We start from the raw sequence: 110,381 nt of genomic DNA on the forward strand, positions 1-110,381 counted from the left end.
CGCCGGCGTGCTCGCGACCCTCGCCCTGGTCGTGGCCAGCGGTTCGCTGGTCGCCCAGGGCAGCGACGACGACGCCGCCCTGGCCGAGCAGGGCTTCAGCCGCCGGCCGATGAAGGTCGACACGGTGCCCGAGGTGCCGACCCTGTCGGAGGAGTCGCTGCTCGCCGCCAGCCAGCTGCGGCGCGTCGACCGGGGCCTGACCTGGACGGTCGGCGAGACCCACGACAACACCACCGGCGACGGCCTCGTGCTGCCCTGCCAGAGCGCCAGCTTCGCCGACCCCGACGGACTCGGTGCCTACGTGCGTACGTTCTCCGGCGCCCCGCGCAAGAAGCGAGACGCGGGCGCTGCCGCGGTCCAGATGGTCGAGCTCTCACGTACGCCCGAGGACGCCGAGGAGACCTACCGCACGGCGCTCGGCTGGTTCACCGCCTGCTCGGCCCCCTCCACCCAGCTGGTCGGCGTGCACTCGTTGCCCGACGTCGGCGACGAGGCCAGCGTGGTGACCCTGCGCCAGTGGCGCGGCCCCGACCGCACCGTGCAGGTGGCGGTGGCGCGGACCGGCCAGATCGTCTCCACCACCATGACCCAGGTCAAGGGCGGGTCGACCGCTCCGGAGCGCGTCGCCTCCGTGCTCGGCGCCTCGGTCAACGCCCTGTGCGGGCAGTCCGGCGCCGGCGCCTGCTCGGCCCCGCCGAAGCCGCGACGCACCGACGTCCCCCGCGCCGGCGAGGTGCCGGGGATGCTCAGCGAGTGGGACATGCCGCCCATCTCCGGGACCAGGGAGTCGTGGGTGGGCACGACCGCCAAGGAGCTCACCAAGAACGAGGCGTCGACCCGCTGCGACACCACCGCCTTCACCGGCAAGAGCATCCGGATCCACCTGTCGCGGACCTTCCTCTTCCCGAAGGCCGCGCAGAAGAACCCGACCTTCGGCCTCACCCAGACCGCCGGCCTGACCCGCAACGCCGCCCAGACGCGCAAGTTCGTGGAGGGCGTGCGCGCCAAGATGGCGCGCTGCTCCGACGAGGAGCTCAGCACCGAGGTCACCAGGATCGTCGACCAGCGCGGCGGCAAGAGCGAGCTCACCGCCTGGCACGTCGAGTCGGAGCTGCCCGGCGACCGCTCGCTCGAGGTCTTCATGGCGATCATCCGCCACGGCAACACCGTCTCCCAGGTCGGCTTCGTGCCGGCGGGCAAGCTGGAGATCTCGCGCGCCGACTTCGCCGACCTCTCGAAGCGGGCGCTGGAGCGCCTGCCGCGCCTGCGCCTCGAGCAGGACTGAGCCACCTCCGCCCACTCCCGCCCGGCCGCGCCGCGCGCCTCTGGGCGCGGACCGGCCCCGAGGGCGGCAGCCGCGAAGGGTCGGGAAATGCCGAACGCCCCGGCCGGTGGCCGGGGCGTCCGTCTCTGACGTGTGTCAGATGTTCTGCATGATCTCGCGCATCAGGGCGGTCTCGGACGGCGTCTTGCCGACCTTCACGCCGGCGGCCTCGAGGGCCTCCTTCTTCGCCTGCGCGGTGCCCGAGGAGCCCGAGACGATGGCGCCGGCGTGGCCCATGGTCTTGCCCTCCGGGGCGGTGAAGCCCGCGACGTAGCCGACGACCGGCTTGGTCACGTGCTCCTTGATGTACGCGGCGGCGCGCTCCTCGGCGTCGCCACCGATCTCGCCGATCATCACGATCGCCTTGGTCTCCGGGTCGTTCTCGAAGGCCTCGAGGGCGTCGATGTGCGTGGTGCCGATGATCGGGTCTCCACCGATGCCGATGGCGGTGGTGAAGCCGTAGTCACGCAGCTCGTACATCATCTGGTAGGTCAGGGTGCCCGACTTGGACACGAGACCGATGGGGCCCTTGCCCGCGATGGTGTGCGGGGTGATGCCGGCCAGCGACTCTCCGGGCGAGATGATGCCCGGGCAGTTGGGGCCGATCATGCGGGTCTTCTTGCCGTTCAGGTAGGCGAACACCTCGGCGGTGTCCTGGACCGGCACACCCTCGGTGATCACGACGAGCAGCGGGATCTCGGCGTCGATGGCCTCGATGCAGGCGGCCTTGGTGAAGGCCGGCGGCACGAAGGCGACGGACACGTTGGCGCCGGTCTCCTTCATGGCCTCCTCGACGGTGCCGTAGACCGGGAGGGTCTCACCGTTGAGCTCGACCGTGGTGCCGGCCTTGCGGGCGTTGACACCACCGACGATGTTGGCGCCCGACTGGAGCATCAGGTCGGTGTGCTTGGAGCCCATGCCACCGGTGATGCCCTGGACGATGATCTTGGAGTCCTTGTTCAGGTAGATCGTCATTTCAAGTTCTCCTTGTCTCAGGCGTTCGCCAGCTCGGCGGCCTTGTCGGCCGCACCGTCCATCGTGTCGACCAGCGTCACCAGCGGGTGGTTCGCCTCGTTGAGGATGCGACGACCCTCCTCGACGTTGTTGCCGTCGAGACGCACGACCAGCGGCTTGGTGGCCTCGTCGCCGAGGATGCCGAGCGCGCCGACGATGCCGTTGGCGACCTCGTCGCAGGCGGTGATGCCACCGAAGACGTTGACGAAGACGCTCTTGACCTGGGGGTCGTGGAGGATCACGTCGAGGCCGTCGGCCATGACCTGCGCGTTGGCGCCGCCACCGATGTCGAGGAAGTTGGCGGGCTTGACGCCGCCGTGGGCCTCACCGGCGTAGGCGACGACGTCGAGGGTCGACATGACCAGGCCCGCGCCGTTGCCGATGATGCCGACCTGGCCGTCGAGCTTGACGTAGTTGAGGCCCTTGTCCTTGGCCTTCGCCTCGAGCGGGTCGGCCTCCTCGCGGATCTCGAAGTCCGCGTGGTGGGGGTGACGGAACTCGGAGGCGTTCTCGTCGAGCGACACCTTGCCGTCGAGGGCCTCCAGCTTGTCGCCCTCGAGGCGGGCAAGCGGGTTGACCTCGACGAGGGTGGCGTCCTCCTCGACGTAGACCTTCCAGAGCTTCTGGACCATCTCGATGGCCTGGTCACGCAGCTCGGCCGGGAACTTGGCCTCGTCGACGATCGCAGCAGCCTTCTCGGGGGTCACACCCTCGAGCGCGTCGATGCGGATCTGGCGCACGGCCTCGGGGTTGGTCTTGGCGACCTCCTCGATCTCCACACCACCCTCGACGGACGCGATGCACAGGTGGCCGCGGTTGGCGCGGTCGAGCAGGAAGGAGAAGTAGTACTCCTCCACCGGGGGCGTGGCCGGCGTGACGAGCACGCGGTTGACCGTGAGGCCCTTGATCTCCATGCCGAGGATGGCCTTGGCGTACTCGTACGCGTCGTCCGCGGTCTTGGCGATCTTGACGCCACCAGCCTTGCCACGGCCACCGGCCTTGACCTGAGCCTTGATCACGGTGACACCACCGATCTCCTCGGCGGCGGCCTTGGCGTCCTCGGCGGTCTCAACGACCTTGCCGAGAGTGGTTGCCACTCCATGCTTGGCGAAGAGTTCCTTCGCGCTGGTACTCCATCAGGTCCACGATCCACTCAATCCTTTAAGTTCGCGTGCGCGCGGGCCGCCCCGAACGAAGTCCAGGGGAGCGCGTTCCAACCTAGGCACACTAAACCGCCCCCACCCCCGGACGCGATTTTGAGACAACGCACGGGGCCCCGTGTGACCGGGCTCACCCCCGGGCGCCACGGCGGGGCCACTCGACCGCGTACCCAATTCGTGAGATGAACCACCCGTGCCGGGGGCGAGAACGGCCTGCGTTCGGGTGGATTCCGCCGTTCGCCTGCAGTCGCATCAACTCTGTTCCAGAATCGAGGACCTGAGGATTACATCCGAGTAGCCGGTTCCACTACAGTCGCTCGGGTTGCCCCAGCAGGCAACGTCCACCGCCCCCGACCCACAAGGTGCCTAAGACATGGGAAACCATCGAGCTGAACGCGGCCCCCGCCGCACAGCCTCGGCGGATCGTGCCCGCAAGCCCCTCCTGACCCGGAACGCCCCACAGGGCGGCGCCCGCAAGGCGCCCGCCTCGGCGAGCCGGGTCTCTCGCGTTTCCGGGGAGTCCGCGATCGAGGCCGTCGAGCCTCTCGCCTCCTCGCAGACCGCGACGACCGCCAAGTCCCCCGCGACCGGCGCAACCCCCGACGTGGCCGTCCCCGCACGCCTGCCCGCCATCTCCACCGTCGACCTCCCGGCCGCCCCCGTGGCCGGCAAGCGCCGCGCCGCGGCCCACACCGGAAGCCGAGGGCCGCTCTTCAAGGGCCTCCCCTCGCTCCCGGTGCTCGCCGGCGCCGCCGCCCTCGCCATCTCCGTCGGAGGTGCCGTCCTCGGCCCCGGCCTGGACTCCGACCAGGTCTCCGCGGCCGACGTCAGCGCCAGCAACGCCCTGACCAGTGCCGCCTCCGCCGCCCTCGCCGACCGTGGCGGCGTGGTCAGCCGCGACTCCCGTCGCGAGGCGAAGGCCGAGGAGTCCGAGGCCAAGCTCGTCGCCGCCGCCGAGGCCGCCGCCGACGCGCGCAGCAAGACCCTGCAGGGTCTGCACGCGCAGGCCAACAAGCAGGCCGCGATCGTCGAGGCCAACCTGTGGCACATGCCGGTGAGCAACTACCGCCTGACCGCCACGTTCGGCCTCTCCAGCCACCTGTGGTCCACCGTCCACACCGGCCTGGACTTCGCCGGTGCCACCGGTACGCCGCTGATCGCCGTCGCGAACGGCACGATCACCGAGACCGGCTCGGCCGGCTCCTACGGCTACCGCACCATCCTCACCCTCGAGGACGGCACCGAGATCTGGTACTGCCACCAGTCCGCCATCAACGTGAGCGTGGGCGACAAGGTCGCCGGCGGTGACGTGATCGGCGCCCTGGGCAGCACCGGCAACTCCACCGGCCCGCACCTCCACCTGGAGGTCCGTCCCGGTGGCGGCAGCCCGGTCGACCCCTACAGCACGCTGCTGTCGCACGGCCTCCAGCCGTGAGGTGAGGGGCCACGCCCCTCCCCCGCACATGACGAGAGCCCCGGCCGGATCGGCCGGGGCTCTCGTGCGTGCAGGGACAGGTCTTCGTCAGAGCTTCTCGAGCGGGGCGTAGCGCAGCAGCAGCCGCTTGACCCCCGCCGAGCCGAAGTCGACCGAGGCGACCGCCTTCTCGGCCATCCCCTCGAGGGCGACGACCGTGCCCATCCCGAAGGAGTCGTGGACGACGCGGTCTCCCGGGGACAGCGACGGGATCTCGCGCGCCGACTTGGCCTTGGAGACGGCGTCCATGCGGGCTGCGGCCGAGGAGAAGTTGCGGCGCCCGGCGTCGGTGGGCGCCCCGAGCCGCGTACTCGTGTTGGCGTAGGCGTCGGGACGACCCCAACGCGGCGCGGCGTCGGCGGTGCGTTTCCAGTCGACGAGGTCGACGGGGAACTCGTCGATGAACCGGGAGGCCGGGTTGTGCGAGGGGGCGCCCCAGGCCGAGCGGACCACCGCACGGGAGACGTACAGCCGCTCGCGGGCCCGGGTGATGCCGACGTAGGCCAGCCGGCGCTCCTCCTCCAGCTCGCTGGAGTCGCCGAGCGCGCGCTGGTGCGGGAAGACGCCGTCCTCCAGGCCGGTGAGGAAGACGATCGGGAACTCGAGCCCCTTCGCGGTGTGCAGCGTCATCAGGGTGACCACCCCGGCGTCGCCGTCGTCGTCGGGGATCTGGTCGCTGTCGGCGACCAGGGCGACCCGCTCCAGGAAGTCACCGAGCCCCGGGGCGACGGTGCCGGCCTCGACGTCAGCAGGGTCGGCCGACGGGCCGGCCTGCGGGTCCTCGGAGAACTCACGCGCGACCGCGACGAGCTCGGCGAGGTTCTCCACGCGGGTGCCGTCCTGCGGGTCGTCGGAGGCCTCCAGCTCGGCCAGGTAGCCGGAGCGGTCTAGGATCGACTCGAGGATGACGTCGGGCCGCTCGTCGGCCTCCACCATCTGCTGGACCTCGGTCATCACGTCGACGAAGCCCTGGATGTTCTTCAGGGACCGCGTGGCGATGCCCGGAGCGAGGTGCGCCTTGGTCAACGCCTCGAAGAAGGTGACGCGCTCGCGCTCCGCGTACGCAGCGACGCAGGCCTCGGCCCGGTCGCCGATGCCGCGCTTGGGGGTGTTGAGGATGCGGCGCAGCGAGATCTCGTCGGCCGGGTTGACCAGCACGCGCAGGTAGGCGAGCGCGTCGCGGACCTCCTTGCGCTCGTAGAACCGGACGCCGCCCACGACCTTGTAGGGCTGGCCGGTGCGCATGAAGATCTCCTCGAAGACCCGGGACTGCGCGTTGGTGCGGTAGAAGACGGCGACGTCGCCGGGCCGGTGGCCGGCGTCGACCAAGCGGTCGATCTCGTCGGAGACGAAGCGGGCCTCGGCGTGCTCGTCGTCGGCCACCCAGCCGACGATCTTCTCGCCGTCGCCGGAGTCGGTCCACAGCCGCTTGGGCTTGCGCCCCTTGTTGTTGCCGATGACCTGGTTGGCGGTGGCCAGGATCGTCTGCGTCGAGCGGTAGTTCTGCTCCAGCAGGATCGAGGTCGCGTCGGCGAAGTCCTTCTCGAAGTCGAGGATGTTGCGGATGTTGGCGCCGCGGAAGGCGTAGATCGACTGGTCGGCGTCACCCACGACCATCAGCTCGGCCGGGGCGACGCGCTCACCGCCGGAGCCGACCGCGCCGGACTCCTCCGGGTCGTGCGCGCAGAGCTGGTGGATCAGCGCGTACTGCGCGTGGTTGGTGTCCTGGTACTCGTCGACCAGCACGTGCCGGAAGCGACGGCGGTAGGTCTCGCGCACGTCGGGGAACGCCTGGAAGAGGTGCACCGTCGACATGATCAGGTCGTCGAAGTCCATCGCGTTGGCCTCCGCCAGGCGCCGCTGGTAGGAGCGGTAGGCCTGGACGTACGCCTCCTCGAACGCGTTCTTCGCGTCCTTGGCGGCCTGGTCGACGTCGACCAGCTCGTTTTTGCGGTCGGAGATCCAGTTCAGCACCGCGTTGGGCTGGTACTTCTTCGGGTCGAGCTCGAGGTCCTTGAGCACGAGCCCCATCAGGCGCTTGGAGTCGGCGCTGTCGTAGATCGAGAAGCTGGACTTGTAGCCCAGCTTGTCGGCCTCCTTGCGCAGGATCCGCACGCAGGAGGAGTGGAAGGTCGAGACCCACATCAGCCGGGCCCGCTTGCCGACCAGCTCCTCGACGCGCTCCTTCATCTCGGCCGCGGCCTTGTTGGTGAAGGTGATCGCCAGGATCGAGCCGGGGTGCGCACCGCGCTCGGCCACCAGCCAGGCAATGCGGCGGGTGAGCACGCGGGTCTTGCCCGACCCCGCACCGGCCACCACGAGCAGCGGCGACCCCTCGTGGACGACGGCCTCGCGCTGGGGGTCGTTCAGCCCCTCGAGCAGCGCCTCACGCGTCGGCCCACGTCGCGCCGGAGCGGGCGCAGCAGGAGACCCCGAGCTCCGCGGAGCGGCGGGCTCCGACGGGGTCAGGTGTTCGAGGCCGGGGAGGGTGAAGGGGCTTTCCATGGTGCCCCCAACCCTACGGCCCGCCACCGACCTTTCCGGCCCCCGCGGCGGCCCGGGCCCTCACCCCTGTTGCGCGGCCCACTCCTCCACCCGGCGGGCGCTCTCGGCCTCCGACAGGTCCTCCACGCGGGTCATCACCGACCACCGCACGCCGAAGGGGTCACGGAGGCTGGCGAAGCGGTCGCCGGAGACGAAGGTGGTGGGGGCCTCACGGACCTCGGCGCCGGCCTCCTCGGCACGGGCGACGAGCTCGTCGACGTCGGTGCAGTAGAGGCCCAGCGAGTAGCAGTCGCCCTCCCCGGGCGGGGCGACGAGCCCGTACTCCGGGTTCGGCTGCCCGATCTGGAGGCGTCCGTCGTCGAGCTGCAGCTCGGCGTGGGCGACGAGGCCGCCCATCTCGGTCACGCCCAGCACCCGAGCCCCGAAGACGTCGGCGTAGAAGTCGATGGCCTCGCGCGCCCGCTCGACGACCAGGAAGGGCGTGAGCGAGGAGAAGCCGTGCGGACGGCCGTGGGTGGTGTGCTCGCCGTGCGCAGGTGCAGTGGTCTGGTCAGCGGTCTGGTCAGTGGTCTTCTCGTCCATGTCCACGACGCTAGGTGGCTCGATCGGCGTCATGCTTGGAGAAAAGCGACAGCCCCACGACCATCGGAGGAGGGAACGTGGACGTCTCCACCAAGGGGATCCTCTACCCCTCCCGCCTGCCCTCGCTGCACCGGCTGCCTGCGCCGCCGCAGGTCGCGCACCTCGTGCGCTGGTTCTGGATCCCCGAGTGGGACCTCGCTCCCGGACGCACCTCGCGCCAGCACGTCCTGGCCCATCCCGCCACCAACCTCGTCGTCCAGGTCGACGACGTCGAGCTCTCGGGCCCCGCCACCCGACGGACCCACCGCGACCTCTCCGGGCGCGGATGGGCCGTGGGCGCGCTGCTCCGACCGGCGATGATGCCGCACTTCACCGACGACCCGGGATCGCTGCGGGACCGCGAGGTGGTCCTCGAGCTGCCTGCCCTGCACGCGGCTGTGAGCGAGGCGATGCGGGGCACCGACCGTGAGGCTGCCAGGCAGGGCGCGGTGGCGGCGTACGTCGCGTGGCTGGAGGGGCTCGACCTGCACCCCTCCCCCGCCGCGCTGCTGGCCAACGAGGTGGTCGACGCCTGCGAGTCCGCGCCCGCGATCACCCGGCTCGAGGACCTGGCGGCGTACCTGGCGGTCTCGCCGCGCACGGTGCAGCGGCTCACCCGGGCGTACGTCGGCCTCCCGCCGTCGGCGCTGCTGCGGCGCCGACGGCTCCAGGACGCCGCCGAGCGGCTGCGGACGGACCCGGACGTCGACGTCGCCGACGTGGCCGCCGAGTGGGGGTACGCCGACCACGCCCACCTCGCCCACGAGTTCCGGGCCGTGCTGGGGATGACGCCGAGCGAGTACCGGGCCCGCTCCGCCCAGCGAGTCACCGGGGCGTGAGGCCCGAGGGCCGCTAGGGTTCCGAGGGTGACCGCAGAGACCACCGGCCCCGTCGCCGACGCGCCGGTCATCACCACCACCGGCCTGTCGATGGACTTCGGTCGCGTGATGGCGCTGCACGACCTGACCCTGTCGATCGGTCCGGGCGTCACCGGCCTGGTGGGGGCCAACGGCGCCGGCAAGTCGACCCTGATCAAGATCCTCCTCGGTCTGCAGGAGCCGACCGCCGGCACCGCGACCGTGCTCGGCCACGACGTGGCGAGCGAGTCCGACCGGATCCGCGCCGTCGTCGGCTACATGCCCGAGCACGACTGCCTGCCGCCCGACGTGACCGCGAGCGAGTTCGTCGTGCACATGGCACGGATGTCCGGGCTGCCGAAGGCCCCGGCCCGCGAGCGCGCCGCCGACATCCTGCGCATCGTCGGCCTCGACGAGGAGCGCTACCGCCTGCTCGGCGGCTACTCCACGGGCATGAAGCAGCGTGCCAAACTCGCGCAGGCGCTGGTGCACCACCCGCGCCTGGTCTTCCTCGACGAGCCGACCAACGGCCTCGACCCCGCCTCACGCATCGACATGCTCCGCTTGGTCCGCCGGATCAGCACCGACTTCCACATCCCGGTGCTCGTCACCTCCCACCTGCTCGGTGAGCTGGAGCGGGTCAGCGACCACGTCGTCGTGCTCGACGCCGGGGTGCTGCTGCGGGCGTCGGCCACCAGCCAGTTCCTGGAGGGCACCGGCGCGCTGCTCGTCGAGGTGCTCGGCGGCACGGTCGAGCGCGACCGCCTCGGCAACGCGCTCGCGGCAGCGGGCCTGGCCTGCCAGCCACGCGGGTCGATGGTGCGGGTCGACGCGCCACCGCCGGGCCTCGACGTCCACCGGGTCGTGCGCGACACCGTCGTCGACCTGGACCTCGACCTCGTCCGCATCGAGGCCGACCACGGCCACCTCGAGGACGTCTTCACCCAAGGAGCGCACCGTGTCTGAGCCGGTCCGTCCCGCGGCGTCCGCCGGCGGCGTCATCCACGACATCGGCTACCGGCCCTACGACGGACCGCGCGAGTCCAACGCCCGCATCGCCGCCTCGCTCTACCTGACCGCCCTGCGGCACGCGTACGGCCTGGGTCGCTCGGGCCGTTCCAAGGTGCTGCCCGTGCTGCTCGGCGTGATCACCCTGCTGCCTGCGGTGATCATGGTCGGGGTGGTCTCGATCGTCGGCCTGAGCGAGCAGGTGATGAGCTACGCCTCCTACACCTCCGCGCTCCAGGTGCCGATCAGCATCTTCGTCGCTGCCCAGGCCCCCGTGGTCTTCTCCCGCGACCTGCGCTCGCGCTCGATCGTGCTCTACCTGGCACGTCCGCTCAGCGCTGCGGTCTTCACCCTGACCCGCTGGGCGGCGTGGTTCACCGCCGTCCTGCTCTTCGTCCTGGCGCCGCACGTGGTGCTCCTGGTCGGCGGCCTGCTCAACGGGTTGGACGTGGGCGACGAGCTCGAGATGCTCGGCAGGTCACTGCCCCTGACCCTGCTCCTGGCGCTGCTGCTGGCCTCACTGAGCGCCTTGGTCTCCAGCGTGGCGCTGCGCCGGGGCTTCGCGGTGGTCGGCACCGTCCTGGCAGTCCTGGTCAGCAACCTGGTCGTGCAGATCGTCCAGGGCATCGCCTGGTCGAACGACAGGGACCGTGTGGGCGAGGTGGCTGCGCTCTTCTCGCCGTGGTCACTGGTCAACGGTCTGGGTGACGCGATGGACGCCGGCAACTCGGTGCCCACCCCGCCCCAGGGGGCCGGCATGGTGACCCTGATGGTCGTGGTCGCCCTGGCGGTCGTCGCCGTGCTCGTCCAGCTCCTGGTCGTGCGGTTCCGGAAGGCGGGCCGTCGATGACCGAGATCGTCCTCGACCGTGTCTCCCGGTGGTTCGGCAACGTGGTGGCGGTCAACGACGTCAGCATGCGGATCGGCCCCGGCGTGACCGGCCTGCTCGGCCCCAACGGTGCCGGCAAGACCACGCTGATGGCGATGATGACGGGCTTCCTGGCGCCCTCCTCGGGTGAGGTCACCCTCGACGGCCGGCCGTTGTGGCGCAACACCGACGCCTACCGCCTGATCGGCCTGGTGCCGGAGCGCGAGATCAGCTTCGGCTACCTCACCGGGCGGCAGTTCGTCCGGGCCAACGCCGACCTGCACCGGCTCCCCGACGCGGCCGCCGCCACCGAGCGGGCGCTCGAGCGGGTGGCGATGGTCGAGCCGGCCGGACGCAAGATCGACACCTACTCCAAGGGGATGCGCCAGCGGGTCAAGATCGCCGCCGCGCTCGTGCACGAGCCGGCGGTGCTGATGCTGGACGAGCCGTTCAACGGGGTCGACCCCCGCCAGCGCATGGAGCTGATGGAGCTGCTGCGGCAGATGGGCGAGGAGGGGCACACCATCCTCTTCAGCTCCCACATCCTCGAGGAGGTGGAGCGGCTGGCCCGGCACATCGAGGTGGTCGTCTCCGGGCGCCACGCCGCCTCCGGCGACTTCGGCGCGATCCGCCGTCTGATGACCGACCGTCCCGTGCAGTACTTCCTCCGCTCCGACGACGACCGCGCCCTGGCCACGCTGCTGGTGGCGCAGCCGTCGGTGCGGGCGGTGCGCTTCACCGACGCCGGCATCGACGTCGAGGTCTCCGACCTCGGCCAGTTCGCCCACGGACTCCCCCGCTGGGCGCGCGAGCGCGACCTCCTGCTGCGCGAGGTCTCGCCCAGCGACGAGTCCCTCGAGAGCGTCTTCTCCTACCTGGTGGCCCGATGAACCCGACGATCGCACGCCTCGCCCTGGCCGCACTGGCCGGCCGCAAGCGCTTCATCATCCTGCTGCTCTTCCCGCTCCTGCTGACCGGGCTGACCGTCCTGATCCGGGTGCTGACCGGTGAGCCCGAGCTGGCCACGGACGCCATGTTCGGGCTGGGCCTCTCGGTCGTCCTGCCGCTGCTGGCGCTCGTCGGCGCCACCGCCGTGATGGGCCCGGAGGTCGACGACGGCTCGATCGTCTACCTGCTCGCCAAGCCGATCAGCCGCCACTCGGTCGCCGTCAGCAAGTACGTCGTCGCCCTGGGCTCCGTGCTGCTCCTGGGCCCCGTCCTGATGCTGGTCACCGGGGTCGCCGTCAACCCCGGCGACGCCGGGGACGTCGCGGCCCGCAGCCTCGGCGGCGCGCTGAGCGCGGCAGCGTACGCAGCGTTCTTCCTCGCCCTGAGCACCGTGTGGAAGCACGCGGTGGTCGCGGGGCTCCTCTTCGTGCTGCTGTGGGAGGGCACGTTGGCCAACGTCTTCTCGGGGGTGGCCTGGCTGAGCATCTACCAGTGGGGCCACCGGGTGGCGCGCTCGCTGACCGACGGCCTCGCCGGCCCGGACATCGCGCTGTGGTGGGCGGCGTTCGCGTTGGCCGTGGTCACCGTCGGCGGGGTCTGGCTCTCCGGCGACCGGCTCCGCTCGTTCGCGTTGAAGGGCGACGACTGACGCTGGGCCACCGCAGGCCCCGGGGACGACGAACGGCCGCCGCCCGGTGGGCGACGGCCGTGCAGAGGTCAGAGGTCAGTAGCCGTGCTTGGCGTTCCAGAAGATCGCCAGCACGATGTTGAGGACCGTCATGCCGGTCAGGGCCCAGTAGAGGCCGTTGGGGATGCGCGGCTTGCGCAGGTTCATCATCACCAGGACCAGCAGGATGAGCGTGATCACGAACTTCACGCCGATCTTGTCGTGGGCCACCGGGCCGTCGCCCGCCTCGAGGAGGCCGACCAGCACGATGCCGGCGACGAAGGCGGTGCCGACGCCGTCGCGGATCACGCCGGTGATCTTCTTCTCGGGCTCACGCGCCTGGGCCAGGAGGCCGCCGAGGAGGGCGGCGAAGCCGAGGATGTGGATGACGAGGACGATCAGACCCAGGGTGTTCATGGCGGTGAATCTACCCGTTGTCGACAAGGCGTCGGAAAGGGCGACCGCCCCACCTCAGAGCAGGCGTCGGTCCGAGGCCCACTTGGTCAACTCGTGGCGCGAGCTCAGCTGCAGCTTGCGCAGCACCGACGACATGTGGGTCTCGACCGTCTTGGTGGAGATGAAGAGCTCCTTGGCCACCTCCTTGTAGGCGTAGCCGCGGGCGATCAGGCGCATCACCTCCCGCTCGCGCTCGGTGAGCCGGTCGAGGTCCTCGTCGACCGCGGCCACCTGGATGGAGCCGGCGAAGGCGTCGAGCACGAAGCCGGCCAGGCGCGGCGAGAAGACGGCGTCACCCTCGGAGACCCGCTTGATCGCGGCCACCAGCTCGGGGCCGGTGATGGTCTTGGTGACGTAGCCCGGGCACCGCCACGGATCGTGCCGATGACGTCCTCGGCGGCGTCGCTGACGCTGAGCGCCAGGAAGCGAGGAGCCCCACCTGGCATCGCGGCGTGGACGCGGCGCATCACCTCCACGCCTCCCCCGCCGGGCAGGTGCACGTCGAGGAGCACGACGTCGGGACGGGTCTCGGCGATCCGGGCGACCGCCTCGTCGACGTCCGCGGCCTCGGCCACCACGTCGACCGCCACCTCGCCCACCACCGACTGCAGCTCGGCCTTCACGCCGACCCGGAACATCGCGTGGTCGTCGACGACCAGCACCTTCACCGGTTCACCTGTGCTCATGCTGCTGCTCATGCCTCCTCGTGGACCGGCATCGAGAGCCGGACCTCCGTGCCCTCGCCGGGGGCCGAGCGCACCTGCGCCGTGCCGCCGTGCCGGGTCATCCTGTCGATGATGCTGTGCCGTACGCCGTGGCGATCCTCCCCCACCGCCTCGGGGTCGAAGCCGACGCCCCGGTCACGGACGAAGACCTCGACCGCGCGCTCGGCGGTCTCGGCGTAGACGTCGACATGACCGGTCCCGGCGTGCTTGGCGGCGTTGACCATCGCCTCGCGCGCTGCCTGGACCAGTGGCCGCATCGACTCGTCCATCGTCCGGTCGCCGACGGTGACCAGGTCGACGACCACGGCGTGCTCGTCCTCAACCCGGCCGGCGGCCTCGCGCAGCGCGCCCGCGACGGTGGCCGCGTCGGCCTCCTCGCCGGTGTAGAGCCAGGCCCGGAGCTCACGCTCCTGCCCCCTGGCCAGCCGGGCCACCAGGGTCGGGTCGGCGGCGTTGCGCTGGATCAGGGCCAGCGTCTGCAGCACCGAGTCGTGCAGGTGGGCGGCCATGTCGGCGCGCTCCTGGGAACGGATGCGCTCGGCCCGCTCGGCACCGAGGTCGGAGGCCAGCCGCACCACCCAGGGACCGACGACGACGGCCAGGCCGGCAATGCCCAGGAGCGTGGCCAGCCACACGTCGCGCGCCACCTCGAAGCGTCCGCGGGTGACCGCGAAGAGCGCCACCGCGACGACGACCAGGCCCAGGCCGGCGGCGAGCCGGACGTACGAGGCCGTGGTGCCGGCGCCGAAGACCGCACGGAAGGGGTCGACGCGACCAGTGGAGTCGAGCCAGCGCTCGCGCTGCGCCTCGTCGGCCTGGCGCCACAGCAGCGCCACGCCGATGCCGGCGAGCAGCAGCGGGAAGACGACGGCGCCACGACCGAGCACGGCCTCGACGGCGAGGACGAGCCCGACACCCAGGATGCCGAGCGCCAGTGCCTGGCCCATGTCGCCGATCCGGTGGCCCAACCCCGGGCGCTTGCCGGTGCGGGTGGCGCTCTCCAAGCCGGGGGTCGACGCCTCGAAGCGGGCGTCGGTCGGGAGGAAGAGCCACAGGGCCGCGTACAGCACGATGCCCAGTCCGCTCAGCGCGGTGGCGGCGAAGAAGCCGAGCCGCACCCACAGCGTCGGCAGGCCCAGGTGCTCGGCCAGACCGGAGGCGACCCCGCCGACCAAGGGGTCGGTGGAGTTGCGGGTGGCGCGCCGCCAGGGCGTCGCAGCGGTGGTGGGGTCGGGGGCACTCATCGTGGCTCCATCGTGTCAGGCGCACCGGTGCGGGACCATGAGGGCTGACCCCGAGAGGACCCTGAGGTCGCCCCGCCCACCCCGGAGCAGGATCAGGGTCCTTCCCGATGGCGCGGGCGCGGGTCGACGACGAGGCTTGGAGACATGGACGAGACCACCCACCCCACCGCCGGTCAGCCGGAGCAGCCGGAGCGGCCGGAGCAGGCGCAGCAGGCACAGCCCGGGTACGCCGGCGCCACGGGGTCCACCGGGCCCACCGGGCCCGAGGCGCCCCGCCCCGACGCTCCCCACGACGCACCACGCGTCGACTGGGAGCACGTCAAGGAGGTCAACCGCCTGAGCCGCCCGGCGGACCGCATGGTCGCGGGTGTGGCCTCCGGCCTGGCCCGGCACTTCAACGTCGACCCGCTGGTCCTGCGCGTGACCTTCGCCGTGCTCGCCTTCTTCGGCGGCGCCGGCATCCTGCTCTACGGCGCCCTGTGGCTCTTCCTGCCCGAGGACGGGAAGGCCGAGGCGCCGATCCACCTCGACGAGCGCACCCGCGGCTTCGTGCTGGTCGTCGTCGCGGCCCTGGCCGGCCTGGCCCTGCTGGGTGACACGTGGGGGCTCTACTGGTTCCCGTGGCCGCTCGCGGTGATCGCCGTGGTCGCCTGGGTCTTCCTCTCCCGCCGCACCCCGCAGCAGCAGGCAGCCGTCGCACCTCCCGGCACGCTCGCGTACGCCGCGCCCCACCCGCCCGCCGGGTGGCCCGCTGCCCCCCATGGACAGCAGCCCTCCCCGACGCAGCCGGTGCAGCAGTGGCAGCCCGGGCAGCCGGCCGTGCAGCCGGCCGTGCAGCCAGCCGGGGGTGCGCCCACGACCCCGGTCTCGAGCCCGGTCAACGGTCCGTCCGGACCGCCGCCCCCTCCGCAGCAGCCGACAGACCCGTGGGCCTGGGCGCCGACCCCGCCTCCGGTGCCGCCCGTCCGGGCCACCCGCCCGCGCGACCCGCGCCGCCGCGGACCGGTGCTCTTCTGGTTCACCCTGGCCCTGCTCGCGCTCGCGATGGGCGTCCTCGGCACCGTCGACGTGGCCGGCCAGGACGTGCCCGGCAGCGCCTACCCCGCGCTGGCGATGACGATCTGCGCCGCGATGCTGCTGCTGGGTGCCTTCTGGGGCCGCGCCGGCGGCATCATCGCCCTGGGTCTGGTCGCCGCCCTGGTCACGGTCGTGGGCACCGCGTCGGAGCGGTGGGACGACGACCTCGGCCGGGTATCTGTGATCCCCGGGACAGCGGCCCAGGTGCGCGACCTCTACGAGATGCGCCGAGGCGAGCTGGAGGTGGACCTGTCCGAGGTGAGCGACGTCGAGGCCCTGGCCGGACGTGACGTGCGGGTCGAGGGCGGCGCGGGACGGATCGTGCTCCTCCTCCCCGACGAGCTGGGCGTCGACCTGCGCACCGAGGTCGGCGGCCCGGGCAACATCCGGCTCCCCGACGGCAGCCAGAACGGCGGGATCGCGGTCAGCCGCGAGACCTCGCTGGGCCCCGACGTCCCGCGGATGCAGATCACCGTCGAGCTGGGCGTCGGCGAGATCGAGGTGGTGCAGCGATGAGCAGCCACGACCGCCCGGAGGACGCCACCCCCGACGGCCCCGGCACCACCGACGAAATGGACGACACCGCAGTGCGCAACCCGGAGGAGTGGGCGATGGACACGACGACGGACGCAGCAAGGACGGCACCGCAGGCCACGCGAGGCGGGCTCCACCCCGTCAACCTCACCCACCTGATCATGGGCACCGTGCTCGCCGCGTTCGCCGGCATCTGGGTGGCGATCGAGGTGGCCTCGTTGCCCGTCGACGACCTGCGCTGGGTGCTGCCCGTGCCGTGGCTGCTGGCTGGCTCAGCGGGCCTGCTCGCCGCGACGCTCGGCCGCCGCCGGCGCGAACGCGTCACGCGCGACGACGGCGATGTCGGGGTGGTCGGTGATCACCCCGTCGACCCCCGCCGCTAGGAAGGCGCGCACCTCGGCGGCCATGTCCCCGGTCGTCGAGGTGTCGTCGTACGCCCGCAGTGCCGGCGGCAGGAAGCGGTTCTCCGCCCGCAGCGTCCACACGTGCACGGTCAGCCCGAGCCTGTGGGCCTCGGCCACCAACGGCGTCGGCGCTGCGTGCGCGCCGGTCTCGGTGACCGGCAGCACCAGCTCCTTCGTGGCGCCGAGCCCGTCGGCGTACTCGTCGACCCAGGCCAGGCCCTCGGGCGAGGCGAGGTCACCGTAGGTCCGCCGGTCGCCCGCCACCTTGAGGTCCCACGGCCGACGGTGCGCCGCCCCGAGGAGCTGGACGACCGCCACCCGGCTGCGCTGCGCGACACGCCGCAGCACGCCGGTCTCGAAGGCCATCACCGCGACGTCGGAGACTGCGGTGTCGAGGCCGTGACGGCGCAGGGCCGTCAGCAGCGGGTCGACCAGGTCGAGCCCCAGCCCGGCGAAGTGGGTGGGGGTCTTGAGCTCCAGCAGCAGACCGACCGTGCGCCCCCGGCGGGCTCCCTCGGCCGACGCCATCGCCAGCACCTCGTCGAGGGTCGGGACGCCCTCGCGACCGTCGTACAGGGTGTTGGCCGGGCGCAGCCGCGGTTTGCGCTCGCGCGCGGTGAGCCGCTTGACCTCGGCGACGGTGAAGTCCTCTGTGAACCAGCCCCGCTGGGTCTTCCCGTCGACCGACCCGACCCGGCGACGGCGGGCGAAGCGCCTGACGGAGGCGACGTCGGTGGTGCGGGAGAGCTCGTTCTCGTGCCGGGCCAGGAGCACCCGTCGGCCGTCGGGACGAGGTCGACCTCGATCGCGTCGGCGCCCATCCGGATCGCGGTCCGGTAGGCCTCGAGGGTGTGCTCGGGGCGGTGGCCGCTGGCGCCCCGGTGGGCGGCGACGGCAGGACGCAGGACCAGGCTGCGCGGGGCGGCAGCGGGACGGAGCGGGAGCACGGTGGCCATGGCCCGACGCTGTGCCTCGAGCGTGTCGCAGGGCGGTCGCCCAGGCGTACTCGCCACGGCGGAGAGGTGAACGCTCGTCGACGGACTCGGCGTCTTGCAACAAGTTGCACACGTTGCCTCTGAACCCTTGCCATCGTGACAGTGGTTCTGTCAGAGTCCGGGGTGGGCTGCCCCGACCGGCGCCCGCAAGAAGACCGCACAGCCACGAATGAGGTGCCCGTGAAGCTCGCCACCATGCTCATGTACGACGGCAACCCCCGCACCGCGGCGGACACCGTCAGCTCCTACGAGAAGGCCGGGCTCGACACGGTCTGGGTGGCCGAGGCCTACGGCTTCGACTCCCCCACGCTGATGGGCTACCTGGCCGCCAAGACCGAGACGATCGAGATCGGCTCCGCGATCCTCAACATCTACTCACGCACCCCGGGCGCCCTGCTGCAGACCGCGGCCGGGCTCGACAACGTCTCCGGTGGCCGCGCGATCCTCGGCCTCGGCGCCTCCGGCCCGCAGGTGATCGAGGGCTTCCACGGCGTCCCCTACCGCAAGCCGCTGGCTCGCACGGCCGAGATCATCGACCTCGTACGCCGCGGGCTCAAGCGCGAGGCGCTCACCAACGAAGGCGAGTTCCACCTGCCGCTCACCAAGGAGCGCGGCGCGGTCACCGGGCTGGGCAAGCCGCTCAAGCTGCTCACCCACCCCGAGCGCGACACCATCCCGATCTTCATCGCCGCACTGGGCGAGAAGAGCGTCGAGCAGGCCGCGACCATCGCCGACGGCTGGATCCCGCACCTCTTCCACCCCGGCAAGGCCGACCTGGTCTGGGGCGAGTCGCTCGCGCGGGGTGCGGCGAAGCGCCAGGAGGGCCTCGGCCCCCTGGAGATCGTCGCCAACGTGATGGTCGCCATCGGCGAGGGGCCCGAGACCAAGCAGATGCTCGACTTCGCCCGCCCGCTCTTCGCGCTGTACGTCGGCGGCATGGGCGCCAAGGGCAAGAACTTCTACAACGACATCGCCAAGGCCTACGGCTACGAGAAGGAGGCCGAGGAGATCCAGGACCTCTACCTCTCGGGCAAGAAGCGCGAGGCCGAGGCGGCCGTCCCGCTGGAGTGGCTGGAGGCGGCCAACCTGGTCGGCCCGGAGTCCTACGTGAAGGAGCGCATCGCCGCCTTCCGCGAGGCGGGCGTCACCAACCTGTCGATCACTCCGGCCACGGCCGACCCGGTGGCGACGATCCAGCAGGTGAAGGAGCTCGTCTCCTGAGGCGTCTCTCCTGACGCACGGCCCGGACCACCTGGTCCGGGCCGTGCCTGTTTTTCGGCGGCGTCCTCTCGAAATTGTCGGCCAGGTCGGTGAGACTCACCTCACACGCACTGCGACGTATGTCACAGGACGACGAACCACGGAGGGATCACGCAATGACGGACGTACTCACCGAGAGAGCGCGTGTCGAACGAATCCTGGGCGGGCGCACCCTGCTCGACCACCTGGCCTCCACCGCGTCGGAGCTCGCCGACGAGCCGGCCTACTCCGACCGCCACGACGTGGAGGAGGGCTGGCGCACCCTGACATGGGGCCAGACCAGGGAGGCGGCCCTGGACGCCGCCGCCGGACTGGTCGCCCTCGGCGTCGAGCCCGGCCAGCCGGTCGCCATCATGGCGACCAACCGGATCGAGCACGTGCTGGCCGACATGGGCGCCGTGCACGCCGCGGCCATCCCGATGTCGATCTACAACACCCTCTCCCCCGACCAGGTCGCCTACATCGCCGGCCACTCGGGTGCCCGGCACGTGATCGTCGAGGGCGCCGACCACCTCGACCGGTGGGCCAAGGCCCTGGCCGACTCCCCCGAGACCACGGTGGTGGTGATCAACGAGGCGGCCCTGCCCGACGGCGACCAGTTCCTCTCCTGGGCGCAGCTCGTGGCCGCTGGAGCCGCGCTGCGTCGCGACCGCCCCGGCGCCCTCGACGAGCGCGCCGAGCTGGTCACCCCGTCGACGCCGGCCACGATCCTCTACACCTCCGGCACCACCGGCAACCCCAAGGGCGTGGTGCTGACCCACCACAACGTGCTGTGCGAGGCCCAGACCACGATGGAGGCCGCCGGCCTCATCGGAGAGCGTCAGGTGCAGATCAGCTACCTGCCGCTGGCCCACATCGCCGAGCGCGTCCTGGGCGTCTACGGGCCCACCCTGCTGGGCAGCCACTCATACTGCATCGGCGACCCGACCCAGCTGGTCGCGACGCTCGGGGAGGTCCACCCGACGGCCTTCTTCGGGGTGCCGCGGGTCTGGGAGAAGATCCAGACCGGCATCTCGGCCAAGCTCGCCGCCGACCCCAACCCCGACAACGTCAGGCTGGTGCAGGAGTCGATGGCCGCCGGACTGGCCTGGGTGCAGGCGCAGGAGACCGGCCACACGATGACGCCGGAGATCGAGGAGGCCTACCGCAAGGCCGACGAGGCGATCCTCGGCTTCCTCAAGCTGTTGCTCGGCCTCGACCGGGTGCGCTGGTGCGCCTCGGCCTCGGCCCCCATGCCGGTCGAGACGACCAAGTTCATGGCGGGGCTCGGCCTGCGCGTCTACGACGTCTACGGCATGACCGAGACCTGCGGCGCCGTCACCGTCAACGGCCCCGACCACTTCCGTATCGGCAGCGTCGGGGTGGCCACGCCGGGCATGGAGGTGAAGCTGGCCGACGACGGCGAGATCCTCGTCCGCGGCCCGGTCAACACCCCGGGCTACTTCCGGCAGGTCGAGGCCACGCGCCAGCTGATCGACCCGGAGGGCTGGGTGCACACCGGAGACATCGGCACCCAGGACGAGGACGGCTTCTTCTACGTCGTCGACCGCAAGAAGGAGCTCATCATCACCTCGGCGGGCAAGAACATCGCGCCCTCCAACATCGAGAACCATCTCAAGGAGTCGCCGCTGATCGGCCACGCGATGGCGATCGGCGACAACCGCCCGTACGTCGTCGCCGTGCTCACCCTCGACGGGGAGGTCGCGCCGGTGGTGGCGCAGCGGATGGGGCTCGAGTTCACCGACCTGGCCGACCTCTCGACCAAGTCCGAGATCCGGGTCATGGTGCAGGCCGCCGTCGACAAGGCCAACGAACGACTCTCCCGCCCCGAGCAGGTGAAGGCGTTCGCCCTCCTGGCCCACGAGTGGACCGCCGAGTCGGAGGAGCTCACCCCCTCGCTGAAGCTCAAGCGCCGCGTGGTCAACCGCAAGTACGCCGACGTGGTCGACGAGCTCTACGCCAATGCCAAGTAATTCACTGCAATTACTTATATCGGGGTACCTTCCGCCAACAACTGGGACATCTTCGTCGAGCACATCGGCGTGGTGCTGGTCGCCGTCTTCCTCCACGACGCCCTCGCCCTGGCGCTGGGCTGGGCGATCGCCCGTGCCACCCGCCTGCCGGAGGCCAGCACGAAGGCGATGACCTTCAAGGTCGGCATCCGCAACGCGGGCCTGGGCCTGCTGCTGGTCTTCACCTACTTCGACGGCCTGGGCGGCATGGCCCTGGTCGCCGCCTGGTGGGGCATCTGGGACATCATCGCCGGGCTCGCCCTCGCCCAGTGGTGGGGTCTGCGCAGCCGTACGAAGGTCGAGGTCGCCGCGGGAGGCTGACGGGCCCCGGTCAGCGCAGGGCCAGCTGCTCGCAGGTCTCCATGACGTCGTCGGTGCAGATGTCGTCGAGGGAGTAGACACCGTCGCGCACCACGGTCCGGGCGATCGTCTCGCGGGTCACCACCACCGGCTCGACGAGCACGGCGGGCACTCCCTTGTAGTCGGTCGTGTCCTCCGGCACCTCGTCGAGCATCAGGTCGATGGCGAGGTCGGCGGCCCGCTGGGCCATCGTGGTGATCTCCTTGTAGACCGTGAGGCCCTGCTCGCCGGCGACCACGCGGCGTACGGCCGTGAGCTCGGCGTCCTGCCCGGTCACGAAGGGGTAGCTCCGGGCGCCGACCTCGAGCTCCTCGAGCGCCTCGACGACGCCGGAGGCCTGGGTGTCGTTGGCGGCCAGGACGGCGTCGACGCGGCCGATCCGGCCCTTCTGCTCGAGCACGAACTGCTTGGCCGACGCGGCGTCCCAGCTGTCCGGGGAGAGCTCGGCGACGACCTTGACCCGGTGCCGCTTGAAGACACCCATCGCGGCCTCACGGATCTCGGCGGCGTTGTCGTCGCCCGTGGCGCCGTTGACCATCAGCACCTGCGAACGACGACCGACGGCGTCGACGATGCCCTGCGCCATCATCCGACCGATCACGGCGGGGTCGGCGGAGACGAAGTGGTCGGCGCCCTCGACGAAGCGGTCGTAGGCGATCACCGGGACCTCGCCGGCCTCCTCGACCAGCGCGGAGGCCTCCTCGCCGTCGACGGCGTTGAGCACGATGACGTCCGCGCCGTCGTCCAGCGCGTCGCGGAACTGCTCGGCCTGCTTGTCGGCGTCACGTCCGGCGTTGTAGGTGACGTAGTCGCAGCCCTGGCAGGAGTCCTCGAGGTGCTGGGCGAAGACGGGCTGGTCGACCTCGGTCCAGCGGGTCGCCTGCGACGAGGCGAGCAGCAGGGCGACGACGGCCTTGTCCGGCTTGACGCACCCGGCGAGCCCCAGGCTGCTGATCCCGAGGAGCAGCGCGAGGACGAGGCGGGAGAGGCGAGGCGCAGGCATGGTCCGCCATCTTGCCAGAGCGGCGGGGAACGGCCCCCTGGCCATCAGCCGCCGAGCCCCTTGCGCACCACGTGCACCGCGTCGGCCATGATCCGTCGGACCGCCTTGAACTCGGCCGGCGTCCACTGCAGCTTGTAGGCGTCGAGGCCGTAGACGCTCGGGATCGTCGCCTTGGTCAGCTTCTCGTAGCACTCGTCGGCCATCCGCCCCTTGTCGTTGAAGGGGATGTCGAGGGTGTGGGAGACGTCGGTGGCGAAGTTCCACAGGAACATCGCCGACTCGGCCGCCACGGGGGCGCGTTCGCTCTCGAGGCGACGCTGGGCCCCGCTGAAGTCCATCAGCGTCAGCTGGTCGGAGTTGGTGCCGGCGTCCCAGTCGATCTCCCAGCCGGCCGCCTCGGCGTGCGCCACGGCCGCCTCCACCGACTCCCAGGTCATGAGCCTGCCGTCCTGCGCCGCGAGCACCTCGCGGTCGCCCTCCCCCTTGCCCCACCACAGCACGACGTCGCGTCCGTCGAAGCGGATCACGACCGCCTGACCCGGGTCGGGCACGACGGGAGCGGTCATCGTCTTCTGCGCAGCCATGGGTCCATTGTCGCGGGCGGGCGGTCACGCACGACGAAGCGCCCCGTACGCAGCGTGCGTACGGGGCGCTTCGTCACGGGAGTCCGGCCCGCAGCGCTCAGGGGAAGGGCGTCACCCGTCCCCTGCTGCGGTCACTCCCACTCGATGGTGCCCGGCGGCTTCGAGGTGATGTCGATGGTCACGCGGTTGATCTCCGCGACCTCGTTGGTGATGCGGGTGGAGATCTTCTCCATGACCTCGTAGGGCAGGCGGGCCCAGTCGGCGGTCATGGCGTCCTCGGAGGTGACCGGACGCAGCACGACCGGGTGGCCGTAGGTGCGGCCGTCACCCTGGACGCCGACGGAGCGGACGTCGGCCAGCAGCACGACCGGCATCTGCCAGATCTCGCGGTCGAGGCCCGACTTGGTCAGCTCCTCACGGGCGATGGCGTCGGCCTGGCGGAGCATGTCGAGCCGCTCCTTGGTGACCTCGCCGATGATGCGGATGCCCAGGCCGGGGCCGGGGAAGGGCTGGCGCCACACCATGCGCTCGGGCAGGCCGAGCTGCTCGCCGACCGCACGGACCTCGTCCTTGAAGAGCGCCCGCAGCGGCTCGACCAGCTCGAAGTTGAGGTCGTCGGGCAGGCCGCCGACGTTGTGGTGCGACTTGATCGTGGAGGTGCCGGCACCGCCGCCGGACTCGACCACGTCCGGGTAGAGCGTGCCCTGCACCAGGAAGACCGTCTCCCCCTGCTGGGCGTCGCCGAAGACGCGGACCTCGGCGGCCTCGAAGGTCCGGATGAACTCGTGGCCGATGATCTTGCGCTTGGTCTCGGGCTCGGTGACGCCGGCCAGCGCGGTGAGGAACTGCTCCTCCGCGTCGACCACGTCGAGGGAGTCGAAGACCTCCTCGAAGTCGCGGCGGACCTGCTCGGTCTCGCCCAGGCGCATCATGCCGTGGTCGACGTAGACGCAGGTGAGGCGGTCACCGATCGCGCGCTGGACCAGGGCCGCGGCGACTGCGGAGTCGACACCGCCGGAGAGCGCGCAGATGGCCCGGCCCTCACCGACCTGCTCGCGGATCTTCTCGACCTGCTCCTCGACGACGTTGAGCATCGTCCAGGTCTGGCGGCAGCCGGCGATGTCGTGGAGGAAGTGCTCGAGGACGTTCTGCCCGTGCTCGGAGTGGAGCACCTCGGGGTGCCACTGCACACCGGCCATGCGGCGCTCGAGGTCCTCGAAGGCGGCGACCGGGGTGACCTCGGTGGAGGCCAGCACGGAGAAGCCGCTGGGCGCCTGGGTGACGGTGTCGCCGTGGCTCATCCAGACGTTGTGCTGGGCGGGCATCTCGGCGAGCAGGGTGCCCGGCTGGCTGATGGTGACCGGCGTACGACCGTACTCGCGCGTCCCGGTCGAGGCGACCTGGCCGCCGAGGCCCTGGGCCATCAGCTGGAAGCCGTAGCACATGCCGAAGACCGGGACGCCGGAGGTGAAGAGCGCCGGGTCGATGCCGGGGGCACCCTCGGCGTAGACGCTGGAGGGGCCGCCGGAGAGGATGATCGCGGCCGGCTTGCGCTCCAGGATGGCCTCGACGCTGGTGCCGTGCGGCACGATCTCCGAGTAGACGCGAGCCTCGCGGACGCGACGGGCGATCAGCTGGGCGTACTGCGCCCCGAAGTCGACCACCAGGACAAGATCGTGTTCAGGCGCAGTCATGGGCTGATCGTATCGAACCGACCGGCCCGGAGCCCCGCTGAGGTCTGCCCCTGAAATGCACCAGGGCCCGACCGGGAGGGAGGGTGGCCGGGCCCTGACTGCCCACCTGGCAAAGCCTGCTGGGCACGACCCGCGCATCAAAGGGAGGGAGAGATGGGCGGGCCTGCACAACAACTATGACCCACCGGCCCGCGTATTACGCCCCGATTCAGCAAAACCTCAACTTTTTTCTTGACATGTAGGACAGGTCAAGTGACCGAAACCACGGGTAACCGAAGGGCCCCCGGAGCGGCCTGCGGGACGGCCGGACGACGCGGCGCGACGGGGCGCACCTGTCGGTACTCCTCCCCCAGCGCCGGACGCGGGTCGGGCTCGCCCTTGTTGGGCCAGAAGGCCATCGCCCGCTCGGCCTGGGCGGTGATCGTGAGCGAGGGGTTCACACCCAGGTTGGCGGAGATCGTCGACCCGTCGACCACGTGGATGCCGGGGTGGCCGAAGGCCCGCTGGTAGGGGTCCACGACGCCGTTGTCGGGGCTGTCACCGATCGTGCAGCCACCGATGAAGTGGGCGGTGAGCGGACGGTTGAAGGGCTCCCCGATCGACCCGCCCGGCGTCCCGCCGACCAGGTCGGCCATCCGCCGGGTGGCGTCGTAGGCGACCTCGATGTAGGTCGGGTTGGGCTCCCCGTGCCCCTGCACGCTCGACATCCGCCACCCGAAGGGCGTCCGCACCGGCACCGTGGTGATCGAGTTGTCCTTGGTCTGCATGACCAGGGCGATGATCGCGCGCTCCGACCAGTGCCGCAGGTCGTAGAGGTCGAAGACCTCCCGGCGCTTGCGCCACATCTCACGAACCCAGTCGAGGGCACGGTTGCGGCCGGGGACGGCGTCGACCAGCACGGTCTGCAGCAACGACATGGCGTTGCTGCCGTGGCCGTAGCGGACCGGCTCGATGTGGGTCTCCTCGTCGGGGTGGATCGAGGAGGAGATCGCCACGCCGTAGCTGTAGTCGACGCTGCGGTCGGGCGCGATCGCCCCGAGGATCGCCTCGGAGTTGGTGCGGGTCAGCACCCCGAGGCGGTCGGAGATCTCGGGCAGGTCGCCGGTGGACTTGAGCTTGTGCAGCAGCTTCTGGGTGCCCAGGGCGGCCGCCGAGAAGATCACCTGGTCGCAGGTGAAGCGCTTCACGGCCGTACGCCGTGACAGCTTGGCCTTCGTCCAGCGCGCGGTCACCTCGTACCCACCGTCGGCGCGGGGCCGGACCCGCGTGACGGTGGTGAGCGGGTGCACGACGGCGCCCATCTGCTCGGCCAGGTGGAGGTAGTTCTTGACCAGGGTGTTCTTGGCGTTGTGGCGGCACCCCGTCATGCACTCGCCGCAGTTGAGGCAGGCGCGTCGCGCCGGGCCGACCCCGCCGAAGAACGGGTCCTCGACCTCCGCGCCCTCGTCCTGGCCCGGGCCGCCGAAGAAGACCCCGACGGGCGTGGGGTGGAAGGAGTCGGCGACCCCCATGTCCTGGGCGACCTTCTCCATCACGTCGTCCGCGGGCGTACGCACGGGGTTGGTGACCACGCCGAGCATCCGCTTGGCCTGGTCGTAGTAGGGGGCCAGCTCGGCCTTCCAGTCGGTGATGTGCGCCCACGCCGGGTCGCGGTAGAAGGCGTCGAGCGGCTCGTAGAGGGTGTTGGCGTAGACCAGCGAACCTCCACCCACGCCGGCTCCGGCCAGGATCATGCAGTCCCGCACCATGTCGATGCGCTGGATGCCGTAGAGGCCGGCAGCGGGCGCGAAGAGGTAGCGCTTCAGGTCGAAGGAGGTCTTCGGGAAGTCCTCGTCGGCGAAGCGGGCCCCGGCCTCGAGGACCGCCACCGAGTAGCCCTTCTCTCTCAGTCGCAGCGCACTGACCGAGCCGCCGAACCCCGAGCCGATGACGACGACGTCGTAGTGCGGGACGTCCATCAGGCGCGACCGACCTTCTTGAGGACCTTGAGGGCGCCCGTCATGATCGCGGCGTACTTCTCCTCCGAGAGGCCGAAGGGCGGCGTGATGGCGAGGCCGCGCTGCGTGCCGACTGACTGGGTCTCGGTGTAGCGCAGGATGCCCTCTGAGCCCTGCCGACGCCCCAGGCCCGACTCGCGCATGCCGCCCATCGGGGCGGCGAGCGAGCCGAACGCGGCACCGAAGGGCTCGTTGACGTTGACCGTGCCGGCCTTGATGCGATGCGCCATGGCGCGGGCCCGCTTGTGGTCGCTGGAGTAGATCGAGGCGTTGAGGCCGTACGTCCCGTCGTTGGCGCGCTCGACGGCCTCGGACTCGTCGTGGAAGCGGTAGATCGAGACCAGCGGACCGAAGGTCTCCGTGCCGAAGCAGGTCATGTCGGGCGTGACGCCCTCGAGGACGGTGGGCTCGTAGTAGTAGGGACCGAGGTCGGGTCGCGCCTTGCCGCCGGTGAGGACGGTGGCGCCCTTGGCGACGGCGTCGGCCACATGGGCCTCGACGGTGTCGAGCTGGGCCTGGCTGACCAGCGTGCCCATGTCGACCTCCCACGCGGTCGACGCGCCCAGGGTCAGCGCCTGGGTGCGCGCGACGAACCGCTCGACGAAGCGGTCGTAGACCTGGTCGGCGACGAAGATGCGCTCCATCGAGATGCACAGCTGGCCGGAGTTCGAGAAGGAGCCGCGTACGGCGCCCTCCGCGGCCCGCTCGACGGCCGCGTCACGCAGCACCAGCATCGGGTTCTTGCCGCCCAGCTCGAGCGAGCAGCCGATGAGGCGCTCCGCGCACTGGCCGGCGATCAGCTTGCCGGTCTTCGTCGAGCCGGTGAAGCAGATGTAGTCGGCCTCGGCGATCATCGGCGTGCCGACGTCGGCGCCCGCGCCGGAGACGACCTGCCACAGGTCGGCCGGGAAGCCCGCCTGCTCCATCAACTCGGCACCGAGCAGGCCGGTGAGGATCGTCTGCTGGTCGGGCTTGGCGATCACCGCGTTGCCGGCAGCCAGGGCGGGGATGCCGTCGCACAGCGCCAGGGTGAAGGGTAGTTCCACGGCGAGATGATGCCGACGACGCCCTTGGGGATCCGGTTGACCTCGACGTGCGTGAGGCCGGGGAACATGCCCGGCACGCGGGTGGTGGCGAGGTGGGTCGCCGACGTACGCCCGTAGTAGCGCGCCGTCATCGCCAGGTGCGCGACCTCGAGGAACGCGTCCTTGCGGGCCTTGCCCGACTCCAGGCAGATCAGCTCGCAGATCTCCTCGCGGCGCTCCAGCACGACGTCGTGCAGGCGCAGCAGGATCTCCTGACGCTGGGTCACCGGCACCAGCGCCCACGCCCTCTGGGCGGCCCGGGCCCGGGCGAAGGCACGCTCCACGTCGACGACCTCGCTCTGTGGGACCTGCCCCAGCGGCTGGCCACCGATCGGCGAAGTGTGTCGACCGTGCGGCCCGAGGAGCTCGGGATGCGTGCGGTCAGGGCCGTCACGTAGGCCAGGTCGAGGGCGTAGCTCGCGTCGGCGTGCAGCTCGGGGTCACGGGGGCCGTCGGTGAGGGGTCCGCGGGAGGAGGGCGTGGCGCTCATGGTCAGAGACTATGTGACCTGCACCTCACGGGGCTACCCCGGGTAGCAAAGGGTGACGGCTCGCTCCGAGGGCGTTCAGACGATCTCCGGCGCCGCGATCCGCGCCTCGTCGGCCTCGGTGTCGGTGGCCATCCGTTGGCTGTGCCGCTCCGCCTCGACGCGCCGCACCCAGTGGTCGACCTCGCGCCGCACGGTCGCCTTGTCCCAGCCCAGCTCAGCGGCCATCAGCCGAGCCACCTCCGGCGCGGCCTCGACCCCGCGGTCGAAGGTCTCGATCGAGATCCGGGTGCGGCGCGCGAGCACTTCGGAGGTGGCGGGCGCCCTCGTGGGTGACCGCGTAGACCACCTCGACGGCCAGGTACTCGTCGGCGTGCTGCAGCGGCTGCGCCAGCTCAGGGCGCTGCTCCACCAGGGCCAGCACCTCGTCGACCAGGCCGCCGTAGCGGCCGAGCAGGTGGTCGATGCGGCCGACGCCGATCCCGGCGACGCGGGAGAGGGCGACGCGCTGGTTGGTGCGGGCCTCGAAGCCGTACGCCCCGACCAGCGGCACCCGGTCGGTGAGCGAGGGCCGCACGTGGTCGAGGTCGGCGACCGCCAGGTCGACGGCGTCACGGGCCATCACCCGGTAGGTGGTCAGCTTGCCGCCGGCGATCAGCACCAGCCCAGGCACCGGGCTGATCGTGGTGTGCTCGCGCGACAGCTTCGTCGTCTCCGCCTCGACCCCGGCCTTGCGCAACGGCTTGAGCAGCGGCCGGAGACCGGCGTACACGCCCTCGACGTCGTCGTGGTCGAGCGGCACCTTGAGCAGCTTGTTGACCTGCTCGAGGAGGTAGTCGATGTCGGTGCGGCTGGCCGCGGGGTGGGCGAGGTCGAGGTCCCACGGGGTGTCGGTGGTGCCGATGATCCAGTGCCGGCCCCACGGGATCACGAAGAGCACCGAGTGCGGGGTCTTGGTGATGAAGCCGCACTCGGAGCGGATCCGGTCGCGCGGGACGACGAGGTGGATGCCCTTGGAGGCGTCGACGTCGAGCGCGCCCTCGCCACCGACCATCTCCTGGATCTGGTCGGTCCACACGCCGGCGGCGTTGATGACGGTGCGGGCCCGCACGGTGAAGTCGACGCCGTTCTCGAGGTCGCGGGCCTCGACGCCGACGATCCGCTCACCCTCACGCAGGAAGCCGGTGACCTTGGTGCGGGTGGCGACGTGGGCGCCGTTGTTGGCGGCGGTCCGGGCGATCGTCATCACCAGCCGGGCGTCGTCGACCTGCGCGTCGTAGTAGCGGATCGCGCCGTGCAGCTCGTCGGTGCGCACGTCCGGTGCGAGGCGCGCCAGCTCCTTGCGGAAGACGTGCTTGTGGCGCGGCACGCCCGTCTCGTACCTGCCGGCCATCGCCATGGCGTCGTACAGCGCGACGCCGGCGCCGACGTAGGGACGCTCGTACGCGTGCTCCAGCGGGTAGAGGAACGGCACGGGTCGTACGAGGTGCGGCGCGAGGCGGGTGAGCAGCAGCCCCCGCTCCTCCAGCGCCTCCTTGACCAGGCCGAAGTCGCACATCTCCAGGTAGCGCAGACCCCCGTGGACGAGCTTGGAGGAGCGCGAGGAGGTACCGCTGGCCAGGTCGCGCTGCTCGATGAGGCCGACGTTGAGGCCACGGGTCACGGCGTCGAGCGCCGCGCCGACCCCGACCACTCCCCCGCCCACCACCAGGACGTCCAGGTCGCCGGAGGCCATGGCCGCCAGGGCAGCCGCACGGGAGTCAGGGTTCAGGGCGATGGGTCGGCTCACGCCTCCAGTGTCCCAGTCGCTGGTTACCCGGAGGTGAACGCCGTCCGGGCGGGCGTCCGTCAGACGGGGAAGGCGCTCGGCGTGTTGATCATGAAGGACGCAGAAGTCGCGCCGATCGTGACGCCGACGGTGAAGGTGCCGAACTGGTTGTCGGCAGCGGTCCCCGCGAAGACGCCGTCGAGCGTGAGGGACTGACCAGCGCCGAGCTGCGCGACGGAGGTCAGCGTCACCGAGGGCACCTCCTGGTCAGGAGCGCGGTTGGACGTCCACCCGGCGGGGGCCGGGAACGTGTACACGGTCTGGTTCAAGTACTGCGAGCCCGGGCCGGGCTGGAACGTGATGGTCATGACCACCAACGCGGCCGCAGCAAGCGTCGAGGGGGCCGTGATCTGCGCGCCCACGAAGTTCAGGTCCCACACGAGAGGGACGTCAGGCGAAGGCACCACCGGACTGGCGCCCCACGTCAGCTGAGGACTCCCCGCGGAGCCGGCAAAGGCGGGAGCCGAGGCCGCCACGACCACGGCCGGGACGGACCAGAGGGCCGAGCCGACGACGGCACGACGGGAGGGGGACAACGGGGGAATGGGAGGCTCCGGGGAGGATGCGGAAGATGACCCGCTCACGGTAGTTCCGGCACCGCCATGGGCGTGCCGGAATCGTGAACATGGGAGGTTTCCACGGTTCCCGTTCCCGCCGCCTCGAGCGTCGCGTGCGCTCGGCCTCGAGGCTGTCCACGCCGTCCGGGTCGCTCAGGCCTGGCTCACCGGGGTCAGCACCGTCGACTGCACGACGCGGTCCTCGATGATGTCGACCAGCTTGAGGGTGACGGTGAAGGTGCCGGCAGGGGTGTCGGGCAGCGTCGACAGGAGGTCGTCGCCCATGACGATGGTCAGCCCGTCGCTCAGGACGAGCTCGTACTGCAGGGTCACCGGCCCGGTCATCTGGATCTCGTAGCCCTCGGTCTGGTCGAGCCAGACCCAGGCCTCGGGCTGCTCGAGCCGCATCGGCACCGGGCCCTCGAGGCCGGCGTCCGGGGTGAAGGCGATCTCGGCCCGGAACCGGAACTGGTTGGCCCAGTCGACGGTGCCGTCGAGCACGACGGCGGTGCCGTTGCCGGTGAGGTAGGGCGCCTCCGGGTCGAGGACCTCGAGCTTGTTGGTCACCGTGAACGAGGCCGCCTCGGGGAAGGGGACCACGAAGAGGTGCTCGACGGCCTCGAACCCGTCCGCCTCGAAGAGCAGCCGCAGGGGTCGTCCCATGATCGGCTCGTAGGTGCTGGAGACGTAAGCACCGTCGAGGCGGGCCTGGTCCTCCGGGGCGAAGGGCTGCAGGTACTCGTACGTCCCCACGAAGCCCGTCGCGCCCTGCGAGCCGCGCGACCACCCTGCCGGCGCACCCGCCGCGAACGTCATCTCCTGGTCGGCCGGCGAGCCGGGCATCGTGACGGTCATCGTGAGGCCAGCGGGCTCCACCTCGCCCTCCTCCGACGTCACGTAGGCGTTGACGAAGGAGAGCCGGAAGAACGAGCTGGTCGGGGTGGGACGCTCAAAGGTCGTCTGACCGGCCTCGAAGACCAGCTTCGGCGCCGCCACCAGAGGGGGGCTCCCCGCGAAGGCGGGGGCCGCAGAGGCCACGGTGATCGCCGGGACGGACCAGACAGTCGCACCGAGAACTGCACGCCGGGAAGGCACCATCGACAACGCACACTCCACCCAAGGAAGAAATGGCGAGGACCCGGACCTCGAAGACGGCCAGAGGCTAGTCGTCTTCACCTTCCCGTGCGGGCAAAACTGCCACTCCCGTCACCGCTGACGGCATGCGCCCTCAGCGCAGGCGGGGGCCCAGCGTCGTACGCCGCTCGGCGTGCATCGGGTGCGCAGCCCGCGTCGCCGCCATCAGGTCGAGGTCGAGGTCGGCGACTGCCAGCCCCTGCTCGCGCCCCAGCCGCGCCAGCGGACGCCCCTCGGGGTCGTACACCGCGGAGCCCCCGGCGAACCGGGAGCCGTCGTGCGCGCACTCCCCCGTCGCCCCGGCGAAGAGGACGAAGATCCCGTTGTCGAGCGCACGGGACGGGTAGTAGAGGTCGCGGCGGTGCTCGCCACCGACGAAGAAGGCAGCGGAGTTGACGTAGACCTGCGCGCCGTCGTCGGCCGCCGCCCGCGCGTGCTCGGGGAAGGAGCCGTCGTAGCAGACCGAGAGCGCGACCTCCCAGCCGTCGACCTCGATCGAAGCGCCGTGGTCGCCCGGGGTGAAGTGGCGCTGCTCGAGCTCGCCGGAGAGGTGCTGCTTGGCGTAGGGCACCCGCACCGACCCGTCGACGTCGACCACCACGCCGGCGAGCGTGCGGGACGCCCCGTGGTCGAGCGCCGTGCAGAGCACCACCGTCGTCCCTGACTGCGTCGCGGCCCGGGCGAGCGGGGCCAGCAGCTCAGGGAGGTCGTCGGCCGACGGCGGCGCCGCGAACGCCTCGGAGCAGTAGGTCGTCAGGAAGGCCTCAGGCAGGGCGAGCAGGCGTACGCCGCGCTCCCCCGCCTCGTGGACCAGCCGGACCGCGGTGGCGACGTTGGCCGCCACGTCACCGCAGGCCGTCGGCGCCTGGCCGGCAGCCACCCGTAGCGTCGTCATGGGCCCCGTCGTCATGCACCCAGTCTCGCCAGGCGTCAGCCGACGACGACCTCGACGCGCTGGAACTCCTTGAGCTCGGTGTAGCCCGTCGTCGCCATCGAGCGCTTGAGCGCACCGATCAGGTTCATCGTGCCGTCGGCCACCGTGGAGGGACCGAAGAGGATCTCCTCCAGGGTGCCCACCGGCTCGAACTCGACGCGCTGGCCGCGCGGCAGCGCGCCGTGCGTGGCCTCGGAGCCCCAGTGGAAGCCGCGACCGGGCGCGTTGGTGGCACGGGCCAGCGGCGAGCCGACCATGACCGCGTCGGCGCCGCAGGCGATCGCCTTCGGGATGTCGCCGGAGCGACCGATGGAGCCGTCGGCGATGACGTGCACGTAGCGGCCACCCGACTCGTCGAGGTAGTCACGACGGGCCGCGGCCACGTCGGAGACGGCCGAGGCCATCGGGACAGCGATGCCCAGCACCGAGCGGGTGGTGTGCGCCGCGCCGCCGCCGAAGCCGACGAGCACGCCGGCCGCGCCGGTGCGCATCAGGTGCAGCGCCGCCTGGTAGGTCGCGCAGCCACCGACGATGACCGGGACGTCGAGCTCGTAGATGAACTCCTTGAGGTTCAGCGGCTCGGCCTGGCTGGAGACGTGCTCGGCGGAGACGGTGGTGCCGCGGATGACGAACATGTCGACACCGGCGTCGACGACCGACTTCGCGAACTCCTTGGTGTGCTGCGGCGAGAGCGAGCCCGCGACGGTCACACCGGCGTCCCGCATCTGCTTGAGGCGCTCGGTGATCAGCTCGGCCTTGATCGGCTCGGTGTAGATCTCCTGCAGGCGCCGGGTGGCGTCGACCCCGCGGAGCCCCGCGACCTCCTCCAGCAGCGGCGTCGGGTCGGCGTATCGGGTCCACAGCCCCTCGAGGTTGAGCACGCCCAGGCCGCCGAGGCGACCGAGCTCGATCGCCGTCTCGGGCGACATCACCGAGTCCATCGGGGCGGCGAGCACCGGGAGGTCGAAGCGGTAGGCGTCGATCTGCCACGCGACGCTGACCTCCTCGGGGTCACGCGTACGACGCGACGGCACGATGGCCACGTCGTCGAAGGCGTAGGCCCGGCGGGCGCGCTTGTTCTTGCCGATCTCGATCTCGGTCACGTGGTCAGTCTCCCAGAACGTCAGCCCCGGAGCGCTCCCGCTCCAGATGAAGGCAGCCCACTCCGTCGAGTGGGAAGTGCGGATCGGTCAGCCAGGTCACCGTGACCCGGCCGTCCGCCTGCGGTACGAGTCGGGCCGCGGCCGGCCCCACCCTGGTGCTGATGCGGAGCAGCCACGGCGTGCCGGCGGGTACGCCGGCGAGGTAGCCGCTCGCGGAGATCCACGCCCCGACGTGGTCGAGCTCTGCTGCCTGCGGCAGCCTCGCCGCCACGACGTGGGGGGCACGGACCTGGTCGTCCAGACTCGCCGAGTCACGGGTCACCTGGACGACGGTCATGTCAGATCCCCGAGTAGTTCGGGGCCTCGACGGTCATCTGCACGCCGTGTGGGTGGCTCTCCTTCAGCGAGGCGGAGGTGATCCGGACGAACCGGCCCTTCTCCTGCAGCTCGCCGATGGTGCGCGCCCCGACGTAGAACATCGACTGGTTGAGGCCACCGATCAGCTGGTGGGCCACCGCACCGAGCGGGCCACGGTAGGCGACCTGGCCCTCGATGCCCTCGGGCACGATCTGGTCGTCGCTCGTGACCTCGGCCTGGAAGTAGCGGTCCTTGGAGTAGGACTTCTTGCCGCGGCTCGACATCGCGCCGAGCGAGCCCATGCCCCGGTAGGACTTGAACTGCTTGCCGTTGACGAAGACCAGCTCGCCGGGCGACTCCTCGCAACCGGCCAGCAGGGAGCCGAGCATCACCGAGTCGGCGCCGGCGACGAGCGCCTTGGCGATCTCGCCGGAGTGCTTCATGCCGCCGTCGGCGATCACCGGGACGCCGGCGGGCCTGGCGGCCAGGGACGCCTCGTACACCGCGGTGACCTGCGGGACGCCGACACCGGTGACGACGCGGGTGGTGCAGATGGAGCCCGGACCGACGCCGACCTTGATCGCGTCGGCGCCCGCGTCGACGAAGGCCTGCGCGCCGGCCTTGGTCGCGACGTTGCCGCCGATGACCTGGACGTGCTTGGTCGCCGGGTCGGTCTTGAGGCGCTTGACCATGTCGAGCAGCAGGTGCACGTGGCCGTGGGCGGTGTCGGCGACGAGCACGTCGACGCCGGCCTCGATCAGGCGGGTCGCACGCTCCCAGGCGTCACCGAAGTAGCCGATCGCCGCACCGACGAGCAGGCGTCCGTCGGCGTCGTACGAGGCGTTGGGGAACTGCTCGCCCTTGACGAAGTCCTTGACGGTGATGAGGCCGGTGAGGGTGCCGTCGGGGTCGATGAGCGGGAGGCGCTCGCGCTTGTGCGCACGCAGCAGCGCGGTCGCGGCGTCGCGGTCGATGCCGGTCGGGCCGGTGACCAGCGGCATCGGGGTCATCACCTCGTCGACCTTGGTGCTCCCCCACTCCGCGACGGGCGTGAAGCGCAGGTCGCGGTTGGTGATGATGCCGATCAGCTTGTTGGAGCCGTCGACCACCGGGAGGCCGGAGACGCGGTACTCGCCGCAGATGCGGTCGAGGTCCTCGAGCGTCGCGTCGGGGCCGATGGTGACGGGGTTGGAGATGATCCCGGTCTGGGTGCGCTTGACGAGGTCGACCTGGTAGGCCTGGTCGTCGATCGAGAGGTTGCGGTGCAGGACGCCGATGCCGCCCTGGCGCGCCATCGCGATCGCCATCCGGGACTCGGTGACGGTGTCCATCGCCGCGCTGAGCAGCGGCACCTTGATCGAGATCTCGCGGGTCAGGCGCGTCGTGGTGTCGATCTCGTCCGGGGCGAGGTCGGACTCACCGGGGAGGAGCAGGACGTCGTCGTAGGTCAGGCCGAGGGTTGCGAACTTCTCCGGAGTCTCCACCTCGCGAATTCTAGCCCCGACTCGGCGAGGAGTGCGCACGCGGACCAGCCCTGCGCAGGCCTGTGTGACCCGCGCCTCGCTCGCTAGGGTCGAGGCGTGAGCGAGTCACGCCCGCGACTCCCCTCCGCCGTCTGGGCCGCTGCCCTGGCGGCGGTCGTGGGTCGTGCCTGCGGGCTCCTCTGGCCGCTGCGGCCCGACGAGGCGGGCTACCTGCTGGCCGCGCGGGCCTGGGACCCGCGCCCCGACGAGCTCTTCCACCCCTACTTCGTCGACCGCCCGCCGTCGCTGCGGCTGCTCGTACGCCTGACCGACGCCGCCGCCGGCCCCTACGGCCTGCGTGGCCTGGCCGCCCTGGGGGCGGGGGTCGCCGTCCTGCTGGCGGCCGTCTTCGTGCGTGAGCTCGTGCGGTGGGCCGACGGCCCCCTGCACGAGGACGCCCAGCGCCGCGTCCTGACCCAGACGGCCTGGCTGACGGCCGCCTTCCTGGTCACCGCCCAGGTCGACGCCGTGGCGGCCAAGGGCGAACTGCTGGGCGTGCCGCTGGTGCTGGCCAGCGCGGTCCTGGCGCTGCGTGCGTTCCGGGCCCGGTCGACGTGGCGGGCTGCCGGGTGGGCCGCGGCCGCCGGGCTGGTGGCGATGTCGGCGACGGGCCTGAAGCAGAGCCTGCTCGGCGGCCTGGTCTTCGGCGCCGTGCTCCTGGTCGCGGCCGTGGCGACCCGGCGGGTGAGGCTGCGTACGCTCCTGGTGCTGGGCGCGGCGGCTGCGGTCGGGGCCGCCGTGCCGGTGCTGGCGACGGTGGCGGGCACGTGGGCGGTGGGCACCGACCTCGGCTCGTTGGAGAACGCCGTCGTCGACTTCCGTGAGGACGCCTCGAAGGTGATGTTCTCGGGGCTGGGCACGGCTCCCGCGACCCGCGCCCTGCTCCTGCTGCTGGTCTTCACCACCACGGGGATGGCGCTGGTGCTGGCGAGGAGCCTGCTGCGGCTGCCGACCGCGTGGCGCCGCCTCACCGCCCCGGCGCTGGCGGCCACGGGGGCGGTGGCCGTCGACCTTGCGGCGGCCGGCCTGAGCGGCAACTTCTGGACGTCGTACCTCTTCGCGCTCGTGCCGTCACTGGTCATGCTGTGGGCCTGCACCCGGGTCGCGGAGCTGGCGAGCCGCGGCACCGACGGCGCGGCGAAGGACCGCGCGGGGGTCGTGGTGGCGCTCTGCGTGGCGAGCAGCGCACTCTCGCTCGCCGGCTGGATCGGCGTGGTGTGGGGCTGGGGCGACCCGCCGCAGGAGTACGTCCTGGGTCGCGAGATCGCCCGGGTCGCGACGCCCGGCGACACCTTGACGGTCTACGGCGGGCGGGCCGACGTGCAGTGGGCCAGCGGGCTGGACTCCCCCTACGCGCACCTCTGGTCGCTGCCGATGCGCACCGCCGACCGAGACCTGTCCGACCTGCGGGCCCTGCTCGACGGACCCGACGCGCCCACCTGGCTGGTGGAGGCGGTCAGCCCGCACGCGTGGGACGACCTCGGCGCGAGGCACCTGGGCGACGTGGTCGCCCGGCGCTACACCTACGTGGGGACCTTCTGCGACGACATGGTGGTCCGGCGCCACGTGGACGCCCCCGCGGTCGCGCCGCTGCACCCCGACTGCCGTACGCCGTGGGGTCGACGCTGAGGTCGGCCCCACGGCGTACAAGGCTCATTGAGCGCTCAGATGCCTTCCCGCTGCACCATTGAGCGCTCAGATGCCTTCGCGCTCGGCCTCGATCGTCGTCGACGCGCCGTGGCCGGTGCGCACGACCGTGTCGCCCGGCAGGCTCAGGAGCCGCGCCCGGATCGAGTCGCGGATCTGGTCGGCGTCGCTGAACGAGCGCCCCGTCGCCCCGGGCCCGCCCTGGAAGAGCGTGTCGCCGGTGAAGACGACGCCGAGCGCGGGGACGTACAGGCAGACGGCGCCGGGCGCGTGCCCCGGCGTGTGGATCACCTGCACGCTCACGCCGCCGACCTCGATCTCCTGGCCGTCGGCCAGGTCGACGTCCCAGAGGTGGTCGGCGTGGGTGAGCTCCCACAGCGGCCTGTCGGCCGGGTGCAGCAGGATCGGGGCGACCGTGCGCTCGCGCAGCGCCGGCGCGACACGTACGTGGTCGTCGTGGGCGTGGGTGCAGATGATCGCCTTGACCTTCCGGTCGCCCACGACGTCCATGATCGCGTCCACCGAGTGGGGCGCGTCGATGACGACCACCTCGGTGTCGTCACCCAGCACCCAGATGTTGTTGTCGACCTCGAAGGTCTCGCCGTCGAGGGAGAAGGTGCCGGAGACGACCGCGTGGTCGATGCGCGCGCTCATGCCTGCGCTCCGTCCAGGACGACCACCGAGCGCAGGACGCCGCCGTGGTGCATCTTCTCGAAGGCGGCCTCGACGTCGTCGATGCCGATCTCCTCGGTGACGAAGGCGTCGAGGTCGAGCCGACCCTGCAGGTAGAGGTCGGTCAGCATCGGGAAGTCGCGGCTCGGCAGGCAGTCGCCGTACCAGGAGGACTTCAACGCGCCGCCACGACCGAAGACGTCGATGAGCGGGAGGTCGGGGACCAACATGTCGGGCGTCGGGACGCCGACCAGGACGACCGTGCCCGCCAGGTCGCGGGCGTAGAAGGCCTGCTTCCAGGTCTCGGGACGACCGACGGCCTCGATCACCACGTCGGCACCGTCGGCGCCGTTGTCGGAGCAGATCGCCTTGATCCCCTCGACCGCGTCGACCTCGGCGGAGTTGACGGTGTGGGTGGCGCCCATGGTGAGGGCCTGCTCGAGCTTGGCCGCGTCGATGTCGACCGCGACGATCTTCGAGGCGCCGGCCAGGGCGGAGCCGGCGATGGCGGCCATGCCGACGCCGCCGCACCCGATGACGGCCACGGTCTTGCCGCGGGTCACGTTGCCGGTGTTGATGGCGGCGCCCAGGCCGGCCATCACGCCGCAGCCCAGCAGGCCGACGGCGGCCGGACGGGCGGCCGGGTCGACCTTGGTGCACTGCCCGGCGGCGACCAGGGTCTTCTCGGCGAAGGCGCCGATGCCCAGCGCCGGCGAGAGCTCGGTCCCGGCCAGCTCACCCTCGGCCAGGGTCATCTTCTGGGTGGCGTTGTGGGTGGCGAAGCAGTACTGCGGCTCCCCCGGTCGCAGGCCCGGCAGTTGCCGCAGACCGCGCGCCAGTTGAGCACGACGAAGTCGCCGGGCGCGACGGTGGTGACGTCGGGGCCCACGGCCTCGACGATGCCGGCCGCCTCGTGGCCGAGCAGGAAGGGGAACTCGTCGTTGATGCCGCCCTGGCGGTAGTGCAGGTCGGTGTGGCAGACCCCGCAGGCCTGGATCTTCACGACCGCCTCACCCGGACCGGGGTCGGGGACGTTGATGGTGACGACGCTGACCGGCTCGTCCTTGGCGAGTGCGACGACTGCCTTGACCTGCTGCATGGAGACTCCTTGCTCTGGGGGAAGGTCTGACCTTGCCGCGCGGGAGGCGTCGTACGCAAGAGCCCGCCGCCCACCTGCCGGACGCCGAACGGCCCCCCGCCCCGGAGTGCGGGGCGAGGGGCCGTCGAGGCCGTGCGACTGAGTCGTCAGCGCGGAGGGGTCAGTGGCCGTGGCCGTGGCCGTGACCGGCCGCGGCGGGAGCCGCCTCCTCCTCCTCGGGCTTGTCGACGACCAGCGTCTCGGTCGTCAGCAGCATCGCGGCGATGGAGGTCGCGTTGATCAGGGCCGAGCGGGTCACCTTGACCGGGTCGAGGACGCCCTGGGCGACCAGGTCGCCGTACTCGCCGGTGGCGGCGTTGTAGCCGAACTCGGCGCCGTTGGCGGCGCCACCCTCGCGGACCTTGGTGGTCACGACGTAGCCGTTCTCGCCACCGTTCTCGGCGATCCAGCGCAGCGGCTCGTCGGCCGAGCGACGCACGATGCGTACGCCGGCAGCCTCGTCGCCGGTCAGGCCGAGGTCACCCTCGAGCACGGAGACAGCGTGGATCAGCGCGGAGCCACCGCCGGGGACGATGCCCTCGTCGATCGCGGCGCGCGTCGCGGAGACGGCGTCCTCGATGCGGTGCTTCTTCTCCTTGAGCTCCACCTCGGTGGCGGCGCCGACCTTGATCACGCACACGCCGCCGGCCAGCTTCGCGAGGCGCTCGGAGAGCTTCTCGCGGTCCCAGTCGGAGTCGGTGTTCTCGATCTCGGCCTTGATCTGGTTGACGCGGGCCTCGACCTCGGCGTGCTCGCCGGCACCGTCGACGATCGTGGTGTTTGTCCTTCGTCACCACTAACGACGGCGCCTGGCCGAGCACCTCGAGGCCGACCCTGGTCGAGCTTGAGCCCGACCTCGGGGCGATGACCTGACCACCGGTCAGGACGGCGATGTCCTGCATCATCGCCTTGCGGCGGTCGCCGAAGGCCGGCGACTTCACCGCGACGGCGTTGAAGGTGCCGCGGATCTTGTTGACGACCAGGGTCGAGAGCGCCTCGCCGTCGACGTCCTCGGCGAGGATGAAGAGCGGCTTGCCGGTCGCCATGACCTTCTCCAGGACCGGGACCAGCTCGGGGACCGAGGAGACCTTGCCCTGGACGAGCAGCACGTACGGGTCGTCGAGGACGGCCTCCATGCGCTCGGGGTCGGTGACGAAGTAGGCCGAGATGTAGCCCTTGTCGAACTGCATGCCCTCGGTGAACTCGAGCTCGGTGCCCATGGTGTTGGACTCGTCGACGGTGATGACGCCGTCCTTGCCCACCTTGTCGAAGGCCTCGGCCAGGAGCTCACCGATGTGCGAGTCGCGCGAGGAGATGGTCGCGACCGACGACATGTCCTCCTTGGAGTCGACCTCGCGGGCCGCCTCACGCAGGGCGTCGCTGACGGCCTCCGCAGCGGCGTCCATGCCGCGCTTGAGGCTCATCGGGTTGGCGCCGGCGGCCACGGCCTTGAGGCCCTCGTGGACCATCGCCTGGGCCAGCACGGTGGCCGTGGTGGTGCCGTCACCGGCGACGTCGTTGGTCTTGGTGGCAACTTCCTTGGTCAGCTGCGCACCGAGGTTCTCGAAGGGGTCGTCGAGCTCGATCTCACGGGCGACGGAGACACCGTCGTTCGTGATGGTCGGGGCGCCCCACTTCTTGTCGAGGACGACGTAACGGCCCTTGGGGCCGAGGGTCACCTTGACGGTGTTGGCGAGCGCGTCGACGCCGCGCTCGAGGGCCCGACGAGCGTTCTCGTCGAACTCAAGGATCTTGGGCATTGCTGCTCCTACTTCAGGTCGTGGTCCGGTTCCGGACGGGTTCCTGGCGAAATGGCGCCCGCCCGGCAGGGCGGGGGTGTGACGGTGACCTCTGAGCGGAGCGGGTCACCGAGCACCCTCAACGCTGCCGGGCGGGTTCAGTTCGTCAGGAGACGATGGCGAGGACGTCGCGAGCCGAGAGGATCAGGAACTCGCTGCCCGAGTACTTGACCTCGGTGCCGCCGTACTTGGAGTAGATGACCTTGTCGCCCACGGCGACGTCGACCGGACGCGGTCGGTGCCGTTCTCGGCGAAGCGGCCGGGGCCCACGGCCACGACCTCGCCCTCCTGGGGCTTCTCCTTGGCGGTGTCCGGGATGACCAGGCCGGAAGCCGTGGTCTGCTCAGCCTCGAGGGCTTGACGACGATGCGGTCCTCGAGGGGCTTGATGTTGACCGACACGATGTCGACCTCCACTTTCTCCACGTGATGTCTGTGTGTCTGGACGGGGTGCGAGGCGTTCCGGCCTAGCCGGAGACCCGCGGTGCTGCCGCTGCTCGACCACGCCGTCGCGGGGGTCGTGGACGTGCCACGGCTGCTGGCACCCTCGACTCGAGAGTGCCAAGTCAGACGTTAGCACTCCCCCCAATCGAGTGCCAGACAGTGCCGGGCAGTGCCGGACTGAGGGAGGAGCGCGCGCCACCCCGCCCCGTCATGAGGAGGATGCAGGCGTGGACCTCGACACCTTCACCTGGCTGCTCACCCCCGACGGCCAGCGGCTGCTGGAGCGCGCGGCCCACCTGTACGCCGACCACGAGGGCGACCCCCTGGGCTCGGCCGCCGCGGTGCGCAAGGTGGAGCCGGACCCCGAGCGGGCGGCCGCGGCACTCACCCAGGTCCAGCTGCGAGTGAAGGGCGTCGCCAAGTTCGGCGAGGACGCCCTGCAGATGTACTTCACCCCCGACGGCCTCGAGCAGGCGACGCGCAGCCGGGTCGCCGCCCACCGCGCGGCCCGCCTGGCGGCGGCACGGCCGAGCTCGGTGGTCGACCTGGGCTGCGGCATCGGTGGCGACCTCATCGCCTTCGCCCGCGCCGGCCTGACCGCCGCGGGCGTCGACCTCGACCCGGTCCGCGCCCGCGTGGCCCAGGCCAACCTGGACGCCCTCGGCCTGCCGGGGGCCACCATGGTCGCCGACTCGACCGCGCTGGACCTCGACGGCTTCGGCGCCGCCTTCGCCGACCCAGCCCGTCGCGGGGCCCGCGGCCGTGTCTTCGACGAGACCGGCTGGACGCCCCCGTGGTCGTTCGTGCAGGAGCTGTTGCGGCGTACGTCGGTGGTCAAGGTCGCGCCCGGCATCGGCCACGACCTGGTGCCCGAGGGCGTCGAGGCCGAGTGGGTCAGCGACCACGGCGAGGTCAAGGAGGCGGCCCTGTGGTCACCCAGCCTGGCCACGGTGCGACGTCGCGCCACGGTGATCTCCGGCGACGGCCTGGTCAGCATGACCGACGAGGACGACCCCTACCAGGGCGAGGAGCGACCGGTCGTCGAGCTGGCCCAGCACCTCTACGAGCCCGACGGCGCCGTGATCCGTGCCGGCCTGGTGACCGCCGTCGCGGCCGGGGTCGGCGGTGGACTGCTCGACGCCCACATCGCCTACGTCACCAGCGAGAAGTCGTTCCGCTCCCCCTTCATGAAGTCGTACTACGTGATCGAGGAGCTCCCCTACCGGGAGAAGCAACTCAAGGCCGCGCTCGTCGAGCGCAACGTCGGGCCGCTCACCATCAAGAAGCGCGGCGTGGACGTCGTGCCGGAGCAGCTGCGCAAGCGGCTGGCGCTCACCGGTGACGTCGAGGCGACGATCGTGCTGACCCGCATCGGCGGCGTCGGCCGCGTGCTGCACGTACGTCCGTTCTGACGCCACCCCGCACCCGCCTCGGGGACGTCGTGCCGACGCCCCCTCCGGCGACCCCTCGTGATGGCTTCCGCAAGGAATGTCATTGACGATAGTGTGCGACGCACACTACTGTCCCACTCATGAACGACGACGTCCTGGCCGGCCACCTCCAGGAGCTGCGCCGCGGCACCGTGGTGATGGCGGCGCTCGCCACCCTCACCCGGCCCACCTACGGCTACGCCCTGCTGGAGGAGCTCGCGGCGTCCGGCTTCGCCGTCGACGGCAACACCCTCTACCCCCTGCTCCGACGCCTGGAGAAGCAGGGACTGCTCACCAGCGAGTGGAACACCGAGGAGTCCAGGCCCCGCAAGTTCTACCGCTGCACCGCCGAGGGCGAGGCCCTCCTGACGGCCCTGCTCGACGAGTGGCAGAGCCTGCACACCGCCATCGAAGGACTCAGGTGACCACCATGACCGAGCAGACCACCAGCCCGCGGAAACACCGGGCCGCCACCCTCACCGACCGCTACGTGCACGCCGCCACCCGACGCCTCGGCGACGACCAGCGCGACGACGTGGCCCTGGAGCTGCGCGCCGGCATCGCCGACCGCGTCGAGGCCCTGCGCGAGGAGCGCCCCGACCTCGACGCCACCGAGGCCGAGCGCGCGGCCCTGGTCGAGCTGGGCGACCCCGACGCCCTGTCGGCCTCCTACACCGGCGCACTGCAGCACCTCATAGGCCCGGAGCTCTTCCCGGCCTGGTCGCGCGTGCTGCGCGCGGTCCTGGTGACCGTGGTCCCCCTGGTCACGGCCGTCGTGATGGCGATCGACGCGTTCGGCGGCGAGCCCCTGCTGAGCATCGCGGGGCACGGCGCGTGGATGGCCCTCACCCTGGTCGTCCACATCGGCTTCTGGGTCACCCTGAGCTTCGCGATCGTCGAGCGGAGCGCGAGCCCCGAGGTCACCACCGAGGCGATGGGGGTGGCGCCGTGGACCCCCGACTCGTTGCCGCAGCTGCCGCGCGGACCTCGCGGCGCGATCGGCGAGACGATCACCAACGTCGTCTGGCTGGCGATCCTCGCCCTCCTGCTGATCTGGCAGCAGGTCGCCCCGATGGTCCGCATCGACGGCGAGCAGCTGCCGGTGATCGACCCCGACCTGTGGTCCTTCTGGATGCCGCTGGTCCTGCTGACGCTGGTCGCCGAGGCGGCGTTCGAGATCGTGAAGTACCTGGCGGGAGCGACCTGGACCGTCGGCTTCGCCGCCCTCAACACCCTCACGGGCCTGCTCTTCGCAGCACCGGTCGTGTGGCTCGCCAGCGAGGAGCGCCTGCTCAACCCGGCCTTCGTCGAGGCGATGCGCGACCACGTCGGCGGGTTCGACGCCGGCACGGTGCACACGGTGACCCTGGTGGTCGCCCTGGGCATCTGGCTCTGGGACACCGTCGACGGCTGGACCAAGGCGAGCCGCACCCTCCGCGGCTGACCGAACCACCCGAGGCAGCACGAAGCCCCCACGGGTGACCGGGGGCTTCGCTTTCCGGGACCGCCTCAGGCCTCCGCGCGAGCCACCTTGCGCGAGTGGGCGAGACCGAGCAGGCCCAGGACCAGGAAGATGGCCGCCCCGACGAAGGCGCCGATGGCCGCGTAGCCGGCAATGGTGCCCATGGTGGCGAAGGCGTATCCGTAGAGGAGCAGGCCCCGCAGGGTGTTGCCCATGAAGAGCGACTCGCGCTGGCCCATCCAGGCCTCGGCCGCAGCGACCTGCTCGGGGGTCGCCTTGTCGCCAGCCTCGGCGACCTGGGCGCTCAGCGCCCGGCCGTAGCCGCTGGCCTCCTCGTAGGTGACCGGGCCGTCGTGGTCGCGCTCCTGCGGGTAGGCCTTGAGGGTCTCCTCACCCGAGGAGATCATGTGCGCCTTGATGTAGTGGTCGGCGTAGGCCCGCGCCTTGGGGCCGTCGTCGAGCTGCTCGCCCGCGAAGGGCTCGAGAGCCTTGCGGTCGGCGTCGGGGAGCCCTTCGAGGGCCGGCCCCTCGGGCATCACGATGGCCTGGTCGGAGAACTGCTGGTCGACCTGGTCGCCGATGAAGACGGCGCCCCAGGTGAGCAGCCCGCCCGCGACGGCGAGGACCGCCGCCAGGACGAGTCCGGTCCAGGAGATCAGCTTGTCGAGTGTCGAACGCATGACGGGCTCCTTTGCCCTCAAGTGACGGCCGGGCCACTTCCGACCATCTGAACTACTACCGACAGTAGTAGGTGTCTACGACGTTGTGTAGTAGTTGGCGGATGAGATGTAGCGACGTGCGTCACAGTGGCTCGAACGCATGCAAGCACAGGCGAGTCCACGGGTGCGAGCACCGCCGCACCCCTTCCGTCAATCAGGTGCAACCCTGCGGCCCGCGACCGCGTCTCGGCAGTGAAGGGCCTGACCGACAGGCCCGGGAGGAGACACAATGACGACCACGGGGGCGAGCGCGACGGAGGTGACGATGCCCAGCACACGCACGCGCGACGCCGAGTTCGAGGCTTGGCTGCTCGTCCGCCAGCCCGCGCTCCACCGCACCGCCTGGGCCCTGACCGGCAATCCCCACGACGCCGCCGACCTGCTGCAGACGGCCCTGGCCAAGGTCTACCTGGCCTGGGACCGCGTCCGTGAGGCCGACTCGATCGACGCCTACGCCCGTCGCATCCTCGTCAACGAGCACACCTCGTTGTGGCGCCGCGCCTTCAAGAGGCGCGAGCACACGACGTACAAGGTGCCGGAGACGCCGGTCGACGACACCTACGACGACGGCCGCAGCCAGGCGCTGTGGTCCTTCGTCCAGACCCTCTCCCCTAGGCAGCGCGCCGTCGTGGTGCTCCGCTACTACGAGGAGCTCAGCGAGGCCGAGACCGCCGAGGTGCTCGGCGTCTCTGTCGGGACCGTGAAGTCCCAGTGCAGCCGAGCCCTCGCCCACCTGCGCGACCGCGCGCCCCGCTCCCTGTCCCCGAGGAGTACCGATGAACGACCAGCAGACCGGCCAGCGCGTCGGCGACGCCCTGCGCCACCACGTCCCGCAGGCGCCCCAGGCCCCTTCGACCTCGCCGACGTGAAGGTGCGGGCCGGCGCCATCCGCCGCCGTCGTACGACGCTCTCCGTCGCGGTGGCCGCCGCAGCGGCCGCGGTGATCACCCGACCGCCTTCCTGGCGCTGGACGACGGCCCGACCCGCGACCCGGTGGCCCCGACCACCCAGTCCCCCGAGCCCGTCCCCGGTCCGCGCGACGACGTCACGCTCTCGGCCGACGCACCGCAGGGCAAGCCCGCTGCCGGGTGGTTCGGCGACGACTTCCGCCGTGAGTTCCTGCCGCCCGGCACCGAGAGAACGGCCCCAGCGACCAGGTCTCCTCGTTCGGCGACCGCTGGATCATCACCCACGCAGGGGTCTCGAAGCTGCACGTCGTCGACCCCGACGGCCAGGAGCCCCCGCAGGAGCACGACACAGCGCGAGCGCCTTCGCGATCAGCCCGGACCGTGACCTGGCGGCCTACGTGGGCGCCGACGAGACGATCCGGCTGCTCTCCCCCGACGGCCAGGAGCGGATCCTGAGCAAGCTCCCCGGCCCGGACCCCTACGCCGAGGTGGTCAGTGTCGAGGGCGACGCGGCCTGCGCCGCCGCCCCCCAGCCCGGCTGCCGGGTGCTGCTCTCCTTCGACTCGCGCAGCCCGATGTTCGTCGAGGGCGAGGCGGCCGCTTCAGCGAGGTCGCTGAGAAGGCGATGGACGCCACGGCGATGCACGGCTCCGTCGTCGCCCTGAAGGACCCCGCGCAGCCCGGCCAGGAAGCCCCGTGCACTCGGGTCGTCGACCTGGAGGAGGGGCCGGTCTGGAACAGCTGCGACATCGCGGTGCAGTCCTTCTCCCCCGACGGCACCCTGGCCCTGGTCGAGGACGCGTACGGGTCGGGATGGGGGGACCCGAGGTTGGGCATTGCCGACGCCGCGACCGGTGAGGTCCTCTTCTGGATCAACCCCCACGGCGAGCAGGGCGGGTTCCCGACCGGGGTCTGGGAGGACGCCGACCACGTGGTGGTGCCCAGCTTCAACTCCGTGGGGCAGAACTGGCGGCTCTTCCGGGTCTCCACGACCGGCGAGGTCGAGCAGGCCGGACCGTCCGTCGACGGCGACGACATGCTGTTTCCCTACGTGCCCCCCGCCAACCCCTGACGCACCTCGAAGAACCCCGTGCGAAGGGCCCGACCGGTCGGTCGGGCCCTTCGTGGCGTCCGGGTCAGCCCCTAGGCGACGACGGTGGTGATCGGCTGGCTGGAGTCCGCGGGCAGGTCCAGGGCCGAGGGCGTACGTCCGCGGGCGACGAGCTCGGCGCCCAGCGCGGCGACCATCGCGCCGTTGTCGGTGCAGAGGCCGGGGCGGGGCACGCGTACGCGGATCCCCTTGGCCTCGGCCCGCTCGACGGCCATCGCCCGCAGCCGGCTGTTGGCGGCCACGCCGCCCCGATCAGGATGTCGTCGATGCCGTGGGTCACCGCTGCGTCGATCGCCTTGCGGGTGAGCACGTCGCAGACCGCCTCCTGGAAGGAGGCGGCGACGTCGGGCACGTCGATCGTCGCCCCGGCCCGCTGCTGGGCCTCCACCCACCGGGCGACCGCGGTCTTCAGGCCGGAGAAGGAGAAGTCGAAGCGGTGGCGCTCCAGGTCGCGGCGCGAGGTGAGGCCGCGGGGGAAGTCGATGGCGACGCTGTTGCCGCTCGCCGCGCTGCGGTCGATGTGCGGGCCGCCCGGGAAGGGCAGCCCCAGCAGGCGGGCGACCTTGTCGAAGGCCTCCCCGCCGCGTCGTCGATGGTCGCCCCGAGCGGGTCGACGCCGACGGTGACGTCCTCGACCTTGAGCAGGCTGGAGTGGCCACCCGAGACCAGCATCGCCAGGCAGGGCTCGGGCAGCGCGCCGTGCTCCAGCTGGTCGACGGCCACGTGGGCGGCGAGGTGGTTGACGCCGTAGATCGGCTTGCCGAGCCCCCAGGCCAGCGCCTTGGCGGCACCACCCCGACGAGGAGGGCACCCGCCAGCCCGGGACCGCTGGTCACCGCGACGGCGTCGATGTCGGAGAGCTTGACGCCGGCGGTGTCGCAGGCCCGCTCGATGGTCGGGACCATCGCCTCGAGGTGGGCCCGGCTGGCGACCTCGGGCACGACCCCACCGAAGCGGGCGTGCTCGTCGACGCTGCTGGCGACCGCGTCGGCCAGGAGCGTGTGGCCACGCACGATGCCGACGCCGGTCTCGTCGCACGAGGTCTCGATGCCGAGCACCAGGGGTCCGTCCTGGGTGTTCGAGCCGGTCGTGGTCACTGCGTCGTTCACGGGTCCATCCTCTCCGGGGTGGGCAACTCGCGCATCATCACCAGCGCGGTGGAGCCGTCGCGGTAGTAGCCCGCGTGGCGGTCGATCTCGGCGAAGCCGTGGCGCAGGTAGAAGGCGTGCGCGCCGGTGTTGGCCTCACTGACCTCCAGCAGCATCCGGTCGGCACCGTCACCGGCCGCGGCCTGCACCGCGGCGTCGAGCACCCGGGAGGCGACGCCGCCGCGTCGGGCGGTGGGCGTCACGGCGATCCGCAGCAGGTCGACGAAGTCGCCGGCCAGGCCGGTCAGCACGTAGCCCACGACGGCTCCGTCACGCTCCTCGACCACCAGGCGCCGGCCCTCGGTGGCGACCAGCTCCGCGAGCGCGTCGGCGCTCCACGCGTCGTCGGCGAAGGCGTCGCGCTCCAGCGCGACCAGCGCAGGCAGGTCGGAGGCTTCGTACGCCCGCAGGCTCACGAGACCGGCTTGGGTGCGGCGTTGGCGACCGCGTCCGGGCGGCGCAGGTAGAGGGGCTCGGGGTCGAGCAGCTCGGCACGCTCCTCCGACACCACCCGGGCCAACCAGCCGGCCGAGGGACGCGAGGGCCCGACGGCGTACGGGAAGTCGTCGGGGTAGAGCAGCGCGCCCTCCCCGACCACCGGCGCCGAGGTCGCGCCCGCGGCGGGCTTCAGCACCGCAGGCCCGTCCACGCGTACGCCGTCGGTGTAGGACGCGACGTAGACCTCCTTGCGTCGCGCGTCGGTGGCGACCAGGAAGGAGCCGTCGACCGCCCCGGTGTCGAAGGCCTCGACCGCCAGCACGTCGAGCGTGCAGACCGCGTAGACCGGGATCTCCAGCGCCATGCCCAGCGTGCGGGCAGTCACCAGGCCCACGCGCAACCCCGTGAAGGGGCCGGGGCCGGCGCCCACCGCGACGGCGGTGAGGTCCTGGCGGACGATGCCGGCGCCGCGGGTCACCGCGTCGATCAGCGGGGCGAGCGACTCGCCGTGCTTCATCGGCCGCTCGGAGACCTGCTCGGCGACGACGTCGTGGCCGTCGTGCAGGGCGACCGTGACCAGCGGGGTCGCGGTGTCGAAGGCGAGGAGCATTGTTCGAGGTTACTGCTCGCGCACCCAGCGCAGCTCGACCACCCGGGGGTCGTGGTCCTCCAGCGAGAGCTCGGCGTCGTCGCCGCCCAGGGCGCGGGTCACCCGCACCTCGAGCCGGCGACTGGCCAGGCCCTCCGCCACCCCGGCGCCCCACTCCACCACCGTGACGGCCTCGTCGAGCGAGGTGTCGAGGTCGAGGTCGTCGAGCTCGTCGATGCCACCCAGGCGGTAGGCGTCGACGTGGACCAGGTCGGGGCCCCCGACCAGGGAGGGGTGGACGCGGGCGATCACGAAGGTGGGCGAGGTGACCCCGCCACGTACCCCGAGACCCTCGCCGAGGCCTTGGGTGAAGGTGGTCTTGCCGGCGCCCAGCTCGCCGGTGAGGACCAGCAGGTCGCCGGCCTCCAGCAGACGGCCCACGCGCCGGCCGAGCTCCTGCATGGCCTCGCCGTCCGGCACCTCGTGCCGGGCCGGGAGGTCGAGGAAGAGCTGGAGGTAGGGGCCGACGGTGACCTCACGGTCGAAGCCCTTCGAGCGCCAGAAGTCGATGGTGCGTGGCATCTCCGGGCGAGCCAGCACGGTCATCGTCTGCTGGGCGGGGGCGTGCGCGATCGCTGCCTCGAGGAGCGCCGAGGCGACGCCCCGGCCCTGCCCGCGCGGGTGCACGCCGAAGCGGCGGAGGTAGACGGTGTCGTCGTGCGGGTCGAGCAGGACCGCGCCGACGGGCTCACCGTCGAGGCGCGCCAGCAGCCCACGGGCACGGCCCAGGGCCGCGGCGATCGTCTCGGGCGTCTCCGCCAGGGCGTCGGCGGGAGGGTCGAGGGCCGGGCGCGCGCCGAACGCGGCGCGCACCACCTCGTACACCTCCGGGGCTGCTTCGGCGCCGACGCTGGTCACGGTCAGGTCGGGTCGGGGGTTCATCCAGCATTCTCCTCGGCCCGCGCGAGGGCCCGTTCGAAGAGGTGGTCGAGCTCGGCGTTGACCTCGTCGTGCCGCTCCAGCAGCACCATGTGCCCGGCGCCGTTGACCTCGAAGAGCTCCGAGCCCGGGATCCGGGAGTGCAGCTTGCGGCTGTGGCCGATGCCGGTGAGCTTGTCGAGCGTCCCGCCGATCACGGTGCAGGGCGCCTGGCCGAGCGCGCCCAGGTTGTCGTAGTGGTCCAGCGAGGCGAACGACGGGTAGAAGTCGGCCACCACCTCGAACGGGGTCGCGTCGATCATGTCGAAGACGAACTCGGCGTAGTTGCGCGGCACGTCGACGCCGAAGGCGAAGCGGTTGACCACGACCTCCGCCAGCCGGAAGCCCGTGGCCCGGGCCCAGTCGACCGCTGTGTGCCCCCGGTCGAGGACCCGCACCAGCCGGCCGATCGCGCGGCCGCCGAGGGAGCCCAGCGGCAGCATCGGGAAGAGGATGCGGCCCGGGTCGAGGCCACCGGCGGTGGTGCCGATCAGGGCGGTGCCGACGACCTTGTCGCCGAACATCTCGGGGAACTGCGCGGCCATCGAGATCAGGCTCATCCCACCCATGGAGTGCCCGATGATCACGACCGGACCGTGCGCGGTGGTCTCCACGACCCGCTTGAGGTCGCGGCCGAGCTGGTCGATGGTGCAGTTCTCGCCCGTGGAGCGGGCCGAGTCGCCGTGCGAGCGCTGGTCGTAGAAGACCGTCCGCACCAGGCCACGGTAGGCGGCCCGCTGGAAGTGCCAGCAGTGCCGGCTCATGGTGAAGCCGTGCACGAAGACCACGGTCAGGCCGTTGTCGTGGCCCGGGTCCGGCTCGTCGATCTCGACGTGCAGGTCGATCCCGTCGTCGGTCACGACCTTGAGCGACGGTGACGACAGCGACCCGAAGGGCGTGGCGTCACCAGCGCCGGGTCGCGCCTTGATCTGTTGGACCGCGCGGGCGGTGGCGCCGGCCGCTGCCACACCCACCAGCCCTGCCGCCACTCCCCAGGCCTTGCCGGTGCGACTCACGCGCGGTCCTTCCCGACGTACCGGCGTGGCATCCGCCCACCGATCCGGGTCACGATCTCGTAGTTGATGGTCCCGACCGCCTCGGCCCACTCCTGCGCAGTCGGCTCGCCCTCGCGGCCCGGCCCGAAGAGCACGAAGTCGCTGCCGGGGGCAGGGGTGTCGCCGTCGAGGTCGACGACCAGCTGGTCCATGCAGACCTTGCCGCGCACCGGGCGCCGGGCGCCGTCGACCCAGACCTCGGCGCCGGGGCTCGCGGCCCGCGGGATCCCCTCGGCGTAGCCGACCGGGACCAGCCCCAGCGTGGTGGGGGCGGGCGCCACCCAGGCGTGGCCGTAGGAGACACCGGCGCCGGCCGGCACCTCCTTGACCATGGCCAACCGGCCACGGACGGTCATCGCCGGCACCAGGCCGATGTCGGGGGTGACGCCGGGAGCCGGGTCGAGGCCGTAGACCGCGATGCCGCAGCGCACCATGTCGTGGCGCAGGTCAGGGCGCAGCACGGCGGCGGCGGAGTTGGCCAGGTGGCGCGCCTCGAGCTGCAGCCCGGCCTGCTCGGCCACGTCAACGGCCCAGTCGAACACCTTCGACTGGTCGGTGTTGGCCGGGTGGTCGGGCTCGTCGCTGGCGACCAGGTGCGACCAGACGGCAACCGCGCGCACCGAGCCGGCGCGCTCGAGATCACGGGCGTGGGCGCAGAGGTCGGGCCACTGCTCGGGGGTGGCACCGCCGCGGGAGAGACCGGTGTCGATCTTCAGGTGGACGCGCGCGGTGACCCCGGCCCGGGCCGCAGCGGCGGCGATCTCGTTGAGCTGGGAGGGCGTGTACGCCGCGACGTCGACGTCGGCGGCCAGCACAGCGTCGTACGGGTCACCGGGGGCGGCGAGCCAGCAGAGCAGTCGGCCCTCGTCACCGCTGGCGCGGAGCGCGACCGCTTCCTCGGGGGTGGCCACGCCCAGCCAGTCGGCTCCGTTGGCCCGGGCCACCCGGGCCACCTCGACCATCCCGTGGCCGTAGCCGTCGGCCTTCACCACGGCCATCAGCGCCGCGGGAGCGACGACCTCACGCAGGGTCGCGACGTTGTGGGCGACGGCGTCGAGGTCGACGACGATCTCGGCCCGAGCCGGGTGCGCCCCATCAGTCATGGGGTCAATTGTCACATCCGGTGGGTGACTTCGCCGATGATCCCCGTCAGGTGGCGCGCGATCGTGGTGGCGACCACAGGACCGGACTCGGCTGCCCGGGAGCCCGCCTCGCCGTGCAGCCAGGCGCCGACCGAGGCCGCGTCGAAGGGGTCCAGCCCACTCGCCAGCAGCGACCCGACCAGTCCGGTGAGCACGTCGCCCGAGCCGGCGGTGGCCAGCCACGGCGTCCCGGTGGTGTTGACCCGGGCCCGCCCGTCGGGATGCACGACCAGCGTGCGCGCCCCCTTGAGCAGCACGACCGCCTGCCAGTGGCCGGCGATCCGGCGGGCATGGCGCAGCGGCGCGGCCTCGACCTCCTCGCGGGACTCCCCCACCAGCGCCGCGAGCTCGCCGGCGTGCGGGGTGAGGACCATCCGGTGGCGCGGCGTGGAGCCGCTGTGGTGCAGGTGGGCCAGGGCGTCGGCGTCGACCACGACCGGCACGTCGTCGGCGAGCGCGTCGCGCAGCATCGCCTCCGCGTCGGCGTCGCCGCCCGAGCCCACCGCCCACGCCTGCACCCGCCCGGGGCCCACGACCTCGGGGAAGTGGCCGCGCACCCGGTCGGCCACCGCGTCGGGGCCGACGAAACGGACCATCCCGGCCATGCCCGAGCTGGCCCCGGCGACGCAGAGCAGCGCGGCCCCCGGATAGGTCGACGACCCGGCTCGGACGCCGACGACGCCGCGGGTGTACTTGTGCGCCGTCGCCCCCGGCACCGGGAGCAGCCGGGCCACGTCGTACGCCTCCAGGGCCTCGAGGGCGGGCGCGGGCAGCTCGAGGCCGATGTCGACGAGCTCGACACGGCCGCAGGCGCGAGCGGCGGGGTCGACCAGGGTGGCCACCTTGTGCGTGCCGAAGGTGACCGTGAGCGCCGCCTCGACGTGGGGCAGCGGGGTCTCGCCGGTGTCGACGTCGACGCCCGAGGGCAGGTCGACGGCGACGACGGGGACACCGCTCAGGGCCTCGAGTGCTGCCGCCGCGTCCGGGCGCAGCCCCGGCGAGCCACCGATCCCCACGATGCCGTCGAGCACCAGGTCGGCGTGGAACCGCAAGGCCTCGGCGAGCGCGACGACTCGACCACCGGCCCCGGTGAAGGCCGCCAGTCCCTCGGGGTGCAGCGCCGGTCCGAGCGCCACCGCGCGCACCGCGACGCCGCGTCGCGCCAGCCAGGCGCCGGCGTGCAGCGCGTCCCCGCCGTTGTTGCCGGGCCCCACCAGCAGCAGCACCCGGGCGCCGTACGTCGCGCCCCGACGCCGGTGCAGCTCGGCGGTCACCGCCACGGCCAGCCCGGTCGCGGCTCGCGCCATCAGGGCGCCGTGCGGCTGGGTCTCGAGCAGCGGCTGCTCGGCGGCTCGGACCTGCTCGACGGTGTGGGCACGGCGCATGGGCCCAGCGTAGCCATCGGCGGTCACCCGCTACGGTCGACAGATGGACCCCCATCTCGACGTTCCCTCGGCCTACCGCCAGTTCGCGGAGGAGGCCAGCGACTCGCCCACGTTCTCCTCGTGGGCCCGGGCCGCCGCCGAGGACCCCGAGCTGGTGGCCTGGCTGGAGACGCTGCCGGGGATCAAGCAGCAGCCCAACCTGGTCTTCGCCGCCGCGCGCTGGCACGGCGTCCCTGCCCCCGGCCCGTACGCCGCCCTGCGCGAGGCGCTGCTGCTCGACGACGGCAGCATCCGCGCCACCGTCATGGCCCGGGCCACCCAGACCAACGAGGTCGGTCGACTGGCCACGCTGCTCCCCGCCTTCGCCGGCTTCGAGGGCCCGTTGGCGCTGCTCGAGGTGGGGGCCGCTGCCGGGCTCAACCTCTTCCCCGACCGCTGGGGGTACGCCTGGGAGACGGCTGAGGGCACCGTCGAGCTGGGTGACGAGCCGCGGCTGCCGTGCCGGGTGGACGGTGCCGCACCGCTGCCCGACTCGCTGCCGGAGGTGGCGTGGCGCGGAGGCGTCGACCTCAACCCGCTCGACGTCACCGACCCCGGCGCGATGGCCTGGTTGGCCCAGCTGGTGTGGCCCGAGCAGGACGAGCGGTTGCGCCGCCTCGCCCAGGCGATCCGGGTGGCGCAGGACGACCCGCCACAGCTGGTGCAGGGCAACCTGCTCGACGAGCTGCCCGACCTGGTGGCCCGGGCCGGCGCCCACGGCACCGTCGTGGTCTTCCACACCGCGGTGATCGCCTACCTCGAGCCCGCCGACCGGGAGCGCTTCGACACGATGATGCGCGACCTGGTGGCCTCTGGGGCCTGCCACTGGGTGAGCAACGAGTCCGGGAGCGTGCTGCCGTCGGTCACCCGGACCGGCCCGGAGCCCGACCTGCACTTCGTGCTCGGGGTCGACGGACGAGCCGTCGCGCACACCCACGGCCACGGCCGTGAGCTGCACTGGTTCGGCTGACTCCCGGCAGCGGGCTCAGCCCTCCAGGACCACCATCGCCGAGGCGATCCCGGCGTCGTGCGAGAGCGAGACGTGGACCCGGTCGACCCCCAGCTCGGCTGCCCGCTGGGCCACGGTGCCGCGGATCTCGAAGCGCGGGCGGCCGGTCTCCTCCGAGATGATCTCGGCGTCGTGCCACGCCATCCCGACCGGGGCGCCCAACGCCTTGGCGAGCGCCTCCTTGGCCGCGAAGCGTGCGGCCAGCGAGGCCAGCGGCCGCCCCGCCTCGCTCGGCGTGAAGAGCCGGGCCCGCAGTCCGGGCGTACGCTCCAGCGACTCACCGAACCGGGCGACGTCGGCGACGTCGATCCCCACCCCGATCACGGCCATGGCTGCCTCCCGGGCCTGCGCTCAGACCTGCGTCACTCGACCGTGACGGACTTGGCCAGGTTGCGCGGCTGGTCGACGTCGTTGCCCATGGCGGTGGCCAGCTCGCAGGCGAAGAGCTGCAGCGGGATGACCGCCACCAGCGGCTGGAGCAGCACCGGCACCTTCGGCAGCCGGATCAGGGTGTCGGCGTAGGGCTCGATGGTGTCGTCGTCGACCTCGGCCAGGCAGATGGTGCGCGCCCCGCGGGCCCGCACCTCCTGGATGCCCGACAGCATCTTGTCGTGCAGCTGGTCGCGGCCGCGCGGCGGCACGATGCAGAAGACGGGCAGGCCCTCGTCGATCAGCGCGATCGGGCCGTGCTTGAGCTCACCGGCGGCGAAGCCCTCGGCGTGGATGTAGGCCAGCTCCTTGAGCTTGAGCGCACCCTCGAGCGCCACCGGGTAGCCGGCGTGACGCCCGAGGAAGAGCACCGAGGTGGTGTCGACGTGGGCACGCGCGAAGTCGTAGACGTTCTCGGCCTGCGAGAGCACGGTCTCGAGGTGGCCGGGCATGTCGTCGAGCTGGTCCATGACGTTGTTGATCTCGTCGCCGAAGAGCGTGCCCTTCACCTGCGCCAGGTAGAGCGCCAGCAGGTAGCAGGCCACCAGCTGGGTGACGTAGCCCTTGGTGGAGGCGACGCCGATCTCGGGCCCGGCGTGCGTGTAGATGACGCCGTCGGACTCGCGCGGGATCGTCGAGCCGTTGGTGTTGCAGATGGCCAGCACCTTCGAACGCTGCATGCGGGCGTGGCGGATCGCCTGCAGGGTGTCGGCGGTCTCGCCGGACTGGCTGATCGCGACGACGAGCGTCGAGTGGGTCAGGATCGGGTCGCGGTAGCGGAACTCGCTGGCGAGCTCGACCTCGACGCTGATCCGGGTCCAGTGCTCGATGGCGTACTTGGCGACCATGCCGGCGTAGTACGACGTGCCGGCGGCGATGATGATGATCTTGTCGATGTCGCGCAGCTCAGCGTCGTCGAGGCGCATCTCGTCGAGCTGGAGGCGACCGTCGGCGGCCCGGCGGCCCAGGAGCGAGTCGGCGACCGCGCGCGGCTGCTCGAAGATCTCCTTGCGCATGAACCAGTCGTGGCCGTCCTTCTCGGCGGCGCTCAGGTCCCAGTCGACGTGGTACTGCTTGCCCTCGGCGGGGCTGCCGTCGAAGCCGGTCACCTCGACGCTCTCGCGGGTGATGGTGACGACCTGGTCCTGGCCCAGCTCGAGCGCCTCGCGGGTGTGCTCGATGAAGGCGGCGACGTCGGAGCCGAGGAAGTTCTCGCCCTCACCCAGGCCCACCACGAGCGGGGAGTTGCGGCGCGCGGCGACCACGCGCGACGGGTCGGCACCGTCCAGGGCGACCAGCGTGAAGGCGCCCTCCAGGCGGCGGCAGACGTTCTGCATGGCAGTGGTCAGGTCGGCGCCGGCGGCGACCTCGTTCTCGAGCAGGTGCGCGGAGATCTCGGTGTCGGTCTCGGAGACCATCTCGTGGCCGGCGGCCTCCAGCTCGGCACGGAGCTGGGCGAAGTTCTCGATGATGCCGTTGTGGACGACGGCCAGGCGGCCCTTCTTCCCCAGGTGCGGGTGGGCGTTGGCGTAGTTCGGCGCGCCGTGGGTGGCCCAGCGGGTGTGGCCGATGCCGGTGGTGGAGGCGGGCAGCGGCGTGGAGGCGATGGCCTCCTCGAGGTTGGCGAGCTTGCCGGGCCGCTTGTCCCAGACCACGGAGCCCTCGTGGGCCAGGGCGATGCCGGCGGAGTCGTATCCCCGGTACTCGAGCCGGCGCAGGCCCTCGATCACGACGTCCTGCGCCTGCTTGGCCCCCACGTACCCCACAATTCCGCACATGGGGGTGAGTCTATCCCCCGGCGGAGGCTGTAAGAATGCAGCGTGCCCGCACCGGAAGAGTCATCCCCGTACGTCGAGCTCGACCGCGCGGCCTGGGCCTCGTTGGCCGGACAGACCGGTTCTCCGCTCAGCGCGGAGGAGATCCACCGACTCCGGGGACTCGGTGACTCGCTCAACCTCGACGAGGTCGAGCAGGTCTACCTGCCCCTCTCGCGGCTGCTGTCGATGTACGTCGAGAGCGCCGGCAACCTGCACCGCAAGCAGGAGGAGTTCCTCCAGCACCAGTACCCGCCGCGCACGCCCTTCGTGATCGGGATCGCCGGATCGGTGGCGGTCGGCAAGTCCACCACCGCCCGCGTGCTGCAGCAGATGCTCGCCCACTGGCCCGAGCACCCCAACGTGGCCCTGGTGACCACCGACGGCTTCCTCTTCCCCAACGCCGAGCTCGAGCGCCGCGGACTGCTCCAGCGCAAGGGGTTCCCGGAGTCGTACGACCGTCGCGCGCTGCTGAAGTTCGTCGTCGACATCAAGTCGGGCAAGGACGAGGTCGAGGCTCCCACCTACTCGCACCTGGTGTACGACGTCGTGCCCGACGAGAAGGTCGTCGTCAAGCGGCCCGACATCGTCATCGTCGAGGGTCTCAACGTCCTCCAGCCTGCCCGGGTGCGCGACGACGGTCGTACGGGCCTGGCGGTCAGCGACTTCTTCGACTTCTCCGTCTACGTCGACGCCGCGGTCTCCGACATCCGCAACTGGTACGTCGACCGCTTCCTGCGGCTGCGCGAGACCGCCTTCCGCGACCCCGCGTCGTACTTCTCCAAGTACGCCCAGCTCACCCACGACGCCTCGGTCGACGAGGCGCGCCGGATCTGGGACACGATCAACGGCCCCAACCTGGAGCAGAACGTGCTCCCGACGCGCAGCCGCGCCACCCTGGTGCTGCGCAAGGACAGCGACCACTCGGTGCGCTACGTGCGCCTGCGCAAGCTCTGAGGGTTCGCCCTCCCCCGCACCCGGCTCAGAACGCCAGCTGCGCCTTGACCACCAGCGCCAGGCGGTCGGCCACGGCCTGCGCCTCGGCCTCGGTCGGCGCCTCGACCATCACGCGGACGAGGGGCTCGGTGCCGGAGGGGCGCAGCAGGATGCGGCCCCGCTCGCCCAGCAGGGCCTCCTCCTCGGCGACCGCCGCCGCGACCACGGCGTCGTCGTCGGCGCGCGACTTGTCGACGTCGGGCACGTTGACCAGGACCTGGGGCAGCTTCTCCATCACCGCGGCCAGCTCCTTGAGGGAGAGGCCGGTGGTCACCATCCGCTCCACCAGGTGCAGGGCGGTCAGGGTGCCGTCGCCGGTGGTGGCGTGGTCGCGCAGGATCACGTGGCCCGACTGCTCACCACCGAGGCTGTAGCCGGAGATGTTCATCGCCTCGAGCACGTAGCGGTCGCCGACCTTCGTCTGGCGCACGCCGACGCCGTGGGCCTTCATCGCCTGCACGAAGCCGAGGTTGCTCATCACGGTCGCCACGACGGTGTTCTTGGCGAGCTTGCCCTGGTCCTCCAGGGCGAGCGCGAGGATGGCGAGGATCTGGTCGCCGTCGACGACCGTGCCCTCGGCGTCCACCGCCAGGCAGCGGTCGGCGTCGCCGTCGAGGCCGAAGCCGGCGTCGGCGCCGTGCGCGAGGACGGCGGCGCGCAGGTCGCTGAGGTGGGTGGAGCCGCAGTTCTCGTTGATGTTGGTGCCGTCGGGGTCGGCGTGGATGGCGATCACCGTGGCTCCAGCGTCGGCCAGCGCCTTGGGCGCCGACGCGTGGGCCGCACCCTCGGCGCAGTCGACGACCACCGTGACCCCCGCGAGCGGGTGCTCGATGGTGCGGACCAGGTGGGCGGCGTACTCCTCCATGGCGGTGGGGTGCGTGGTCACCCGTCCGACGGCCGCGCCGGTCGGGCGCTCCCAGGCCTGGCCGAGGCGCTGCTCGATGGCGATCTCGACGGCGTCCTCGAGCTTCTTGCCACCACGGGCCAGGAACTTGATGCCGTTGTCTGGCATCGCGTTGTGGGAGGCCGAGAGCATGACGCCGAGGTCGGCGCCCAGGCTGGCGGTCAGGTGGGCCACGCCGGGCGTGGGCAGCACGCCGAGCAGCATGACGTCGACACCGGCCGACGCCAGGCCGGCCACCACGGCGGCCTCGAGGAACTGCCCGGAGATGCGGGTGTCCCGGCCGACGACCGCCAGGGGTCGGTGTCCCTCGAACTCACCCCGTGCCGCGAGCACGTGGGCCGCGGCGACGGCGAGGTCGAGAGCCAGCTCGGCGGTCAACGTGTCGTTGGCCAGACCGCGTACACCGTCAGTTCCGAAGAGTCGTGCCATTCGCACGAGGCTAGTCGACGCCGGCGACCGGTCGCGCATCGCGCCACACGGCGGTCACCCCCTGACACGCGAACACCCCGCCACGGCCGGAGCCGCGACGGGGTGTGTCGGTGGTGCTGGGATCAGCGCTTGCTGAACTGCGAGGCCTTGCGGGCCTTCTTGAGACCAGCCTTCTTGCGCTCCACGACGCGGGCGTCGCGGGTCAGCAGGCCGGCCTTCTTGAGGACCGGGCGGTTGGCCTCGAGGTCCACGTCGTTGAGCGAGCGGGCCACGCCGAGGCGCAGGGCGCCGGCCTGGCCGGCGATGCCGCCGCCGTGGATGCGGGCGATGACGTCGAAGCGACCCTCGAGCTCCAGGGTCACGAACGGCTCGTTCGCGATCTGCTGGTGGAGCTTGTTGGGGAAGTAGTCGTCCATCGAGCGGCCGTTGATGGTCCACACGCCGGTGCCGGGGACGATGCGCACGCGGGCGACGGCCTCCTTGCGGCGACCCGTGCCAGCGGCCGGGGCGATGGTGGCGGCACGCAGCGGGGCGTCAGCCGACGGGGCGGGACTCGCTGGTGTAGGAGACGCCGGCCTCGTTGGTCTCGAAGGTCTCCTCGACCTCGGTCTGGTTGTTCTCGGTGGTCTCAGCCACGGTAAATCCTCACTCGTCCTTGGAGATTACTGCGAGACCTGGGAGATCTCGAACGGCTTGGCCTGCTGGGCCTGGTGCGGGTGCTCGGGCCGGCGTAGACCTTGAGCTTCTTGAGCATCTGGCGGCCAAGGCGGTTCTTGGGGAGCATGCCCCACACAGCCTTCTCGATCGCCTTGCGGGCGTCCTTCTCCAGCAGCTCACCGAACGGCGTGGCGTCAGACCGCCCGGGTAGCCGGAGTGGCGGTAGGCCAGCTTGGTGACCTTCTTGTTGCCGGAAAGGGCGATCTTGTCGCGTTGACGATGATGACGAAGTCACCCATGTCCATGTGCGGAGCAAACGTGGGCTTGTGCTTGCCACGCAGGAGGTTGGCGGTCTGGACGGAGAGACGTCCGAGGACCACGTCGGTGGCGTCGATGACGTGCACTCGCGCTGGATGTCAGCGGGCTTCGGGCTGTACGTGCGCACGGCGAGAACCTTCTCGTTCGTAGGGCCCGGTCGAAGGTGTCCGACCGGTGGTGGTGCTGCGGCTTCTGACGAACACGGCCCGGCTTACCCGACCTGCCGGCGGACCGGCGGGGCGAGACGTCCGGATCTGCACCCCCGTCAGGCCGGTGGACGGCACGACGAAGAGCGCGGCAGGAGTCCGCGACTTGCAAGAGTACGCGGCGGGAGTTCATGGGTCAAAAGCAGGCGGCGTACGTCGTCCACGACGCCCTTCGGGCAGCTCTCCAGGGCGCCTCCAGGGCGGCTCCCGGGCGACTGCCGGGCGGCTGCCCGCCGCGGGGGTCCCTGCGTACAGGGGTCTAGTGTGGACCCTGCGGTCACCCCGCCGAGGCTCAACGCCCCGGGCACGGACCGGCTCCGCGAGCAGGTGTTCCGAGGAACCCGCCTGTGACGTCCGGACGGGCCGCCGATAAATTGGTGACGACAAACACACATGCGCCCACAGCGAGCAAGGAGCCGACGTGACAGACGTAGCGGCCAAGCCGACCGACTCCCTCACCGTCCGTGACAACCGGACCGGCCAGGAGTACGACATCGCGATCACTGACAACACGATCGCCGCCAAGGACCTGGGCCAGATCCGGGTCGGCGAGGACGACCCGGGTCTCGCGACCTACGACCCCGGCTTCGTGAACACCGCCTCGTGCCGCTCCGCGGTCACGTTCATCGACGGCGACAAGGGCATCCTCGAGTACCGCGGGTACCCGATCGAGCAGCTGGCCGAGAAGTCGACCTTCCTCGAGGTCGCCTACCTCCTGATCCACGGCGAGCTGCCCACCAAGGAGCAGTACGAGAACTGGGTCCACGAGATCACGTACCACACGTTCGTGCACGAGAACGTGAAGGAGTTCGTCCAGGGCTTCCGGTACGACGCGCACCCGATGGGGATGCTGATGGCGTCGGTCGGAGCCCTCTCGACGTTCTACCCCGAGGGCCGTCAACATCGCTGACGCCGACAACCGCCACATGCAGATGGTCCGCATGATCGCGAAGATGCCGACCCTGGGCGCGTGGTCGTTCCGCCACGCCCAGGGCAAGCCGTTCGTCTACCCCGACAACGACCTGAGCTACACCGAGAACTTCCTCTCGATGCTTTTCAAGATGTCGGAGTCGAAGTACGTCGCCGACCCGCGCATCGCCAAGGCCCTCGACGTGCTGCTCATCCTGCACGCCGACCACGAGCAGAACTGCTCGACCAACGCGGTCCGCTCCGTCGGCTCCTCGCAGGTCGACCCCTACTCGGCCGTCGCGGCCGGCGTCGGTGCCCTCTTCGGCCCGCTGCACGGTGGCGCCAACGAGGCCGTCCTGCGGATGCTCAAGCGCATCGGCTCCAAGGAGAACATCCCCGCCTTCATCGAGGGCGTGAAGAACGGCGACGAGCGCCTGATGGGCTTCGGCCACCGGGTCTACAAGAACTACGACCCGCGCGCCAAGCTGATCAAGAAGGCCTGCGACGACGTCTTCGAGGTGACGGGCGTCAACCCGCTGCTGGAGATCGCCCAGGAGCTCGAGAAGATCGCGCTCGAGGACGAGTACTTCGTCAAGCGCCGCCTCTACCCGAACGTGGACTTCTACTCGGGCCTCATCTACGAGGCGCTGCAGTTCCCGCCGGAGATGTTCACCGTCCTCTTCGCGATCGGCCGCACCCCGGGCTGGCTCGCGCAGTGGAACGAGCTCATCACCGACAAGGAGCAGAAGATCGCTCGCCCGAAGCAGATCTACACCGGCGACCGCGAGCTGACGTTCGTGCCCGCCGAGGAGCGTTGGGCCTGATCCCAGGCCCCGGCACCGAGGGCCCGACTCCCACCAGGGGGTCGGGCCCTCGGGCCATTTCGGGTCTTCTCGCGGCCTCGCGCCACCGACGTACGCCTGCCCCCGCGCCATCTCTTCGGCACCGCCCAGCGGCGTCTCAGCGAGTTCCTAGGGTCGCTTGGCACAGTGGAGGCATGAGCAACGAGCACAGCCCCGACCAGGACCCGCGCGAGCCCGCGACCCGCCCGATCCCGCCGGCCACGTTCTACGGCCAGGACAGCTCGACCGGCGCCACCCCTCCCCCGCCGGCTCAGGTCCCTCCTCCCCGCCCCCGATGCACGGCGGCGGCTTCACCGCCCCTCCGCCCGGCGGCCCGCTGGGCCGACCGCAGGAGCCCCGGGCCACGGAGCCCAAGGCCCAGGAAGCGCGGCGTCGGCCTCGCCCTGGCCGCGCTCGTGCTCGGCACGCTCGGCGGGTTCGGTGGCGCGGCGGCGTACGACCAGCTCAACGACGACGCGGAGACCTCCTCGAGGGGCACCACCACCTCCAACGTCATCGACCAGGGCTCCTCGTCGACGGCTGACGGGACCGTCGAGGGCGTGGCCGCGAAGGTGCTGCCGTCGGTGGTGCGCATCGACGTCGCGTCGAGCAGTGGCGCCGGGTCGGGCTCCGGCATCATCCTCAGCTCGGACAGATCCTCACCAACGAGCACGTGGTCGAGGGGGCCGGCGAGGGCGGCCGCTGCGCGTCTCCTTCAACGACGGCACGCGGGCCGACGCCACCGTGCTCGGCACCGACCCGCTCACCGACACCGCGGTGATCAAGGCCGAGGGCGTCTCGGGGCTGACGCCCGCCACGATCGGCAAGTCCGGCAACCTCCAGGTCGGCCAGCAGGTCGTCGCCATCGGCTCCCCGTTCGGCCTCGACGCAACCGTCACCAGCGGCATCGTCAGCGCGCTCGGACGCCCTGTCAACGTCGGCTCGGCCGACGACCAGGGCAACTCGACGACCTACCCGGCGATCCAGACCGACGCCGCGATCAACCCCGGCAACAGCGGCGGGCCGCTGGTCGACCTGACCGGCAGCGTCGTCGGCATCAACTCCTCGATCCGCACCGCCTCGTCGGGCACCTCGTCGGCGAGCGGCTCGATCGGCCTGGGCTTCTCGATCCCGATGGACGAGATCCTGCCGATCATCGACCAGATGAAGGCCGGCGAGCAGCCGACCCACGCACGCCTGGGCATCCGGGTCAGCGACCCCGACGGCGGCAGCTCCGACACGGTCGGCGCCCTGGTCCGCGAGGTCACCGAGGACGCCGCGCGCGGGCGACGCCGGGCGAGCAGGGCGACGTGATCACCCGCATCGACGACCACCTCGTCGACGGCGCCGACGACCTGGTCGCCACGGTGCGCACCTACCGCCCCGGGGACAAGGTCAAGGTGACCTTCGTACGCGGTGGCGACGAGCGGACGGTGACGCTGGAGCTCGGCTCCGACGCCGAGTGAGTCAGGCCGCGCCGACCATCCGCAGGGTCAGCGCCCGGTAGTGCTCGGCGACCTCGTCGGGCGACCAGCCGCGCCCGGCGTCGTACCAGCGCGCGATGTCGATGCCCAGCGACAGCACCGCGGCGGCGGTGACCGCCGACAGCGCGTCGGCGAACTCGCCGCTGCGGACGCCGGCCTCGACGATGCCGCGGGCGAGTGCGTCCATCTCGTCGCGCATGGCGTCGATCTCGGCACGGTGCTCGGGTGAGAGCGAGCTGAGCTCGTAGTTCACGATCCGCGCGAGCGTGTGGTGGGTGCAGTGGAAGCGGGCGAAGTCGACGACCAGCTGCTCGAGCTGGGCCGTCGGCGAGCCCCCGCTCTCCGCCGCCCGCCGGCAGATCGACAGCGCCTCGGCGTGCCCGGTCGCGGAGATGACGTGGAGCAGGTCCTCCTTGGAGCGGTGGTGCACGTAGAGCGCCGCGGGGCTCATCCCGGCGGCTGAGGCGATGTCGCGCGTCGTGGTCCCGTGGAACCCCTTCTCGGCGAAGGCCTGCACGGCGGCGTCGTACAGCCTGCGGCGGGCATCGGGGCCGCTGTCCGGACCATTGACTGTCGCTGCCATGCCTGACACTGTAAGCAAGCGCTTAGTCAGCGTGCAACGCACCCGGCCGCGGACCGGTTCGGGGACCACGAGTGGAGGGATGAGAGACGTGCGAGGACTCGACACCAAGGTCGCTGTCGTCACCGGGGCCAGCCGGGGCATCGGGCTGGGGATCGCCGAGCGGCTGGTCGCGGAGGGCGCCAAGGTGGTCGTCACCGCCCGCAAGGCCGAGGCACTCGCCGAGGCCGTGGAGCAGCTCGGAGGCCCCGAGCACGCGCTCGGCATCGCGGGCAACGCCGGCGACGCCGCCCACCGCGACGAGGTCGTCGCCCGCACGCTCGAGACCTTCGGCAGCATCGACCTGCTGGTCAACAACACCGGCATCAACCCGGCGTACGGGCCGCTCGTCGACCTCGACCTCGACGTGGCGCGCAAGATCCTCGACACCAACTCCGTCGCCGCCCTCGGCTGGGTGCAGGCCGTCCACGCCGCCTGGATGAAGGAGCACGGCGCGGCGTCGGTCGTCAACGTCTCCTCGGTCGCCGGGCTCAAGCCGGCGCCCGGCATCGCGATGTACGGCGCCAGCAAGGCCACGCTGATCAGCCTCACCGAGTCGCTCGCCCTCGAGCTCGGTGCCGCGCGTCCGGGTCAACGGCGTGGCCCCCGCGGTGGTCAAGACTCGCTTCGCCAGCGCCTGTACGAGGGGCGCGAGGAGGAGGTGGCCTCGGCCTACCCGCTCAAGCGGCTCGGCGAGCCGGAGGACATCGGCAGCGTCGTCGCCTTCCTGCTCTCCGACGACGCCGCTGGCTGACCGGGCAGACGCTCACCGTCGACGGCGGGCTGACGCTGACCGGCGGCGTCTGATGGCCGGCGCCCTGCAGCGGCGTGGGCGCCGTCGTCACCGGCGCGGCCACGGCATCGGCGCCGCGCTCGCCCGTCGCCTGGTCGCCGAGGGCGCCCGCGTGGTGGTCAACGACCTCGACGCCGAGGCGGCCTGGCGGGTGGCCCACGAGGTCGGCGGCACCGCCGTGCCGGGCAACTGCGCGAGCGAGGACGGCGTACGCAGCCTGCTCGCCCACGCGACCCAGGCCCTGGGTCGCGTCGACCTCTACATGGCCAACGCGGGGCTCGACCACGTGCAGGGCGAGCCGGTCGACTGGCTCGAGACCAGCGACGCTGCCTGGTCGACGCTGCAGGAGGTCAACGTGATGGCCCACGTGCGCGCAGCCCGCGCGCTGGTCCCCGAGTGGCTGGAGACCGGCGGCGGCCGCTCGTCGTCAGCCTCGGCGGCCGGGCTGCTCACCATGCTCGGTGCCGCGCCCTACTCGGTGACCAAGCACGCCGCCGTCGGCTTCGCGGAGTGGTTGTCCGCGACGTACGGGCACCGGGGCATCGCCGTGCAGGCCATCTGCCCCCAGGGCGTGCAGACCCGGATGCTGGAGGAGGCAGGTCCGCTGAAGGAGCTGCTCTCAGCCGACTCCGTGCTCAGCCCCGACGACGTCGCCCAGGCGTGGGTGGAGTCGCTGGCCGACGACGCTTCCTCGTGCTGCCGCACCCCGAGGTGGCCGACTACTACCGCGCCCGAGCGGGCGACACCGACCGCTGGCTCGCCGGGATGCGCCGCATCCAGGCCGGCCTCGACGCACTGGAGGACCGATGAGCGACCAGCTGCCCGGCCTGGACCTCGACGCCTTCGCGGCGTGGTTCCGTGGCCACCGCCCCGACGCCGGACACGACTGGGCCGCCGAGCTGGTCGCCGGCGGCAAGTCCAACCTGACCTACCGGTCACCGACGGCACCGACCGGTGGATCGTGCGCCGCCCGCCGCTGGCCACGTCCAGGCCACCGCCCATGACATGGGCCGCGAGTTCACCGTGATGTCCGCGCTCGCCGGCACCGCCGTGCCGGTGCCCGGGACGATCGCGCTCTGCGACGACGACTCGGTCCTGGGCGCCCAGTTCTACGTGATGGAGCTGGTCGAGGGCACGCCCTTCCGCGACGCCGAGCAGCTCGGCGCCCTCGGCGAGGAGACCACCGCGCACCTGTGCGACGCGATGGTCGACGTGCTCGCCGCGCTGCACACGGTCGACCCGGCCGAGGTCGGCCTCGACGGCTTCGGACGCCCCGAGGGCTTCCTGGCCCGCCAGGTCAACCGGTGGGGCAAGCAGATGGCCGGCTCCGCGCAACCCGCGAGCTGCCCGACGGCGACCGGCTGCTGGCCCACCTGGCCTCCCACGTCCCGACCGACGGGGGCGCCCCCGGCATCGTCCACGGGCGACTACCGCCTCGACAACCTGCTGGCCGTGCCCACCGACCCGCAGCCCGTCAAGGCCGTCGTCGACTGGGAGATGTCGACGCTCGGTGACCCGCTCACCGACCTGGCGCTGCTGGTGGTCTACGACCGGGTCGCGACGATGGTCCCCGCACTCGGCGTCAGCGACGCCAGCAGCGCGCCGGGCTACCCCTCCCCCGACGCCCTAATGACGCGCTACGCCGCGGCCCGCGGCCTCGACGTCGACGCCCTCACCGGGGCGATGGAGTTCCACCTGGGCCTGGCCCACTACAAGCTCGCGGCCATCCTCGAGGGCATCCACCACCGCTTCGTCGCCGGTCAGACCGTCGGCGGCGGGTTCGAGCACATCGGCGACGCCGTCGAGCCGCTGCTGGCGGCCGGCCTGCGCGCCGCCACCGGAAAGGACTGACATGGACTTCTCGTTCGACGCCCGCACCACCGAGCTGGTGGCCGACCTCAAGGACTTCATGGGGAGCCACGTGCTGCCTGCCGAGGTCGTCTTCGACGAACAGCTCGCCGCCCTCGACGACCGCTTCGCGTGGACGCGTACGCCCGTCATGAACGACCTCCAGGCCGAGGCACGCCGCCGGGGCCTGTGGAACCTCTTCCTCCCCGCGGGGGTCGACCCCGAGGGCGTCGGCGGTGGACTGACCAACCTGCAGTACGCCCCGCTCGCCGAGCTCAGCGGTCGCAGCGGCAACCTCGCCCCGGCGGCGATGAACTGCGCCGCGCCCGACACCGGCAACATGGAGGTGCTGCACCACTTCGGCACCCCTGAGCAGAAGGAGCAGTGGCTGACGCCGCTGCTGGAGGGGCGGATCCGCTCCGGCTTCGCGATGACCGAGCCCGACGTGGCCTCCTCCGACGCCACCAACGTCGAGACCTCGATCGTGCGCGACGGCGACCACTACGTGGTCAACGGCCACAAGTGGTGGACCACCGGCGCGATGAACCCCGACTGCGCGCGCGATCTTCATCGTGATGGGCAAGACCGACCCCGAGGCCTCACGCCACCGCCAGCAGTCGATGATCCTGGTGCCGCGTGACACCCCCGGCGTCGAGGTCGTGCGTCCCCTGCACGTCTTCGGCTACGACGACCACGAGCACGGCGGCCACGCGGAGATCCGCTTCACCGACGTCCGCGTCCCGGTGACCAACCTGGTCGGCGAGGAGGGATCCGGCTTCGCGATCGCCCAGGCCCGTCTGGGCCCGGGGCGCATCCACCACTGCATGCGCTCGATCGGCGTGGCCGAGCTGGCCGTGGAGATGATGTGCCGCCGGGTCAGCCACCGCGTCGCGTTCGGCCGCCCGCTGGCGCAGCAGGGCGTGATCCGCGACTGGATCGCGGAGTCCCGCGTCGAGATCGAGCAGCTGCGCCTGCTGGTGCTCAAGACCGCCTGGCTGATGGACACCGTGGGCAACCGCGGCGCGCACACCGAGATCCAGGCGATCAAGATCGCCACGCCCAAGGTCGTCCAGGGCATCCTCGACCGCGCCGTCCAGGCACACGGCGCAGGCGGCGTCTCGCAGGACTTCCCGCTGGCGATGATGTCGGCCGGGATCCGGACGCTGCGCCTGGCCGACCCCGACGAGGTCCACAAGAACTCGCTGGCCAAGGCGGAGCTGGCCCGGCACGCCTGACGGCGTCAGCGCTGCGCGTCGCGGTCGATCCGCTCGGCGACCCGGCGCGCGGCGATCTGGAGCACCTCCCAGGCGGTGGCCACGGGAGGGGCGTACGAGAGGTCCATCCAGGCCAGGTCGTCGACGGTCCCGCCGTACCAGAGCACCGCGGCGGCGGTGTCGATCCGCTTGCCGGCGCCCGGGCCCCCGACGATCTCCACCGACAGCAGCCGCCGCGTGTGGGCGGTCGGCGCTGACCCGGATCATGATCGGGGCTGCCTCCGGCATGAAGCCGCTCGCGGTGGTGCCCTCGGTGACGACGACGACCGGGTCGACCGACGGGTCGGTGACCTGCACGTCGAGGATCCCGGTGCGGGCGATCTCGAGGTGCACCGGGCCGGGCGCGAAGCGGGTGATCGCGCTGCCCACCATGCCGGGGAAGCGCAGGTCGCCCCCGGCGACGTTCTCACCGACCACGCGGCCCGCCTTGTTCGCGTGGGTCCCGAGCGGGGCGTAGGTCCAGAAGCCGTCGCGGCTGCGCACCTCGCAGCAGTCGCCGGCCGCCCAGACCCCCGGGACCACCTGGCCACGCTCGTCCGGGCGCAGCGCCCCGCTGGGACTGAGCAGCCCGGTGTGGGCGAGCAGGTCGGTGGCCGGGGTGACGCCGAGCGCCACGACCACGTGGTCGGCCGGCAGCGTCCGGTCGGCCAGGCGCAGCGCCCGCACGACCCGTCGGAGGCCTCGACGCCCTCGACGGTGGCGTGCTCGACGACCTCGACGCCGGCCTTGCGCAGGCCGGCGACGACGACGGCGCTGATCTCGGGGGCGAAGCTGCTCAGCACCCGTGACCTGGTGACGAGGGTGACGTCGAGGCCACGGCGTACGGCCGCCTCGGCCATCTCGACGCCGATGTAGCCGCCGCCCACGACGACCACCGGCCCGCCCGTGGCCAGGCGACGCGCCCACGTGTCGGCGTCGCGGAGCGTCTTGGCGGCGTGCACGCCGTCGACCGGGACGCCGTCGACGCTGGTCCACGGCGGCATCACCGGTCGCGCCCCGTCGCGACGACCACCTCGTCGAACGCCACCGCCTCCGCCCCGGCGACCTCGGCCAGGCGACGGTCGAGGTCGATGTGGGTGACCCGGGCACCGAAGCGCAGGTCCAGGCCGGCCGCGCGGTGCTCGTCGGCGGTGCGGGCGACCAGCTCGTCGGTCGAGTCGACCTCGCCGGAGGCGACGTAGGGGATGCCGCAGGCCGAGTACGAGGTGTCCTCGCCGGCCTCCAGGACCGTCACCGCGAGGCGTCGGCCGGTGCGGCGAGCCGTCCTGAGCATCTGGTGGGCCGCGGACATCCCGGCGGCGTCGGCGCCGACCACCAGGACGCGGACGGGGTCGGGATCAGCGGACTCGGAAGCCATGGCCACACCCTGCCATGGGCGTTTGGCGCCCCGACCTAGCGTGGGGGCATGGGAGCGCGGCGGAGTGTGGCAGCCATCGGTCTGCTGCTGCTCGCTGCCTGCAGCTCGACCACGCCCTCGGAGCCGACGGCGAGACCCAGCCGCACGCCCGAGCTCACCCCCACCGGTGTCCCCAGCGGCTCCCCCACGCCTGCGGAGACGCCGACGGCGTCGCCCACGCCGACCGCGCCCGAGCCGCGGCGGTCCTACGTCACGATCCCGGCCTTGGGGCTGCGCGACTTCCCGGTGGTGCGCTATCCCGGATCGCCCGACGACGCGCGCGGCACCGCGCTGCAGAACGCCGGCGAGATGGCCTCACCCCGCGGCCCGCCGGCGGCGTGGGGCCGGCGAGGTCGGCAACTTCATCGTCACCGGCCACCGCCTCACCGGGACGGCACCACTGCGCGACTCACCGTCGCTGCGCCCCGGCGACCGGACGGATCCGCGTCCGCTCCGGCGACCTGGTGCACTTCTACGAGGTCGTGCGCACACGTCGTACGTCGTTCCGCTCACCGCGCTCGCTCGCCGCCCAGCGCGCGCCGGTGCCGGGACGGCCCGGGCGCACGGCCACCCGGCCGATGCTGACCCTGTCGACCTGCGCGACGCCCGAGGACCACGCCGCGGGCAACTTCTGGGCCGACGAGTTCGACAACCCCGAGCACCGCATCGACAAGATCGCCGCCCTCGTGGAGACCCGGCCGGCGTGACTCAGGCGCGGCGCGTCTCGAGGACCCGGAAGCCCTTGTGGCTGCCGATCCGCGTGGTGGGCCAGCCCTGTTCGCCGAGCCACCGGGCCAGCGAGTCGGCGCCGAGGTTCTTGCCGACGACGCTGACCATGCGGCCGCCCGGCGCCAGGCGCGGCAGCCAGGTGAGCAGCAGCTCGTGCAGCGCCTCCTTGCCGATCCGGATCGGCGGGTTGGACCAGATCTCGTCGAAGACGTAGTCGCTGGGGACGTTCTCCGGGGTGACCGCGACGAAGGTGCCGGAGACGCCGAGGGCCTTGGCGTTCTCGTTGGCCAGCAGCACGGCACGCTCGTTGACGTCGACGCCGATCACCCGGGCCAGCGGGACGGCCTTGGCGATGGCGATGCCGATCGGGCCGTAGCCGCAGCCGAGGTCGAGGAACTGCCCCATGGCCGGCGGGTCGAGCTCGCGGAAGAGCACGGCGGTGGCGTGGTCGAGGTGGCCCCGGCTGAAGACGCCCGGTGCGCTGACCAGCTCGAGCTCGTGGTCCCACACCTCGCAGGTGAAGCGCTCACGCTCGAAGGGGGCGGTGGGGTCGGCGCTGAAGTAGTGCTCGGTCTCGGTCTCGTCGCTCACAGGGTCCTCCTGGCTCGTGCACGTTCGGCTTGGGCGAGCAGCTCGGCGCCCTCGGGGTAGCCGACCTCCTCCAGGGTGAGTCCGTGGGCCTGGACGACGACCACGCGCGGGTCGCGGCGCCCGGCCGACATCACCTCCGCCGCCCAGGTCACGGGGTGGCGCCCCTCCCCGACCGCCAGCAGGCAGCCCATCAGGGAGCGGACCATGTTGTGGCAGAAGGCGTCGGCGACGACGCGGGCCGTCGCGACGCCGAGCTCGTCACGCTGCCACTCGAGCTCGTCACACGTACGCACGTGGTGGCGCCCTCGCGCCTCTTGCAGAAGGAGGCGAAGTCGCGCAGCCCGACGAGGGCGCCGGCCGCCTCGTTCATCGCATCCAGGTCGAGCGGCCGCGGCCAGGCCAGCACGTGGCGGCGCGTCAGCGGGTCGACCAGCTCCGGGGTGTCGGCGACCCGGTAGGCGTAGCGCCGCCAGATCGCGGAGAAGCGCGCGTCGAACCCCTCCGGCGCCTCGGTGACGGCGTGCACGCGCAGGTCCGCCGGCAGGATGCCGTTGAGTCGACGCTGGAGGGCGAGCAGCGGCGGCTCCGTGGAGCGGCCGGCGGAGGCGGCGAGCACGGCGGCCTCGAGGTCGAGGTGGGCGACCTGGCCGCGGGCGTGCACGCCGGTGTCCGTACGCCCGGCGACGACGACGCGCACCTGCTGCAGGCGCAGGGCGGTGGCGAGGGCAGCCTCGAGCGTGCCCTGGACGGTGCGGAGCCTCGGCTGGGTCGCCCACCCCGAGAAGTCGGTGCCGTCGTAGGCGAGGTCGATCCGGATGCGCACCCGACCATCCTCCCAGACACCCTTGGTCAACCAGATGGTTGACAAGGTCTCGACCGCTGGCCTACGGTCGAAGTCAACCCATTGGTTCAGCAGAAGGCACCCGATGACCGACCCGCTCTCCCAGGTCTTCGCCGCCCTCGCCGACCCGACGCGACGCGACATGGTCGCCCGGCTCGCCGACGGTGACGCCACCCTGAGCGAGCTCGCCGAGTCGTACGACGTGAGCCTGCAGGCCGTCGCCAAGCACCTCAAGGTGCTCGAGGGCGCAGGACTCGTCTCCCGCACCAAGCAGGCCCAGCGCCGACCGGTCCACCTGGAGGCGGAGGTGTTCGACCTCATGACCAGGTGGATCGAGCGCTACCGTCGCCAGGCCCAGGAGCGCTTCACCCGACTCGACGCCGTGCTGGCGTCGATGGAGGCGGAGGCGTCCCAGGCCGGCACGGACCAGGACGACAAGGAAGAAGCGTCATGAGCACCGACCGGAGCACCGACCGGAGCACCGAGCAGCCGAACCCCGGCCAGGCCCACCTGCAGCCCCACGAGGAGTGGCACCCCTCCCCCGCCGACCACGTCTCGGTCGCCGTCGTGAAGGCCGACGACCGCGTCCCGGCGGTGCACATCTGGCGCGACGTGCACGCCACCCCGCAGCAGGTGATGCGCGCCCACACCGACCCCGAGCTCTTCGCCCGGTGGATCGGACCCCACGACCTCACCACCGAGATCGACGTGTGGGAGTGCCGCACGCTCGGCTCCTACCGCTACGTCCAGCGGCGCGGCGAGGAGTCGTACGCCTTCCGCGGCACCTTCCCCTACGTCGGGGACGACCGCATCGTGCAGACCTTCTGCTACGAGGAGTGGCCGCAGGCGATCGCGCTCGAGACGATGACGTTCACCGCCATGGGTGACGGTCGCACCCGCATCCACGGCGTCTCGTTGTGCGACTCGTTCGAGAGCCGGGACGCCTTCCTCGCCTCCGGCATGGAGACTGGTGTCAACGAGGGCTACGAGAAGCTCGACCGCCTGCTGTCCGACGGAGGAACCCACTGATGCTGCCCACCGATCCCGCCGAGCGCCACCGAGCGGTCGCCGCCACCTTCACCGGGCTCGTGGAGGGTGCAGGTGACTGGGAGGCGCCGGCGCCGGTGGACGGATGGGCCGCCCGCGACGTGGTCGACCACCTGACCACGTGGTTCCCCTCGTTCGTGCACGCCGGCTCCCCGTACGGCTGGACGCGACGCCAGCAGGCGAGCGTCGACCCGGTGGCCGCCTGGCGCGAGCAGTGCGCCGCCGTGCAGCTGCTCCTCGACGACCCGGCGCAGGCCGAGTCACCCTTCATGCACCCGCAGGTGGGCGCCGCACGCCTCGACGAGGCCGTGGACCGCTTCTACACCGCCGACGTCTTCATGCACTCCTGGGACCTCGCCCGGGCCACGGGCCAGACGGTCGACCTCGACGCCGACTTCGCCGCCGACCTCCTGGCCGGGATGCGGCCCATCGAGGAGATGCTGCGTGCCTCGGGACAGTACGGTCCGGCCGTGCCGGTGGCGCCCGAGGCGGGACCCGTCGAGCAGCTCATGGGCTTCATCGGCCGCGACCCGTCCTGAGCCAGCGGTAGTTGTCGGTGGTCGCTGTCAGGCTCGGCGCACCCCACCGTCGCCCGAGGAGCCGCCCATGACAACCCACACCACCGCCGCGCTCGCCAAGGTCCGCAAGCTGCTGGCCAAGGCGGAGGACCCCGCCGCCACGCCCGCCGAGGCGGAGATCTACACCGCCAAGGCGGCCCAGCTCATCGCCGACCACGGGATCGACGTCGCCCTGCTGGCCGCCGACGACCCGGGCAGCGACCGCGTCGCCGACCGCGTGGTGCACATGGACGCCCCGTACGCCCGGGAGAAGGCGCAGCTGCTGAGCACGGTCGCCGTCGGCCTGCGCTGCCGGGCGGTGCTGCGCACCCGGGCCCCGTTCGACGCCCCACGCGAGCACTCGGTGCACCTCTTCGGCCACGAGTCCGACCTGGAGCGCGCCGACCTGCTCTTCACCAGCCTGCTGCTCCAGTCGACCGGGCGCCTGGGGCGTACGCCGGTGCCTCACGGTGAGCACCAGGCCGCCTTCCGACGCTCCTGGCTGGCGGGTTTCCGGATCTCCATCGCCGAGCGGCTCCGCCGGTCGGAGGAGGAGGCCGAGCGACGTGCCGAGGCCCGCAGCGCCCCCACCGGACGCTCGACGAGCCTGGTGCTGGCCGACCGCAGCCGCGAGGTCGACCACGCCGTCGCCGAGCAGTACCCACAGCTGCGGACGGCCCGGCCCAGCTCGCTGTCGGGCTCGGGCATGCAGGCCGGCTACGAGGCCGGCGCCCGTGCCGACCTCGGTGGGGCGCGGCTGCGCGGCACGCCGCAGGCCCTCGCCTCAGACCAGCGGCTCGGCGCCTGAAATGGCACAGGACCCGCCACCCTCGCGGGTGACGGGTCCTGGACGACGCTGGTGCGTCAGGCCTTCTCGGCGTCCTCGGCCGGAGCCTCGGTGGTCTCCTCGGCGGGAGCCTCCTCAGCAGCGGTCTCCTCGGCGGCGACCTCGTCGGCCGGAGCCTCGGTGGTCTCCTCCACGGGAGCCTCCTCGACCGGAGCCGGGGCAGCAGCCTCGGTCTTCTTGGTCGACGGAGCCTTGGGGGCGTACGCCTCGGTGACGAGCTCGATCACGGCCATCGGCGCGTTGTCACCCTTGCGGGGGCCGATCTTCGTGATGCGGGTGTAGCCACCCGGGCGCTCGGCGAAGGTCGGGGCGATCTCGGTGAAGAGGACGTGGACGACGCCCTTGTCACGGATGACCTTGAGGACCTCGCGACGGTTGTGCAGGTCGCCCTTCTTGGCCTTGGTGATGAGCTTCTCCGCGTAGGGGCGGAGGGTGCGCGCCTTGGCCTCGGTCGTGGTGATGCGACCGTGCTCGAAGAGCTGGGTGGCCAAGTTGGCCAGGATGAGGCGCTGGTGCGCCGGGCTGCCGCCGAGGCGGGCGCCCTTCTTGGGGGTAGGCATTCCTGCTACTCCGTCTTCTCCCAGGCCGGATCAGGTACCTGGGTAGTGGGGTTGATTAGTACTGCTCGTCCTCGACGTACGACGCGTCGTCGTCGTCCGAGTACGCAGCCAGGGCCGCGTGCGGGTCGAAGCCGGGAGCGCTGTCCTTGAGGGACAGGCCCATCTCGACCAGCTTGGCCTTGACCTCGTCGATCGACTTAGCACCGAAGTTGCAGATGTCGAGCAGGTCCTGCTCCGAGCGACCGATGAGCTCACCCACGGTGTGGATGCCCTCGCGCTTGAGGCAGTTGTACGAGCGGACGGTCAGCTGCAGGTCCTCGACCGGGAGGGCGAGGTCGGCAGCCAGCTGCTCGTCGACGGGCGACGGGCCGATGTCGATGCCCTCGGCCTCGACGTTCAGCTCGCGGGCCAGGCCGAAGAGCTCGACCAAGGTCTTGCCGGCCGAGGCGATGGCGTCACGGGGACGGATCGACGGCTTGGTCTCGACGTCGATGACCAGCTTGTCGAAGTCCGTACGCTGCTCGACTCGGGTGGCCTCGACCTTGTAGGTGACCTTGAGGACCGGGCTGTAGATCGAGTCGACCGGCATGCGGCCGATCTCGTTGTCGCCGCCCTTGTTCTGGACCGCGGAGACGTAGCCACGGCCACGCTCGACGACCAGCTCCATCTCCAGCTTGCCGGAGTCGGAGAGGGTGGCGATCTTCAGGTCGGGGTTGTGCACCTCGACACCGGCCGGCGGGGTGATGTCCGCGGCGGTGACGTCGCCAGCACCCGACTTGCGCAGGTACATGGTGACGGGCTCGTCGTGCTCGGAGGAGACGACGAGGCCCTTGAGGTTGAGGATGATCTCGGTGACGTCCTCGGTGACACCCTCCACGGTCGAGAACTCGTGGAGGACGCTGTCGATCTTGATGCTGGTGACCGAGGCTCCCGGGATGGAGGAGAGCAGGGTGCGACGCAGCGAGTTGCCGAGCGTGTAACCGAAGCCGGGCTCCAGGGCTCGATCACGAACCGGGAGCGGAACTCGTCAACGGTCTCTTCCGACAGGGTCGGGCGCTGAGCGATAAGCACTGGTGATTTCCTTTCCGGACCCACCCACCATTTGACGGGTCCGAACTGCAGTGACGAGGAGGAATTGCGAGGTCGTGCTCCCGGTGGCCACCGCGGACGGTGGCCACCGGGTCAAGATCACTTCTTCGAGTAGAACTCGACGATGAGCTGCTCCTGGACCGGGAGGTCGATCTGGGCCCGGGTCGGGAGCTGGTGCACGAGGATGCGCATCCGCGACGGGATCGCCTCGAGCCACGCGGGGACGACGCGCTCGCCGTGGGTCTCGCGAGCCACGATGAAGGGGGTCATCTCCAGCGACTTCTCGCGAACGTCGATGACGTCGTACTGCGACACCTGGAAGGACGGGATGTTGACCTCTTGCCGTTCACCTTGAAGTGGCCGTGCACGACCAGCTGGCGGGCGTGACGACGGGTGCGGGCGAAGCCGGCGCGGTAGACGACGTTGTCGAGGCGACCCTCGAGCAGCTGCAGCAGGTTGTCACCGGTCTTGCCCTGGCGACGCGAAGCCTCGACGTAGTACTTGTAGAACTGCTTCTCGAGGATGCCGTAGGAGAAGCGAGCCTTCTGCTTCTCGCGGAGCTGGAGGAGGTACTCCGACTCCTTGATGCGGCCCTTGCCGTGCTGGCCGGGCGGGTAGGGGCGGCGCTCGAAAGCAGCGTCGCCACCGACGAGGTCAACGCCGAGACGGCGCGACTTCTTGGTCATGGGGCCGGTGTAACGGGCCATTGTTCAAAGTCTCCTTGGAAGTCTCGTGTGGGTCTGAACCGTCAGGCTCAGACGCGACGGCGCTTGGGCGGGCGGCAGCCGTTGTGTGGGGCCGGCGTGACGTCCTGGATGGTGCCGACCTCGAGGCCGATCGCACCCAGGGAACGGATCGCCGTCTCGCGGCCCGAGCCCGGACCCTTGACGAAGACGTCGATCTTCTTCATGCCGTGCTCCATCGCACGACGACCAGCAGCCTCGGCGGCCATCTGGGCGGCGAACGGGGTGGACTTCCGGGAACCCTTGAAGCCGACGGTGCCGGCAGAGGCCCAGGAGATCACCGCACCGGTGGGGTCGGTGATCGTGACGATCGTGTTGTTGAACGTGCTCTTGATGTGGGCTTCGCCCTGAGCGATGTTCTTCTTCTCCTTGCGGCGGACCTTGGTCGCGCGGCTCTTGGGAGGCATTCAGTAACTCCTGTTGAGGTTCTGGTCGAAAAGCTTCGTGAAGGCGATCAGCGCTGCACCACGGGTGCAGGCGTCACTTCTTCTTCTTGCCGGCGACAGTCCGCTTCGGGCCCTTGCGGGTACGAGCGTTGGTCTTGGTGCGCTGACCGCGGACCGGGAGGCCCATGCGGTGGCGGCGACCCTGGTAGCTGCCGATCTCGATCTTGCGGCGGATGTCAGCCTGGACTTCGCGACGGAGGTCACCCTCGATCTTGAAGTTGGCCTCGATCTCGTCGCGAAGCTTGACCAGCTCCTCGTCACCGAGCGTGTGCACGCGGGCGTTCGGGTCAACCCCGGTGGCCTCGAGCAGCTGCTTGGCGCGGGTACGGCCGATGCCGTAGATGTAGGTGAGTGCGATCTCGATGCGCTTGTCGCGCGGGAGGTCCACACCAACGAGGCGAGCCATGGTTCTGGCATTTCCCTTCGGTTGTTCACAGCGGTGTCTGTCGTGTCGCGCCCCGGTCCTTGCGTGGCACTGCCACGGACTCGGGCTCCGGCCGCTGCGCCGGAGGTGGTTCGCCACCGGGTGTCCGGTGGCTAGCGATCACGATGGATGGTGTTGCGGTGTGCGAGACGGTGGCGGTGAGCCACCCGTCATCAGCCCTGGCGCTGCTTGTGGCGCGGGTTCTCGCAGATGACCATGACGCGGCCGTGGCGACGGATGACCTTGCACTTGTCGCAGATCGGCTTGACGCTGGGGTTGACCTTCACTTCGGAGGGCCTTTCTGGTGTCGGCTGGCTTACTTGTACCGGTAGACGATCCGACCTCGCGTGAGGTCGTACGGGGAGAGCTCCACCACCACGCGGTCCTCGGGGAGGATCCGGATGTAGTGCTGGCGCATCTTGCCGCTGATGTGGGCGAGCACCTTGTGTCCGTTGGTCAGCTCGACCCGGAACATGGCATTGGGAAGGGCCTCCACGACGGTGCCCTCGATCTCGATCACGCCTTCTTTCTTCGGCATGTCCTCCACAATCTGTTGATCTGTTGTCTACCGTGGTCCGGGAACCTCCCCGCGGAAGACCCGCGCAGGTGGACCTCGTGAAGCCGGTGACCGCACCACTTCCCGATCCTCCTGGAAGGAGTCTCGGGCAGCCGTTCAGGCGCGGCCACACATGCCCACGTTGGACCGACTCGCCAGCCTACTGGCTCGGGGCAAGAAAGCCCAATCCGGAGCGGAGCTCGACGGATCAGGCGCCACCGAAGGGGACGCCCAGCTCGGCGAGCCTGGCCTCTCCCCCGTCCAGTGCGGTGAGGACCCAGGCGCCGGTGGGCGTGAGGGTGAAGGTGTGCTCGTAGTGCGCGGCCCACCGGCCGTCCGACATCGAGACGGTCCAGTCGTCGTCCTCGGTGTAGGTGTCCTGCGACCCCAGGGCGACCATCGGCTCGACGGCCAGCGCCATGCCGCGCACCAGCTTGGGGCCCCGCCGGGGCGACCGTAGTTGGGGACGTTGGGGCGCCATGTGCATCTGTGAGCCGATGCCGTGGCCGGTGTAGTCCTCGAGGATCCCGTAGGAGCCCTTGGAACGGACGTACGACTCGATCGCGTGGCTGATGTCGGTGACCCGTCCGCCGAGCCTGGTGCGGCGATGCCGCGCCACATCGACTCCTCGGTGACCGCCATCAGGCGGCCACCTCCTCGGCACCTCGCCCACCGCGACCGTGATCGCCGCGTCGCCGTGCCAGCCGTCGACGATGGCGCCGCAGTCGATCGAGATGATGTCGCCCTCGGCGAGCACCCGGTCGCCCGGGATGCCGTGCACCACCTGGTCGTTGACCGAGGCACAGATGCTGGCCGGGAAGGGCGGCGTGCTGTATCCCTTGAAGGAGGGCACGCCGCCCTTCGACCGGATGTTGTTTTCCGCGATCGCGTCGAGCTCGCCGGTCGTGATGCCCGGACGCACCGAGGAGCGAAGGAGCTCCAGCGTCTCGCCGACCAGGAGGCCGGCGCGCCGCATCACGGCGATCTGCTCGGGGGTCTTGATCTCGACCCCGCGGTCACGGAAACCCATGTCGTCGCTCAGGCTCCGGTGGCGCCGTCGATCGCGGCGAGGACGCGCTTGGTGACCTCGTCGACCTCGCCGAGGCCGTCGACCTCGACCAGCAGGCCGCGCTCGCGGTAGACGTCGATCAGCGGAGCGGTCTGCTCGGCGTAGACCTCCTGGCGGCGACGGATGACCTCCTCGGTGTCGTCGGCGCGACCCTCGATCGTGGCGCGCTGCAGCAGGCGCTGGACGATCTCCTCGCCGTCGACCGTCAGCACGACCGCCGCGTCGAGGGCGAGGGAGGAGCTGGCGAGCATGTCGTCGAGCTCGGCCACCTGGGCGACCGTGCGCGGGTAGCCGTCGAGCAGGAAGCCCGTCCGGGCGTCGTCCTCGGCGATCCGGTTGCGGACCATCGAGTTGGTGACCTCGTCCGGCACGTACTCGCCGGCGTCCATGTAGCGCTTGGCCTCGAGGCCCAGCGGGGTGCCCTCCGAGACGTTGGCGCGGAAGATGTCACCGGTCGAGATCGCCGGGATGCCGTACTTCTCCGCGATGAAGGCCGCCTGCGTGCCCTTGCCGGCACCGGGCGGGCCCATGATGATGAGGCGCATTTAGCTGAGGAACCCTTCGTAGTTGCGCTGCTGAAGCTGGCTCTCGATCTGCTTCACCGTGTCCAGGGCGACGCCCACCATGATGAGGATGGACGTTCCACCGAACGGGAAGTTCTGGTTGGCACCGATCACCGCGAAGGCGATCAGCGGGATGAGCGAGATGAGGCCGAGGTACAGAGCTCCGGGGAAGGTGATCCGCGAGAGCACGTACGACAGGTAGTCCTGCGTCGGCTTCCCCGCCCGGATCCCGGGGATGAAGCCGCCGTACTTCTTCATGTTGTCCGAGACCTCTTCAGGGTTGAAGGTGATCGAGACGTAGAAGTACGTGAAGAAGACGATAAGGGCGAAGAAGGTCGCCATGTAGATGGGGTGGTCTCCCCCGATGAAGTACTCGTTGATGAACTCCAGCACCGGGTTGCCCTTGGTGTTGGTGCTGAACGAGGCCGCCATCGTCGGCAGGTAGAGCAGCGACGAGGCGAAGATGACCGGGATGATGCCGGCCTGGTTGACCTTCAACGGGATGTAGGTCGAGGAGCCGCCGAACATCTTGCGGCCCACCATGCGGCGGGCGTACTGCACCGGGATGCGGCGCTGCGCCTGCTCGATGAAGATGACGCCCGCGATGATGATCAGGCCGATCACCAGGACGATGCCGAAGGTGGTCCACCCCTGGGTGAGCTGCACCTGCCACAGCGAGCTCGGGAAGGTCGCGACGACCTGGCAGAAGATCAGGATCGACATGCCGTTGCCGACGCCGCGGTCGGTGATCAGCTCGCCGAACCACATGATGACGGCGGTTCCGGCGGTCATGGTGATGACCAGCATCAGGAACGTCGCCGTGCTGTCGTTGTCGTGCAGCAGGTCGAGGTTGCAGGGCTGCAGCAGCATCTTGCTGCGCGCCAGCGCCACGATGCCGGTCGCCTGGAGGACCGCGAGGCCCAACGTCAGGTAGCGGGTGTACTGGGTGATCTTGGCCTGACCGGCCTGCCCCTCCTTCTTGAGGGTCTCCAGTCGTGGGATCACCACGACGAGCAGCTGCAGGATGATGCTCGCCGTGATGTACGGCATGATCCCGAGCGCGAAGATCGTCAGCTGGAGCAGCGCTCCGCCGGAGAACATGTTGATCAGGGCGTACACGCCGGAGTTCGACTGGTCGTCGAGACAGGCTCGTACGTTGGCGACGTCGACGCCCGGGGCGGGAATCTGCGAGCCGAGTCGGAAGATCGTGATGATCAGCAACACGAACAGCAGCTTGCGCCGCAGGTCCGGGGTGCGGAATGCGTTGGCGAAGGCGCCCAGCACTGGCTTCCTCTTTCTCAGCAGGGACTCATCCACGGGAGGACCGTGGCGTCGTGGTCAAGATCTCGGGGCAGGCTCGACGAACGAGCCCCACAGACCCGGGGAAGCGTAACAGGAGGTCCCCCACCCCACGAATGCCGCACGGGGTCACGGACGAGTGACCTGCAGCCGATCACGGGGTGGGACGAGTCAGGGCCCGCCCCCACCGAAGTAGAGACGGGCCCTGGCATGACACGTGGTCGTCGGTCAGACGATCAGGAGAGGGTGAGGCTGCCGCCGGCGGCCTCGATCTTCTCCTTGGCCGAGGCGGAGGCCGCGTCGACGGTGACCTGCACCGCGACGGAGATCTCGCCCTGGCCGAGCACCTTGACCGGCTGGTTCTTGCGAACCGCACCCTTGGCGACGAGCGTCTCGACGGTGACGGCGCCACCCTCGGGGAACAGCTCGTTGATGCGGTCCAGGTTCACGACCTGGAACTCCACCTTGAAGGGGTTCTTGAAGCCCTTCAGCTTGGGGAGACGCATGTGGATCGGCATCTGGCCACCCTCGAAGGCGACCGGAACCTGGTAGCGAGCCTTCGTACCCTTGGTACCGCGGCCAGCGGTCTTACCCTTCGACGCCTCACCACGACCCACACGGGTCTTGGCGGTCTTGGCACCGGGGGCGGGACGAAGGTGGTGCAGCTTGAGTGCGCTCACGTCACTCCACCTCCTCTACCGTCACCAGGTGACGGACAGTGTTGACCATGCCGCGGATCTCCGGGCGGTCTTCCTTGACGACGACGTCGCCGATCCGCTTGAGACCGAGCGTACGCAGGGTCTCGCGCTGGTTCTTCTTCAGACCGACGAGGCCGCGCTTCTGCTGGACCTTGAGCTGTGCCATCAGGAAGACACCTCCGCACGAGCCTTGAGGATCGCGGCCGGGGTGACCTGCTCGACCGTGAGGCCACGGCGAGCAGCAACAGCCTCGGGCTCCTCGAGCATCCGCAGCGCCTCCACCGTCGCGTGGACGATGTTGATCTGGTTCGAGGAACCGAGGGACTTGCTGAGGACGTCGTGGATGCCGGCGCACTCGAGCACCGCACGGACCGGACCACCGGCGATGACACCGGTACCGGGGGCCGCGGGACGCAGGAGGACGACGCCAGCCGCCTTCTCACCCTGGACCGGGTGCGGGATGGTGCCCTGGATGCGCGGGACCTTGAAGAAGTGCTTCTTGGCCTCCTCGACACCCTTGGCGATCGCCGCGGGAACTTCCTTCGCCTTGCCGTAGCCGACGCCGACGAGACCCTCGCCGTCACCCACGATCACGAGGGCGGTGAAGCTGAAGCGACGACCACCCTTCACGACCTTGGCGACGCGGTTGATCGCGACGACACGCTCGATGTAGGCGTTCTTCTCGGCGCTCTGGTCGCGGCGACCGTCACGGTTACGGCCGCCGGACTGGCGCTCGCCACCGCGCTGTCCGCGCTGGGCTCCGCTCATGAGATTTCCTCTTCCTTCTCTGGTCCGGCGATCAGAACGCCAGGCCGCCCTCGCGGGCGGCGTCGGCCAGGGCCGCGATGCGACCGTGGTACTTGTTGCCGGCACGGTCGAAGACGACCTGCTCGACACCGGCAGCCTTGGCGCGCTCGGCGACGAGCTGCCCGACCTTCTTCGACTTCTCAGTCTTGTCACCGGCGACCGAGCGGACGTCCGCCTCCATGGTGGAGGCGTACGCCAGCGTCTTGCCGACCTGGTCGTCGACCACCTGCACGGAGATGTGCTTGGCGGAACGGGTCACGACCAGACGGGGGCGCTCAGCGGTGCCCGCGATCTTCTTGCGACCGCGCATCTGACGACGCAGGCGCGAACGAACGCGGTTAGCGGTGTGCTTGTTGTTCGACAGCGAGATAGCCATGGATCACTTACCAGCCTTTCCGACCTTGCGGCGGACCTGCTCGCCGGCGTAACGCACGCCCTTGCCCTTGTACGGCTCGGGCTTGCGGAGCTTGCGGATCTTTGCGGCCGTCTCACCGACGGCCTGCTTGTCGATGCCCTGGACGCCGAGCTTGGTCGGGCCGTCCGTGGTGAAGGTGATGCCTTCGGGGGCGTCGAAGATGATCGGGTGCGAGTAGCCGAGCTGGAACTCGAGCTGCGTCGGGCCCTTGGGCAGGACGCGGTAACCCACGCCGACGATCTCGAGCTTCTTCTCGTAGCCGTCGGTGACGCCGACCACCATGTTGTTGATCAGGGTGCGGGTCAGACCGTGCAGCGAGCGAGCGGTGCGCTCGTCGTTCGGACGCTTGACCTCCAGCACGCCGTCCTCACCCTTCTCGATGGTGATGGGCGCGGGGATGGTGTGGTTCAGGGTGCCCTTGGGGCCCTTGACCGTCACCAGGTCGCCGTCGATCTGCACGTCCACGCCGGACGGAACCGTGATCGGGAGCTTGCCAATACGCGACATTGCTTAATTCCTCTCAGGTCTCGTCGTCACCAGACGTAGGCGAGGACTTCGCCGCCCACGCCCTTCTGGTTGGCCTGGCGGTCGGTCAGCAGCCCCTGCGACGTCGAGATGATCGCGACGCCGAGTCCGCCGAGCACCTTCGGCAGGGCCGAGGACTTGGCGTAGACACGGAGGCCGGGCTTGGAGATGCGGCGCACGCCAGCGATGGAACGCTCGCGGTTGCGGCCGTACTTCAGGGTGATGTGCAGGGTCTTGCCCACCTCGCCCTCACCGGGCTCGGTGACGTCGAAGGAGGTGATGTAACCCTCCTGCTTGAGGATCTCGGCGACGCCGGCCTTCAGCTTGCTGTAGGGCATCGACACCGCGTCGTGGTACGCCTGGTTGGCGTTGCGCAGACGAGTCAACATGTCTGCGATCGGGTCAGTCATGGTCATGGCCGGTCAGGCCCTTTCTCTCTGTGGTTTCGACCCCTACCCGAGGGTGGAGCCGACCTTCAGCGGTTGTTGGTCTAGAGGGTGGTCACCAGGAGGACTTGGTCACGCCGGGCAGCTCGCCACGGTGCGCCATCTCACGCAGGCAGATGCGGCACAGGCCGAACTTGCGGTAGACCGCCTTCGGTCGACCACAACGCTGGCAACGGGTGTAGCCGCGCACAGCGAACTTCGGCTTGCGAGCCGCCTTCACCTTCAGAGCAGTCTTCGCCATGTCAGTTCTCCTTGAACGGGAAGCCGAGCTGCTTGAGCAGGGCGCGACCCTCGGCGTCGTTGGTGGCCGTGGTGACGACAGTGATGTCCATGCCACGGACGCGGTCGATGCGGTCCTGGTCGATCTCGTGGAACATGACCTGCTCGGTCAAACCGAAGGTGTAGTTGCCACGGCCGTCGAACTGGTTGCCGTTGAGGCCGCGGAAGTCGCGGATTCGGGGCAGGGCCAGGGACAGCAGGCGGTCCAGGAACTCCCACATGCGGTCGCCGCGCAGCGTGACGTGCGCGCCGATCGGCATGCCCTCGCGGAGCTTGAACTGCGCGATGGACTTGCGGGCCTTGGTGACCATGGGCTTCTGACCGGTGATGGCGGTCAGGTCCTTGATGGCACCCTCGATCAGCTTGGAGTCACGAGCGGCCTCGCCGACACCCATGTTGACCACGATCTTCGTCAGACCGGGGACCTGCATGATGTTGGCGATGTCGAACTCGGACTTCAGCGCGGGGATGATCTCCTCGCGGTAACGAGTCTTCAGACGGGGGGTCTCAGCCATCTCAGATCTCCTTCCCGGTCTTGCGCGAGATGCGGACGCTGCGCTCAGCGGTGTACTCAGCACCGGTGCCGCTGCGCTTGGTGACCGTGTCGCGGCGGAAACCGACGCGGGTCACGCCGTCACCCTCGACGAGCATGACGTTGGAGACGTGGATGGGAGCCTCGGCGGTGATGATGCCGCCGGTGTTGCCCGAACCGTCGTTGACGACCTTGGTGTGGCGCTTGATGCGGTTCACACCCTCGACGATCACCCGCTGCTCCTCGCGGAGCACTGGATCACCTTGCCGGTGGCGCCCTTGTCCTTGCCGGCGATGACCTTGACGGTGTCGCCCTTCTTGATGTTCACGCTGGGTGCCTTCTTAGCCATCACAGCACCTCCGGCGCGAGCGAGATGATCTTCATGAACTTCTTCTCGCGCAGCTCGCGGCCCACGGGGCCGAAGATGCGGGTTCCACGGGGCTCACCGTCGTTCTTGAGGATGACGGCAGCGTTCTCGTCGAAGCGGATGTACGAACCGTCCGGACGGCGGCGCTCCTTCTTGGTGCGCACGACGACAGCCTTGACGACGTCGCCCTTCTTGACGTTGCCGCCCGGGTTGGCGTCCTTGACGGTGGCGACGATCACGTCGCCGATACCGGCGTAGCGACGACCCGAGCCACCGAGAACACGGATGCAGAGGATCTCCTTAGCACCGGTGTTGTCGGCGACACTGAGTCGCGACTCCTGCTGGATCATTGGTTTCTCCTGGATGTCGAGCCGGTTCTCGCCGCCCTCTCAGGCGGCGAGCCTTGCCGAACTAGTGGTTGGAAATCGTGGTTCGCCGAGGGCGAAAGGTCACTTGGCCTTCTCGAGGACCTCGACCAGGCGCCAGCGCTTGGTCGCGGACAGCGGGCGGGTCTCCATGATGAGGACCCGGTCGCCGATGCCGCACTCGTTGTTCTCGTCGTGGGCCTTCAGCTTCGAGGTCCGACGCATGACCTTGCCGTAGAGCGCGTGCTTCACACGGTCCTCGACGGCGACGGTGATGGTCTTGTCCATCTTGTCGCTGACGACCAGGCCCTCGCGGACCTTGCGGGCGTTGCGGTCACTCATGCGGTGGCCTCTTCCTTCTTCTCGGCACCCGGAGCCGTACGAATACCGAGCTCGCGCTCACGCACCACGGTGTAGATCCGGGCAATGTCCTTCTTGACCGTGCGCAGGCGGGAGTTGTTCTCCAGCTGGCCGGTGGCAGCCTGGAACCGGAGGTTGAACAGCTCCTCCTTGGCCTCACGCAGCTTGGCCTCGAGGTCACCAGCGTTCAGGTCGTCCAGCGCGGTTGCGCTCAACTTGTCGCTCATCAGAATTCACCAGCCTCGCGGGAGATGAACCGGCACTTCATGGGGAGCTTGTGCATCGCGCGACGCATGGCCTCGCGAGCAACCTCCTCGGAAACACCGGAAAGTTCGAACATGACGCGGCCGGGCTTGACGTTAGCCACCCACCACTCGGGCGAACCCTTACCGGAACCCATGCGGGTCTCGGCGGGCTTCTTGGTCAGCGGGCGGTCCGGGTAGATGTTGATCCAGACCTTTCCACCACGCTTGATGTGACGGGTCATCGCGATACGCGCGGACTCGATCTGGCGGTTGGTGACGTAGTGACCCTCGACCGCCTGGATGCCGAAGTCGCCGAAGGCGAGCTTCGTGCCACCCTTGGCAACACCGGTCCGCTTGGGGTGGTGCTGCTTGCGGTGCTTGACACGACGGGGCATCAACATGGAACTCAGCCCTCCTGTCCGGTGGAAGCAGCCTCAGCGGCCGGAGCCTCGGCAGCCGGAGCAGCCTCGGCGGCCGCGGGGGCCTCGTTGCGGGGAGCACGGTCGCCGCGCGAGCCACGGTTGGGACGGTCGCCGCCACGGGACGGACGTCCGCCGCGACCCGGGGCACCGGCGCGAGCAGCCTGCTGGGCCTGGCGCTCGGCACGGGAGCCGGACACCTCACCCTTGTAGATCCACACCTTCACGCCGATGCGGCCGAAGGTGGTGCGGGCCTCGTAGAAGCCGTAGTCGATGTCCGCACGCAGGGTGTGCAGCGGCACGCGACCCTCGCGGTAGAACTCCGTACGCGACATCTCGGCGCCGTTGAGGCGGCCCGAGCACTGGATCCGGATGCCCTTGGCACCGGAACGCATCGCGGTCTGCATCGCCTTGCGCATGGCACGGCGGAACTGCACACGACCGGAGAGCTGCTCGGCCACGCCCTGGGCGACCAGCTGCGCGTCGATCTCGGGGTTCTTGACTTCGAGGATGTTCAGCTGCACCTGCTTGCCGGTGAGCTTCTCGAGCTCGCCGCGGATGCGGTCGGCCTCGGCGCCACGGCGACCGATGACGATGCCGGGACGAGCGGTGTGGATGTCCACACGCACGCGGTCACGGGTGCGCTCGATCTCGACCTTGGAGATGCCGGCCCGCTCCATGCCCTTGGAGAGCAGTTTGCGGATCGCGACGTCCTCACCGACGTACGACTTGTACAGCTTGTCTGCGTACCAGCGCGACTTGTGGTCAGTGCTGATGCCGAGACGGAAGCCGTTCGGGTTGATCTTCTGGCCCATCAGGCACCCTTTCCGTTCGTGGCGACATCAGCCGGCTGGACGACCAGGGTGATGTGGCTGGTGCGCTTGTTGATGCGGGTCGCACGACCCTGCGCACGCGGACGCCAGCGCTTCATGGTGGGGCCCTCGTCGACCATCGCGACCGAGACGACCAGGTCGGCCTTCTTCAGGCCCTCCGTGGTCTCGGCGTTGGCGATGGCGCTCTCGAGCACCTTGTAGACGGTCTCCGAGGCGGCCTGCGGCGCGAACTGCAGCAGGGCCAGGGCCTCGTCGACGGGAAGACCGCGGACCATGTCGACGACACGGCGGGCCTTCATCGGGGTGATTCGCACGAATCGCGCGCTCGCGAAGGCGCCCGGCTGGTCGCCGAGCAGCGACTCGCGGCGGGCGCTGGTGCGCACGCGCTCAGTAACGCTCATTGCTCGTTATCTCCAGTTCCTGGTTCGCGCCGCGTCAGCGGCGGCGACCCTTCCGGTCTTCCTTCACGTGCCCGCGGTAGGTGCGGGTCGGGGCGAACTCGCCCAGCTTGTGGCCGACCATCGAGTCGGTCACGAAGACGGGGACGTGCTTGCGACCGTCGTGCACGGCGATCGTGTGACCGATCATGTTCGGCAGGATCATCGAACGGCGCGACCAGGTCTTGATGACGTTCTGGGTGCCCTTCTCGTTCTCGGCTTCCACCTTCTTGAGGAGGTGGCCGTCGATGAAGGGGCCCTTCTTCAGGCTACGAGGCATCTCAGTTACTTCCTACCCTTGCCGGACTTGCGGCGACGGATGATCTGGGAGTCGCTGGCCTTGCGCTTGCGGGTGCGACCCTCGGGCTTGCCCCACGGGGAGACGGGGTGACGTCCACCGGACGTCTTGCCCTCACCACCACCGTGCGGGTGGTCGACCGGGTTCATCACGACACCACGGACGGTCGGGCGCTTGCCCTTCCACCGCATGCGGCCGGCCTTGCCCCAGTTGATGTTCGACTGCTCGGCGTTGCCCACCTCGCCGACGGTGGCGCGGCAGCGCACGTCGACGTAGCGCATCTCGCCCGAGGGGAGACGCAGGGTGGCCTTGGTGCCCTCACGGGCGACCAGCTGGGCCGAGTTTCCGGCGGAACGAGCCAGCTTGGCGCCACCGCCGGGGCGGAGCTCCACGCAGTGGATCGTGGTACCGACGGGGATGTTGCGCAGCGGCAGGTTGTTGCCCGGCTTGATGTCGGCGTTGGGGCCGCTCTCGATGACCGTGCCCTGGCCGAGGTCCTTCGGCGCCACGATGTAGCGCTTCTCGCCGTCGGCGTAGTGCAGCAGCGCGATGCGCGCGGTGCGGTTGGGGTCGTACTCGATGTGAGCGACCTTCGCCGGCACGCCGTCCTTGTCGTAGCGACGGAAGTCGATGATGCGGTAGGCCCGCTTGTGGCCGCCACCCTGGTGACGCGTGGTGATGCGTCCCTGGTTGTTGCGGCCGCCCTTCTTCGGAAGGGGGCGGGTCAGCGACTTCTCCGGCGTGGTCCGGGTGATCTCGACGAAGTCGGCCACCGAGGAGCCACGACGGCCCGGGGTGGTCGGCTTGTACTTGCGGATAGCCATTGTCTATGTCCTATTTCTTCGCCTTCGTCGACCCGGTCAGGAGACCGGACCTCCGAAGATGTCGATCCGGTGACCCTCAGCGAGGCTGACGATGGCGCGCTTGGTGTCCTTGCGCTTGCCCAGACCGGCGCGCGTGCGACGGGTCTTGCCCTGACGGTTCAGCGTGTTCACCGAGGTGACCTTGACGCCGAAGATCTTCTCGACCGCGATCTTGATCTCGGTCTTGTTCGCGTCCGGGTGCACGACGAACGTGTACTTGTTCGCGTCGAGAAGGCTGTAGCTCTTCTCGGACACGACCGGCGCGAGCAGGACGTCGCGGTGGTCCTTGTGGAGCGTGCTCACTTGGTGCCCTCCTCGGAGGTCTTCGACTTGCTGGCGACGAACACGTCGTACGCACCCTGGGTGAAGACCACGTCGTCGGAAGCCAGCACGTCGTACGTGTTGAGCTGGTCGACGGCGACGATGTGCACCTGCGGGGCGTTGCGGAGCGAGAGCCAGGTCAGGGAGTCGCTGCGCTCGAGCACGACCAGGTAGCGGCTGCGCTCGGTCAGGGCGGACAGCGCGGTGATCGCGGCCTTGGTGGAGGGCTTGTCGCCCGACACCAGGGAGTCGACCACGTGGATGCGGCCGTTGCGCGCCCGGTCGGACAGGGCGCCACGGAGAGCGGCAGCCTTCATCTTCTTGGGGGTGCGCTGCGAGTAGTCACGCGGCTGCGGGCCGTGGACGGTGCCACCGCCGGCGAACTGCGGCGCGCGGGTCGAGCCCTGGCGCGCGCGGCCGGTGCCCTTCTGCTTGTACGGCTTGCGTCCACCACCACGCACCTCGGCGCGGGTCTTGGTCTTGTGCGTTCCCTGGCGGGCAGCAGCCTGCTGGGCGACGACGACCTGGTGGATCATCGGGACGTTGACCTCGACGTCGAAGATCTCGGCGGGAAGGTCAACCTTCACGGTCTTGGTAGCCATGTGGATCAGGCCTCCTGGGTCTTCTTGGCGGCGGAACGCAGCACCACGAGACCACCCTTGTTGCCCGGGACAGCGCCCTTGAGCAGGATCAGGCCCTTCTCGACGTCCACTGCGTGCACGGTCACGTTCTGGGTGGTGACGGTGTCGTTACCCATGCGGCCGGACATGCGGGTGCCCTTGAAGACGCGACCCGGGGTGGCGCAGGCGCCGATCGAGCCCGGCTTGCGGTGGTTGCGGTGAGCACCGTGGGAGGCGCCGACGCCGGAGAAGCCGTGACGCTTCATGGTTCCGGCGAAGCCCTTGCCCTTGCTGGTGCCGGTGACGTCGATCTCCTCGCCAGCGGCGAAGGTGTCGACGGCCAGCTCCTGGCCCACCGAGTAGGTGGCGGCGTCAGCGGTGCGGATCTCCACGACGTGGCGGCGCGGCGTCACGCCGGCCTTGGCGAAGTGGCCGGCCTCGGGCTTGTTGACCTTGCGCGCCTCGATCTCGCCGAAGCCGACCTGGATGGCGTTGTAGCCGTCCGTCTCGGGCTGGCGGACCTGGGTGACGACGTTGGTGGTCGCGGCCACGACGGTCACGGGGATGAGCTTGTTGTTCTCGTCCCAGAGCTGGGTCATGCCGAGCTTGGTGCCCAGCAGGCCCTTCACGTTTCGTTCGAAAGTCATCTCAGTGGACCTCAGAGCTTGATCTCGATGTCGACACCGGCAGGCAGGTCGAGACGCATGAGCGAGTCGACAGTCTTCGGCGTGGGGTCGATGATGTCGATGAGGCGCTTGTGCGTGCGCATCTCGAAGTGCTCGCGCGAGTCCTTGTACTTGTGGGGCGAGCGAATGACGCAGTACACGTTCTTCTCGGTCGGCAGCGGCACGGGGCCGGCGACCTTTGCACCCGTACGGGTGACGGTGTCCACGATCTTGCGCGCCGAGGTGTCGATCACCTCGTGGTCATAGGCCTTGAGCCTGATGCGGATCTTCTGTCCCGCCATAGGTCTCTCTCGTCCTTACTCTCGCACCCCGGAAGGTGCCGCGTCCTGGTCTGTTCTCTCGACACGGTCTCGGGTGAGTCCGCACCGCCTGTCTCTCACCACTCCGCTTCTCGACCCCCGCGGTCGGGCGTGTCGCTCATGTGAGGACAACTGACCAGGGATTGAGTTGTGGACTGTGGCATCCGACGGTTCGTCGGAATCGGATCGGGTCTCGGCCTGACAACTCAGGAGTGGTGCTTCAGCACACACGACCACCGAGTCCAGACACACGATGGCGAGCCATCGGGAGACGCGATTCAGTAGTCAAGGGTGTTGACGCACCCCGGCACCCGCCGGAGCAACTTGCCAATCTTGACAGATCTCTCCGCCAAGTTCCAAATCGTCCCGCGTGGTCGACGATCCGGGAGTGGCAAGCGGTCCGACCTGCTTGGATTGCGCCATGGTCGGACCAGAACAGACTCCCCCACCCGGGGCCCCGAACACCAATCCTGCGGGCTGGGCTCCTCCGGGGACGACGCCCGCGCCACCGGCGTACGGGCTCCCGCCGACCTACGGACCTCAGTCCTACCCGCAGCAGCAGTCCTACCCGCAGCAGCTCCCCCCGCAGCCTCCGCAGCTGGGCACCCGCCAGGCGGTGCACAAGCCCGGCGCGGTGCCGCTGCGCCCGCTGGGCCTGGGCGACGTGCTCGACGCCTCCGTCAAGATCATCCGGATCAACGCCGGCGCCACCATCGGCGCCAGCACGCTGCTCGGCGCCCTCGCGGTCGTGGTGCCCTCGGTCGTGAGCCTGGTCTTCGGGCTCAACGGCAACCTGGACGCGCTGCTCGCCGAGGAGGAGGTCTTCGTCAGCGACGCCGACGTCGTCGGGCTGGTGGCGACCGGGGTGTCCTGGCTCGCCGGCCTGCTGCTGCTCAGCCTGGGGGGGACGTACGTCGCAGCCATGGTCGCGCACACGGTGCAGGCAGCAGCGCTCGGCCGCACCCTCACGCTCGCCCAGGCCTGGGCGGCGACCCGTGGCCAGCGCGGCCGGCTGTTGGGGCTGGCGCTGCTGCTCGGCCTGATCGGCACGCTCCCCCTCCTCGTGCTGGCCGTCCTCGTCACGCTCTTCGCCCTCGGGGGGATGTTCGGCAGCGCCCTGATCGTCTTCCTCCTCGGCCTGCCGGTGATGCTGGCTGCCTACGCCTGGTACGTCGTGAAGGTCTACACGCTGGCGACGCCCGCCCTGGCCGTGGAGGGCCTCGGCCCCGTGGCCGCCATCTCCCGCGGGTCGCGCCTGGCCCGGGGCCACTTCTGGCGCGTGCTGGGGATCATGCTGCTGGTGACGGTCCTGGTGCAGGTCGCCGCCTCGGTGATCTCGGTGCCGCTCAGCCTGCTGGCCGTCGTCCCTGCCTTGGCCGGAGCCTCGGAGGCGACCGGCGTCGCGGTCATGCTCGGCCTCCAGGCGCTCACCCTGGTGGTCACCACCTCCCTGACCGTCCCGGTGATGGCGGCTGTCGCCGCACTGCTCCACCTCGACCTGCGGATGCGGCACGAGGCGTACGACGTCGAGCTCATCACCCGGTCCACCTCGGCGTGACCCCTGTCGTGACGCTCGTGACCGGCGCGGGCCCCGGCGAGGACGATGCCCGTGACCTGCTGCGCCGTGAGCTCCTGCGCCCCGAGTACCAGGACTCCGACCTGCTCGGTCGGGCGACGCGGTGGCTGGAGGACCTCTTCTCCTCACTCCTCGGTGACGCCGTCGAGGTCCCGCTCCTCGCCTTCCTGGCGATCGTCGTCGTGCTCTTCCTGCTCGTGCTCGCGGTGGGGCTGGTCCTCAGCCGGTGGCGCCGCTCGGGCACGGTCACTGCGGCTCCCCCCTCGGCGTTGCTGGTCGACCAGGTGGACGCCGCCGAGCTGCGCGCCCGGGCCGAGGCCGCGTTGGACTCGGGCGACGCCACGACCGCCGTCGTGGAGGCGTACCGCGCCCTGGCCGTGCGCCAGGTGGAGCGCCGCCGCATCGACGACGTGCCCGGGGCCACGGCCCACGAGGTGGGCGAGATGCTCGCCGAGGCGCTGCCGGCGCACGCGACAGCCGTGCGGGAGGCTGCGGCCCTCTTCGACGTGGCGCTCTACGGCGAGCACCCCGCCACGGCCGAGCAGGCGCGTACGCTGCTCGACCTCGACGACCGGCTCGCCGGCCGCTCGGGGGTGGCCCGGTGAGGCCGCGTGGGACCCGCGCCGGCTGGCTCATCGGCGCCGTGGTCGTGCTCACCGTCCTGGCCGCCGCGCTGCTGCGCCAGGGCGACGCCCGCACCACGGCGCCGCTCGACCCCCACAACCCGTCCCCCGACGGCGCCCAGGCAGTGGCACGTGTCCTGGCCGCCGAGGGGGTGGAGGTCGTGGTGATCCGCGGCCGTGACGCCCTCGACGCGGTCGCCGTCGGGAGCAGCACGACCGTCGTGGTCACCTCCAGCGACCAGCTCGGCCCGAGCACCGTGACCCACCTGCGGGAGCACGCCGCCGACGGGCGCGTCGTCGTGGCGGCGCCCCCTCCCACGGTCGCCGCCCTCCTCACCGACCGCGACCCGATCCGTACCGAGCTCCCGCGCCCCGTCGCGGCGAGGTGCGACGACCCGCGCCTCAGCGGCCTGCACCTGCAGGTCGACGACGCGTACGCCTACCCCGGCGACGGGTGCTTCGAAGTCGACGACGGCGCCCTGGTCGCCGACGTCGACGGGGTGCGCCTGCTCGGCGCGGCCGAGCTGCTCAGCAACGCCCGGGTCACCACCTCGGGCAACGCCGCGGTGGCGCTGGCGCTGCTGGGCGCGACCGACCAGCTCGTCTGGTACGTCCCCGACCTGCGTGACCTCGACCCCTCGGAGGTCGGCGGGCTGGCCGAGGCCCTGCCACCGTGGCTCGGCCCGGCGCTGTGGCTGGTCGCGCTCTCGGGCACCGCCCTGGTGCTGTGGCGGGCACGCCGCCTGGGCCCGCTGGCCGTGGAGCCGCTGCCCGTCCCGGTGCGTGCCATCGAGTCGACCGTCGGGCGTGGGCGCCTGCAGCAACGCGCCGGTGACCGCACCCACGCCGCCTCCGTGCTCCGCACCGCGACCCGGCGCCGGATCGGCCAGCACCTCCAGGTGCCGCCCGACGAGGTGACGCTGCTCTGCGCCGAGACCAGTCGCCGCCTGGCCCGTCCGGTGCCGGAGGTCGAGACGCTGCTCTCCCCCGACTCCCCCGCCCCCACGTCAGACTCCGCCCTGGTCCGCCTGGCCCAGGAGCTCGCCGCACTCACCGAAGAGGTACGCACACGATGATCGACGACCAGCAGCAGGCCCAGCAGCAGGACCCGCAGCAGGCCCAGCACCAGGCACGGGAGCGCCTCACCCAGGTGCGCAGCGAGGTCGCCAAGGTGGTCGTCGGCCAGGACGCCGCCGTCTCCGGGCTGCTCGTCGCCCTGCTGTGCGGCGGTCACGTGCTCATGGAGGGCGTGCCCGGCGTCGCGAAGACCCTGCTGGTGCGCGCGCTCGCGCAGGCGCTCTCGGTGGACACCCGCCGGGTGCAGTTCACCCCCGACCTGATGCCCGGCGACATCACCGGCTCGATGGTGGTCAGCCAGTCCCCCGACGGTGCCCGCACCGAGCTGACCTTCCGCGAGGGCCCGGTCTTCACCCACCTGCTGCTCGCCGACGAGATCAACCGGACACCCCCGAAGACGCAGTCGGCGCTGCTCGAGGCGATGGAGGAGGGACAGGTCTCCGTCGACGGCGTCACCCGTCCGCTCCCCCGCCCCTTCCTGGTGGCCGCCACCCAGAACCCCGTCGAGTACGAGGGCACCTACCCGTTGCCCGAGGCCCAGCTCGACCGCTTCCTGCTCAAGATGGTGCTCCCGGTGCCCGAGCGTGACGCCGAGCTGGAGATCCTCACCCGACACGCCGCGGGCTTCGACCCGCGAGACCTCGCGGCTGCCGGCGTACGACCGGTGGCCGGCGCCGACGACCTGCAGGCCGCGGCGGCCGGGGCCGCGTCGGTGACGGTCTCGCCCGAGGTGGTGGCCTACGTCGTCGACATCGCGCGGGCGACCCGCCGCTCCCCCTCGCTGCAGACCGGCGTCTCGCCGCGTGGCGCGACGGCCCTGATGCGGGCCGCCCGCGCGTGGGCGTGGCTCAACGGACGCGACTTCGTGACCCCCGACGACGTGAAGGCGTTGGCCCAGGCGACGCTCGTCCACCGCCTCACCCTGCGCCCCGAGGCCGAGCTCGAGGGCGTCGACGCCTCCGCCGTGCTGGCGAGCGCGGTGGGGTCGGTGCCGGTGCCCCGATGACCCTGACCGGACGCGTCCCTCTGCTCCTCCTGCTGGACTGGGGCCGGTGCTGGTGCGCCCGGAGGCGCTCACGGTCTGGCTCTGGCTCACGTTGGTGGTGCTGGCGGTGGTGGTCGACCTCGCCCTGGCGCCGGCGCCGGCGTCGCTCGAGGTGGAGCGTCGTCCGCTGGGCGCAGCCCGGCACGGCGAGGAGACCTCGACGACGCTGCTGGTCACGCACCGCGGCACCCGACGGGCCCGCGGGGTGCTCCGGGACGCCTGGCAACCGACCGCGGGCGACGTCGACAACCGGCACCGCATCGCGCTGGCCCCGAATGACCGGGTGCTGCTCACGACCGCACTGCGGCCCACCCGACGCGGCACGCTGCGCCCGGTGGGCGTGACCGTCCGACTGCTCGGGCCGCTGGGGCTGGCGGCGCGCCAGCAGACCCGCGAGGTGCCGGGCGAGCTCCGGTCGCTGCCCCGCTTCGACTCCCGCAAGCACCTGCCGTCGCGGCTGGCCCGGCTGCGCGACCTCGACGGGCGCTCGGCGGTCCGGGTGCGCGGCGCGGGCACGGAGTTCGACTCGCTGCGCGACTACGTACGCGGCGACGACGTGCGCTCCATCGACTGGCGGGCCTCCTCGCGCGCCCGCAACGTGGTGGTCCGCACCTGGCAGCCCGAGCGCGACCGACGCGTCGTGGTGGTCCTCGACACCTCCCGGACCTCCGCGGCGAGGGTCGACGACGTGCCACGCCTGGACGCGGCGATGGAGGCGGCCCAGCTGCTCACCGCGCTCGCCTCGCGCGCCGGCGACCGGGTCGACATGGTGGCCGGGGACCGCGTCGTACGCCGTCGCCTGCGCACCTCCGGCCCCGGGGCGACCGGCGAGGTCGCCCGCGCCCTGACCGACGTGCACCCCGAGATCGTGGAGGCCGACTGGCACTCGCTGGCCTCGGCCGTCACCGGGCTGGGGCGCCATCGGGCCCTGGTCGTGCTGCTCACGCCGCTGGAGCCCTCCGCCGTGGAGCTCGGCCTGCTCCCGGTGCTCGGGCCGCTCACCCGTCACCACCGGGTGGTGGTGGCCTCGGTGCGCAACCCCGAGCTGGTGCGCACGGCGCGCGAGGTCACCGACGCGGAGTCGGTGTGGACAGCGGTCGCGGCCGAGCAGGTGCTGGCACGACGTACGCACACCGAGCGGATGCTGCGGGCGCTCGGCGTCGACGTGCTCGACGTCGACGCCGAGGAGCTGCCCCCGGCACTGGCCGACCACTACCTCACGTTGAAGTCGCGCGGCCTGCTCTGAGCTCCCGCTCCCTGACCGCGCTGGGTGGCGGCCTCAGGCCCGGCTGGCCACCCGGTCCTCCAGGTGGCGGGCGTCGATGTCGCCGTCCTCCCCCTCGGCGACGGCCCTGCGGCCGACGACGAAGACGTAGGCGAGGAAGACGACCTCGGCCGCGACGCCGATGGCCAGACGGGCCCACGTGGGCAGCCCCGAGGGCGTCACGAACCCCTCGACCACGCCGCTGACCAGGAGCACCACCACCAGCCCCAGGGCGATGGTGGCGGCCGTGCGGCCCTCCCGCGCGATCGAGCGGGCGCGAGTGAGGTCGCCGGGCTCGATCCACGACCAGAAGAGGCGCAGCCCGGTGCCGGCGGCGACGAAGACGGCCGTCAGCTCCAGCAGGCCGTGCGGCAGCAGCAGCCCCCAGAAGTGCGCGCCGTGGTCGTAGCGGTGCATGATCGCGCCGATCACCGCGAGGTTGGCGATGTTCTGGAAGAGCAGCCAGAAGACGGGCAGCCCGAGGATCCCCAGCGCGATGCAGAGAGCGGAGACCCAGGCGTTGTTGACCCACACCTGGGCGGCGAAGTGGGAGGAGGCCGACTCGGAGTAGTAGTCCTCGAAGTCGTGGGAGACCAGGTCGTCGATCTGCTGCTGGCTCATCAGGGACTGCTCGACCGTCGGGTGGTGGAAGAGCCACCACATCATCAGGCCGGCCACCACCACGTTGCCGACCAGCGCCCCCAGCCACCAGAACCGCAGCCGGTAGAGCGCCGCCGGGAAGCGGTGGGTGAAGAAGCGCAGGAAGCCGGCGGCGGTGGAGGTGCGCGAGGCCAACGCCCGGGTGCGTGCGTTGGCGAGCAGCACCGACAGGTGCTGCACCAGCGCCGGGTCGGGGGCCTGCGCCCGCACGGCCGAGAGGTGGGTGCCGACCTGCTGGTAGAGCTCCGCGAGCTCGTCTGCCTCCGCACCGCTGAGTCCCCGGCGACGGGTCAACGCGTCGAGCCTCTCCCACTCCGCCCGGTGGGCCACCACGTACGCGTCCAGATCCACGGCACCACCCTAGGGCCGCCCCTATGCTGGGGCTGCCATGTCGACGAACCCCGGGCACGCGGCCCTCACCCTGGACGACACCGTCACCGGTGAGGCGGTCGCCATCGACCTGCCCGCCGCCGGCATCGGCGTACGACTCGTCTCCGGGCTGATCGACGTGGTCGTGGTCGGCCTCGTCCTCGTGGTCTGCGACTTCCTCTTCCTGCTGGCCTCGGTCAACCTCAGCGAGGCGCTGGTGCACGTCGCGGTGGTCTCGGTCTCGATCGTGTCGCTGCTCGTGGTGCCGACGACGATCGAGACGCTGACCCGCGGGCGCTCGGCTGGCAAGTGGATGATGGGGCTGCGCGTGGTGCGCGAGGACGCGGGGCCCGTCACCGCCCAGCACGCCTTCGTCCGCGCCCTGGTGGGCGTCGTCGAGATCTACCTCTTCGGTGGCGCCCCGGCGCTGCTGGCCGTGCTCTGCAACTCGCGCGGCAAGCGGCTCGGCGACTTCGCCGCCGGCACCTACGTGGTCCGGGACCGCTCCCGCCTGGTGCTGCCCACTCCCCCGACCATGCCGCCGGAACTGGCGACGTGGGCGCGGTCCGCCGACCTCGCGCCGCTGCCGACGGCAGTGACCCTGGGCGTACGCCAGTTCCTCGCCCGCGGCGCCAGCCTGACGCCGCAGGCCCGGATGGCCACCGGCACGGCGCTCGTCGCGCAGGTGCAGGCGTACGTCGCCCCGCCTCCGCCGCCGGGCACGCACCCGGAGGCCTACTTGGTCGCCGTGATGGCGGAGCGGCGCGAGCGCGACCTCGCGCGGCTGCGGCGCGAGCAGGCCGTCCGCGACCGGCTCAACGCGGCCGCCATCGGCGGCTGAGGCTCAGACGCGGCGGTAGGTCAGGTCCGTGATGACGCGGTCCTTGGCCAGGCCCTTGCGCTCGAACTTGGTGACCGGCCGGGCGTCCCAGCGGGGCACGACACCGCCGGTGAGCAGCGGCTCGGCGTCCAGGACCTCGAGCATCTGCTCAGCGTAGGGCGCCCAGTCGGTGGCCAGCCGCCACAGGCCGCCGACCTCCAGCCGCTCGGCGGCGACGTGGGCGAAGCCGGGGGTGATCAGGCGGCGCTTGTTGTGCTTCTTCTTGTGCCACGGGTCGGGGAAGAAGGTCCAGATCTCGTGGACCCCGCCCGGGGCGAGCAGGTGCTCGACCAGCCACGCCGCGTCAACGGAGCAGAAGCGGACGTTCTCGGCACCGGCCTCCGCGACCCGCCACAGGCTGTCGGCCACGCCCGGCACCCAGACCTCCAGCGCCAGCACGTTGACCTCGGGACGGGCGGCCGCCAGCGCCGCGGTCGCCTCCCCCACGCCCGGGCCGATCTCGACGACCAGCGGCGCCTCGCGGCCGAACCAGGAGGTGAGGTCGAAGTCGGGGGCGTCGACGGCCTCGTCCGGGATCACCCAGCCCTCGGCGTGGGCCTCCCACGCCTCGGCCTGGCGAGGGGTGAAGCGGGCACCGCGTCGGGTGTAGCTGAGCACCTCACGCATCGGGCGACCGTCGTCGGTCAGCTTGAAGTGCGGGCGAGCGGGGCGTACGGAGTCAGACACGAGGAGCCAGACTACGGGAGGTCAGAGGAAGAACGTGAAGAGCGGCGAGCCCGGGGGCACCTGCTCGATCTGCATCGGGCTGACCTCCATGCGCTCCAGCAGGCCGGTGATCCGGTCGGCCTGGTCGAGCTCGATGCCGACCAGTGCGGGGCCGGTCTCCCGGTTGTTCTTCTTCACGTACTCGAACAGGACGATGTCCTCGCCCTCGCTGAGCACCTTCTCCAGGAAGTAGCGCAGGGCGCCGGGCTCCTGGGGGAAGGTCACCATGAAGTAGTGGCGCAGGCCCTCGTGGAGCAGCGAGCGCTCCACGATCTCGGCGTAGCGGCTGACGTCGTTGTTGCCGCCGGAGACGACGCAGACGACGGCCTGGTCGGCCGGCAGGGTGCCGGCCAGGGTCAGCGCGTAGGTGCTGGCCAGGGCGCCGGCGGGCTCGGTGATGATGCCGTCGACCTGGTAGAGCTCGAGCATCTCGGTGCAGATCGCGCCCTCGGGCACGGTGACGACCTCGTCGACCAGGTCGCGCACGACCTCGTACGTCAGTGCCCCGACCGTGCCGACCGCGGCGCCGTCGACGAAGGTGTCGACGCTGGGCAGGGTGACGGGGCCGCCGGCGGCCAGCGCGGCGGTCATGCTGGCCGCGCCTGCGGGCTCGACGCCGACGATGCGGACGTCGGGGTGGCGCTCCTTGAGCCAGGTCGCCATCCCGGAGACGAGGCCGCCACCGCCGAGCGGGACGACGACGGTGCTGACCTCGAGCCCCGCCTCGGCGGCCTGCTGCATGACCTCCACCGCCACCGAGCCCTGGCCGAGGATGGTGGCGGGGGCGTCGAAGGGGTGGATGAAGACCGCGCCGGTGCTCTCGGCGTGCGCGTGGGCGGCGTGCCCGGCCTCGTCGTACGTCGACCCGGTCACGACGAGCTCGACGTCCGGGCCGCCGAGGGCGAGGATGCGCTGCCGCTTCTGGCGCGGGGTGTTGCTGGGCACGTAGATGCGCCCCTTGATGCCCAGGCGCGCGCACGACCAGGCCACGCCCTGGGCGTGGTTGCCGGCGGAGGCGCAGACGACGCCGCGCGCCCGCTCGTCGGCGTCCAGGGCCTGGATCGAGTGGTAGGCGCCGCGGACCTTGTACGACCGGGCGATCTGGCGGTTCTCGCGCTTCAGCAGGACAGGCGCGCCCACCAGCTGGCTGAGGCGCGGGGAGTGCTCGAGGGGTGTGGTGTGCACGATGTCGGCCAGCACCTCGGCAGCAGCCTCGACCCGAGCGGCGGTCAACTGTTCTGAAGTCACCCGGTCAGGGTAGGACGCCGGATCCCCGTCGACCCAACCGGGGACGGGGCGTGAAATGCACTGCGGCCCCGGACCAGTGGTCCGGGGCCGCAGCAGGTGAATCAGAGCGTCACTTGATGATCTTGGTGACGCGGCCGGCACCAACGGTGCGGCCACCCTCGCGGATCGAGAACTTGAGGTTCTCGTCCATGGCGATGGGCTGGATGAGCTCGACAGTCATCTCCGTGTTGTCGCCGGGCATGACCATCTCGGTGCCCTCGGGGAGGGTCACGACGCCGGTCACGTCCGTCGTACGGAAGTAGAACTGCGGGCGGTAGTTGTTGAAGAACGGGGTGTGACGGCCACCCTCCTCCTTCGACAGGATGTAGACCGAGGCCTCGAAGTCGGTGTGCGGGGTGGTGGTACCCGGCTTCACGACGACCATGCCGCGCTCGACGTCCTCGCGCTTGGTGCCGCGGAGGAGCAGACCGACGTTCTCACCAGCCTGGCCCTCGTCGAGCAGCTTGCGGAACATCTCGACACCGGTGACGGTGGTCTTCTGCGAGGTGTCGCGGATGCCGATGATCTCGACCTCCTCGTTCACCTTGACGATGCCGCGCTCGATGCGACCGGTGATGACGGTTCCACGACCGGTGATCGTGAAGACGTCCTCGACGGGCATGAGGAAGGGCTTGTCGGTGTCGCGCTCGGGCTGCGGGATGTACTCGTCGACAGCCTTCATGAGCTCGCGGATCGAGTCGGCCCACTTCTCGTCGCCGTTCAGCGCCGGGAAGGCAGCGATACGAACGACCGGGACGTCGTCGCCCGGGAACTCGTACTCGTTGAGGAGCTCGCGCACCTCCATCTCGACGAGCTCGATGAGCTCCTCGTCGTCGACCATGTCGCACTTATTGAGCGCGACGACCATGGCCGGGACGCCGACCTGGCGGGCCAGGAGAACGTGCTCACGGGTCTGCGGCATGGGGCCGTCAGTCGCGGCAACCACCAGGATCGCGCCGTCCATCTGGGCAGCACCGGTGATCATGTTCTTGATGTAGTCGGCGTGACCCGGGCAGTCGACGTGGGCGTAGTGACGCGCCTCGGTCTGGTACTCGATGTGAGCGATCGAGATCGTGATACCACGCTGACGCTCTTCGGGGGCCTTGTCGATGGAGTCGAACGGCGACGCCTCGTTCAGGTCCGGGTAGGTGTCGTGCAGCACCTTGGAAATCGCCGCGGTCAGCGTCGTCTTTCCGTGGTCGATGTGACCGATGGTGCCGATGTTGACGTGCGGCTTGGTCCGCTCGAACTTCGCCTTAGCCACTGTGGGCTCCTCCTGTTGTTGTTACTTGACTCGTGATGGGGTTTGGTGCAGCCGAGGATCCGGGCGAGGTCACTCGCCGCGAACCTTCTTGATGATCTCGTCGGCGATGTTCGAAGGAACCTCGGCGTACGAGTCGAACTCCATCGAGTACGAGGCCTGGCCAGAGGTCTTGGACCTCAGGTCGCCAACGTACCCGAACATCTCGGAGAGCGGCACAAGGGCGCTCACGACGATGTCGCCGTGGATCGTCTCCTGCGCGCGGATCTGGCCACGGCGCGAGTTCAGGTCGCCGATGACGGTGCCGAGGAACGAGTCCGGCGTGGTCACGTCGACGGCGAACATCGGCTCGAGCAGCACGGCCTGTGCCTTCTGCGCGGCCTCCTTGAAGCCCTGCAGACCGGCGATCTTGAACGCGAGCTCCGAGGAGTCGACGTCGTGGTAGGCGCCGTCCTCGAGGGTCACCTTCACGTCGACCATCGGGAAGCCGGCCTTGACGCCGAACTGCATGGCCTCCTGGGCACCCTGGTCGACCGAGGGGATGTACTCCTTCGGGACGCGACCACCGCTGACGGCGTTGACGAACTCGTAGCCCGCACCCAGGCCGGTCTCGGGGTCGATGTTCGGCTCGATCGTCATGACGATCTTGGCGAACTGACCCGAACCACCGGTCTGCTTCTTGTGGGTGTAGCCGTGGTTCTCCACCTTGCGGCGGATGGTCTCGCGGTAGGCGACCTGCGGCTTGCCGACGGTGGCCTCGACGCGGAACTCACGCTTCATGCGGTCGACCAGGACCTCGAGGTGGAGCTCGCCCATACCGGCGATGATGGTCTGGCCGGTCTCCTCGTCGGTCTTGACGGTGAAGGTCGGGTCCTCGTCGGAGAGGCGCTGGATCGCGGTGCCCAGCTTCTCCTGGTCGCCCTTCGTCTTGGGCTCGATGGCGACCTCGATCACCGGAGCAGGGAAGGTCATCGACTCGAGCACGACGGGCTTCGCGTTGTCGGACAGCGTGTGACCGGTCTTGGTGTCCTTGAGACCCATGACGGCCACGATCTGACCGGCACCGACCGACGCGATCTCCTCACGCTTGTTGGCGTGCATCTGGTAGACCTTGCCGATGCGCTCCTTGCGGCCGTTGCTCGAGTTGAGCACGGTCGAACCGGCCTCGAGCTTGCCCGAGTAGACGCGGACGAAGGTCAGCTTGCCCAGGTGCGGGTCGGCAGCGATCTTGAACGCGAGCGCGGCGAGCGGCTCGTCGTCGGCCGGCTGGCGCAGGACCTCGGTCTCCTCGTCGTTCGGCTTGTGGCCGACGATCGCCTCGATGTCGAGGGGCGAGGGGAGGTAGTCGACGACGGCGTCGAGCAGGGGCTGGACGCCCTTGTTCTTGAACGCGGTGCCGGTGAGGATCGGGTTGAGCAGACCGGCGAGGGTCGCCTTGCGGATGGCGGCCTTGAGCTCGGCGACGCTGAAGTCGTCACCGTTCTCGAGGTAGCGCTCCATGAGCTCGTCGTCGGTCTCGGCGATGGTCTCGACGAGCTTCTCGCGGTACTCGGGCGGCTTGTCGGCCAGGTCCGCGGGGATCTCCTCGACGACGTAGTCCTCACCCTGCACGGTCTCGCCGCGCCAGGTCAGGGCACGCATCTCGACGAGGTCGACGACACCGATGAAGTCACCCTCGGCGCCGATCGGCAGCTGCAGCACCAGCGGGGTGGCGTTGAGCTTGTCGATGATCGTCTGGAGCACGAAGTAGAAGTCGGCACCCGTGCGGTCGAGCTTGTTGATGAAGCACATGCGCGGGACCTGGTACTTGTTGGCCTGGCGCCACACGGTCATCGACTGCGGCTCGACACCGGCCACACCGTCGAAGACGGCGACGGCGCCGTCGAGGACGCGGAGCGAACGCTCCACCTCGACGGTGAAGTCGACGTGCCCGGGGGTGTCGATGATGTTGATCTGGTGGTCCTTCCACCAGCACGTGGTGGCGGCGGAGGTGATCGTGATGCCACGCTCCTGCTCCTGCTCCATCCAGTCCATGGTGGCGGAGCCCTCGTGCGTGTCACCGATCTTGTAGTTGATGCCGGTGTAGAAGAGGATGCGCTCGGTCGTGGTGGTCTTGCCGGCGTCGATGTGCGCCATGATGCCGATGTTGCGAACCTTGGTGAGGTCCGTGGTGATTTCAACGGCCACTGAAAGTCAGTTCCTTAGGAAGTCGGCGGTTGGTGGGAGCGGGGCGCACGCAGCACATGCTACGTACGCCCCACGACGTCACCAGCGGTAGTGGGCGAAGGCCTTGTTCGACTCGGCCATCTTGTGCGTGTCCTCGCGCTTCTTCACAGCGGCGCCGAGGCCGTTGCTCGCGTCGAGGATCTCGTTCATCAGGCGCTCGGCCATCGTCTTCTCACGACGGTCGGCGGCGTAGCCCACGAGCCAACGCAGGGCCAGGGTCGTCTGGCGGTTCGGCTTGACCTCGATCGGCACCTGGTAGGTGGCGCCACCGACGCGGCGGGACTTGACCTCGAGGGCGGGCTTGACGTTGTCGAGCGCGCGCTTGAGGGTCAGCACGGGGTCGGTGCCGGTCTTCTCACGGCAGCCTTCGAGGGCGGAGTACACGATGCGCTGGGCAACCTGCTTCTTGCCGTCCTGGAGGACCTTGCTGACCAGCTGGGTGACGATCTGCGAACCGTAGACCGGGTCGACGACGATCGGACGCTTCGGGGCGGGACCCTTGCGCGGCATCAGCTCTTCTCCTTCTTCGCGCCGTAGCGGCTACGAGCCTGCTTGCGGTTCTTGACACCCTGGGTGTCGAGGGTTCCGCGGATGATCTTGTAACGGACACCCGGAAGGTCCTTCACACGACCGCCGCGCACGAGCACGATCGAGTGCTCCTGGAGGTTGTGGCCCACACCCGGGATGTAAGCGGTGACCTCGACGCCGGACGAAAGGCGCACACGGGCGACCTTGCGGAGGGCGGAGTTCGGCTTCTTCGGGGTGGTGGTGTAGACGCGCGTGCAGACGCCACGGCGCTGCGGCGATCCCTTGAGGGCAGGCGTCTTGTTCTTGGACACCTTGTCCTGGCGGCCCTTGCGGACCAACTGCTGAATGGTGGGCACCTGGTGGTTCCCCTTCTGTCTTTTCCTCACGGCCCTGCACGGTGCTGGGCTCGGGTCATGCGTTGTTGCTCTGTGCCTTGAAGAAGCGCGGCACACGGGCCAGAGGGCCGGGCGCGCGCATGGGTCTGGGCATACCAGACACGAGGACTCAGGCTACTCGGTTCGCCACAACAGGGTCAAAACGAGGTACCGGACGCCTGAGGAGGAGCCAGCGTACCCCCACCGCAGCCACCACGCCGACCACCGTGACGCCCCCACCGAGCAGCAGCGTCCACCGCGCGCCGAGCACCTCGCCGACCCAACCGAGCAGCGGTGCACCCAGCGGCGTGCCGCCCATCATCACCATCAGGTAGAGCGCCATCGCTCGCCCCCGCACCTCGGCATGGGTGTTGACCTGCATGTAGCCGTTGGCACTGGTGATGAGGGTCAGCGCGGTGACGCCCAGCACCGGGCACATCAGGGCGAAGGTCGTGTAGGTCGGCAGCGCGCCCGCGACCGTCACCGCCGCACCGAAGACCACGGCCGAGACGACGACCGTACGCAGCGTGAACTCGGCCCGGCGGGCGGCGACCAGGGAGCCGGCGAGCGAACCGACCGCCAGGAAGGAGCCCAGCAGGCCGTACTCGGTCGACCCCTTGCCGAAGACCTCCGTGGCCATCAGTGCCGAGGTCATCTGGAAGTTGAGCCCGAAGGTGCCGGCGAAGAAGACCACCGCGAGCACCAGCAGCAGGTCGGAGCGACGGCGTACGTAGCCGATCCCCTCCCGCACCGCCCGGAGCCCCTTGGCGGCGACCGGCGCCGGCACGGCCAGGCGCGAGGCGTCGAGCCGCTGCAACGTCAGCACCGGCGCCGCGTAGGTCAGCGCGTTGACCAGGATGACCCAGCCCGTGGCCACCTCTCCCCCGCCGAGTCCGGCGATCAGCACGCCGGCCAGGCCCGGGCCGACCAGGCGCGCCGCGTTGAACGAGGCCGAGTTGAGGCCCACCGCGTTGGTCAGGTCCTCCGGCTCGACCATCTCCGAGACGAACGCGTGCCGGGCCGGGGAGCCGAACGCCGAGGCGATGCCCAGCACGAGTGCCAGGACGTAGACGTGCCAGATCTCCGCGGTGCCGGTGACGGCCAGCACGCCGAGCGCCAGCGCCGGGACCGCCATCGAGATGTTGGTCAGCTGCAGCACACGGCGCTTGGGCAGCCGGTCGGCGAGCAGCCCGGCGAAGGGGCCCAGCAGCAGGAACGGCAGGAACTGCAGGCCGGTGGTGATGCCGAGCGCGGCGGCACTGTTGCCGCTCAGCAGCAGGACCAGCCAGTCCTGGGCGACGCGCTGCATCCAGGTGCCGACGTTGGAGACGACGCCGCCGGCTGCGTAGAGGCGGTAGTTGGGGTTGGCGAGTGATCGGAACGTGGGGCTCAAGTCAGGTGGTCAGTCTTCCTGCGCCAGTCGTTGGAGGATCGGGGTGGCCCGGCGCAGGGCGTCCCGTTCGTCAGGGGTGAGGTCGGCGAGCCGGTGGGCGAGCCAGGCGTCACGCCGGTCGCGGTCGGCGGCCAGCACGGCGCGCCCGGAGTCGGTCAGCGAGACCACGGCGACCCGGCCGTCGGTGGGGTGCGGGCTGCGTACGACGTGCCCGTCCTGCTCGAGGCACTTGACGGTGCGGGTCATCGACGGAGGCTGGACCCGCTCCCACGCGGCCAGCTCCCCCAGGGTCAGGTCGCCGCGCCGGTTGAGGGCGGCCAGCACCGACATCGCAGGGATGGAGACCTGGTTGTCGGGGTGACGCTCGCGGGCGAGGCGTCGGCGCAGCCACATCACGGCCCACCGGAGGTCGGCCGCCAAGGCTGTGGAGTCGTCGTGCGTGCTCATCTGCTCACCCCAAGTCATTACCTTCGCTAAGTATTCCCTCCGGACGCACGAAGGCCCGTCGCGCTGCTGCGCGACGGGCCTTCGGAGGTGTGCGTGACTCAGTTGATCCAGGCGGTGATCGGCGAGATAGCGAGTAGATGATGAAGAGCGCCGCGATGACCCACATCAGGGCGTGCACCTCACGCACCTTGCCGCGGACCACCTTGATCAGGACGTAGGCAAGGAAGCCTGCGCCGATGCCGGCCGAGATCGAGTAGGTGAACGGCATCAGGACGATGGTGAGGAACGCCGGGACGGCGATCTCCATGTGTCCCAGTCGATCTGCTTGACCTGCTGCATCATCAGGAAGCCGACGACCACCAGGGCGGGAACGGCCGCCTCCGAGGGGACGATCTCGACGATCGGCGCCAGGAAGATGGCCAGCAGGAAGAGCACGCCGGTGACGACGGCCGACAGGCCCGTGCGTGCACCCTCGGCGACACCCGAGGTCGACTCGATGAACGAGGTGTTGGAGGAGACCGATCCGGCACCACCGGCGACGGCGGCCACGGAGTCGATCACCAGGATGCGACGGGTGTTCGGCGGGACGCCGTCGGCGTCGTTGAGGCCGGCCTCGGCACCCACCGCGGTCATCGTGCCCATGGTGTCGAAGAAGTCGGTGAGCAGCAGGGTGAAGATCAGCAGGAAGACGGTGACGACGCCGAGGTTCTCCCAGGAGCCGAGCAGGTTGAACTCACCGAGCAGGCCGAAGTCGGGCATCCGCACGACGTCGCTGGGCAGCTCGGGGATGTTGAGGCTCCAGCCCGGGGTGACGAGCGCACCGGACTTCTCGTCGATGACGTGGTTGCCCAGGTTGGCGAACTTCTGCACGACGATCGCGACCAGGGTCGTGACGGCGATGGAGATCAGCAACGCGCCACGGACCTGGCGCACGAAGAGCGCGATCATCAGCACGAGGCCGAAGCAGAAGACGAAGACCGGCCAGCCCTGGAGGTTGCCGTAGAACCCGAGGTTGAGCGGGGTGCCGCCGAACTTGGAGACGAAGCCGGAGTCGACCAGCCCGATCAGGGTGATGAAGAGGCCGATACCGACCGAGATCGCCACCTTGAGTGCGGCGGGGACGGCGGTGAAGACCGCCTCGCGGAAGCCCGTCAGCACCAGCGCCAGGATCACCAGGCCCTCGATGACCACCAGGCCCATGGCGTCGGCCCAGGTCATCTGGTTGGCGAGGGTGAAGGCCACGAAGGCGTTGAGGCCCAGACCCGCGGCCAACGCCATCGGGAAGTTGGCCACCACGCCCATCAGGATGGTGAGGACACCGGCCACCAGGGCCGTGCCGGCCGCCACCGCGGCGAAGCTCAGCTCGTCGCCGTTGATGTCCGGCTTGCCCGACAGGATGATCGGGTTGAGCACGAGGATGTACGCCATGGTCAGGAAGGTGACCAGGCCACCTCGGAGCTCCTGGCCGACGGTCGAGCCGCGCTCGGTGATCTTGAAGAAGCGGTCGAGGCCACTGGGAGCAGCCTTCGCTGGGGAGTCGACGTTGTTGGTCACGGGGGCTGATCCTGCCACGCCGTTTGGCTGCTGGGTGTACTGAGGCTGGACGGGACCGGGTCCGCCCGGTTGGTAGGTTGCTCGTGTGCGCGACGAGCAGAAGCCTGACCACGGGCTCTTCAACGTGGCTGAGGTGCAGCCCCTCGACGTCGACGGCATACGCACCGTCGAGATCGGGACCGCCCTGTGGGCGGTGGCCTTCGTCGGCCTGCTGCCCTTCTGGTCCTCGCTCGCCGAGAGCGGTCGCCTGTGGTGGCTGTGGACCTGCATGGCCGGGTTGGGGCTCGGCCTCCTCGGCATCGACCACTGCCGACGCCGCCGCGCCCGCGGCGAGCTCACCCGTACGCCGGCCCCTCGCGGCGGTGGCGGGGGCGGGCGACGCCGCGCACGCTGAGCGCGCGGGCCACGTTCAGCGGCTCAGAAGGTCTCGAGGTCGACGGAGAAGCTGTCGAACGCGTGCTCCGGCACGGGCGCGGGCTGCTGCTTGCGCGCGAGCTTGACCTCGGAGTGCGCGCCGCACCCGTGGTCGTACGTCACGACGCGGCCGTCGTCGTTGGCGTTGCCGTTGGCACAGACGCCGAACATCTCCGAGAGCGAGCCCGACAGGCGCACCAGGAAGCCGCAGGACCAGCAGGACTCCGGCGCCGACTTGGCGATCGGGGCTCGGGGCCGCCGTCGCCGTCGTGCCAGCGCTGGGCAGCCAGGTCGAGGCCCTCGACGGAGAGGGTGCGCACCCGCCCCAGGCCCAGGTCGGCGGCGACGCCCTTGATCTGGGCGCGGTCGACCTCGCCGGTCTCCTCGCCCACCAGGTAGGTGGGGACCAGGCGCGGGTCGTCGTCGTCGACCGGCAGGAGGTCACCGGGCGAGAGGTCGCCGGGCTGCAGGCGCTCCTTGTAGGGCACCCACGGCGGGGCGACGATGGCGGAGCCACCGGGCAGCAGGACGACCTCGTCGACGGTGATCCGTCCGTCGCCACCGGCGATGGTGACGGCCCACTCCCACCCGACGTATCCGGGGTGGGTGGAGGCGAAGACGTGGGTGAGCGCGCCCTCCTGCTCGACGTACGAGGTCAGGTGCTCGCCGACCTGGTCGGCCGGCACCTCCTCGAGCAGCGCCGCGCGGGCGACGTCGACGGCGTCGACGAGCGCAGGGTCGACGGCGGGGTCGACAGTGGTGGTGGCGTTCACGTGGTGGATCCTCTCACGCTCAGCGGTCGAGCTCGTCGGCCAGGGCGCGGAGCAGCTTGGCGGTCGGGCGAGCCGTCCTCGCCTCGGGGTGACGGCCGTGGCGGTAGCCCTCGCCGAGGTCGTCGAGGAGCCGAATCAGGTCCTCCACGATCGTGACCATCGCCTCGGGGCTCTTGCGGGAGGCGTTGCGCTGGTTGCGCGAGACCGAGGTCGGCGGGTCGAGCAGACGCACCTGGAGGCCTGCTCACCGCGGCGGCCCTGGGCGATGCCGAACTCGACGCGGGCGCCGTTCTTCAGGGTGGTGACCCCCTCGGGCAGGGCGTCGGCGTGCACGTAGACGTCCGGACCGCCGTCGTGGGACAGGAAGCCGAAGCCCTTCTCGGCGTCGAACCACTTCACCTTGCCAGTCGGCACTTCTTCCACGCTCCTCGCAACGGTCGCGCCCCACGGCGCGACTCACGGCAAGGGTAGGACCTGGGAGGGTGCGGGGCCACTCGGTTCCACGACCGTGTCGTGGTCGGAGCGCCCGCAGACCCGCATCCACCGGTCGCCGACCCGGATCCGGTCCCCCGGCAGCACGGTGGTGGGACGCCCCGGCGTCAGCGTGCGGGCTGCGCCGCCGCGCACCAGCAGGGTGCCGTTGCGTGATCCCCGGTCGCGCAGCACCAGGCTGCCGTCGGGCAGCGCGGCCAGCTCGGCGTGGGTGGCCGACAGGCTGCCGTCCGCGGAGACGAGCCGGGCCCAGCCGGGCTCAGCCGGTGCGTCGGCCGCAGCCGCAGGGCGGCGGCCCACCACGAGTCGGTCGACGACGTCGAAGGTCTCGCCCCGGTCGCACTCCACCTGCCACCGCTGGGGCAGCACCGGGCCCGACCCGGTCCGTGGGTGCGGCACCTCGACCC

116 protein-coding genes and 17 pseudogenes (2 of these 133 only partly in view) are annotated in these 110,381 nt (G+C 70.8%); 41 read left to right on the forward strand and 92 right to left on the reverse strand.

The features are described from left to right. Positions 1–1,285: the 3' portion of a SigE family RNA polymerase sigma factor gene (locus E2C04_RS13475; protein WP_135832982.1), read on the forward strand. It extends 554 nt beyond the left edge of the window; 1,285 of the gene's 1,839 nt are visible here — the last part of the coding sequence; its start codon lies beyond the left edge, outside the window; its stop codon occupies positions 1,283–1,285. Positions 1,286–1,420: 135 nt separating this feature from the next. On the opposite strand, the gene sucD is transcribed toward E2C04_RS13475, so the two are convergent. Continuing rightward, positions 1,421–2,299: a succinate--CoA ligase subunit alpha gene (gene sucD / locus E2C04_RS13480; protein ID WP_135832983.1), complete on the reverse strand. Its 879-nt coding sequence runs from the start codon at positions 2,297–2,299 to the stop codon at positions 1,421–1,423. A 17-nt stretch (positions 2,300–2,316) separates the two neighbouring features. Continuing rightward, a pseudogene (gene sucC / locus E2C04_RS13485) lies at positions 2,317–3,484 on the reverse strand (ADP-forming succinate--CoA ligase subunit beta). Positions 3,485–4,102: 618 nt separating this feature from the next. On the opposite strand from sucC, the gene E2C04_RS13490 reads away from it, so the two are divergent. Then, on the forward strand, positions 4,103–4,933 hold the full coding sequence (locus E2C04_RS13490; protein ID WP_202977796.1) for a M23 family metallopeptidase: 831 nt from the start codon (positions 4,103–4,105) through the stop codon (positions 4,931–4,933). A gap of 87 nt (positions 4,934–5,020) precedes the next feature. On the opposite strand, the gene pcrA is transcribed toward E2C04_RS13490, so the two are convergent. After that, positions 5,021–7,477, reverse strand: coding sequence for a DNA helicase PcrA (pcrA, locus tag E2C04_RS13495; protein ID WP_135832985.1), 2,457 nt, complete (start codon positions 7,475–7,477; stop codon positions 5,021–5,023). A 60-nt stretch (positions 7,478–7,537) separates the two neighbouring features. Next, positions 7,538–8,059, reverse strand: coding sequence for a VOC family protein (locus tag E2C04_RS13500; RefSeq protein ID WP_135832986.1), 522 nt, complete (start codon positions 8,057–8,059; stop codon positions 7,538–7,540). 77 nt (positions 8,060–8,136) lie between these two features. On the opposite strand from E2C04_RS13500, the gene E2C04_RS13505 reads away from it, so the two are divergent. The 5 genes from E2C04_RS13505 to E2C04_RS13525 are packed head-to-tail and all read left to right on the forward strand — an operon-like array spanning position 8,137 to position 12,428. After that, on the forward strand, positions 8,137–8,937 hold the full coding sequence (locus tag E2C04_RS13505; RefSeq protein WP_135832987.1) for an AraC family transcriptional regulator: 801 nt from the start codon (positions 8,137–8,139) through the stop codon (positions 8,935–8,937). Between the two features lie 27 nt (positions 8,938–8,964). Next, positions 8,965–9,921 (forward strand): ABC transporter ATP-binding protein, encoded by a 957-nt coding sequence (locus E2C04_RS13510; RefSeq protein ID WP_229721580.1) that lies wholly within the window; start codon positions 8,965–8,967, stop codon positions 9,919–9,921. Beyond that, positions 9,914–10,813, forward strand: coding sequence for an ABC transporter permease (locus E2C04_RS13515; RefSeq protein ID WP_135832988.1), 900 nt, complete (start codon positions 9,914–9,916; stop codon positions 10,811–10,813). The genes E2C04_RS13510 and E2C04_RS13515 overlap by 8 nt, the downstream gene beginning before the upstream one ends. Then, positions 10,810–11,721: an ABC transporter ATP-binding protein gene (locus tag E2C04_RS13520; RefSeq protein ID WP_135832989.1), complete on the forward strand. Its 912-nt coding sequence runs from the start codon at positions 10,810–10,812 to the stop codon at positions 11,719–11,721. Before E2C04_RS13515 ends, E2C04_RS13520 begins: the two co-directional genes overlap by 4 nt. Continuing rightward, entirely contained in the window at positions 11,718–12,428 is a 711-nt protein-coding gene (locus E2C04_RS13525) for an ABC transporter permease (RefSeq protein WP_135832990.1), read from the forward strand. The genes E2C04_RS13520 and E2C04_RS13525 overlap by 4 nt, the downstream gene beginning before the upstream one ends. A gap of 75 nt (positions 12,429–12,503) precedes the next feature. On the opposite strand, the gene E2C04_RS13530 is transcribed toward E2C04_RS13525, so the two are convergent. The 3 genes and pseudogenes from E2C04_RS13530 to E2C04_RS13540 all read right to left on the reverse strand — a co-directional run bounded on the left by E2C04_RS13530 (position 12,504) and on the right by E2C04_RS13540 (position 14,871). Beyond that, complete coding sequence (locus E2C04_RS13530; RefSeq protein WP_135832991.1) at positions 12,504–12,863, reverse strand: hypothetical protein; 360 nt, start codon at positions 12,861–12,863, stop codon at positions 12,504–12,506. A gap of 54 nt (positions 12,864–12,917) precedes the next feature. Further along, positions 12,918–13,600, reverse strand: a pseudogene (locus tag E2C04_RS13535) (LuxR C-terminal-related transcriptional regulator). Then, positions 13,597–14,871, reverse strand: a complete 1,275-nt coding sequence (locus tag E2C04_RS13540; protein ID WP_135832992.1) for an ATP-binding protein — start codon at positions 14,869–14,871, stop codon at positions 13,597–13,599. The pseudogene E2C04_RS13535 and the gene E2C04_RS13540 overlap by 4 nt, the downstream one beginning before the upstream one ends. Before the next feature lie 144 nt (positions 14,872–15,015). Between E2C04_RS13540 and E2C04_RS13545 the strand changes: the two genes are divergently transcribed. Continuing rightward, a complete protein-coding gene (locus E2C04_RS13545; protein ID WP_135832993.1) occupies positions 15,016–16,464 on the forward strand; it encodes a PspC domain-containing protein in 1,449 nt (482 codons plus the stop codon). Then, on the forward strand, positions 16,461–16,865 hold the full coding sequence (locus tag E2C04_RS13550; protein ID WP_135832994.1) for a hypothetical protein: 405 nt from the start codon (positions 16,461–16,463) through the stop codon (positions 16,863–16,865). The genes E2C04_RS13545 and E2C04_RS13550 overlap by 4 nt, the downstream gene beginning before the upstream one ends. Here the strand turns inward: E2C04_RS13550 and E2C04_RS18270 are convergent. Beyond that, positions 16,755–17,842: pseudogene (locus E2C04_RS18270) on the reverse strand (glycerophosphodiester phosphodiesterase family protein). The gene E2C04_RS13550 and the pseudogene E2C04_RS18270 overlap by 111 nt on opposite strands. Positions 17,843–18,061: 219 nt before the next feature. Here E2C04_RS18270 and E2C04_RS13560 point away from each other — a divergent pair. The 3 genes from E2C04_RS13560 (at position 18,062) to E2C04_RS13570 (ending at position 21,474) form a co-directional block, all read left to right on the forward strand. Next, a complete protein-coding gene (locus E2C04_RS13560; protein ID WP_135832995.1) occupies positions 18,062–19,102 on the forward strand; it encodes an LLM class F420-dependent oxidoreductase in 1,041 nt (346 codons plus the stop codon). 155 nt (positions 19,103–19,257) lie between these two features. Beyond that, complete coding sequence (locus tag E2C04_RS13565) at positions 19,258–21,114, forward strand: AMP-dependent synthetase/ligase (RefSeq protein ID WP_135832996.1); 1,857 nt, start codon at positions 19,258–19,260, stop codon at positions 21,112–21,114. Positions 21,115–21,183: 69 nt separating this feature from the next. Then, positions 21,184–21,474 (forward strand): hypothetical protein, encoded by a 291-nt coding sequence (locus E2C04_RS13570; protein WP_202977797.1) that lies wholly within the window; start codon positions 21,184–21,186, stop codon positions 21,472–21,474. Positions 21,475–21,484: 10 nt separating this feature from the next. Here E2C04_RS13570 and E2C04_RS13575 read toward each other — a convergent pair whose 3' ends face one another. The 13 genes and pseudogenes from E2C04_RS13575 to guaB form a co-directional block, all read right to left on the reverse strand. Further along, on the reverse strand, positions 21,485–22,516 hold the full coding sequence (locus tag E2C04_RS13575) for a substrate-binding domain-containing protein (protein ID WP_158630703.1): 1,032 nt from the start codon (positions 22,514–22,516) through the stop codon (positions 21,485–21,487). A 44-nt stretch (positions 22,517–22,560) separates the two neighbouring features. Next, positions 22,561–23,100, reverse strand: coding sequence for a hypothetical protein (locus E2C04_RS13580; RefSeq protein ID WP_135832998.1), 540 nt, complete (start codon positions 23,098–23,100; stop codon positions 22,561–22,563). A 131-nt stretch (positions 23,101–23,231) separates the two neighbouring features. After that, the gene (gene guaA / locus E2C04_RS13585) at positions 23,232–24,794 is read right to left on the reverse strand and encodes a glutamine-hydrolyzing GMP synthase (RefSeq protein WP_135832999.1); all 1,563 of its coding nucleotides are present in this window, start codon (positions 24,792–24,794) and stop codon (positions 23,232–23,234) included. A gap of 248 nt (positions 24,795–25,042) precedes the next feature. After that, positions 25,043–26,752 (reverse strand): GMC oxidoreductase, encoded by a 1,710-nt coding sequence (locus E2C04_RS13590; RefSeq protein ID WP_135833000.1) that lies wholly within the window; start codon positions 26,750–26,752, stop codon positions 25,043–25,045. Further along, positions 26,752–28,160: pseudogene (locus E2C04_RS13595) on the reverse strand (succinic semialdehyde dehydrogenase). Before E2C04_RS13595 ends, E2C04_RS13590 begins: the two are co-directional and overlap by 1 nt. Before the next feature lie 281 nt (positions 28,161–28,441). Further along, positions 28,442–28,669 (reverse strand): glycerol-3-phosphate dehydrogenase C-terminal domain-containing protein, encoded by a 228-nt coding sequence (locus E2C04_RS21585; RefSeq protein ID WP_338088767.1) that lies wholly within the window; start codon positions 28,667–28,669, stop codon positions 28,442–28,444. Further along, complete coding sequence (locus tag E2C04_RS13600; RefSeq protein WP_338088768.1) at positions 28,581–30,152, reverse strand: glycerol-3-phosphate dehydrogenase/oxidase; 1,572 nt, start codon at positions 30,150–30,152, stop codon at positions 28,581–28,583. Before E2C04_RS13600 ends, E2C04_RS21585 begins: the two co-directional genes overlap by 89 nt. Before the next feature lie 59 nt (positions 30,153–30,211). Then, positions 30,212–30,571, reverse strand: a complete 360-nt coding sequence (locus E2C04_RS13605) for a hypothetical protein (protein ID WP_135833001.1) — start codon at positions 30,569–30,571, stop codon at positions 30,212–30,214. 330 nt (positions 30,572–30,901) lie between these two features. After that, positions 30,902–31,744, reverse strand: a complete 843-nt coding sequence (locus tag E2C04_RS13610; RefSeq protein ID WP_135833002.1) for a hypothetical protein — start codon at positions 31,742–31,744, stop codon at positions 30,902–30,904. A 232-nt stretch (positions 31,745–31,976) separates the two neighbouring features. Then, positions 31,977–32,792, reverse strand: a complete 816-nt coding sequence (locus tag E2C04_RS13615) for a carbon-nitrogen hydrolase family protein (protein ID WP_135833003.1) — start codon at positions 32,790–32,792, stop codon at positions 31,977–31,979. 20 nt (positions 32,793–32,812) lie between these two features. Further along, positions 32,813–33,919 (reverse strand): GuaB3 family IMP dehydrogenase-related protein, encoded by a 1,107-nt coding sequence (locus tag E2C04_RS13620; RefSeq protein WP_135833004.1) that lies wholly within the window; start codon positions 33,917–33,919, stop codon positions 32,813–32,815. A 4-nt stretch (positions 33,920–33,923) separates the two neighbouring features. Beyond that, the gene (locus tag E2C04_RS13625) at positions 33,924–34,256 is read right to left on the reverse strand and encodes a hypothetical protein (RefSeq protein ID WP_135833005.1); all 333 of its coding nucleotides are present in this window, start codon (positions 34,254–34,256) and stop codon (positions 33,924–33,926) included. A gap of 1 nt (position 34,257) precedes the next feature. After that, positions 34,258–35,760, reverse strand: coding sequence for an IMP dehydrogenase (guaB, locus tag E2C04_RS13630; protein ID WP_135833006.1), 1,503 nt, complete (start codon positions 35,758–35,760; stop codon positions 34,258–34,260). A gap of 96 nt (positions 35,761–35,856) precedes the next feature. Between guaB and E2C04_RS13635 the strand changes: the two genes are divergently transcribed. After that, on the forward strand, positions 35,857–37,428 hold the full coding sequence (locus E2C04_RS13635) for a hypothetical protein (protein WP_135833007.1): 1,572 nt from the start codon (positions 35,857–35,859) through the stop codon (positions 37,426–37,428). A gap of 66 nt (positions 37,429–37,494) precedes the next feature. On the opposite strand, the gene E2C04_RS13640 is transcribed toward E2C04_RS13635, so the two are convergent. The 5 genes and pseudogenes from E2C04_RS13640 to groES all read right to left on the reverse strand — a co-directional run bounded on the left by E2C04_RS13640 (position 37,495) and on the right by groES (position 41,456). Continuing rightward, positions 37,495–38,100, reverse strand: a complete 606-nt coding sequence (locus E2C04_RS13640) for an MBL fold metallo-hydrolase (protein ID WP_135833008.1) — start codon at positions 38,098–38,100, stop codon at positions 37,495–37,497. After that, the gene (locus tag E2C04_RS13645; RefSeq protein WP_238694299.1) at positions 38,097–38,873 is read right to left on the reverse strand and encodes a zinc-binding dehydrogenase; all 777 of its coding nucleotides are present in this window, start codon (positions 38,871–38,873) and stop codon (positions 38,097–38,099) included. The genes E2C04_RS13640 and E2C04_RS13645 overlap by 4 nt, the downstream gene beginning before the upstream one ends. Further along, positions 38,870–39,217 carry an alcohol dehydrogenase catalytic domain-containing protein gene (locus tag E2C04_RS22390; RefSeq protein WP_238694300.1) on the reverse strand — a complete coding sequence of 116 codons (348 nt, stop codon included), beginning with the start codon at positions 39,215–39,217 and terminating at the stop codon, positions 38,870–38,872. The genes E2C04_RS13645 and E2C04_RS22390 overlap by 4 nt, the downstream gene beginning before the upstream one ends. 160 nt (positions 39,218–39,377) lie before the next feature. Next, positions 39,378–41,016: pseudogene (gene groL, locus E2C04_RS13650) on the reverse strand (chaperonin GroEL). Positions 41,017–41,161: 145 nt separating this feature from the next. After that, a pseudogene (groES, locus tag E2C04_RS13655) lies at positions 41,162–41,456 on the reverse strand (co-chaperone GroES). A 269-nt stretch (positions 41,457–41,725) separates the two neighbouring features. Between groES and E2C04_RS13660 the strand changes: the two are divergent. From E2C04_RS13660 to E2C04_RS13670, 3 genes are all read left to right on the forward strand, one after another. Beyond that, a complete protein-coding gene (locus tag E2C04_RS13660) occupies positions 41,726–42,910 on the forward strand; it encodes a class I SAM-dependent methyltransferase (RefSeq protein WP_135833009.1) in 1,185 nt (394 codons plus the stop codon). A 119-nt stretch (positions 42,911–43,029) separates the two neighbouring features. Continuing rightward, positions 43,030–43,353, forward strand: a complete 324-nt coding sequence (locus E2C04_RS13665; protein ID WP_135833010.1) for a PadR family transcriptional regulator — start codon at positions 43,030–43,032, stop codon at positions 43,351–43,353. Positions 43,354–43,358: 5 nt separating this feature from the next. Further along, on the forward strand, positions 43,359–44,372 hold the full coding sequence (locus E2C04_RS13670) for a permease prefix domain 1-containing protein (RefSeq protein WP_135833011.1): 1,014 nt from the start codon (positions 43,359–43,361) through the stop codon (positions 44,370–44,372). A 65-nt stretch (positions 44,373–44,437) separates the two neighbouring features. Here E2C04_RS13670 and E2C04_RS13675 read toward each other — a convergent pair whose 3' ends face one another. Beyond that, a complete protein-coding gene (locus E2C04_RS13675) occupies positions 44,438–45,070 on the reverse strand; it encodes a hypothetical protein (protein ID WP_135833012.1) in 633 nt (210 codons plus the stop codon). A 304-nt stretch (positions 45,071–45,374) separates the two neighbouring features. Between E2C04_RS13675 and E2C04_RS18275 the strand changes: the two genes are divergently transcribed. Together E2C04_RS18275 and E2C04_RS13685 are read left to right on the forward strand one after the other, a co-directional pair. Then, complete coding sequence (locus E2C04_RS18275) at positions 45,375–46,682, forward strand: SigE family RNA polymerase sigma factor (protein WP_202977798.1); 1,308 nt, start codon at positions 45,375–45,377, stop codon at positions 46,680–46,682. Next, a complete protein-coding gene (locus E2C04_RS13685; protein ID WP_145965137.1) occupies positions 46,643–47,089 on the forward strand; it encodes a hypothetical protein in 447 nt (148 codons plus the stop codon). The genes E2C04_RS18275 and E2C04_RS13685 overlap by 40 nt, the downstream gene beginning before the upstream one ends. A 71-nt stretch (positions 47,090–47,160) precedes the next feature. Here the strand turns inward: E2C04_RS13685 and tsaD are convergent. From tsaD to E2C04_RS13720, 7 genes and pseudogenes are all read right to left on the reverse strand, one after another. After that, positions 47,161–48,225: pseudogene (gene tsaD / locus E2C04_RS13690) on the reverse strand (tRNA (adenosine(37)-N6)-threonylcarbamoyltransferase complex transferase subunit TsaD). A gap of 8 nt (positions 48,226–48,233) precedes the next feature. Then, complete coding sequence (gene rimI / locus E2C04_RS13695; protein WP_135833014.1) at positions 48,234–48,692, reverse strand: ribosomal protein S18-alanine N-acetyltransferase; 459 nt, start codon at positions 48,690–48,692, stop codon at positions 48,234–48,236. Next, positions 48,689–49,324, reverse strand: coding sequence for a tRNA (adenosine(37)-N6)-threonylcarbamoyltransferase complex dimerization subunit type 1 TsaB (gene tsaB, locus E2C04_RS13700; protein ID WP_135833015.1), 636 nt, complete (start codon positions 49,322–49,324; stop codon positions 48,689–48,691). The genes rimI and tsaB overlap by 4 nt, the downstream gene beginning before the upstream one ends. A 9-nt stretch (positions 49,325–49,333) precedes the next feature. After that, the gene (gene tsaE, locus E2C04_RS13705) at positions 49,334–50,245 is read right to left on the reverse strand and encodes a tRNA (adenosine(37)-N6)-threonylcarbamoyltransferase complex ATPase subunit type 1 TsaE (protein ID WP_135833016.1); all 912 of its coding nucleotides are present in this window, start codon (positions 50,243–50,245) and stop codon (positions 49,334–49,336) included. Continuing rightward, positions 50,242–51,297, reverse strand: a complete 1,056-nt coding sequence (locus E2C04_RS13710; RefSeq protein ID WP_135833017.1) for an alpha/beta fold hydrolase — start codon at positions 51,295–51,297, stop codon at positions 50,242–50,244. The genes tsaE and E2C04_RS13710 overlap by 4 nt, the downstream gene beginning before the upstream one ends. Continuing rightward, positions 51,294–52,439: an alanine racemase gene (gene alr, locus E2C04_RS13715; RefSeq protein ID WP_135833018.1), complete on the reverse strand. Its 1,146-nt coding sequence runs from the start codon at positions 52,437–52,439 to the stop codon at positions 51,294–51,296. The genes E2C04_RS13710 and alr overlap by 4 nt, the downstream gene beginning before the upstream one ends. 11 nt (positions 52,440–52,450) lie before the next feature. Continuing rightward, positions 52,451–53,863: an NAD(P)H-hydrate dehydratase gene (locus E2C04_RS13720; protein ID WP_135833019.1), complete on the reverse strand. Its 1,413-nt coding sequence runs from the start codon at positions 53,861–53,863 to the stop codon at positions 52,451–52,453. A 43-nt stretch (positions 53,864–53,906) separates the two neighbouring features. Between E2C04_RS13720 and E2C04_RS13725 the strand changes: the two genes are divergently transcribed. After that, on the forward strand, positions 53,907–54,872 hold the full coding sequence (locus tag E2C04_RS13725) for a DUF2332 domain-containing protein (protein ID WP_135833020.1): 966 nt from the start codon (positions 53,907–53,909) through the stop codon (positions 54,870–54,872). Between the two features lie 15 nt (positions 54,873–54,887). Here the strand turns inward: E2C04_RS13725 and E2C04_RS13730 are convergent, their stop codons facing one another. Both E2C04_RS13730 and glmS read right to left on the reverse strand, forming a co-directional pair. Then, positions 54,888–55,241 (reverse strand): holo-ACP synthase, encoded by a 354-nt coding sequence (locus E2C04_RS13730; RefSeq protein WP_135833021.1) that lies wholly within the window; start codon positions 55,239–55,241, stop codon positions 54,888–54,890. 32 nt (positions 55,242–55,273) lie between these two features. After that, positions 55,274–57,118 (reverse strand): glutamine--fructose-6-phosphate transaminase (isomerizing), encoded by a 1,845-nt coding sequence (gene glmS / locus E2C04_RS13735; protein WP_135833022.1) that lies wholly within the window; start codon positions 57,116–57,118, stop codon positions 55,274–55,276. A 42-nt stretch (positions 57,119–57,160) separates the two neighbouring features. Between glmS and coaA the strand changes: the two genes are divergently transcribed. After that, on the forward strand, positions 57,161–58,111 hold the full coding sequence (coaA, locus tag E2C04_RS13740; protein WP_135833023.1) for a type I pantothenate kinase: 951 nt from the start codon (positions 57,161–57,163) through the stop codon (positions 58,109–58,111). Between the two features lie 25 nt (positions 58,112–58,136). Here coaA and glmM read toward each other — a convergent pair whose 3' ends face one another. The 3 genes and pseudogenes from glmM to rplM form a co-directional block, all read right to left on the reverse strand. Next, entirely contained in the window at positions 58,137–59,483 is a 1,347-nt protein-coding gene (gene glmM / locus E2C04_RS13745) for a phosphoglucosamine mutase (protein WP_135833024.1), read from the reverse strand. A gap of 122 nt (positions 59,484–59,605) precedes the next feature. Beyond that, positions 59,606–60,007, reverse strand: a pseudogene (gene rpsI, locus E2C04_RS13750) (30S ribosomal protein S9); the annotation flags it as partial. Between the two features lie 138 nt (positions 60,008–60,145). After that, positions 60,146–60,585 (reverse strand): annotated as a pseudogene (rplM, locus tag E2C04_RS13755) (50S ribosomal protein L13). Between the two features lie 500 nt (positions 60,586–61,085). On the opposite strand from rplM, the pseudogene E2C04_RS13760 reads away from it, so the two are divergent. After that, positions 61,086–62,397: pseudogene (locus E2C04_RS13760) on the forward strand (citrate synthase). 289 nt (positions 62,398–62,686) lie between these two features. Here E2C04_RS13760 and E2C04_RS20155 read toward each other — a convergent pair. Further along, the gene (locus E2C04_RS20155; protein WP_238694301.1) at positions 62,687–63,088 is read right to left on the reverse strand and encodes a hypothetical protein; all 402 of its coding nucleotides are present in this window, start codon (positions 63,086–63,088) and stop codon (positions 62,687–62,689) included. 71 nt (positions 63,089–63,159) lie between these two features. Here E2C04_RS20155 and E2C04_RS20160 point away from each other — a divergent pair, with 71 nt between their 5' ends. Together E2C04_RS20160 and E2C04_RS20165 are read left to right on the forward strand one after the other, a co-directional pair. Beyond that, complete coding sequence (locus E2C04_RS20160; RefSeq protein WP_238694302.1) at positions 63,160–63,729, forward strand: S1C family serine protease; 570 nt, start codon at positions 63,160–63,162, stop codon at positions 63,727–63,729. Beyond that, positions 63,726–63,881, forward strand: coding sequence for a PDZ domain-containing protein (locus tag E2C04_RS20165; RefSeq protein ID WP_238694303.1), 156 nt, complete (start codon positions 63,726–63,728; stop codon positions 63,879–63,881). Before E2C04_RS20160 ends, E2C04_RS20165 begins: the two co-directional genes overlap by 4 nt. 1 nt (position 63,882) lies before the next feature. Here the strand turns inward: E2C04_RS20165 and E2C04_RS13770 are convergent, their stop codons facing one another. Then, positions 63,883–64,482, reverse strand: a complete 600-nt coding sequence (locus E2C04_RS13770; protein WP_135833026.1) for a TetR/AcrR family transcriptional regulator — start codon at positions 64,480–64,482, stop codon at positions 63,883–63,885. 88 nt (positions 64,483–64,570) lie between these two features. On the opposite strand from E2C04_RS13770, the gene E2C04_RS13775 reads away from it, so the two are divergent. Genes E2C04_RS13775 through E2C04_RS22400 form a run of 5 tightly spaced genes read left to right on the forward strand, consistent with a single transcriptional unit; the run spans position 64,571 to position 68,394 of the window. Beyond that, positions 64,571–65,272, forward strand: coding sequence for an SDR family oxidoreductase (locus tag E2C04_RS13775; RefSeq protein ID WP_238694304.1), 702 nt, complete (start codon positions 64,571–64,573; stop codon positions 65,270–65,272). Between the two features lie 52 nt (positions 65,273–65,324). Further along, on the forward strand, positions 65,325–66,338 hold the full coding sequence (locus E2C04_RS13780; RefSeq protein WP_238694305.1) for an SDR family oxidoreductase: 1,014 nt from the start codon (positions 65,325–65,327) through the stop codon (positions 66,336–66,338). Continuing rightward, on the forward strand, positions 66,317–67,162 hold the full coding sequence (locus tag E2C04_RS13785) for a phosphotransferase family protein (RefSeq protein ID WP_202977800.1): 846 nt from the start codon (positions 66,317–66,319) through the stop codon (positions 67,160–67,162). Before E2C04_RS13780 ends, E2C04_RS13785 begins: the two co-directional genes overlap by 22 nt. A 1-nt stretch (position 67,163) precedes the next feature. Next, the gene (locus E2C04_RS22395; protein ID WP_338088769.1) at positions 67,164–67,799 is read left to right on the forward strand and encodes an acyl-CoA dehydrogenase family protein; all 636 of its coding nucleotides are present in this window, start codon (positions 67,164–67,166) and stop codon (positions 67,797–67,799) included. Then, on the forward strand, positions 67,735–68,394 hold the full coding sequence (locus E2C04_RS22400) for an acyl-CoA dehydrogenase family protein (RefSeq protein WP_338088770.1): 660 nt from the start codon (positions 67,735–67,737) through the stop codon (positions 68,392–68,394). The genes E2C04_RS22395 and E2C04_RS22400 overlap by 65 nt, the downstream gene beginning before the upstream one ends. A gap of 5 nt (positions 68,395–68,399) precedes the next feature. Here the strand turns inward: E2C04_RS22400 and E2C04_RS18830 are convergent, their stop codons facing one another. After that, the gene (locus E2C04_RS18830; RefSeq protein WP_202977801.1) at positions 68,400–68,594 is read right to left on the reverse strand and encodes a hypothetical protein; all 195 of its coding nucleotides are present in this window, start codon (positions 68,592–68,594) and stop codon (positions 68,400–68,402) included. 44 nt (positions 68,595–68,638) lie between these two features. On the opposite strand from E2C04_RS18830, the gene E2C04_RS18835 reads away from it, so the two are divergent. Continuing rightward, positions 68,639–68,890 carry a hypothetical protein gene (locus E2C04_RS18835; RefSeq protein WP_202978006.1) on the forward strand — a complete coding sequence of 84 codons (252 nt, stop codon included), beginning with the start codon at positions 68,639–68,641 and terminating at the stop codon, positions 68,888–68,890. 80 nt (positions 68,891–68,970) lie between these two features. Here E2C04_RS18835 and E2C04_RS22130 read toward each other — a convergent pair. Next, a pseudogene (locus E2C04_RS22130) lies at positions 68,971–69,099 on the reverse strand (hypothetical protein); the annotation flags it as partial. A gap of 62 nt (positions 69,100–69,161) precedes the next feature. Continuing rightward, a pseudogene (locus E2C04_RS22135) lies at positions 69,162–69,790 on the reverse strand (FAD-dependent oxidoreductase); the annotation flags it as partial. A gap of 503 nt (positions 69,791–70,293) precedes the next feature. Here E2C04_RS22135 and E2C04_RS20175 point away from each other — a divergent pair. Further along, complete coding sequence (locus tag E2C04_RS20175; RefSeq protein ID WP_238694307.1) at positions 70,294–70,536, forward strand: sortase family protein; 243 nt, start codon at positions 70,294–70,296, stop codon at positions 70,534–70,536. A 1-nt stretch (position 70,537) separates the two neighbouring features. Here the strand turns inward: E2C04_RS20175 and E2C04_RS13805 are convergent, their stop codons facing one another. From E2C04_RS13805 to E2C04_RS13810, 3 genes are read right to left on the reverse strand one after another with little or no spacing between them, the layout of a single operon-like run. Continuing rightward, the gene (locus E2C04_RS13805; RefSeq protein ID WP_135833027.1) at positions 70,538–71,149 is read right to left on the reverse strand and encodes a class I SAM-dependent methyltransferase; all 612 of its coding nucleotides are present in this window, start codon (positions 71,147–71,149) and stop codon (positions 70,538–70,540) included. After that, positions 71,146–71,442 (reverse strand): tRNA pseudouridine synthase A, encoded by a 297-nt coding sequence (locus tag E2C04_RS21600; RefSeq protein WP_338088771.1) that lies wholly within the window; start codon positions 71,440–71,442, stop codon positions 71,146–71,148. The genes E2C04_RS13805 and E2C04_RS21600 overlap by 4 nt, the downstream gene beginning before the upstream one ends. Continuing rightward, positions 71,340–71,972 (reverse strand): tRNA pseudouridine synthase A, encoded by a 633-nt coding sequence (locus E2C04_RS13810; RefSeq protein ID WP_338088772.1) that lies wholly within the window; start codon positions 71,970–71,972, stop codon positions 71,340–71,342. The genes E2C04_RS21600 and E2C04_RS13810 overlap by 103 nt, the downstream gene beginning before the upstream one ends. Positions 71,973–72,075: 103 nt before the next feature. Here E2C04_RS13810 and E2C04_RS13815 point away from each other — a divergent pair, with 103 nt between their 5' ends. From E2C04_RS13815 to E2C04_RS13830, 4 genes are all read left to right on the forward strand, one after another. Then, the gene (locus E2C04_RS13815) at positions 72,076–72,444 is read left to right on the forward strand and encodes an ArsR/SmtB family transcription factor (RefSeq protein WP_135833028.1); all 369 of its coding nucleotides are present in this window, start codon (positions 72,076–72,078) and stop codon (positions 72,442–72,444) included. Next, the gene (locus E2C04_RS13820; protein WP_135833029.1) at positions 72,441–73,019 is read left to right on the forward strand and encodes an SRPBCC domain-containing protein; all 579 of its coding nucleotides are present in this window, start codon (positions 72,441–72,443) and stop codon (positions 73,017–73,019) included. The genes E2C04_RS13815 and E2C04_RS13820 overlap by 4 nt, the downstream gene beginning before the upstream one ends. After that, entirely contained in the window at positions 73,019–73,576 is a 558-nt protein-coding gene (locus tag E2C04_RS13825) for a maleylpyruvate isomerase family mycothiol-dependent enzyme (protein WP_135833030.1), read from the forward strand. Before E2C04_RS13820 ends, E2C04_RS13825 begins: the two co-directional genes overlap by 1 nt. A gap of 67 nt (positions 73,577–73,643) precedes the next feature. Next, on the forward strand, positions 73,644–74,402 hold the full coding sequence (locus tag E2C04_RS13830; RefSeq protein ID WP_135833031.1) for a DUF2786 domain-containing protein: 759 nt from the start codon (positions 73,644–73,646) through the stop codon (positions 74,400–74,402). A 56-nt stretch (positions 74,403–74,458) separates the two neighbouring features. Here the strand turns inward: E2C04_RS13830 and rplQ are convergent, their stop codons facing one another. From rplQ to rpsJ, 31 genes and pseudogenes are all read right to left on the reverse strand, one after another. Further along, entirely contained in the window at positions 74,459–75,001 is a 543-nt protein-coding gene (gene rplQ / locus E2C04_RS13835) for a 50S ribosomal protein L17 (protein ID WP_135833032.1), read from the reverse strand. A gap of 55 nt (positions 75,002–75,056) precedes the next feature. Continuing rightward, positions 75,057–76,072, reverse strand: a pseudogene (locus tag E2C04_RS13840) (DNA-directed RNA polymerase subunit alpha). Positions 76,073–76,189: 117 nt separating this feature from the next. Further along, positions 76,190–76,797, reverse strand: a pseudogene (rpsD, locus tag E2C04_RS13845) (30S ribosomal protein S4). Between the two features lie 47 nt (positions 76,798–76,844). After that, positions 76,845–77,240 carry a 30S ribosomal protein S11 gene (gene rpsK / locus E2C04_RS13850; RefSeq protein ID WP_135833033.1) on the reverse strand — a complete coding sequence of 132 codons (396 nt, stop codon included), beginning with the start codon at positions 77,238–77,240 and terminating at the stop codon, positions 76,845–76,847. Between the two features lie 73 nt (positions 77,241–77,313). Continuing rightward, positions 77,314–77,685: a 30S ribosomal protein S13 gene (gene rpsM, locus E2C04_RS13855; protein ID WP_135833034.1), complete on the reverse strand. Its 372-nt coding sequence runs from the start codon at positions 77,683–77,685 to the stop codon at positions 77,314–77,316. A 191-nt stretch (positions 77,686–77,876) separates the two neighbouring features. Beyond that, the gene (rpmJ, locus tag E2C04_RS13860; protein ID WP_004008316.1) at positions 77,877–77,990 is read right to left on the reverse strand and encodes a 50S ribosomal protein L36; all 114 of its coding nucleotides are present in this window, start codon (positions 77,988–77,990) and stop codon (positions 77,877–77,879) included. Positions 77,991–78,019: 29 nt separating this feature from the next. Next, complete coding sequence (infA, locus tag E2C04_RS13865; RefSeq protein WP_036490070.1) at positions 78,020–78,241, reverse strand: translation initiation factor IF-1; 222 nt, start codon at positions 78,239–78,241, stop codon at positions 78,020–78,022. Between the two features lie 226 nt (positions 78,242–78,467). Further along, a complete protein-coding gene (gene map / locus E2C04_RS13870; protein WP_135833035.1) occupies positions 78,468–79,289 on the reverse strand; it encodes a type I methionyl aminopeptidase in 822 nt (273 codons plus the stop codon). Positions 79,290–79,297: 8 nt separating this feature from the next. Continuing rightward, a complete protein-coding gene (locus E2C04_RS13875) occupies positions 79,298–79,873 on the reverse strand; it encodes an adenylate kinase (protein WP_135833036.1) in 576 nt (191 codons plus the stop codon). Further along, positions 79,874–81,175: a preprotein translocase subunit SecY gene (gene secY, locus E2C04_RS13880; RefSeq protein ID WP_135833037.1), complete on the reverse strand. Its 1,302-nt coding sequence runs from the start codon at positions 81,173–81,175 to the stop codon at positions 79,874–79,876. Between the two features lie 251 nt (positions 81,176–81,426). Further along, positions 81,427–81,870 (reverse strand): 50S ribosomal protein L15, encoded by a 444-nt coding sequence (rplO, locus tag E2C04_RS13885; RefSeq protein ID WP_135833038.1) that lies wholly within the window; start codon positions 81,868–81,870, stop codon positions 81,427–81,429. Between the two features lies 1 nt (position 81,871). Beyond that, the gene (gene rpmD / locus E2C04_RS13890) at positions 81,872–82,054 is read right to left on the reverse strand and encodes a 50S ribosomal protein L30 (protein ID WP_135833039.1); all 183 of its coding nucleotides are present in this window, start codon (positions 82,052–82,054) and stop codon (positions 81,872–81,874) included. Further along, a complete protein-coding gene (rpsE, locus tag E2C04_RS13895; RefSeq protein ID WP_135833040.1) occupies positions 82,054–82,656 on the reverse strand; it encodes a 30S ribosomal protein S5 in 603 nt (200 codons plus the stop codon). Before rpsE ends, rpmD begins: the two co-directional genes overlap by 1 nt. 31 nt (positions 82,657–82,687) lie before the next feature. Then, positions 82,688–83,071, reverse strand: coding sequence for a 50S ribosomal protein L18 (gene rplR / locus E2C04_RS13900; RefSeq protein WP_135833041.1), 384 nt, complete (start codon positions 83,069–83,071; stop codon positions 82,688–82,690). 3 nt (positions 83,072–83,074) lie between these two features. After that, positions 83,075–83,617 (reverse strand): 50S ribosomal protein L6, encoded by a 543-nt coding sequence (gene rplF / locus E2C04_RS13905; RefSeq protein WP_135833042.1) that lies wholly within the window; start codon positions 83,615–83,617, stop codon positions 83,075–83,077. A gap of 26 nt (positions 83,618–83,643) precedes the next feature. After that, positions 83,644–84,051 (reverse strand): 30S ribosomal protein S8, encoded by a 408-nt coding sequence (rpsH, locus tag E2C04_RS13910; RefSeq protein ID WP_135833043.1) that lies wholly within the window; start codon positions 84,049–84,051, stop codon positions 83,644–83,646. A gap of 85 nt (positions 84,052–84,136) precedes the next feature. After that, positions 84,137–84,322: a type Z 30S ribosomal protein S14 gene (locus E2C04_RS13915; RefSeq protein WP_011757321.1), complete on the reverse strand. Its 186-nt coding sequence runs from the start codon at positions 84,320–84,322 to the stop codon at positions 84,137–84,139. 1 nt (position 84,323) lies between these two features. Beyond that, entirely contained in the window at positions 84,324–84,875 is a 552-nt protein-coding gene (gene rplE / locus E2C04_RS13920; protein WP_135833044.1) for a 50S ribosomal protein L5, read from the reverse strand. Between the two features lies 1 nt (position 84,876). Further along, a pseudogene (gene rplX, locus E2C04_RS13925) lies at positions 84,877–85,241 on the reverse strand (50S ribosomal protein L24). After that, on the reverse strand, positions 85,241–85,609 hold the full coding sequence (rplN, locus tag E2C04_RS13930; protein ID WP_135833045.1) for a 50S ribosomal protein L14: 369 nt from the start codon (positions 85,607–85,609) through the stop codon (positions 85,241–85,243). The pseudogene rplX and the gene rplN overlap by 1 nt, the downstream one beginning before the upstream one ends. Before the next feature lie 99 nt (positions 85,610–85,708). Further along, the gene (gene rpsQ, locus E2C04_RS13935) at positions 85,709–85,966 is read right to left on the reverse strand and encodes a 30S ribosomal protein S17 (protein WP_135833046.1); all 258 of its coding nucleotides are present in this window, start codon (positions 85,964–85,966) and stop codon (positions 85,709–85,711) included. Next, complete coding sequence (rpmC, locus tag E2C04_RS13940; protein WP_135833047.1) at positions 85,963–86,211, reverse strand: 50S ribosomal protein L29; 249 nt, start codon at positions 86,209–86,211, stop codon at positions 85,963–85,965. The genes rpsQ and rpmC overlap by 4 nt, the downstream gene beginning before the upstream one ends. Further along, positions 86,211–86,630, reverse strand: a complete 420-nt coding sequence (rplP, locus tag E2C04_RS13945) for a 50S ribosomal protein L16 (protein WP_135833048.1) — start codon at positions 86,628–86,630, stop codon at positions 86,211–86,213. Before rplP ends, rpmC begins: the two co-directional genes overlap by 1 nt. A 5-nt stretch (positions 86,631–86,635) precedes the next feature. Further along, positions 86,636–87,463: a 30S ribosomal protein S3 gene (gene rpsC, locus E2C04_RS13950; protein WP_135833049.1), complete on the reverse strand. Its 828-nt coding sequence runs from the start codon at positions 87,461–87,463 to the stop codon at positions 86,636–86,638. Then, positions 87,463–87,882 (reverse strand): 50S ribosomal protein L22, encoded by a 420-nt coding sequence (gene rplV, locus E2C04_RS13955; protein ID WP_135833050.1) that lies wholly within the window; start codon positions 87,880–87,882, stop codon positions 87,463–87,465. The genes rpsC and rplV overlap by 1 nt, the downstream gene beginning before the upstream one ends. Before the next feature lie 34 nt (positions 87,883–87,916). Then, positions 87,917–88,198, reverse strand: coding sequence for a 30S ribosomal protein S19 (gene rpsS / locus E2C04_RS13960; RefSeq protein WP_135833051.1), 282 nt, complete (start codon positions 88,196–88,198; stop codon positions 87,917–87,919). Between the two features lie 5 nt (positions 88,199–88,203). Next, positions 88,204–89,040, reverse strand: coding sequence for a 50S ribosomal protein L2 (rplB, locus tag E2C04_RS13965; RefSeq protein WP_135833052.1), 837 nt, complete (start codon positions 89,038–89,040; stop codon positions 88,204–88,206). A 36-nt stretch (positions 89,041–89,076) separates the two neighbouring features. After that, on the reverse strand, positions 89,077–89,382 hold the full coding sequence (gene rplW / locus E2C04_RS13970) for a 50S ribosomal protein L23 (RefSeq protein ID WP_135833053.1): 306 nt from the start codon (positions 89,380–89,382) through the stop codon (positions 89,077–89,079). Continuing rightward, positions 89,379–90,002: a 50S ribosomal protein L4, sunset domain variant gene (rplD, locus tag E2C04_RS13975; protein ID WP_135833054.1), complete on the reverse strand. Its 624-nt coding sequence runs from the start codon at positions 90,000–90,002 to the stop codon at positions 89,379–89,381. Before rplD ends, rplW begins: the two co-directional genes overlap by 4 nt. A gap of 5 nt (positions 90,003–90,007) precedes the next feature. Then, a complete protein-coding gene (gene rplC, locus E2C04_RS13980; RefSeq protein ID WP_135833055.1) occupies positions 90,008–90,667 on the reverse strand; it encodes a 50S ribosomal protein L3 in 660 nt (219 codons plus the stop codon). An 11-nt stretch (positions 90,668–90,678) separates the two neighbouring features. Beyond that, positions 90,679–90,987, reverse strand: coding sequence for a 30S ribosomal protein S10 (gene rpsJ, locus E2C04_RS13985; protein WP_008360994.1), 309 nt, complete (start codon positions 90,985–90,987; stop codon positions 90,679–90,681). A 439-nt stretch (positions 90,988–91,426) separates the two neighbouring features. On the opposite strand from rpsJ, the gene E2C04_RS13990 reads away from it, so the two are divergent. The 5 genes from E2C04_RS13990 to E2C04_RS14010 are packed head-to-tail and all read left to right on the forward strand — an operon-like array spanning position 91,427 to position 96,572. Continuing rightward, positions 91,427–92,563: a hypothetical protein gene (locus E2C04_RS13990; RefSeq protein ID WP_135833056.1), complete on the forward strand. Its 1,137-nt coding sequence runs from the start codon at positions 91,427–91,429 to the stop codon at positions 92,561–92,563. Then, on the forward strand, positions 92,560–93,186 hold the full coding sequence (locus E2C04_RS13995) for a DUF4129 domain-containing protein (RefSeq protein ID WP_135833057.1): 627 nt from the start codon (positions 92,560–92,562) through the stop codon (positions 93,184–93,186). Before E2C04_RS13990 ends, E2C04_RS13995 begins: the two co-directional genes overlap by 4 nt. Next, positions 93,183–94,280 carry a DUF4350 domain-containing protein gene (locus E2C04_RS14000; RefSeq protein ID WP_135833058.1) on the forward strand — a complete coding sequence of 366 codons (1,098 nt, stop codon included), beginning with the start codon at positions 93,183–93,185 and terminating at the stop codon, positions 94,278–94,280. Before E2C04_RS13995 ends, E2C04_RS14000 begins: the two co-directional genes overlap by 4 nt. Further along, complete coding sequence (locus tag E2C04_RS14005) at positions 94,277–95,287, forward strand: AAA family ATPase (protein WP_135833059.1); 1,011 nt, start codon at positions 94,277–94,279, stop codon at positions 95,285–95,287. Before E2C04_RS14000 ends, E2C04_RS14005 begins: the two co-directional genes overlap by 4 nt. 46 nt (positions 95,288–95,333) lie before the next feature. Beyond that, positions 95,334–96,572, forward strand: coding sequence for a DUF58 domain-containing protein (locus tag E2C04_RS14010; protein ID WP_238694308.1), 1,239 nt, complete (start codon positions 95,334–95,336; stop codon positions 96,570–96,572). 33 nt (positions 96,573–96,605) lie between these two features. Here E2C04_RS14010 and E2C04_RS14015 read toward each other — a convergent pair whose 3' ends face one another. Then, positions 96,606–97,601 carry a stage II sporulation protein M gene (locus E2C04_RS14015; RefSeq protein WP_135833060.1) on the reverse strand — a complete coding sequence of 332 codons (996 nt, stop codon included), beginning with the start codon at positions 97,599–97,601 and terminating at the stop codon, positions 96,606–96,608. A 37-nt stretch (positions 97,602–97,638) separates the two neighbouring features. On the opposite strand from E2C04_RS14015, the gene E2C04_RS14020 reads away from it, so the two are divergent. Continuing rightward, on the forward strand, positions 97,639–98,460 hold the full coding sequence (locus E2C04_RS14020; RefSeq protein ID WP_135833061.1) for an RDD family protein: 822 nt from the start codon (positions 97,639–97,641) through the stop codon (positions 98,458–98,460). A gap of 3 nt (positions 98,461–98,463) precedes the next feature. Here E2C04_RS14020 and trmB read toward each other — a convergent pair whose 3' ends face one another. From trmB to E2C04_RS14065, 10 genes are all read right to left on the reverse strand, one after another. Then, positions 98,464–99,186 carry a tRNA (guanosine(46)-N7)-methyltransferase TrmB gene (gene trmB / locus E2C04_RS14025; protein WP_229721572.1) on the reverse strand — a complete coding sequence of 241 codons (723 nt, stop codon included), beginning with the start codon at positions 99,184–99,186 and terminating at the stop codon, positions 98,464–98,466. A 21-nt stretch (positions 99,187–99,207) separates the two neighbouring features. Beyond that, entirely contained in the window at positions 99,208–100,473 is a 1,266-nt protein-coding gene (gene ilvA, locus E2C04_RS14030) for a threonine ammonia-lyase IlvA (protein WP_202977803.1), read from the reverse strand. 109 nt (positions 100,474–100,582) lie between these two features. Then, positions 100,583–101,776, reverse strand: a complete 1,194-nt coding sequence (gene tuf / locus E2C04_RS14035) for an elongation factor Tu (protein WP_135833062.1) — start codon at positions 101,774–101,776, stop codon at positions 100,583–100,585. 69 nt (positions 101,777–101,845) lie between these two features. Then, the gene (gene fusA / locus E2C04_RS14040; protein ID WP_135833063.1) at positions 101,846–103,960 is read right to left on the reverse strand and encodes an elongation factor G; all 2,115 of its coding nucleotides are present in this window, start codon (positions 103,958–103,960) and stop codon (positions 101,846–101,848) included. 78 nt (positions 103,961–104,038) lie between these two features. Then, positions 104,039–104,509, reverse strand: coding sequence for a 30S ribosomal protein S7 (gene rpsG / locus E2C04_RS14045; RefSeq protein WP_135833064.1), 471 nt, complete (start codon positions 104,507–104,509; stop codon positions 104,039–104,041). Continuing rightward, complete coding sequence (gene rpsL, locus E2C04_RS14050; RefSeq protein WP_011757353.1) at positions 104,509–104,883, reverse strand: 30S ribosomal protein S12; 375 nt, start codon at positions 104,881–104,883, stop codon at positions 104,509–104,511. Before rpsL ends, rpsG begins: the two co-directional genes overlap by 1 nt. A gap of 148 nt (positions 104,884–105,031) precedes the next feature. Next, entirely contained in the window at positions 105,032–106,294 is a 1,263-nt protein-coding gene (locus E2C04_RS14055; RefSeq protein WP_135833065.1) for an MFS transporter, read from the reverse strand. Positions 106,295–106,303: 9 nt separating this feature from the next. Further along, positions 106,304–106,741 (reverse strand): MarR family winged helix-turn-helix transcriptional regulator, encoded by a 438-nt coding sequence (locus E2C04_RS14060; protein ID WP_135833066.1) that lies wholly within the window; start codon positions 106,739–106,741, stop codon positions 106,304–106,306. 4 nt (positions 106,742–106,745) lie between these two features. Then, positions 106,746–107,048: a hypothetical protein gene (locus E2C04_RS21605; RefSeq protein WP_338088773.1), complete on the reverse strand. Its 303-nt coding sequence runs from the start codon at positions 107,046–107,048 to the stop codon at positions 106,746–106,748. After that, on the reverse strand, positions 107,009–108,295 hold the full coding sequence (locus E2C04_RS14065) for an NCS2 family permease (protein ID WP_338088774.1): 1,287 nt from the start codon (positions 108,293–108,295) through the stop codon (positions 107,009–107,011). Before E2C04_RS14065 ends, E2C04_RS21605 begins: the two co-directional genes overlap by 40 nt. Positions 108,296–108,380: 85 nt before the next feature. Here E2C04_RS14065 and E2C04_RS14070 point away from each other — a divergent pair, with 85 nt between their 5' ends. Then, entirely contained in the window at positions 108,381–108,689 is a 309-nt protein-coding gene (locus E2C04_RS14070; RefSeq protein WP_229721570.1) for a DUF2530 domain-containing protein, read from the forward strand. 164 nt (positions 108,690–108,853) lie between these two features. On the opposite strand, the pseudogene E2C04_RS14075 reads toward E2C04_RS14070, so the two are convergent. The 3 genes and pseudogenes from E2C04_RS14075 to E2C04_RS14085 all read right to left on the reverse strand — a co-directional run. Further along, positions 108,854–109,482: pseudogene (locus E2C04_RS14075) on the reverse strand (DUF3027 domain-containing protein); the annotation flags it as partial. Positions 109,483–109,501: 19 nt separating this feature from the next. Then, positions 109,502–109,896 (reverse strand): annotated as a pseudogene (locus E2C04_RS21060) (cold-shock protein). Between the two features lie 42 nt (positions 109,897–109,938). Further along, positions 109,939–110,381, reverse strand: partial view of an FHA domain-containing protein gene (locus tag E2C04_RS14085; RefSeq protein WP_135833068.1) — the final stretch only. Its footprint extends 502 nt past the window's final position; only the last 443 of its 945 coding nucleotides appear in the window; its start codon lies beyond the right edge, outside the window; its stop codon occupies positions 109,939–109,941.

The organism is Nocardioides daphniae, assembly GCF_004777465.1.
Taxonomy (GTDB): Bacteria; Actinomycetota; Actinomycetes; order Propionibacteriales; family Nocardioidaceae; genus Nocardioides; species Nocardioides daphniae.

Coding starts and splice junctions, on each gene's coding strand:
- sucD (WP_135832983.1), bottom strand. CDS start 2,299: ATGACGATCTACCTGAACAAGGACTCCAAGATCATCGTCCAGGGCATC.
- pcrA (WP_135832985.1), bottom strand. CDS start 7,477: ATGGAAAGCCCCTTCACCCTCCCCGGCCTCGAACACCTGACCCCGTCG.
- E2C04_RS13500 (WP_135832986.1), bottom strand. CDS start 8,059: ATGGACGAGAAGACCACTGACCAGACCGCTGACCAGACCACTGCACCT.
- E2C04_RS13520 (WP_135832989.1), top strand. CDS start 10,810: ATGACCGAGATCGTCCTCGACCGTGTCTCCCGGTGGTTCGGCAACGTG.
- E2C04_RS13525 (WP_135832990.1), top strand. CDS start 11,718: ATGAACCCGACGATCGCACGCCTCGCCCTGGCCGCACTGGCCGGCCGC.
- E2C04_RS13530 (WP_135832991.1), bottom strand. CDS start 12,863: ATGAACACCCTGGGTCTGATCGTCCTCGTCATCCACATCCTCGGCTTC.
- E2C04_RS13540 (WP_135832992.1), bottom strand. CDS start 14,871: ATGAGTGCCCCCGACCCCACCACCGCTGCGACGCCCTGGCGGCGCGCC.
- E2C04_RS13545 (WP_135832993.1), top strand. CDS start 15,016: ATGGACGAGACCACCCACCCCACCGCCGGTCAGCCGGAGCAGCCGGAG.
- E2C04_RS13550 (WP_135832994.1), top strand. CDS start 16,461: ATGAGCAGCCACGACCGCCCGGAGGACGCCACCCCCGACGGCCCCGGC.
- E2C04_RS13565 (WP_135832996.1), top strand. CDS start 19,258: ATGACGGACGTACTCACCGAGAGAGCGCGTGTCGAACGAATCCTGGGC.
- E2C04_RS13575 (WP_158630703.1), bottom strand. CDS start 22,516: ATGCCTGCGCCTCGCCTCTCCCGCCTCGTCCTCGCGCTGCTCCTCGGG.
- E2C04_RS13580 (WP_135832998.1), bottom strand. CDS start 23,100: ATGGCTGCGCAGAAGACGATGACCGCTCCCGTCGTGCCCGACCCGGGT.
- guaA (WP_135832999.1), bottom strand. CDS start 24,794: ATGACTGCGCCTGAACACGATCTTGTCCTGGTGGTCGACTTCGGGGCG.
- E2C04_RS13590 (WP_135833000.1), bottom strand. CDS start 26,752: ATGGACGTCCCGCACTACGACGTCGTCGTCATCGGCTCGGGGTTCGGC.
- E2C04_RS13615 (WP_135833003.1), bottom strand. CDS start 32,792: ATGACGACGGGGCCCATGACGACGCTACGGGTGGCTGCCGGCCAGGCG.
- E2C04_RS13625 (WP_135833005.1), bottom strand. CDS start 34,256: ATGACCGTCGTCCAGGTGACCCGTGACTCGGCGAGTCTGGACGACCAG.
- E2C04_RS13640 (WP_135833008.1), bottom strand. CDS start 38,100: ATGAGCGCGCGCATCGACCACGCGGTCGTCTCCGGCACCTTCTCCCTC.
- E2C04_RS13645 (WP_238694299.1), bottom strand. CDS start 38,873: ATGACCCTGGCCGAGGGTGAGCTGGCCGGGACCGAGCTCTCGCCGGCG.
- E2C04_RS22390 (WP_238694300.1), bottom strand. CDS start 39,217: ATGCAGCAGGTCAAGGCAGTCGTCGCACTCGCCAAGGACGAGCCGGTC.
- E2C04_RS13665 (WP_135833010.1), top strand. CDS start 43,030: ATGAACGACGACGTCCTGGCCGGCCACCTCCAGGAGCTGCGCCGCGGC.
- E2C04_RS13670 (WP_135833011.1), top strand. CDS start 43,359: ATGACCGAGCAGACCACCAGCCCGCGGAAACACCGGGCCGCCACCCTC.
- E2C04_RS13675 (WP_135833012.1), bottom strand. CDS start 45,070: ATGCGTTCGACACTCGACAAGCTGATCTCCTGGACCGGACTCGTCCTG.
- E2C04_RS18275 (WP_202977798.1), top strand. CDS start 45,375: ATGCCCAGCACACGCACGCGCGACGCCGAGTTCGAGGCTTGGCTGCTC.
- E2C04_RS13685 (WP_145965137.1), top strand. CDS start 46,643: ATGGACGCCACGGCGATGCACGGCTCCGTCGTCGCCCTGAAGGACCCC.
- tsaB (WP_135833015.1), bottom strand. CDS start 49,324: ATGCTCCTCGCCTTCGACACCGCGACCCCGCTGGTCACGGTCGCCCTG.
- tsaE (WP_135833016.1), bottom strand. CDS start 50,245: ATGAACCCCCGACCCGACCTGACCGTGACCAGCGTCGGCGCCGAAGCA.
- alr (WP_135833018.1), bottom strand. CDS start 52,439: ATGACTGATGGGGCGCACCCGGCTCGGGCCGAGATCGTCGTCGACCTC.
- E2C04_RS13720 (WP_135833019.1), bottom strand. CDS start 53,863: ATGCGCCGTGCCCACACCGTCGAGCAGGTCCGAGCCGCCGAGCAGCCG.
- E2C04_RS13725 (WP_135833020.1), top strand. CDS start 53,907: ATGGACCCCCATCTCGACGTTCCCTCGGCCTACCGCCAGTTCGCGGAG.
- E2C04_RS13730 (WP_135833021.1), bottom strand. CDS start 55,241: ATGGCCGTGATCGGGGTGGGGATCGACGTCGCCGACGTCGCCCGGTTC.
- glmS (WP_135833022.1), bottom strand. CDS start 57,118: ATGTGCGGAATTGTGGGGTACGTGGGGGCCAAGCAGGCGCAGGACGTC.
- glmM (WP_135833024.1), bottom strand. CDS start 59,483: ATGGCACGACTCTTCGGAACTGACGGTGTACGCGGTCTGGCCAACGAC.
- E2C04_RS13770 (WP_135833026.1), bottom strand. CDS start 64,482: ATGGCAGCGACAGTCAATGGTCCGGACAGCGGCCCCGATGCCCGCCGC.
- E2C04_RS13780 (WP_238694305.1), top strand. CDS start 65,325: ATGGCCGGCGCCCTGCAGCGGCGTGGGCGCCGTCGTCACCGGCGCGGC.
- E2C04_RS13785 (WP_202977800.1), top strand. CDS start 66,317: ATGGGCCGCGAGTTCACCGTGATGTCCGCGCTCGCCGGCACCGCCGTG.
- E2C04_RS22395 (WP_338088769.1), top strand. CDS start 67,164: ATGGACTTCTCGTTCGACGCCCGCACCACCGAGCTGGTGGCCGACCTC.
- E2C04_RS22400 (WP_338088770.1), top strand. CDS start 67,735: ATGGGCAAGACCGACCCCGAGGCCTCACGCCACCGCCAGCAGTCGATG.
- E2C04_RS18835 (WP_202978006.1), top strand. CDS start 68,639: ATGATCGGGGCTGCCTCCGGCATGAAGCCGCTCGCGGTGGTGCCCTCG.
- E2C04_RS13815 (WP_135833028.1), top strand. CDS start 72,076: ATGACCGACCCGCTCTCCCAGGTCTTCGCCGCCCTCGCCGACCCGACG.
- E2C04_RS13820 (WP_135833029.1), top strand. CDS start 72,441: ATGAGCACCGACCGGAGCACCGACCGGAGCACCGAGCAGCCGAACCCC.
- E2C04_RS13825 (WP_135833030.1), top strand. CDS start 73,019: ATGCTGCCCACCGATCCCGCCGAGCGCCACCGAGCGGTCGCCGCCACC.
- E2C04_RS13830 (WP_135833031.1), top strand. CDS start 73,644: ATGACAACCCACACCACCGCCGCGCTCGCCAAGGTCCGCAAGCTGCTG.
- rplQ (WP_135833032.1), bottom strand. CDS start 75,001: ATGCCTACCCCCAAGAAGGGCGCCCGCCTCGGCGGCAGCCCGGCGCAC.
- rpsK (WP_135833033.1), bottom strand. CDS start 77,240: ATGCCTCCCAAGAGCCGCGCGACCAAGGTCCGCCGCAAGGAGAAGAAG.
- rpsM (WP_135833034.1), bottom strand. CDS start 77,685: ATGGCTCGCCTCGTTGGTGTGGACCTCCCGCGCGACAAGCGCATCGAG.
- infA (WP_036490070.1), bottom strand. CDS start 78,241: ATGCCGAAGAAAGAAGGCGTGATCGAGATCGAGGGCACCGTCGTGGAG.
- map (WP_135833035.1), bottom strand. CDS start 79,289: ATGGGTTTCCGTGACCGCGGGGTCGAGATCAAGACCCCCGAGCAGATC.
- E2C04_RS13875 (WP_135833036.1), bottom strand. CDS start 79,873: ATGCGCCTCATCATCATGGGCCCGCCCGGTGCCGGCAAGGGCACGCAG.
- rpmD (WP_135833039.1), bottom strand. CDS start 82,054: ATGGCACAGCTCAAGGTCCAGCAGAAGCGCGGCCTCGTCGGTCTGAAG.
- rpsE (WP_135833040.1), bottom strand. CDS start 82,656: ATGAGCGGAGCCCAGCGCGGACAGCGCGGTGGCGAGCGCCAGTCCGGC.
- rplR (WP_135833041.1), bottom strand. CDS start 83,071: ATGGCTATCTCGCTGTCGAACAACAAGCACACCGCTAACCGCGTTCGT.
- rplF (WP_135833042.1), bottom strand. CDS start 83,617: ATGTCGCGTATTGGCAAGCTCCCGATCACGGTTCCGTCCGGCGTGGAC.
- rpsH (WP_135833043.1), bottom strand. CDS start 84,051: ATGACCATGACTGACCCGATCGCAGACATGTTGACTCGTCTGCGCAAC.
- E2C04_RS13915 (WP_011757321.1), bottom strand. CDS start 84,322: ATGGCGAAGACTGCTCTGAAGGTGAAGGCGGCTCGCAAGCCGAAGTTC.
- rplE (WP_135833044.1), bottom strand. CDS start 84,875: ATGGCTGAGACCCCCCGTCTGAAGACTCGTTACCGCGAGGAGATCATC.
- rplN (WP_135833045.1), bottom strand. CDS start 85,609: ATGATCCAGCAGGAGTCGCGACTCAGTGTCGCCGACAACACCGGTGCT.
- rpsQ (WP_135833046.1), bottom strand. CDS start 85,966: ATGAGTGACCGCAACGCCCGCAAGGTCCGCGAGGGCCTGGTCGTCAGC.
- rpmC (WP_135833047.1), bottom strand. CDS start 86,211: ATGAGCGACAAGTTGAGCGCAACCGCGCTGGACGACCTGAACGCTGGT.
- rplP (WP_135833048.1), bottom strand. CDS start 86,630: ATGTTGATGCCCCGTCGTGTCAAGCACCGCAAGCAGCACCACCCCAAG.
- rpsC (WP_135833049.1), bottom strand. CDS start 87,463: ATGGGCCAGAAGATCAACCCGAACGGCTTCCGTCTCGGCATCAGCACT.
- rplV (WP_135833050.1), bottom strand. CDS start 87,882: ATGAGCGTTACTGAGCGCGTGCGCACCAGCGCCCGCCGCGAGTCGCTG.
- rpsS (WP_135833051.1), bottom strand. CDS start 88,198: ATGCCTCGTAGCCTGAAGAAGGGCCCCTTCATCGACGGCCACCTCCTC.
- rplB (WP_135833052.1), bottom strand. CDS start 89,040: ATGGCTATCCGCAAGTACAAGCCGACCACCCCGGGCCGTCGTGGCTCC.
- rplD (WP_135833054.1), bottom strand. CDS start 90,002: ATGGCTACCAAGACCGTGAAGGTTGACCTTCCCGCCGAGATCTTCGAC.
- rplC (WP_135833055.1), bottom strand. CDS start 90,667: ATGACTTTCGAACGAAACGTGAAGGGCCTGCTGGGCACCAAGCTCGGC.
- rpsJ (WP_008360994.1), bottom strand. CDS start 90,987: ATGGCGGGACAGAAGATCCGCATCAGGCTCAAGGCCTATGACCACGAG.
- E2C04_RS13990 (WP_135833056.1), top strand. CDS start 91,427: ATGGTCGGACCAGAACAGACTCCCCCACCCGGGGCCCCGAACACCAAT.
- E2C04_RS14005 (WP_135833059.1), top strand. CDS start 94,277: ATGATCGACGACCAGCAGCAGGCCCAGCAGCAGGACCCGCAGCAGGCC.
- E2C04_RS14020 (WP_135833061.1), top strand. CDS start 97,639: ATGTCGACGAACCCCGGGCACGCGGCCCTCACCCTGGACGACACCGTC.
- rpsG (WP_135833064.1), bottom strand. CDS start 104,509: ATGCCGCGCAAGGGTCCCGCCCCGAAGCGTCCGATCGTCGTCGACCCG.
- E2C04_RS14060 (WP_135833066.1), bottom strand. CDS start 106,741: ATGAGCACGCACGACGACTCCACAGCCTTGGCGGCCGACCTCCGGTGG.
- E2C04_RS21605 (WP_338088773.1), bottom strand. CDS start 107,048: ATGGAGATCGCCGTCCCGGCGTTCCTCACCATCGTCCTGATGCCGTTC.